Origin of the sequence: Brachybacterium sp. sponge (genome assembly GCF_001613775.1) — a bacterium.
Lineage (GTDB): Bacteria > Actinomycetota > Actinomycetes > Actinomycetales > Dermabacteraceae > Brachybacterium > Brachybacterium conglomeratum.
The window spans coordinates 113,613-224,141 of record NZ_LRMP01000004.1 but is presented as its reverse complement, the minus strand read 5'-3'; the positions used below and the strand labels follow the sequence as shown (position 1 = coordinate 224,141).

Here is a 110,529-nt window from a genome sequence, read left to right as displayed (position 1 = left end):
CGGGGTGTGCGGGGCGAGCAGGCGCACCGGCCGGGCGAGCGCGGCGGCGTCGAGCGCCCCCACCCGCTCCTGGACGCGCGCCTCCTCCAGGGCGCGGCTCGCCCCCTGCCAGAGCAGGCCCGCGATGAGCAGCGCCCAGAGGAGGGTGAGCAGGGAGAAGCCGCCCGCTCCGCCCAGGCGCACGATCCGCGACAGCGGCAGCAGCACCACGCCGACGGCGATGGCCCGTCCGATCCAGGCGGTGATCCGGGTGCCGAGGACAGGACGGCGCAGGACCGCGCCGAGCAGGGACTCCAGCGCTCGCCCGCCGTCCATCGGCAGGCCGGGGAGCAGGTTGAACAGGGCGAGGACCACGTTCAGCCAGGTCGCGAAGGAGGCGACGACCGAGAGCACCGTGCCCTGTGCCGCGATCGCGCCGAGGGCGCCGGTCGCCGCGGCGAGCAGTCCGTTGCTCGCGGGGCCGGCGAGGGAGACCAGCACGGACCCGATCGCGGGCATCCGCTCGGCCCGGTACTGCGTGTGCCCGCCCCACAGGGTCAGCGCGATGTGGTCGACCCTCGCCCCGAGGGCGCGGGCGACGAGCGCATGGGCGAGCTCGTGGACCAGCACGGAGAGGATGAGGAACAGGCCCAGGCCGAGGGCGACGAGCGCGCTCTGCCCGGCGTTCAGGCCCGGCCCCTGCAGCGAGGGGAACATCAGCACGGCCACCAGCAGCACCGTGACGAGGGTGGCCGGGCTGACCTGGAGCGGCGGCAGCGCGCCGATCCTCAGCATCGTCCGTGGCATGGGGACTCCTCGATCGCGGGGCGGCTCCCCGGGGCAGGGCGAGGATAGTCCCTGCTCCTGCGTCCCGGCTCATGACGGTCCGGCCCCGGCACGAGGGGCCGACGAGCCTATGATGGAGTGATGAGTCGAATCGCCATCACGGCCTTCAGCGGGTGGAACGACGCCGGCGAGGCGGCCACCGGGGTGATCGAGCATCTCCTCGAGGTGTGGCCCTCGCGGCCCGTCGGCGCGGTCGACGCCGAGGAGTTCATCGACTTCCAGGTCAACCGGCCCGAGATCCGCACCACCGAGGAGGGGCTGCGGGTCGTGGACTGGCCCGACACCCGCCTGCACCTGATCACCCCGCCGCGCGGTCCGGAGATCGTCGCGGTGCTCGGACCGGAGCCGTCGCTGCGCTGGAAGAGGTTCTGCGACGAGGTGCTCGAGCAGCTGCAGGCGCTCGACGTCTCCTCGGTGGTCTCCCTCGGCGCGCTGCTCGCCGACTCCCCGCACAGCCGCCCCCTGCCGGTCTCCTCGCAGGTCGAGCCGGTGCCCGCGCAGCGGGTCGAGGACTCCGAGCTGTACTCGGGACCCATCGGGGTGCCGACGATCCTCGCCCGCCGCACCGCGAGCGCAGGGCTGAGGACGACGAGCATCTGGGTGCAGGTCCCCCACTACGTCTCCCAGAACTCCTCGCCGAAGGCGGTGCTGGGCCTCGTGCGCGAGGTGCAGGAGCTGATCAGCGCGCCGATCCCGGTCGGCGAGCTGGTGGAGGACGCCGAGGCGTGGGAGCGCGGGGTGGACGAGCTGGCCCGCACCGACGAGGACGTCGCCGAGTACGTGCGGCGCCTCGAGCAGGCGCAGGACGCGGCCGAGCTGCCCGAGGCGAGCGGCGACGCGATCGCCAAGGAGTTCGAGCAGTTCCTGCGGCGCCGCCGAGAGACGGACTGAGCCTCCGGCCCGCGGGCTCAGTCGGCCAGCGTGATCCCGAACAGGGCGTCGACCGCGGCGGCCACATCGCCCGGGGCGTCCGCGGCCGGCTCGCGGCCCGCGGTCCCCGGGAGCTCGTCGCCCGCGGCCCAGGCGTCGAGCGCCGCGAGCGCGGTCGGGGTGTCGAGGTCGTCGCGCAGCGCGGCGCGGAGCGACTCGACGACGTCGGGGCGCAGGTCGCGGCGGCGGGCGGCGGCGCGATAGGCCTCCAGGCGCTGCTGGGCGCCCTCGAGCTCCGTGTCCGACCACTCCCATTCGCTGCGGTAGTGGTGCGCCATCAGCACCAGTCGGATCGCCATCGGGTCGACGCCGTCGCGGACGAGGCGGTGGACGAAGACGAGGTTCCCGAGCGACTTGCTCATCTTCTCGCCCTCGTAGGCGACCATCCCGGCATGCGCGTAGGAGGTCGCGAAGGGACGGCCGAGGCCGACCGCATGGGCGGCGCTGAGGTCGTGGTGGGGGAAGACGAGGTCGCTGCCGCCGGCCTGGATGTCGAAGGGCAGGTCCAGGCCCTCCTCGGCGATGGAGACGCACTCCACGTGCCAGCCGGGGCGTCCGCGGCCGAGGGCGCCGCCGTCCCAGGCCGGCTCCCCCTCCCGCTCGGCGCGCCACAGCAGCGGGTCGAAGCGGCCCCGCTTGCCCTCGCGGTCGGGATCCCCGCCCCGGTCGGCGAAGACCTCGAGCATCTGCTCCTCGGTCCAGCCGGAGACGTCGCCGAGGGCGCCGTCGAGGGAGAGGTCGTGGTACCAGTCGTCGCCCTCGGCATCGGGGGTCGGCACCTGGTAGGCGCGGCCCCGCTCCCGCAGGGTGTCGACGGTGGCGATGATCTCGTCCATCGCCTCGCTCACGGAGCGGTAGGTCTCCGGCGCGATGATGCGCAGCGCCGTCATGTCCTCGCTGAACAGTGCGACCTGGGACTCGGCCAGCTCGCGCCAGTCGATCCCGTCGCGGTCGGCGCGCTCCAGCAGCGGGTCGTCGACGTCGGTGATGTTCTGGGCGGTGGTGACCTGGAGTCCGGAGTCCACGAGCGCACGGCGCATGAGGTCGGCCGCGTGATAGGTGGCCGCATGGCCCAGGTGGGTCGAGTCGTACGGGGTGATCCCGCAGACGTAGAGGCGTGCGTGTCCCGGCACGAGAGGCGTCACGGGGGCGATGCGCCCGGTGCGGGTGTCGAAGAGCCGCAGCGGCGTCGTGGAGGCGGGCAGCGGGGTCAGCTCAGGGGTGGTCCAGGATTGCACCACTCGATCATACGGTCGACGCCCTCGGCGTGGGATCAGGCGCCGCCCAGCGGGTCGATCACGCCGAACCAGAGCAGGCCCAGCAGGGCCACGCCCGCGGCGATGCGGTAGATCACGAAGATCAGGTAGGAGCGGTTCTCGATCAGCCGCATGAACCAGACGATCACCGCGTAGCCGACGCCGAAGGCGACGAGGGTGGCGATCACGATCGCGGCCAGCGAGGGCTCCCCTGCGGCGGCCGCGGCGGCGCGCCCGTCGGCCGTGAAGAGCACCGGGACCTCCTTGGCGGCCTTGTAGAGGCCGGAGGCGAACACGGCGGGCACCGCGAGCAGGAAGGCGTAGCGGGCGGCGGCCTTGCGGGAGTAGCCCATGAGCAGCCCTGCGGTGATCGTGCCGCCGGAGCGGGAGACGCCGGGGATCAGCGCGAGGGCCTGGGCGAGGCCGAAGAGGATGCCGTCGCGCACCGTGAGCTGGTCGAGCTCCTTGCGGTGCGGGGCGATCTTGTCGGCCAGTCCCAGCAGCAGGCCGAAGAGGATCAGCATCGAGGCGGTGATGTACAGGTTCCGCAGGCTGTGGTCGATCTGGTCCTCGAGGAGGAGCCCGAGCACGCCGATCGGGATGGAGCCGAGGATCACCAGCCAGCCCATCCGCACGTCGGGATCCGAGTGCGGGACCTTGCCGGCCAGGGCCTTGAACCACTTGCCGATGATCCGGGTGATGTCGTTCCAGAAGTAGATCAGCACTGCGGTCTCGGTGCCGAGCTGGATGATCGCGGTGAACGCGGCGCCCGGGTCCTCCCCCGGGTTCATGAGCTCCCCGACCACGCGCACGTGCGCGCTGGAGGAGATCGGGAGGAACTCGGTCAGACCCTGGACCAGGCCCAGGATCACCGCCTCGATGAAGGACATGGACTCTCCTCGATGGACTCGCGCTCGGGGGTCGCCGCGGACGGCGTCGCGGTCGCGGCTGTGCCGCGATCGACCCCGCACAGCGTACGCGGCGCCGGGCGGGTGCCCGGCGCCGCGCGGCGCTGATGAGGTGAAGACTGCATGGAGGTCCAGCGGACGAGGTGGGACCGCCCGCCGGACGGGGCGCCCGGACCGGCCGGAGCCTCAGTCGAGCGCGACCTCAGCGGTCCTCGTCGTCGTCCTCGTAGTCCTCGTCGTCCTCATCGTCGTAGTCGTCGTCGTCCTCGAAGTCGTCGAGATCGTCGAAGTCGTCGTCCTCATCGTCCTCGTCGTCATCGTCCCCGTCGAAGACGATCAGCGGGGTGGCGATGTCGTACGCGTCGAAGAGGGCGTCGTCGTAGGTGTCGAAGGCCGTGGAGAGCTGCTCGGTGGCGGCGTCCAGGGCCGGGTCGTCGTCACCGCGGGAGGCGGCGGCCGCCTCGTAGTGACGCTCGAGGGCGGCGATCAGCGCAGCGAGAGCGGAGCGAGGATCCGTGTTCATGGTTGGACCGTACATCGTCCGAGGGCACAATGGACAGGGGAGAACGGCGGGCCGTCCCCGTGATCCCGCGCCGGGATGCGCAGGCGGTCCCCCGTACCGCAGCGACCGTGCCGCATCTCACGCCGCGACGGCCCCGTCGCAGGTCATCGCGCTCAGGAGGAACTGTTGATCCGACCCCGCACCCCGCTCACCGCCGAGGTCCAGCACGTGAGCGATCCCCGTGGCCGTCGCGACCTGCCCGTGGAGCGCGGACGCCGTCTCGAGGACTACGAGTACCAGATCATCACGGTCCCCCGCGGCAGCTCGATCGGCCAGGTCCGCGCCGAGCTCGCCGAGCAGGCGGAGTACGGGCGCTGGGAGCACGCGCGCACCCGCCTGTACATGGGCGGCGGGAAGAAGGTCTGGATGCGGCGGCGGATCATCCGGGTGCAGTCCACGCTGTAGATCGGGCACCGCAGCAGGACTGGCTCCGATCGGCGGCCGCCCGTCGTCCACATCCCTCGCGCCGGCCGGGCGCGGACCGCGGGGATCTGGTGGGATGGGCCCGTGCCCGTCTCCTCCCCGCTCCTGCTCGCCGTGCTGCTGGTGGTCTACCTGCCGCCGGCGGCGGTGCTCGCCTGGCACGACGGCATCTCGCACCGGCTCCCGAACCGCTGGGTCGCCGGGCTCACCGGCGGGGTCGGCCTCGCCCTCGCCGTTCTCGCGCTGCTGGTCCCCTCTCTGCGTCCGGCCCTGTCCGCGGCGTCGGTCCTCGCCCTGGTGCTCGGGGCCGGGGCGATCCTCCTGGGGCTCCTCGCCCCGTCGCTGATGGGTATGGGGGATGCGAAGACGGTGCCGGTGGTGGTGCTGATGGCGGCGGCGCTCGGCGGGGAGGTGCTCCTGGCGGGGCTGCTGGCCGGGATGCTCCTGGCGGGGGTGCTGGGCGGCGTGGTGCTGCTCGCGACCCGACGTGCGGGGGCGCGCTTCGCCGTCGGACCGGTGCTGCTGGCCGTCCCGTTCCTGGGGCTGCTGGGCGCTCCCCTGGTCGCCGTGGCGCTCGGCACCACCTGAGCGGCAGCGCGTGGACGGCACCGCCTGGACGGCAACGCTCAGACGGCGACCCCTGGGCGGTCGCGGGTGGGCCCCGGATCAGCGGCCGCGCCGGCGCTGCCGGGCGACCTCGTAGAGGGCGAGGGACCCGGCCACGGAGGCGTTGAGCGACGAGGCGCTGCCGCTCATCGGGATCTCCGCGATCGTGTCGCAGGCCTCCCTCCACCCGGCGCTCATCCCCACGGTCTCGTTGCCGACGACCAGCAGCGTCGGCCCGGTCAGGTCGACGTCCGCGACCTCGTGGCCGCCTGCCTCGTCCAGCCCCAGCACCGTCCACGGCTCCCCCGCGGCCCGACGACCCTCGACCCACTCGAGCACCTCGCGGTGCGAGGGGGCGCGCAGGACGGGCACGGCGAAGACCGAGCCGGTGCTCGCCCGGATCGCGGCGGGATCCCAGGGATCAGCGGCGTGGCCGGTGACCACGAGCCCCGCGCCGCCGAGCGCGTCGACGGAGCGGGCGAGGGAGCCGATGTTCCCCGGCCCCATCGGCCGGTCGAAGACGACCACGGTCGCGCGCGGTCCGGCCTCGAGGCGGGAGAGGTCGTCGGCGGGGAGCGCGGCGACGGCCAGCAGCTCGGGGACCCCGTCCTCCTTCTCCCCCAGCTCGGTCATCAGCTCGGGGGCGAGGTGGACGACGGGCGCCGGCGAGGACTCGAGCAGCTCGCGCGCCCAGCGGGAGGGGTTCTCCCTCGAGTCGGTCAGTAGCGCGCGGATCTCGTGGCCGTGGGCGATCGCCTGGGTGATCGGGCGGACGCCCTGGATGAGCATCTCCCCGGCGCGGCCGCGCTTGGTGCGGTTGGTCAGCAGCGCCTGCCACTGCTGGAACTGCGCGTTGCGGCGCTCGATGCGGCGCGCGGTGCGCTGCGGGGCGCGGCGGGGGCCGCGAGCGCTCATGCCCCGGCCCCGTCGTAGCCGAGCTGGCGCCAGGCCTCGTAGACCGCGATCGAGACGGAGTTCGCGAGGTTCAGGGAGCGGCGTGCCGGGAGCATCGGGATCCGCACCCGGGAGGTGATGCGCGGATGGGCCATCACCTCCTCGGGCAACCCGGTCGGCTCGGTGCCGAAGAGCAGCACGTCCTCCCGCCGGTACTCGACCTGTCCGAAGGTGGTCTCGGTGTGCGCGGTGAAGGCGAAGACCCGCGCGTCGGGCACCGCGGCGAGAGCGGTCTCGAGGTCGGGGTGGATGCTCACCTCGGCGAGGTCGTGGTAGTCCAGTCCTGCTCGGCGCAGCTTCGCGTCCTCGAGGTCGAAGCCGAGCGGCTCGATGAGGTGGAGGCGGGCGCCGGTGACGGCGGCGAGACGGATCGCGTTGCCGGTGTTCCCGGCGATCGCGGGCTCGTGGAGGAAGACGTGGACCATGGGAAGGATTCTCCCACGCACCGTCCGCGTCCCCCTCACCAGTGCGGGACCTGCCGGAACCCGGCGCCGCGCAGCGCCTCCCGCCACTGCTCATCGCGCAGCAGCCGCGCCTCCAGCTCCCGCACCGCAGGGACCCCGGCGCCACGCGCCGAGGGATGCATCACGAGCTCGGAGGTCCCGGGCGGGAGCCGCGCGAGACCGTCCGTCAGCTCTGCGCGCAGCGCGTCGAGGGAGGGCGCGGTGCCGTGATGGGAGAGCAGCGCGGCGGGCAGGGGCACGCCGAGGGCGTCGGCGAGGTGCACGGCGGCGGCGTGAAGCCCGCGTGCCGCGACGGGGAGGGCGTCCGTGCCCGGGAAGGGATCCGTCCTCCGCGGCAGCCGGAAGCCGAGTCCGTGCCGGGCGCACCAGCGCAGCGTCGCCTCCAGCAGCGCGCCCGACCGCAGGCCGTACAGCGCCGTGGTGTGGAAGTCCGCGGCACCTGGCTCCAGGCCCCGATCGCGCATCCAGGCGAGCTGGGCGTCGAACTCCTCGACCGCCTCGTCGAGGTCGAGCTCCCGGGCGAGGCGTCGCGGGTCCGTGGTCATCGCGCCGCCCCGCTCCCGCAGGCTCGCTCCGTCGGACAGCGGCCGCCACGGGGGCAGGTCCGCCTCGCCCATGAGGGCCAGGTGCAGACGGGGCGTGAGGCCCGCTTCGCGCAGCCGTGCCGCGGCGTGCGGCGACTCCTCGCTCACGGTGAGCAGCGTCGCGGCGCTGATCAGCCCCTCCTGTCCGAGGGCGATGATCACCGCGGTGCCGGCGGGGTCGCGTCCCAGGTCGTCGGCGGTGAGGACCAGGAGCCTCTCCTGCTCCTCGTCCCTCATGCCCGCCGTCCCGTCCGCTCGGCGACGTCCGCGGGCGTCTCGGCGGCGCTCTGCTCCGGCGAGGGGACGCTGACGAGGTGCGCCGAGAGGGCGCCGAGAGCGCAGAGCAGGAAGGGGTAGACGCAGAGGTAGACGCGGAAGGCCTGGCCCGGGTCGGCGCCGGGGCTGTCCCCGGAGTGGTATCCGAAGAAGGTGCCCAGGGAGGCGAGGGCGAGGCCGCTCACCGCGCCGCTGAGGCGTCCGAAGGCGCCGGTCACCGAGAGGAACAGGCCCTCGCGGTGCAGGCCGTGCACCGCCGCGTCCCGGTCCACGACGCGGGCGACGACGAGGTCGTTGGTGGCGAGCAGCCCGGCCCAGCCGATCCCCAGCACCGCTCCGGCCAGCAGCGCGGTGGTGAGATCGCGGGCGAGGTACAGCAGGGCGAAGGAGCCGGTCAGCGACCAGAAGGCGAGGCGCCAGGTGCGCAGCGCACCGAGCCTGCGCACCGCCGCCAGCCAGACGAACAGCGCTACCGCGCAGGTCAGCAGCACCACTCCCTGGACGAGGAAGGCGGTCGCGACGGGCAGGGCGAGGGTGTGGCGCACGTACAGCTGCACCCCGGAGAGCACGATCGCGACGGCGCTGCCGTAGCAGAGGCTGGGCAGCGCCACCTTCCACAGCAGCGGGGTGCGGAGGATCTGGGCGAGGGAGGGCAGCAGGCGCGGTCGCTCCTCCTGCCGGCGGGCGGGCACCTCGTGCGCGCCGAGCGCCATCACCACGATCGCGGCCACGGCGATCACGGCGTACAGCGCCGCGGTGCGGGAGAAGCCGACCGCCTCCTCCTCGGAGCCGAGCAGCGAGGTGGTCAGCACCGGGGTGAGGGCGAGCGAGATGACCATCGCCACCAGCTGGAACCCCTGGCGCAGCACGTTCGCCAGCGCGCGTCGCCGCTCCTCGGTGAACAGCTCCGGCAGCAGGGCGCCGTAGTTGGCGTTCAGCATCGAGTCGAAGAGCTCCGACAGGATCGCGAAGAGCGCGAACCAGGCCACCAGCCCCGTCCCTCCCAGGGAGCCCGGCGGGCTGAACAGGGCGATCATCGAGGCGGCGAGCAGGGGCGCGCCGAGCAGGAGCCAGGGCCGGCGCCTGCCGCATCGGGTGCGGGTGCGGTCCGAGAGGTGGCCGAGAACCGGGTTGTCGATCGCGTCGATCACGGCGTAGACCGCCATCACGGCCGCGTAGGCGCGCACGTCCATGCCGAGGATGTCGACGTAGAGCAGCACGATCGAGCCGCGGATCAGGTTGATCGGGATCGAGGTGCCGAACATCCCCAGCGCATAGCGCCAGGCGGGGGTGCGCACCGGGGCGGGCGCGGGGAGCGGGACGTCCGACGACGCTGCGGCCACGGCGGTCTCCTCGGCTTCGGGGCGATGCGTCCCCACTCTAGACCGGCGCCCGCTCCCCCGCGCCCCAGCCCGCCTCCTGCTCAGAGGATCAGGAACAGAGCACCGGCCAGGACGAACCCGATCACGGACTCGAGGGTCTGCTGCACGGTCCAGGTGCGCAGCGTCGTGGCCACGTCCATGTTCAGCAGCCGGCCGACGAGCCAGAAGCCGGAGTCGTTCACGTGCGAGGCGAAGACGGAGCCCGCGGCGGTCGCGACGGTGATCGCGGCGATCTCTCCGGCCGAGAAGCCGGCCGCCTCCACCGCCGGCGCCATCAGGCCGGCGGCGGTGACCAGGGCGACGGTCGCCGAGCCCTGCGCGACGCGCATCACCACGGCGATCACATAGGCCGCGAGGATCAGCGGAAGGCCCAGGTCGCTGAGCACACCGGAGAGCGCGTCGCCGATGCCCGAGGAGCGCAGCACGCCGCCGAACATGCCGCCCGCGCCGGTGATCAGCACGACGGAGCAGATCGGGCCCAGCGAGGAGTCGACGATCTTCTCGAGCGCGGAGCCGTTCTCGCCGCGGCGGGAGCCGAGCACGAGGAGCGCGACGAGCACGGAGATCAGCAGTGCGACGGCGGAGGAGCCGAGGGTGGTGAGCACGCCGTACCAGACGGCGTCCTCGTCCACCGCGCCGGCGGCGCGCAGGAAGTCGAGGCCGGTGTTGAGGAAGATCAGCGCCATCGGCAGCAGCAGCACCGCGACGACGGTGCCGACCTTCGGCGGGTTCGCGACCGGCTCGCCGTCACCGCCGCCGAAGATCCCGCCCATGGTCTCGAGGGTGAAGGGGAACTTCCTGGCGGTCACGCGGCCCCACAGCACACCGGTGAGGTAGAAGGTGGGGATCACGCAGACCAGGCCGATCAGCAGCACGATGCCGAGGTTCGCGCCGTACAGCTCCGTCGCGGTGACGGGTCCGGGGTGGGGCGGGACGAAGACGTGCATGGCGGAGAAGGCGACGGCCGAGGGCATCGCGTAGAGCAGCACTGGGCCGTTGAGCCGTGCGGCGACCGCGAAGACGATCGGCAGCATGACCACGAGACCTGCGTCGAAGAACATGGGGAAGCCCATGAGCAGGGAGGCGACGCCGAGGGCGAGCGGCGCCCGCTTCTCGCCGAAGAGGCGGATCATCGTCTCGGCCAGCACCGTCGCGCCGCCGGAGTGCTCGATGAGCTTGCCGAGCATCGCGCCGAGGCCCACGAGCAGGGCGACGCTGGCGAGGGTGCCGCCGAAGCCGTCGAGCAGCACGTCCACGATCGAGCCGGAGGGGATGCCGGTCGCGAACGCCGTCAGCAGGCTGACCAGGACCAGCGTGAGGAAGGCGTGGAGCTTGAACCGGATGACGAGGACGAGGATGAGCGCGATGGCGCCGGCCGCGATCGCGAGCAGCGGCGCGGCCCCGAGCGTCTGGGACCAGCCTTCGATTTCCATGGGGGTTCTCCTTGGGGAAGGGACGGAGGGACACCGCACGGCGCGGGGTCCTGGGGGAGACGGTCGGGCCGTGGGCCGGCGCCGACGCCGGGCGGGGCGACCGTCGACAGCTCATCCTGTCAGACAGGTCCCCCATCGCCCGGGGACCGTCGTCCCCCGGGACGCAGGGAGGCAGGGACACAGGGACCCGGGCATGCGGAAGGCCCCGGCTCGTCGAGTGAGCCGGGGCCTTCCCTGCGGTGTCCGAGGGGGGACTTGAACCCCCACGCCCTAAAGCGGGCACTAGCACCTCAAGCTAGCGCGTCTACCAATTCCGCCACCCGGACAGGTGATCGTCGTGCTGACTTGAGAACAGTAGCACGGTCCGGGCTCCGTTCAGCACCAGAAAGCGTCTCTGCCAGGGTGAACGTGAAGACAATCACGCCGGGGCGGCCACCCGGCCCCGATCCATCACGGCGTGGAGGAGGGCGAGGGCGAGCTCGATCCGCGCGTCGAGGCCGGCCGGCGCCGGGACCGGCAGGCGGTCGGCGAGGTCCTGGAGCGCGGCGGCGGCGAGCACGACCATGGTCGGATCGGGGTCCACGAGGTGCGACGCCTCCCAGTGCCCCATCTCCTCGAGGAGCGCGGCGAGCTGAGCGGCGGCATCCTGCCGGCCGCGCGTGAGCAGATCGGCGCGGGCGCGGGTGGCCAGGGCGGTGCAGCGGCGCAGCGCGGCCGTCGAGAGGTCGGCGGGGATCGGTGTCGCGGTCACGGCATCCGGGGAGGGGATCACCTGCCGTACGGCCTCCGCCCCCTCGGCGCCCATCGCCGTCGTGCCGCCGTTCAGGCCGTCCTTCTCCAGCTCCATGCCGCCCGTCCCCTCGTGCTCGCCCCGGGGCCCGGACGGGTCCCTGCGACGCACATCACTTTACCCCGTCTTTACCTGGGTGGACAAGGGCGGTGCGGAGGGTGCTCAGCTCCCGGCGCTCCCCCGGCGCCGTGCGAGCTCGGCCCGGGCGGCGTCGAGCATCGTCGCGACCGGGGCGGCGGGGACGTGCAGCATCGAGCGCACCTGCATGTCCGCCTGGTGGGCGAGCATCTCGAGGCCGTCGGCGATCTCTCCCCCGGCCTTCTGCACGACGGCGGCGACGGGCGCGGGCCACGGGTCGTAGAGCACGTCGAGCAGCACCCGCGGCGGCACGATACCGGCCGCGCCGCGGACCTCCCAGGCGGCGGCGACGGCGCGGGCGCCCTCGACCGCGAGGGCGCTGACGACCGCGTCGGCCCGGAGCACCTCGTGGTGCGAGGACCAGGGGACCTCGACCGCCTCGGCGCCGGCCTCCTCGGCGAAGCGGTGCAGCGGCGCGAGCTTCTCGGCGCTGCGGGCGGTGAGCAGCACGGTGGTGGCGCCGAGGTCGAGCAGCGCCGCGAGCGCGCTGAGCGCGGTCGCCCCGGAGCCCAGCACTCCGCCCGTGGCCACGGACTGCGCGCCGTGGTCGCGCAGGGTCGCGGCGATCCCGTGCACGTCGTGGTTCTCGGCCCGCCAGGTGCCGCCGGGGCGGCGCAGCAGGGTGTTGGCCACGCCGAGCCGTCGGGAGACCTCGTCGTGCTCGGCCGCGAGGGCGAAGGCCTCGGGCTTGCCAGGCATGGTGACCGAGAGGCCCTCGAGCCCGCGCCCGGGGCCGTCGGCGAGGAAGGCGGGCAGCTCGCCCTCTCCGACCTCGAAGCGCTCGTAGCGGGCGTCGTCCACGCCGAGCGCCCGGTAGGCGGCGGCGTGCAGCACCGGGGAGAGCGAGTGGCCGACGGGCGAGCCGATCACCGCGAAGCGGCGCACCGGTGACGCGGGGGTCATCCCTTCGAGGCCGCCCATGCCTGCCACTCCTTGACGTTCTCCTCGTGCTCGGCCCAGGTGGCCGCGAACTTGGTCTCGCCGGTGTCGGTGTTGACGGCGACGAAGTAGAGCCAGTCCCCCTCGGGCGGGTCCGCTGCCGCGTCGAGCGCCTCGGCGCCGGGTGCGGCGATCGGTCCGGGCGGCAGGCCGTCCTTGAGGTAGGTGTTGTAGGGGCTGTCGGTGGCGCGCTCCGCATCGGTGGTGCCGACGCTCGCGGACTTCCCCGTCACGTAGTGCACGGTCGAGTCGAACTGGAGCTTCATCGGCGAGCCCTTCGCCTCGCCGGTGCCCTCGAGGCGGTTGTGGATCGTGCGCACGACCTTCCCGTAGTCCTCCGGGTTGCGCACCTCCATCTCCGCGAGGGAGGCGTAGGTCAGGGTGGTGTGCCACTGGTCCTTCGGGATCTCGCGCTCGGTGAGCTGCTCCTCCATCCGGCCCCACATCATCTCGATGACGTCCTCGGCGGTGTGCTCCTCGAGGATGTCGTAGCGTCCGGGCCAGAGGTAGCCCTCGAGGGTGCCGGCCTTGTTCTTCGGTATGCCGTAGGAGGTGTAGTCCTTCGCGGCGGCCTCGAACTCCTCCACCGGGATGCCGGTCTCCTCGGAGAGCAGGGCCCAGATCTGGGTGAGGCGCAGCCCCTCGGGGACGATCACGCGGTGCCCGGCGAGGTTCTCCGGGTCCATCAGCATGGTCAGCGCGTCGGCGGAGGTCATCTCCTGCTTCAGCCGGTACACGCCCGGCTCGATCTTCGAGGCGTCCTGGGTGGAGGAGAACAGCGTGACGAACGGCGCGGAGGTCTTGATGACGCCCTCCTCGACGAGGGTCGCGGCGATGTCCGTGCCGGTGTCGCCCTCGCCGACCTCGACGAGCGCCTCCCCGCTGCCGGGCCCCTCGAACTCCGGGGCCTCGTCCTCGACGCTGACGTTCGCGGTGACCCACCGGTAGCCCTGGAATCCGCCGACGGCGAGGGCGCCGACCACGGCGAGCACGAGCAGCACGGGCAGCAGCGAGCGGAAGATCCCGCCCCGTCGACGGCGCGGCTCGCCGCGGTGCCCGCCGCGGCGGGGACGAGGACCGCCCGACCCGCCGTCCTCGGAGTGCTGCGCCTCGGCGAGCTCGTCGAAGGAGTGGTGCTCGTCCTTCATCAGCTGTCCTCCTCGGTCGGGTCATGCGAGGTCGCGTCCTGCGGCTCCTCGACGAGCTCGCCGCCGCGCCGCCCGGTGGACCTCTCGAGGTCCAGGGCCTGCTGGAGGATCATCACGGCGGCGACCTGGTCCACGACCTGGCGATGGCGACGCCCCTTGCGGCCGGAGCTGTGCAGCGCCCTGTGCGCGGACACGGTGGTCAGTCGCTCGTCGATCAGCCGGACCTCGATCTGCCGTGAGGCCGCGACCAGCAGCGTCACGAGCTCCGCGGCGAACACGCGCGCCTTCGTCGCGGCTGCGCCCTCGGTCCCGTCCAGGGACCGCGGGAGCCCGACCATGATGACATGCGCGTCGAGCTCGAGAGCCTCCTGGACGACCCGGCGCGCCGCCGTGTCGCGCTCGAGGGTCTCGACCGGTGTGGCGATGAGCCCGTCGAGATCGCTGCGGGCGAGCCCGACGCGGACGTCTCCGACGTCCACGCCGAGCCTCACCCCGCGCGGGAGGCCCGTCGGCGCTTCGGCGTCGACCGGGCCGCTCATGCGGTCCGCGTCTCCTCGATCGCGCCGCGCACCGCGCCGAGCGCCTCGGCGATGCGGGCCGGCTCGCCTCCGCCGCCCTGGGCGAGGTCGGGCTTGCCGCCGCCGCGGCCGCCCATGGCCTCCGCACCGGTGCGCAGCAGGGTCCCGGCTGCGAGGCCCAGGTCGCGGGCACCGGCGCTGGTGGCGACCACGAGGGCGGCGCGACCGCCCTCGTGCCCGGCCACTGCGACGACGACGGGCGCGTCCTCGCCGAGGCGGGCGCGCAGGTCGGTGGCGAGGGTGCGCAGGTCGCCGGCGGCGACCCCCTCCCCCGCGTCGTGCAGCAGCACGCGCACGCCGGAGACGTCCTGGGCGCTGTCGGCCAGGCGGCCCGCCTCGGCCTGCAGCTGCTGGCCGCGGAGGGTGGCGAGCTGCTTCTCCATGTCCCTCATCCGCTGGGTGAGGGAGCGGACGCGCTCGGGCAGCTCCTCGGCGGAGCCGACCTTCAGCATCTCGGAGAGCTGGGAGACCAGGGCGTGGGACTTGGCCTGGTGACGGTAGGCGGACAAGCCGACGAGCGCGTCGACGCGGCGCACTCCCGAGCCGATCGAGGCCTCGCCCATCAGCTGGACGGTGCCGATCGCGCCGGTGCTCGGGACGTGGGTGCCGCCGCAGAGCTCGCGGGACCAGTCCCCGCCGATGGAGACGACGCGCACGATGTCGCCGTACTTCTCGCCGAACAGCGCCTGGGCGCCCAGCGCCTTCGCCTCGTCGATCGGCATCTGCTGATCGGTGACGGTGAGCTCCTCCTGCAGGAGGGTGTTGACGCGTCCCTCGATCTGCTCGAGCACGGACTTCGGCACGGCCTGTCCGTAGCGGAAGTCGAAGCGCATGCGGCCGGGCGAGTTCTCGGAGCCGGCCTGGGTCGCGCCGTGGCCGAGCTCCTCGCGCAGGGACTCGTGGACCATGTGGGTGGCGGTGTGGGCGCGGGCGATCGCCCCGCGTCGGTCGCGATCGATCGAGGCGATGGCGGAGACGCCGGGGGCGAGCTCGCCCTCGACGAGGCGGCCGCGGTGGACGATCAGGCCCTTCACCGGCTTCTGCACGTCGTCGACCTCGACCAGCCCGCCGCCGGTCAGGGCGATGCTGCCCTGGTCGGCGAGCTGGCCGCCGGACTCGGCGTAGAACGGGGTCGAGGCGAGCACGACCTCGACCTGCGCGGGCGCCTGGACGGAGTCCACGAGCGCGCCGTCGACGAGCACGGACTCGACGGTGGTGGCGACGGTGTCCTCGGTGTAGCCGAGGAACGGGACCTCGCCGCCGCGCTCGGAGAGCAGGCGGTTGTAGAGCCCGGTGTCGGTGTGGCCGGTCTTCTTCGCGGCCGCATCGGCGCGGGCGCGCTCGCGCTGCTCCTGCATCGCCGAGCGGAAGGCGTCCTCGTCGACCTGGAGCCCGACCTCGGCGGCCATCTCCATGGTCAGGTCGATCGGGAAGCCGTAGGTGTCGTGGAGCTTGAACGCCTCGTCGCCGGGCAGCACGCGCCCGCCGTCGGCCGCGGCGCTCTTCGCGACCTGGTCGAAGATCGCGGTGCCGGTCTCGAGGGTGCGGCGGAAGGTCTCCTCCTCCGCGTAGACGATCTCGGCGATCCGCGCGAAGTCCGCCTCGAGCTCCGGGTAGGACTCGGCCATGAGGTCCTTGGAGATCGGCAGCAGGTGCGGCATCGACGGCTCGGCGTAGCCCAGCAGGCGCAGGGAGCGCACGGCGCGACGGATGAGGCGGCGCAGCACGTAGCCGCGGCCCTCGTTGCCGGGACGCACGCCGTCGCCGACCAGCATCAGCGCGCTGCGCACGTGGTCGCCGATGATGCGCAGGTGGACGTCGTCCTCCGCGTCCGCGCCGTAGCGGCGGCCGGAGAGCTCCTGCGCCTTCTCGATGACCGGGAAGATCTGGTCGATCTCGTACATGTTCTGCTTGCCCTGCAGCAGGTAGGCGAGACGCTCGACCCCGAGGCCGGTGTCGATCGCCTTCTGGTCCAGCTCGCCGAGCAGCTCGTAGTCCTTGCCCTTGCCGGGACCGCGCAGGAACTGGTCGAAGACGAGGTTCCAGATCTCGAGATAGCGGTCCTCGGCGCGCTCGTCGCCGGGCCACTGGGGCAGGCGGCCGGTGGGGGCGTCGGGGCCGTACTCCGGGCCGCGGTCGTAGTACCACTCGCCGGTGGAGCCGGCGGGGCCGGGCTGGCCGGTGTCCCAGCAGCTCTCCTCCCAGGGCAGCTGCACGATCCGCGCGGGGTCCAGGCCGATGACCTGCACGAGGTGGTCGTAGGACTCCTGGTCCTGCTCCCACAGGGTGATCCAGAGCCGCTCGGGCTCGAGGCCGAAGCCGCCGTCGTCGACGGAGGAGGTCAGCAGCTCCCAGGAGAAGTCGATCGCGCCGGTCTTGAAGTAGTCGCCGAAGGAGAAGTTCCCGGCCATCTGGAAGAACGTGCCGTGGCGGGTGGTGCGCCCGACGTTCTCGATGTCGTTGGTGCGAATGCACTTCTGCACGCTCACCGCACGGTCGTAGGGCGCCTTCTCGGTGCCGACGATGTACGGGATAAACGGGACCATGCCGGCGATCGTGAAGAGGATCGAGGGGTCGTTCGAGACCAGCGAGGTGCTGGGCACGACCTCGTGCGCCTTCTTCTCGAAGTGGGCGAGGAACCGCCGGTGGATCTCGGAGGTGCGCATGGGTGCGGGATGTCCTTCCTGGAGCCGCGTCGGCGGCGCGGCGGGGTGCTGTGGGGCGGACGGCCGTGGGGCGGCCGGCACTGCGGACACGAAGGCCCCGGTCAGGGTACCGGAGTACACCCGCCGGGGCCTGTCGCGCCGCGGAGAGGAGAGGTCAGCGCGCGTAGTACTCGACGACCATCTGGACGTCGACCGTGACGGGGACCTCGGCGCGCTTGGGGCGCGAGACGAGCTGGGCCTTCAGCTCGGGCAGCTCGACGGAGAGGTAGGAGGGGACCGACGCGAGCACGTCGGAGTTCCCGCCCTCGGCGGCGATCTGGAAGGGCTCCATGGCCTGCGACTTCGGCTTGACCTGGATGGTCTGGCCGGGCGCGACGCGGAAGGAGGGGCGGTCCACCAGCTGGCCGTCGACCAGGATGTGGCGGTGCACGACGGCCTGGCGGGCCTGGAGGATGGTGCGGGCGAAGCCGGCGCGCAGGACGAGCGCGTCCAGGCGCATCTCCAGCAGCTCGACCATCGACTCGCCGGTCAGGCCCGGCTGCTTCTTGGCGTCCAGGTAGGCGCGGTGCATCTGCTTCTCGCGGAGGGCGTACTGCGCGCGCAGACGCTGCTTCTCCTTGAGGCGGACCGCGTAGTCGGACTCGGTGCGGCGACGGGCGCGGCCGTGCTCGCCCGGGGGGTACGGGCGCTTCTCGAAGTACTTGACCGACTTCGGGGTGAGCGGGAGCCCGAGGGCTCGGGACAGACGCGCCTGGCGGCGCGCACGGGTGACGTTGGTCACGAGGTATACCTCTTGTTCGCGTGTGGTGAATCCAGTCTTGCAGCCGCGGATTCAGCGACCGACTCTACCGCACACCCTCGCCCGGGTCCATGTCCGACGGGGCTGGTCACACCGGGCTTACTGTGGAGTGCCTCACGCGTCCGCGCCGGGCGGGGGCGGAGCCTGGTCCAGGATGCGGCGCAGCGCCTCGACCCGACGGCTCGTGACCTCCTCGTGCCCGTGGCCCTTGGGGTGGTAGTAGCGGGTGCCGACGAGGTCGTCGGGCGCGTACTGCTGGGCGACCACGGCGTGCGGGGCGTCGTGGGCGTACTGGTACTCGACCCCGTGGCCGAGCTTCTTCGCTCCCGAGTAGTGGGCGTCGCGCAGATGGGCGGGGACGCCCTGGCCCTTCCCGGCGCGGACGTCCGCGATCGCTGCGTCCAGCGCCTTGTAGGAGGCGTTGGACTTCGGGGCGGTGGCGATGTGGACGACGGCCTGGGCGAGCGGGATGCGCCCCTCGGGCATGCCGAGCATCTGCACGGCCTGCATCGCCGAGACCGCGACCTGCAGCGCGGAGGGGTCGGCCATGCCCACCTCCTCGCTCGCGGCGATCACGACGCGTCGGGCGATGAAGCGGGGGTCCTCGCCCGCCTCGATCATACGGGCCAGGTAGTGGAGGGAGGCGTCGACGTCGCTGCCGCGCATGGACTTGATGAAGGCGCTGGTGACGTCGTAGTGCTGGTCGCCGCCCCGGTCGTAGCGCAGCGCGGCCCGGTTCACGGCCTGGGAGAGGGTGGCCGCGTCGATCTCCTTGGACTCCTTCATCAGGGCCGCGGCGGCGGCCGCCTCGAGGGAGGTGAGGATCTTGCGGGCGTCCCCGCCGCCGAGCCGCAGCAGCGCCTCGCGGGCGTCGCTCGTGAGGGTGACGGCGCCTCCGAGCCCCCGCTCGTCGGTGAGCGCGCGGTCCACGAGGGTGTCGAGGTCCTCCCGCGCCAGCGGCTCGAGGGTGAGCACGATCGAGCGCGACAGCAGCGGCGAGATCACCGAGAAGTAGGGGTTCTCGGTGGTCGCGGCGACGAGGGTGACCCAGCGGTTCTCGACGCTCGGCAGCAGCGCGTCCTGCTGCGACTTCGAGAAGCGGTGGACCTCGTCCACGAAGAGCACGGTCTCGCGGCCGACGGTGCGCAGCCGGGAGCGGGCCTGGTCCACCACGTCGCGGATGTCCTTGACCCCGGCGAGCACGGCGGAGACCTCGACGAACTCGCGGTCGCCGGACTGCGCGACGACATAGGCGAGGGTGGTCTTGCCGGTGCCGGGCGGCCCCCACAGGATCACGGAGCTCGGAGCGGTGCGGGAGTCGTCGGTGGAGACCAGGCGGCGCAGCGGGCTGCCGGGCTCCAGCGCCGCGTGCTGGCCGACGATCTCCTCGAGGGTGCGGGGGCGCATCCGCACCGCGAGCGGGGCGCGGTGGTCGACGTTGCGGTCCGACAGGGTGCGCGGCGCGGGCGCATCACCGCCCAGCGAGAAGAGGTCCTCGTCCATCCCTCCAGGGTAGGCCCGGCATCCGAGCGGGGAGTGCCCCGCCCGCGGTGACTCCCGTGACGGCAGGGCTCAGCGGCGCAGGGCGCGCGCGATCCGGCCGGGCCAGCCCGGGCCCTCGTAGATGAAGGCGGTGTAGCCCTGGACGAGGTCGGCGCCGGCGGCGAGGCGCTCGCGGACGTCCTCGGCGGTGGTCACGCCGCCGCAGCTGATGACCACGGCCTCCTCCCCCAGCTCGGCGCGGAGCAGTCGGAGGACCTCGAGGGAGCGGCGGGCGAGCAGCGGGCCGGAGAGCCCGCCGGCCCCGATCCGCTCGATCTCGGCGCGGTCCGCGCGCAGCTCCTCGGGTCGGGAGATGGTGGTGTTGGTCGCGATGACCCCGGCGAGCCCCACCTCCGCGGCGAGGCGGGCCACCGCCGTGACGTCGGCGTCGTGGAGGTCGGGGGCGATCTTCACGAGCACCGGCACCTCGCGGCGCAGGCGACGGGCGGCCTTCCGGCTCTCGTCGACGACGGCCTCGAGGATCGGGCGGAGCATCTCGACGCTCTGCAGGTCGCGCAGCCCCGGGGTGTTGGGGCTGGAGACGTTGATGGCGAGATAGGAGGCGTAGGGCGCGAGCAGACCGGCGGAGAAGCGGTAGTCCTCGGCCGCGTCCTCGAGCGCCGTGATCTTCGACTTGCCGATGTTCACGCCGATCACCGCGCGCTGGCCGCGCTCGGTGCGTCGGGCCGCGGCGAGGCGGTGGGCGAGAGCCTGGGCGCCGTGGTTGTTGAAGCCCATGCGGTTGATCAGCGAGCGGTCCCCCACCAGGCGGAACGACCGCGGACGCGGATTGCCGGGCTGCGCCTTCGCGGTGACGGTGCCGACCTCGACATGGCCGAAGCCGAGGTCGAGGAACGCGAGCGGGAGCTCCCCGTCCTTGTCGAGACCCGCCGCGAGGCCGAGCGGGGAGGAGTGCTCCGCGCCGAGCACGCGGCGACCGGTGCCCACGGGTCGCATCGGCTCCGGCGTGCCCGTCGCCCGGCGCAGGAGCCGCGGCGCGCCGGGGACCGCGTGCGCGAGCGACAGCGCCCGCAGGGTCAGCAGGTGGGCCTGCTCGGGATCGAGACGGGCGAGCACGTGACGGAACAGGACGTCGTAGGGTCCGCGACGGGCGGCGGTGTCGGTGGTCACGGGCATACGGTACGCGGTCCGGGCCCTGCTCCCCGGGCCCTTGGGCTCTTCCGGCCGCGCCGCGGGGATCCTCCGGGCGCGCCGCAGCGGCTCGACGGTCAGGCCGCGGGACGCTTCCGGGCCCCGAGGAGCATGTAGGCCAGTGCGAGCACGGGCAGCGCGAGCGGCACGTAGCCGTAGCCCTGGCCGTACACGCTCCACACCGTCGCCTCGGGGAACAGCGCGGGGTCGAGCACGGTGAGGGTGCCGACGGCGAGCACGCCGATCAGCTCGATCACGACGAGCACCCGGGCGACCCTCGAGCGCCGTCCGCCGCGCACGAGGGCGACGGTCACGGCGATGTAGGTCACCGCCGCGAACAGCGAGAGGGAGTAGGCCACCGGTGCGCGGTCGAAGTCCCGCAGCACCTGCACCAGGCTGCGCGCGGTCGCCGAGAGGGCGAAGATGCCGTAGACGGCGACGAGGACGATCTCGAAGCCGCGGCCGCCGCGGCTCCTGCCCGCAGTGGGACCGCGTCGGTCGCGGTCCGCAGGGCGGTCGTCGGTGCGCGGTGCGGTCATGCGAAGCCTCCCGGCCAGATCTGGTGGATGCGCATCAGGAGCACGAGGGTCACCGCGCAGGTCACGGCGATCACCACGCTCCCCCAGCGCGTGCGCTCGAAGGTGCCGAGCCAGCCCCCGCCGACGACGAGCATCAGCCCGGTCAGCACGTACCCGTAGAGCGTCACCCGCTCGGGCGGCGGGCCTGCGGAGGTCGCATCGCGCACGCCGAGGGCGATGCCGAGCACGATCCAGCCGATCGCGGTCAGCGCCGCGGCGCCCAGCAGCACGAGGTCGGCGCTGAGATCCTTCGCGGCGTAGTAGATCGCGAGCGCGGCGGTCAGCCCGCCCAGCACGGCGACCACGATGCTCAGCAGGCTCATCGGTGCGGCTCCCTCATCGTGCGGTCGGTCCTCCTCCACGGCCGCGGACGGTCGGTCGGGGCCGAGACCTACGATAGGCCCATGCCGATTCTGGAACTGACCGCTGATCCCTTCGACGACGTCGCCGCCGACGTCCTGGTCCTCCCCCTGGTCGCCGGCGCGGGCGATGCCCCCGCCTCCGTCCCGGGTTCCCCCGAGATCTCCGAGGCCATCGCGGGCCTCGCCCCCTCCGCCGCGCGAGGCGACCTGCACCGCCTGCCCTCCGCCGGCCTCGCCGCCGCGACCACCCTGCTCCTCGTCGGCGTGGGCGAGGAGGATCTCGCGGACGTCTCCGCCGAGGACCTCCGCCTCGCCATCGGCGCCGCGACCCGCTCGCTGACCGGCGTCGGCCGCGCCGCGCTCGCCCTGCCCACCGCGTCCGACGCGCAGCGCGCCGCCGCCCTCGAGGGCGCCGCGCTCGGCGCCTACGCCTTCACCGCCCACAAGACCGGCACCGGCGAGAAGGCCCCCAAGGGCGCCCTGGCCGAGATCGTCCTGCTCGTCGGCGAGTCCGGGACCGACGCCCTCGAGCCGGCGCTCGAGCGGGCCCGCGTGCTCTCCGACTCCGTCGACCTCGTGCGCGACCTCGTGAACACCCCGCCGAACCTGCTGCCCCCGGCGGAGTTCGCCCGCCGCGCCGAGGAGCTCGTCGCCGACCTCCCGATCACGGTGGCCGTGCTGGACGAGGCCGCCCTCGCCGAGGGCGGCTACGGCGGCATCGTCGGCGTCGGCCAGGGCTCGACGCGCCCGCCGCGCCTGGTCCGCCTCGAGTACGCACCCGCCGGGGCGAGCCGCTCCGTCTCGCTGGTGGGCAAGGGCATCACCTTCGACACCGGCGGCATCTCCCTGAAGCCGGCGCCCGGCATGGACGACATGACCTCGGACATGGCCGGTGCGGCGACCGTGCTCGGCGCGACCGTCGCCGCGGCCCGCCTCGGGCTGGACGTGAAGGTCACCACCTTCCTCGCCCTCGCAGAGAACATGCCCGGCGGCGGCGCCCAGCGCCCCGGCGACGTGGTCACCATGCGCGACGGCACCACCGTCGAGGTGCTGAACACCGACGCCGAGGGCCGCATGGTCATGGCCGACGCGCTCGTCGACGCTGTCGCCGCGGAGCCGGACCTGGTGATGGACATCGCGACCCTCACCGGCGCGGCCGTGGTCGCGCTCGGCAAGCGCACCGGCGGCGTGATGGGCACGGAGACCGGCCGGTCGGCCGTCGTCGCGGCCGCCGAGCGCTCCGGCGAGCCCTTCTGGCCGCTGCCCTTCCCGCAGGAGCTGCGCGCGGACCTCACCGGCCGCGTCGCGGACCTGCGCAACATCGGCGAGCGTCCCGGCGGGGCGCTCTCGGCCGGCATCTTCCTCAAGGAGTTCGTGGGCTCGACCGAATGGGCGCACCTGGACATCGCCGGCCCCGCCTTCGCGAGCGCACCGCTGGGCTACATGGGCAAGGGAGCCACCGGAATGAGCGTCCGCACCGTCCTGCAGGTCCTCGAGGACCAGGCCGGGGCCGCGGGGGCGTGATGCTCGCCGCATCGACACCCTGACCGTTGCGCGCAACAGGTCCGCCCGGCGCCGCCCGGTGCCCTAGCATGGGGCACGCAGGCGGCGCCGTCGGCCATCCGGGTCCGAATGCGCCGCGGAACATCCAAGACACCGAGGAGCACACAGGTGGCGGACACAACCACTGACCAGTTCGACGTCGTGATCCTGGGCGGTGGCAGCGGCGGCTATGCGGCCGCGCTGCGCGGAGCCCAGCTCGGCCAGAAGATCGCCCTCGTGGAGAAGGACAAGCTCGGCGGCACCTGCCTGCACCGCGGCTGCGTCCCGACGAAGGCCATGCTCCACGTCGGGGAGCTCGCCGACGCACCGTCCGAGGCCGCCGCGGCCGGCGTGGACCTCACCCTCAACGGCGTCGACGCCGGGAAGGTGCTCGGGTTCAAGGACAAGATCATCGGCCGCCTGTACAAGGGCCTCCAGGGCCTGGTGAAGTCCCGCAAGATCGACTACGTCGAGGGCTTCGGCAAGCTCACCGGGCCGAACACCGTCACGGTCGAGACCGAGTCCGGCACCCGCACCCTGACCGGCAAGAACGTCATCCTCGCCTCCGGCTCCTACTCGAAGACCCTCCCGGGCATCGACCTCGGCGGCCGCTTCCTCGACTCCGAGACGGCGCTGCAGCTGCCCGAGCTGCCGAAGAACCCCATCATCCTCGGCGGCGGCGTGATCGGCGTCGAGTTCGCCTCGATCTGGAAGTCGCTCGGCGCGGAGTCCGTGACGATCGTGGAGGGTCTGCCCCACCTGGTCGCCAACGAGGACGAGGCGATCTCCAAGGCCCTCGAGCGGGCCTACAAGAAGCGCGGCATCGCCTTCTCCCTCGGCGTCTTCACCGAGAAGGCCGAGCAGACCGAGACCGGCGTCAAGGTCACCCTCGCCGACGGCAAGGTCTTCGAGGGCGACTACCTCCTGGTCGCCGTGGGCCGCGGCCCGAACACCTCCGGCCTCGGCTACGAGGAGCAGGGCATCGAGATGGATCGCGGCTTCGTGCTCGCGAACAAGGAGACCCTCGAGACCAACGTCCCCGGCGTCTACGCCGTCGGCGACATCGTCCCCGGCCTGCAGCTCGCCCACCGCGGCTTCGCCCAGGGCATCTTCGTCGCCGAGCGGATCGCGGGCCTGAACCCCGCCCCGATCGTCGAGTCCGGCATCGAGCGCATCACCTACTGCGAGCCCGAGGTCGGCTCCGTCGGCGTCACCGAGAAGCAGGCCAAGGAGCAGCTGGGCGAGGACAAGGTCGAGGCCTACGAGTACAACCTCGGCGGCAACGGCAAGTCCCAGATCCTCGGCACCACCGGCTTCATCAAGCTGGTCCGCGAGAAGGACGGCCCGATCATCGGCGTCCACATGATCGGCTCGCGCACCTCGGAGCTGATGGGCGAGGCGCTGCTCATCGTCAACTGGGAGGCCTACCCCGAGGACGTCGCCTCCCTCATCCACGGCCACCCCTCGCAGCACGAGGCCATGGGCGAGGCGGCCCTCGCCCTCGCCGGCAAGCCGCTGCACGCCCACGCCTGAGTCTTCCCAGAGGAGAGAACCCCATGTCTGAAACCGTGAAGATGCCGGCACTCGGCGAGTCCGTCACCGAGGGCACCGTCACCCGCTGGCTCAAGGCCGTCGGCGACACCGTCGAGGTCGACGAGCCGCTGCTCGAGGTCTCGACCGACAAGGTCGACACCGAGATCCCCTCCCCCGTCGCGGGGACCATCGAGAAGATCCTGGTCGAGGAGGACGAGGACGCCGAGGTCGGCGCCGATCTCGTCGTCATCGGCGACGGCTCGGGCTCCGCGGACGCCGGCTCCGGCGACTCCGGCGCCGAGGCCGAGGAGGCTTCCGCCGAGGAGCAGGGCGAGGACCTCGCCTCCGACGAGACCGTCGCCCCGTCCACCGAGGAGGAGGCCCCCGCCGGGGAGTCCGAGAAGCCCGCGGACGCCTCCGGCGATGCCGGCTCCGGCGCCTCCGGCGGCGCGGCCGAGGGCGAGGAGGTGACGATGCCGGCGCTCGGCGAGTCCGTCACCGAGGGCACCGTCACCCGCTGGCTCAAGGCAGTCGGCGACACCGTCGAGGTCGACGAGCCGCTGCTCGAGGTCTCGACCGACAAGGTCGACACAGAGATCCCCTCCCCCGTCGCGGGCACGGTGCTCGAGATCCGCGTCCAGGAGGACGAGGACGCCGAGGTCGGCTCCGTGCTGGCGATCGTCGGCTCCGGCGCTGCCGCGGCCCCGAAGGCGGAGGAGCCCGCCGCTCCCGCACCCGAGGAGAAGAAGGCCGAGGAGAAGCCCGCAGAGGCCCCGAAGGAGGAGGCTCCGAAGCAGGAGGCGCCGAAGGCCGAGGCCCCGAAGCAGGAGGCTCCGAAGCAGGAGGCTACGAAGACCGAGGCGCCCGCGCCCGCGGCGGCTGCGGCCCCGCAGGCGGCGGACTCCGTCTCCGGCGCGGAGTCCTCCGGCTACGTCACCCCGCTGGTGCGGAAGATGGCGGCCGAGGCCGGCGTGGACCTCTCGAGCGTCAAGGGCTCCGGCCTCGGCGGTCGGATCCGCAAGCAGGACGTACAGCAGGCGATCGATGCGCAGAAGGCCCAGGCGGCACCCGCCGCCGCGGCCGCTCCTGCCGCCGCAGCCGCCGCTCCCGCGGCGCCGAAGGTCGAGGTCTCCTCGAAGCGCGGCACCGAGGAGAAGATGCCCCGCATCCGCAAGGTCATCGGCCAGCGGATGATGGAGTCCCTGCACGGCATGGCGCAGCTGACCACCGCGATCGAGGTCGACGTGACCCGCATCGCGAAGCTGCGCGCGAAGGCGAAGGACGAGTTCGCCGCCCGCGAGGGCGCCAAGCTCACCTTCCTGCCCTTCCTCATGATGGCGGCGATCGAGGGTCTGAAGACCTACCCGCAGCTGAACTCCACCATCGACGACGACAGGGTCGTCTACCACGGCTCGGAGAACATCGGCATGGCGGCGGACACCGAGCGCGGTCTCGTGGTCCCGGTCATCAAGAACGCGGGCGACCTGAACCTCGCCGGCCTCGCTCGCCAGATCGGCGACCTCGGCGGCCGGGCGAAGAGCAACAAGCTCGTCCCCGACGACCTCTCCGGCGCGACGTTCACGATCACGAACACCGGTTCGGGCGGTGCCCTCTGGGACACCCCGATCGTGCCCGCCCCGCAGGTCGGCATCCTCGGCACCGGCACCATCACGAAGCGTCCCGCCGTGGTGCAGAACGCCGAGGGCGACGACACCATCGCGATCCGCTCGATGATGTACCTGTTCCTCTCCTACGACCACCGCATGGTCGACGGCGGCGACGCCGCCCGCTTCCTCACCTACATGAAGAAGCGGCTCGAGGAGGGCGCGTTCGAGGGCGAGCTCGGCCTCTGAGCCCGTCCCCGCGCGCAGCCATCGGCTGAGCATCGGCAGGGCCCCGACACCGTCACGGTGTCGGGGCCCTTCCCTGTCTCCGGTCCCTCCCTTTCTCCGGCCCTTCCTGGGCCTCCTCGGGCGTCTCACGCGGTGCGCGTCTCGAGGATCCTCCAGCGGGCCCCGTCCCAGACGAGGTGCAGATCGACCTGCGTCGCACCGCTGATCGGGGTCTCCTGCACGATGCCGGCGCCCTCCCGCACCAGGCCGTCCTCGGTCGAGACGAGCACGCGCAGCACGGCCCTGCCGTCCTCGTCGGGCCCCTCGAGCAGCTCGGCCTCGTGCACGACGGGCCCGCTGCCCTGCACCTCGTAGCCCTCGTAGGCCGCGCGGATGCGCTCGTCCTCCTCCTGCGCGGCACCGCCTTCGGCGGCGACGGGCACGTCGGAGGCGCCGGTGAGATATGAGTGGCGGGAGCCGGCGAGCTCCGCCGCCAGCGCCCACGGGTCCTCGATCGCGGGCGCCTGCCCCTCCTGCACGGTGCCGGCTCCCGCAGGATCTTCCCCGGCGGCGACGGCGGGGGCGTGCGGCGCCTGCTCCGGGCGGTCCGCGGTCAGCGTGATCGCCGCCGCCGCGCCGAGACCGAGGGTGAGCACCACGGCACCGCTGAGCAGGGCGGTGCGCCGGTGTCTGCGTTCCCCCAGCACGGCGGAGAGCGCGCCGGCCGCCCCTTGCCGACGCGATGCCCCGGTGCCCTCTCCGCCGGCGGCCCGCGCCTCCGTCCGCGCTCTGCGCAGCCGGGGCGCAGGCAGCGGCGCCACTGGTCCTGCGTCGGTCGCGTCGACCTCGTCCTCCACCTCCTCCTGCGCCACCTCCCCCTGTGCCGCGTCCGGCTGCTCCGGCTCTCCCGGCTCTCCCGGCAGCTGCGGCAGATCCGTCGGCCCCGTCCCCGCGGGGGCGTCGAAGAGCCCGGGCAGCTCGAGCGAGGGCGCACCCCCGCCGGGCAGGGCGTGGACCCGTCGGCGCAGAGTCCGCTCCTCGTCCTCGAGCACGGAGTCGATCCAGTGCAGATCCGCGCTGCGCACGGCGAGCGACGGCTCCTGTCGCAGGCCGCTGAGGTCCAGCACCAGCACGCTTCCGTCGGCCCGGACCCCGAGCCCGCGGCCCCGCGGTGCCCCGAGCACCCAGCCGCGCTCGTGGAGCGTCGCGACGAGGGCCTCGAGGTCCTCCCGTGCCCGGGCCTGCGCCACCCGCTCCCCCGTCGCGGGCGCGCCGCCGTCGGCGGCGCGACGCCCGCGGCGTCGCGCGAGCGGCGGGGCGGTCTCGCGGATGTACCCGTCCTCTTCCATCCCGATCACATCCGGCGCGGCGCTGATCCCGGCCACCTCGAGCGCGGCCAGCAGCTGCATCTCCGCGGTGACGGACTCCCTCCCTTCCGGACCCCGCCACCGCACCCGCAGCGCGTCCTCCCGCCCCGGCGCACCGAGGCTCTCCTCCTCGCGACCGGTCCGGTCCTCGTCGGCACCGTCCAGACCGGTGCCGGCGGGTCCCGGGCCGTCGCGGCCCGGACCTTTCCGGCCCGGACCGTCGACCGTCGGCCCCAGGACGAACCTGTGGCGCCCTCCGCTCCGTGCGTGCTCCCCCTCGTCCATGGCCTTAGTGAACCCCACCGCGCCGCACACCCTTGCTGGTCATCCACAACGCGCAGGTCGCGGCAGGAGTAGCCTGGAGCGATGCTCGACGTGATCCGTCTCGGCCTCAGCGAGCCGCTCCCCCACGAGGACCGGCACGCGCAGTTCGACCTGCCCCCGGGGCCGGTGGACTACCGCGCCGCCTGGGACCTGCAGCGCCGGATCCACGCCGAGGTCGTCGCGGGCGAGCGGCCGGACACGCTGCTCCTGCTGGAGCACCAGCCGGTCTACACCGCGGGCAAGCTCACCCAGGACCACGAGCGCCCCCGCGACGGCGCCGAGGTGGTGGACATCGACCGCGGCGGGAAGATCACCTGGCACGGGCCGCAGCAGCTCGTCGGCTACCCGATCGTGAAGCTCCCGATCCCGATCGACGTGGTCGGGTTCGTGCGAGCCCTCGAGCAGGCGATCATCGGCGTCTGCGCCGGGCTCGGCCTCGAGACCGTCCCGATCGAGGGGCGCAGCGGGGTGTGGGTGGCTCCCGAGGGCGAGGAGGAGCGCAAGGTGTGCGCGATCGGGATGCGCGTCTCGAAGCGCGCCACGATGCACGGCTTCGCCCTGAACTGCGCCAACGACCTCTCCTGGGCCCAGAACGTGATCCCGTGCGGGATCGACGACGCCGGGGTGACCAGTCTCAGCCGGGAGCTGGGCCGCAGGATGCCGGTCGCCGAGCTGCTCGACCCGGTCGCCGAGGCGATGATCGACCTCGTGGCGCACCGCACCTCCGCACGGGCGCTGTGAGCGCCGCGCGCGCAGGCGGGATCGATAGACTTCAGGGACGTCGAGACGAGGAGGCATCACGGTGACGATCGCTGCCGAGGGCCGTCGCATGCTGCGCATCGAGGCGCGCAACGCCGAGGTCCCCATCGAGCGCAAGCCCGAGTGGATCAAGACCAGGGCCGTCATGGGCCCCGAGTACACGGCCATGAAGCAGCGCGTGCACGGCCAGGGCCTGCACACGGTCTGCGAGGAGGCCGGCTGCCCGAACATCTTCGAGTGCTGGGAGGATCGGGAGGCGACCTTCCTGATCGGCGGGGACACCTGCACCCGGCGCTGCGACTTCTGCAACATCGCCACCGGCAAGCCGATGGCGGTGGACCCGATGGAGCCGTTCAAGGTCGCGCAGTCGGTCAAGGAGATGGGCCTGCGCTACTCGACGGTCACGGGCGTGGCCCGCGACGATCTCGAGGACGGCGCGGCGGGGCTGTTCGCCCGCACCTGCCAGCAGATCCACGCGATGAACCCGGGCACGGGCGTGGAGCTGCTGATCGACGACATCAAGGGCCGCGGCGAGCACCTCCAGCAGGTGTTCGAGGCGAAGCCGGAGGTGTTCGCGCACAACCTGGAGACGGTGCCGCGGATCTTCAAGCAGATCCGTCCCGCCTTCCGCTACGACCGGTCGCTGGACGTCATCTCGATGGGCAAGGACGCCGGGATGATCACCAAGTCCAACCTCATCCTCGGGATGGGCGAGACGGACGAGGAGATCCTGGAGTCGATGCAGGCCCTGGTCGACGCCGGCTGCGACATCCTCACCATCACCCAGTACATGCGGCCCTCGAAGCTGCACCACCCGATCGACCGCTGGGTGAAGCCCCAGCAGTTCGTCGAGCTGTCCGAGGCCGCGAAGGAGATGGGCTTCCTCGCGGTGATGGCCGGTCCGATGGTCCGCTCCTCGTACCGCGCCGGGAAGCTCTGGGCGCAGGCGATGCGCGAGCTCGGCCGCGAGATCCCGGAGAATCTCCGCCACCTCGACTCCGATCAGCCCGCCCGTCAGGAAGCTGCGAGCGTCGTCGCCCGCACCCAGCAGGCCGCCGCGAGCTGACGCTCCCCCGGCCCGAGAGGACACATTCCCCATGGCTCGCACGTCCGAGACCACGTCCGCCAAGGACGACACGAAGAAGCGCGGCAAGCGCAACGCCGACGGCACGAAGAAGCCCGGTCGTCTCAAGCAGATGATCGAGGTCTTCAAGTACACGCAGGAGGTCGACCGGTCGACCCTGCCGCTGATGATCCTCGCGGTCGTCGGCGCGATCGCCGTCGGCGTGCTGCTGACCGTGCTGATCTTCGACAGCCCCTGGTACGGCATCTTCATGGGCCTCGCCGTCGGCGTGCTGATCGCGATGATCATCCTGGCGCGCAAGGCGGAGCGTGCGGCCTTCGACCGCATCAAGGGCCAGACCGGCGCGGCGCTCGCCGCCATGCAGTCGATCCGCCGCGGCTGGAACGTCGAGGACGAGCCGGTGCAGATCGATCCCCGCAGCCAGAAGATGCTCTTCCGCGCCTCGGGGCGGGCGGGCATCGCGGTCGTGGCCGAGGACTCCTCGGGCATCTCGATGAAGCTGCTGGAGAAGGAGCGACGCAGCATCCGGCGCGTGCTCCAGCACGACAACGTGCCGGTCCACCAGATCGTCGTCGGCGACGGCGAGGGCGAGGTGCCGCTGCACAAGCTCCCCACCTACATGCAGCGCATGAAGAAGCAGCTGACCAAGCAGGAGTCCGCGCAGGTGACCAAGCGCCTGAACGCGCTGCACCGCTCGCTGCGCCAGCAGGTGCCCAAGGGCGTGGACCCGATGCGCGCCCGTCCGAACCGCAAGGCGATGCGCGGCCGCTGACCCGGCTCCCGTCCTCTCGGCGACGCCCCCTCCCGCTCCGGCGGGAGGGGGCGTCGTGCTGTGCGTGGAAGGGCTGCCCGTGGGGCCGGGAGGCGCCCGTGACCTTCTCGTTATCTGCGTGACCTTTTCGTGACATTTGGCGTCGCTGCAGGTCAGCGAAAGAAGTGGGGCGGTCGTCCTGCGGTGCGGCAGGGCGCGTCCAGGGGCGTCGGAGCGCTCTCTCCCGCCGCGTCGGCGAGGCGACAACCTCCGTCAGAAGGTGACGACCGCGGTGCCCGCGACGACGTCGTGCAGGGGCTGGGTGTCGCGGTTCCAGACCACCGCCGGGAGCACCAGCAGCATCAGCGCGGTGCGCACCACCGCCCGCAGCAGCATCGGGCTGCGGCCGCTGACGGGGACGACCCGCACCCGCAGCAGGAACTGCCCCGGGGTCGCCCCGAAAAGCGTCAGGAACAGCACGTTCACCGCCGCGAAGAGGATCAGGTTCGCCAGCGGGTCGCCGCCGAGCAGCAGGGCCGAGATGCCCACGCTCAGCGCCCAGTCGACGATCAGCGAGAGGGGTCGGCGCCAGAACGGCGCGACGGCACCGGGGCCCACGGCCGGCAGTCCGAGAGCGGAGCCCTTGACGTAGCCGGCCTCCCCGGGCGGGCCGTCCATCCAGGAGCCGAGGTCCTTGCGATCGATCACGGGCGGAGCCTACGCGGCCGTGCTGGGAATCGCCGGGCCCCCCGGGCGCGGGGCACCACTGCCCCTAAGCTTGGTCTCACCCGAGTCCGGGCCCGACGCGGTCCCTCGGCACTCGAGCGGTTCGGCCCCTCGGGGTGAGACAGCACTTAACGCGCCGTACGGCGCGGATGGAGGAGATGTGTTCAACAATCCCAGCGAGGTCGCGAAGTACATCGAGGAGGAGGGCGTCGAGTTCATCGACATCCGCTTCTGCGACCTTCCCGGCGTCATGCAGCACTTCAACATTCCGGCGAGCACCTTCGACGAGGAGGCCATCGCGACGGGGCAGCTCTTCGACGGCTCCTCGATCCGCGGTTTCCAGGCCATCCACGAGTCGGACATGAAGCTCGTCCCGGACCTGGAGACGGCGTACCTGGATCCGTTCCGGGAGCGGAAGACCCTGATCGTCAACTTCTCGATCGTGGATCCGTTCACGGACGAGCCCTACTCCCGCGATCCCCGCACCGTCGCGGCCCGCGCCGAGGAGTACCTGAAGTCCACCGGCATCGCCGACACCGCGTTCTTCGCGGCCGAGGCCGAGTTCTACATCTTCGACGACGTCCGCTTCAAGACGTCGGTCAACTCCGGCTTCTACTCGATCGACTCCGACGAGGCGGTGTGGAACACCGACCGCGACGAGTCCGAGCTCGGCGGCAACCAAGGCTACAAGACCCGCCTGAAGGGCGGCTACTTCCCCGTCCCGCCGAACGACCAGATGGCCGATCTGCGCGATAAGATCTGCGCCGTGCTCGAGGAGACCGGGCTGTCGGTCGAGCGTGCCCACCACGAGGTCGGCACCGCGGGCCAGCAGGAGATCAACTACCGCTTCAACACGCTGCTGCAGGCGGCCGACGACGTCATGAAGTTCAAGTACGTCGTGAAGAACACCGTGTGGGACGCGGGCAAGACCGCGACCTTCATGCCCAAGCCCCTGTTCGGCGACAACGGCTCGGGCATGCACACCCACCAGTCGCTGTGGAAGGACGGCGAGCCGCTGTTCTTCGACGAGCGCGGCTACGGCGGCCTCTCTGACATCGCCCGTTGGTACATCGGCGGCATCATCGAGCACTCCCCCTCGCTGACCGCGTTCACCAACCCCACGGTGAACTCCTTCAAGCGCCTGGTGCCCGGCTTCGAGGCACCGGTGAACATGGTCTACTCGGCCCGCAACCGCTCGGCCGCGATCCGCATCCCGGTCACGGGCTCCTCCCCGAAGGCCAAGCGCGTCGAGTTCCGTGCGCCGGACCCCTCGGCGAACCCGTACCTCGCCTTCGCCGCGCAGCTCATGGCGGGCATCGACGGCATCCGCAACCGGATCGAGCCGCCGGAGCCGATCGACAAGGACCTCTACGAGCTCCCGCCGGAGGAGCACGCCCAGATCCAGCAGCTGCCCGAGTCCCTCGGCGCGGCCCTGGACGCGCTCGAGGCCGATCACGACTACCTCACCGAGGGCGGCGTGTTCCCCGAGGACCTCATCTCGACCTGGATCGAGCTCAAGCGCACCACGGAGATCGATCCGTTCCGCTTCCGCCCGCACCCCCACGAGTTCGAGCTGTACTACGACATCTGAGCCGACAGCGCTCGCGCAGCAGAGACCCCCGTCCCGCCATCCGGCGAGGCGGGGGTCTCCGCATCGGCTCCTGGCGCGCCCCGTCGTCCGCATCCCGACACGCGCTCGCCGCCGACCCCGACATGGTGTACCTGTATGCACATGTCCATACCGGTTGCCCGCGGCAAGCGCCGCATGATCGTCGAGACGCTCTCCCGTCGCATCCACGACGGCGAGTACGAGCTCGGCGACCGCCTCGAGGGCGAGCTGCGGCTGGCCGAGGAGTTCGGCGTCTCCCGCACCACGGTCCGCCAGGCGCTCGCGGATCTCCAGCATCGACGGCTCATCGCGACCGAGTCCGGACGGGGCTCCTTCGTGATCTTCGACGGCCACCGCCTCGATCAGCAGCAGGGCTGGGCGCAGGCGCTCGCCGAGACCGGGAGCGACATCAGCGCCCGGATCCTCTCGATCGACCGCGTCGGCCGCGAGGAGGTCCCCCTCCTGCCCGAGGAGGTCGACCTCGAGAGCGCCGTCGCGATCCGCCGCCTCCGCACCCTCGTCACGGACGACGGGTCCTCGCAGCGGATCTCCTTCGAGTGCGCGACGGTCCCCGCCGTCGATCTGCTCGCCGAGCTGCCGACCACCGGACTCGTCGACGACTCCCTCTCCGCCACGCTCGCCCGCGCGGGCCTCGCCCCCGCGCGCGGCACACAGCGCGCCGATGTCCACGCGCTGGACGCGCGGGAGGCGGCGATTCTCGGCCGCACCGTCGGCACCCCGTTCCTGCGCACGTCCCGCACGTCCTGGACGGCCGACGGTCGCTTCGTCGAGCACGTCGTCTCGCTGCTGGATCCCTCCCACTTCACCCTCGCCCTCACCTTCGGAGACGATGCATGACCAGCTCCCCCGCCCCCACCGCGCAGGATCGGGCGCACGGCGCCCTGCTCGGCCTCGCCCTCGGCGATGCGCTCGGGATGCCCACCCAGTCCCTCCCTCACGCGCGGATCGCCGCCCTGCACGGACGGGTCGACCGGCTCCTGGACGCCGCCGACGACCAGCCGATCGCACCGGGCATGCCGGCCGGCTCCATCACGGACGACACCGAGCAGGCGCTGCTGCTCGCCCGACTCCTGCTGGACGGCGACGGGCATGTGGACCCCCACGCCCTCGCCGCCGCCCTCATCTCCTGGGAGCAGGACATGATCGCGCGCGGCTCGCGCGACCTGCTCGGCCCCTCGACCAAGGCGGCGCTGGAGAAGCTCCAGTCCGGCGTCCCGGTCGAGGAGACCGGCCGCTACGGCACCACCAACGGCGCGGCGATGCGGATCGCCCCCGTCGGCATCGCCGTCGCCCCGGGCGACGCACTCCTGGACGCGGTGGTGGAGGCCAGCCAGGTGACCCACCTGACCGGGCTCGGGATCTCCGGAGCCGGCGCGATCGCCGGAGCCGTCTCCGCGGCGCTCGAGGGCGCGGACACGGACGAGGCGCTCGAGACGTCGCTCGACCTGTCGGAGCAGGGCGCATCGCGCGGCAGCTGGATCGCCGGCGCCTCGATCCCCGCTCGCGTCCGCGCCTTCCGAGCACCGCTGCGCGGCCTGGACCCCGCTGCCCGCGACGAATTCCTCCGCGACGTCGTCGGCACCTCGGTCCAGTCCCAGGAGTCCGTGGTCGCGGCGCTCCTCCTGGTCGATCTCGGCCGGGACGATCCCTTCGAGGCCCTGTGCACCGCCGCCTCGCTCGGCGGCGACACCGACACCGTCGCGGCGATGGCCGGGGCCGTGCTCGGCGCCCTGCACGGCACGGCTGCCTTCCCGACCGCCATGACCGCGCAGGTGCGCGAGGTGAACGGGCTCGACCTCGCGCCGCTGGCCGAGGAGCTCCTCGCACTGCGCCGCCGCACCGCCGCCTGACCACACCCCTATCGCACCACCGCAGACCCCGAGGAGACATCGATGTCGACCACCGCCCAGGGCGGCGATCCCGCCGCAGCACTCCCGAGCGAGCAGGGGGCGCTCGGCGCCCTCGAGCAGCGAGGGATCGAACCCGTCCCCGAGCACGAGCGCACGGGGAATCCCCTGGAGCTCTTCTGGGTCTGGTTCGCCGCCAACATCTCCGTGCTCGGCCTGCCCCTCGGGGTCAGCCTCATCGCGCTCGGACTGTCGGTCGGCCAGTCGATCCTGGTCGCCGTGCTCGGCGCGTTCGGCTCCTTCGCGATCGTCGGCCTGATCTCCATCGCTGGGCGCCGCGGCGGCGCACCGAGCCTCACCCTCTCCCGCGCGATCTTCGGCACCCGCGGCAACGCCGGCCCCACCCTCGTCGCGCTGCTCTCGCGCCTGGGCTGGGAGACCGTCAACACCTCGACCGCGGCGCTCGCCCTGGTCACGATCGTCTCCCTGCTCGCCGGGACCGGCGGCGACGCGAAGTCCGCGCCGCTGATCGCGATGCTCGGCGTCGCGGTGTTCGTCGCGTTCACCGTCGCCGTCTCGGGCATGGGGCACGCCGCGATCCTCGTCGTCCAGAAATGGTCGACCTGGATCTTCGGCGCGGCGAACCTCGTCATCCTCGCCTTCCTCGTCGTCAACGTGGACTGGGCCGCCGTGATGGCGCTGCCCCACGGCACCACCGCCGCGGTGCTGACCGGCATCGGCACCATGGCGGCCGGCACCGGAATCGGCTGGGCGAACTCCGGCGCGGACATGGCCCGCTACCAGTCCCCGCGCGTCTCGGCCGCGTCCCTGGTCGCCTCCGCCTCTGCGGGCGCCGGCATCCCACTGGTCGTGATGATCTCCATGGGCGCGATGCTCGGCGCCTCGGACTCCGGGGTCGCCGCCTCCGCGAACCCGCTGGATTCGATCCGCGACATGCTCCCGCTCCCCGTCGCCGTCGCCTATCTGGTCGTCTCCTTCGTGGGCCTGCTGCTGTCCAACCATCTCTCCGTGTACTCCGCCGGCCTCACCACCCTCACCCTCGGGCTGCGCGTGAAGCGCGTGCACGCCGTGCTGGTCGACGTCGTGGTCACCACCACCGCGTCGCTGCTGTTCCTCCTGGTGGCCGACGGCTTCTACGGACCGTTCATCACCTTCATCTCGCTGCTGGCCGTGCCGATCTCCGCCTGGGTCGGGATCTTCCTGGTGGACATGCTGCGTCGGCGGGCGTACGACCCGGACGCGCTGCTGGACCTCTCCCCGGGCAGCGGCTACTTCTACACAGGCGGCGTGCGCTGGGCGGCCGTGGCGCCCTGGCTGGTCGCGATCGTCGTCGCGGCGCTGTTCATGCGGATCGCCCCGGGGCAGACGCCCTGGTACACGGGACCGCTGTTCGACACCTGGGTCGGGCGCAACGGCATGGCCTGGCTGCTCTCCCTCGCCCTCGCCGCCGTGCTCTACGCCGTGATCGGCCTGCGGTCGATCGGCTCCACGCGATGACCGCGCCGGTCGGGTCCGGGCGGGTGCTGCATGCCGGGCAGGCCGTCGTGGACGTCGTGCTGCGCATTCCGGGGATGCCCGAGCCCGGCGGAGACGTCTTCGCCGCCGCGCACCGGCTGGTCGCAGGCGGCGGAGTGAACACGATGGCCGCCGCCGCACGGGACGGCGCCGAGGTGGTCTACCTCGGCAGCCACGGCACCGGACCCTTCGGGAACATGGTGCGGGCGGCGCTGGCCGAGGAGGGCGTGCGCGTCCTCGCCGCCCCGGATCCGCAGCAGGACACGGGCTTCAGCGTCGCCCTCGTCGACGACTCCGCCGAGCGGACCTTCGTCTCCACCCGCGGCGCGGAGGCCGAGACCCCGCTCGCGCAGCTCCTCGCGGGCGCGCCCGTTCCCGGCGACGTCGTGTGCGTCTCCGGCTACTCGCTCGTCCATCCCGTGAACCGCGAGTCCCTCATTCGTTGGCTGCCGGGTCTGGAGGACGGCGTGCAGGTGGTCGTGGATCCCTCGCCGGTGATCGGCGAGGTAGACCTGGAGTCCGTGCACGCCCTGCTCGCCCGGGCGGACGTCTGGACGACGAACGAGCGCGAGGCCCGACTGCTCGTGGACCGCCTGGACGCGCACACCGAGGCCCCGGCGAGGACGGAGGCGGCACCGGCCGGCGCCAACGGCATCGACCCCTCCCCCGACGGCGACCTCCTCACCCTCGCCTCCCGGCTGTGCGCCCTCGCCGGAGCGGTGGTCCTCCTGCGCGCCGGTGCACGCGGCGCCGTGCTCGCCCACCCCGACCGGGAGCCGCTCGTGCTCCCGCCCCTCCCTGTGACCGCGGTGGACACCAACGGCGCAGGGGATGCGCACACCGGGGTGCTCTGCGCCCGGCTCGCCGCCGGGGAACCGCTCGAGGACGCAGCACGGCGGGCGGGGGTGGCCGCGGCGATCGCCGTGACCCGTCACGGGCCGGCGACCTCGCCGACGGCCGCGGAGATCGACCACGCGTTGACATCGCTGTAGACCGAGATACAGACGTTCCCGTCTGTCCCCTGGTGATCGGGCCGCCGCTCCGTCGCCGCTCCTGCGCAGCACGAGACCCCCGTCCCGCCGATCGGCGCGGCGGGGGTCTCCGCATCGATGCTCCGCGCGACCTCAGCGGCCGGAGCGGTACCGGTACGAGACGACGGCGCCGTTTCCGGGGGCTCCGCCCTCGCCGAACACGCCGGTGGTGGCGTAGACGGTGCCACGCTCGAGCTCCACGTCGGCCGGCGAGGCGGCCTCGAAGAGGGTGCGGGCCCTCGTGCGGCCGGGCGAGATCGTGGAGATCTCGTCGCCGAACATCTCGGCGACGAGGATGTCCCCGTTCGGGGCGACGGCGAGGCCCGTCGTCCCCTGCATGCCGCGGTCGGCGACCGCCCGGGTGTGTCCGGAGCGAGGGCTGACCCGATAGACCGTGCTGAGCGGGAACGCCTCGCCGAGAGCGCCCTGCAACGTGGAGACGTAGAGCATTCCGTCCTTCCCGATCTCGACATCGGTCGGGACGGGCTCGGGCGTGTACGACGCGCCGACCACACAGTCCGGCAGCATCGCGCCGCCGAGCATGCCGTCGACGTACGCCTTGTGGTCCTCGGTGAAGGTCACGGCGCTGCCGGGGATGACGGCGACGGTGGAGATCTCGCCGCTGCGCAGGTCGACGGCGAGGATCGCGTTGGCCGCCGCATCGGCGACATAGGCGGTGCCGCGGTCGACGGTGAGCTGATAGGCGTTGGACTCGATGATGCCGGCGTACTCGTTCAGCAGCAGGGGGCCGCCCTCGGGTCCCGGCGGGATCGACTGCTCGAGAGCGGTGACCTCGGCGGCGCACTGGTCGTCCAGACCCGTGAAGCCGTACGTCCGTCCGCCGTCGGGGTTGTCCTCCTTCTCGTGAGCCCAGAGGTCGTCGCTGACGACGGTGCGGGTGCCGTCGCGGTCCACGCGGATCACGTGGCTCTCGGGGCCGTTCACACCGACTTCGGTCTCGAGGTGGTACGTGGCGCCGTGACGGCCCTCGGCGGCGCCGGAGATCCCTCCGCCGGCAGGATCGGGGACCTGGTAGCGGAGGGTCTGCTCGCCCCGTCGGTCGACCTGGGTCACGGCCCCGGCGAAGGCCTGGGTGACGGTGATCGTGCCGCCGTGGCCGACGGCGAGGGAGAGCGGGCCGACGAATCCGTCGGCGACGACGTCGGGGCCCCGAGGGTGATGACGGTGGGGGCCGCCGGCGGAGGCGGGTGCTGCGGTGAAGGCGACGGCGAGAGCCAGACAGCAGGCTCCGGCGGCCGCAGAGGACAGGCGCATGACTTCCTCCGGGTGGGACGGCATCGTCCGGGCCGCCTCGGTCGGGGCGGCCCGTGCCGGGCATGCGGAGCCGCGAATGGCAGGGCGTGCGGGCGACGGCAGAGTATGACCTGCGTCACATATGCGTCAAAGTCCGGACGGTCACTTGTCGTCTGCCTGCGCTCCTGCTCATGGCGTGTTTCGGCGCGGCGCGCACGCTCGCCGTCGAGGCGGTGCCCCTCAACTCTCCGGGTCGTCCCCGAACACCCGCACCTCCTGGGCGCAGCGGCACGCGACGGCGATCCGGCGCGCCCACTCCAGGGCCTCCTCGCGGGTGTCGACGTCGAGGACGGAGTACCCGCCGTCGATGCGACGGGTCTGCTCGTAGGTCGTCTCCAGCACGCTGCCGCTGCCCGTGACCATCACCGGGGGCACGGACTCGTCGATCCCGCCGCCGAACACCCACACCCCGGCGGCCTTCGCCTCACGGACCACGGCGTGGGAGTCCTCGGACGCGGCGGCGAGCTCGTCGTCGGACAGGTTCATCGCGCTGCTGGGGAAGGAGATCAGGTACTTGGCCATGGTCGGCTCCTCTCGTCGGCCTCCGCGCCGTCGCGGGGCTCGCCCCCGAGTCTCCCCGCCCGGGACCGGCGCCGCCACCCTGACGGAGGCCGCTCCTCAGCCGGCAGCGAGGTCCCGGCGGCGCAGCAGAGCCAGCCCGAGCAGGGCCAGCACCACGGCGGCGACGCCCATCACCACGAGCGGCATCGCCTCGAGGTCCTCGGAGGGCACGAGGGCGATGTGCTGCAGGGGCGAGAGGTCCATGGCCCAGTCCGGCAGGCCCAGCATCTGGCCGAGGAAGGTGACCAGCGCGGTGTACACCACGAGCAGCCAGGCAAGGGAGGCGAGGCGAGGCCCGAGACCGTAGAGGGCGAGCGCGATCGCCGCATACAGCGCGACGGCGGGGAGGTAGGTGAGCGCGGCGAGGGTCATGTCGCCGATCCAGGCGGTGTCCTCGGTCGCGCTCCACACGCCGATCCCGACGCCGAGGCCGAGCAGCACCTGCATCGCGGCGGTGCCCAGCAGCACGACCAGGAACCACTGCCCGGCCAGGCGCGTCCGGGAGGTGCCGGCGACGAGCACGCCGGCGAGCCGTCCCGCGGTCTCCTCGGTGCGCATCCGGAGCATCCCGGAGACGGCGAGGGCGACCGGGCCGATCGCGAGCATCATCAGCACGAACGCGGAGAACGAGCCGGTGAGGTCGTCCAGCCGGATCGGTGCCATGCCGGCCAGGTCAGGGAGGTTCTCCGCGAAGTCCGTGAGCGAGCTGGCGAGCGATCCGAATGCCAGCGCGAACAGGAACAGGCCGAGGCCCCAGGCCAGCTGCGTCCCGCCGACGAGCCGGCGGGTGAGGCCTCCGGGGGCGAGCAGCGCGGCCGACGCGGCGGCGCGGCCGGCCGCCGCGGGGCGGAGCCCGGCCCCGAGGTCGCGGCGGTGCGAGAGCCGACCCGCGATCACCAGCAGCACGACCACGGCGGCGACGGAGACGAGCAGCGGCCACCAGCGCAGGTCCACGAAGGCGCGCGTCTGCTGCGCCCAGGCCAGCGGCGAGAACCAGGACAGCCACGAGCCGTCCCGCTCGATCACGTCGCCGATGCCGCGCACCATAAAGGCGAGCGCCAGGGTCCCTAGAGCCGTGCCGGAGGCGGTGCCGGCGTGCTCGGTGAGCTGGGCGGTGACGGCGGTGACCGCGCCGAAGACCAGTCCTGTGAGGGCGGTCGCGAGCCCGAGCGCCAGCGAGTCCGACGTCCCGCCCCCGCCGATCAGCATCCCTGCGGCGACGGCGGCGCCGAGGGCGAGGTTCGCCAGCGCCACCACCAGCAGGGCGGAGACCGACGGGGCGAGGCGCCCGGTGGGAAGGGAGCGCAGCAGCTCGAGCCGCCCGGACTCCTCCTCGCCGCGGGTGAGGCGGGCGGTGAGCAGGATCGACATGATCGCGGCCGGGACCAGCAGGTAGAGCAGCAGCTCGTTGGCGACCATCGCCCAGAAGGTGTAGTGGTCGGCGGCGAAGAACGGTCCGGTCATCATCACGGCCGAGGGGTTGTCCAGCAGCATCGCGCGGGCGTCGAGCGCGGCCTGGTCGGGGTAGACGTCCTCCATCGCGTAGATCGAGGCGGGCACGAGCACGAGCACGGCCAGGGTCCAGATCAGGATGCCGCGCCGGGCGAGGCGGAGGTGGAGGCGGAGCAGGGAGCGCAGCCCGGTGAGCGGGCCGGCCGCGCGGCGCTGCCCGCGGTGGGTGGGGGCGGCGGTCGCGGCGGTCATGACGCGTCCTCGGTCGCGTGCTCGAGCTCGTCCCCGTAGTGGCGCAGGAAGAGGTCCTCGAGGGAGGGCGGGGTGATCGTGAGCCCGGTGACGCCGAGGGCGGTGAGCACGGGGAGCACGTCGTGCAGCGCCCGGTCGTCCACGTCGAAGCGGAGCCGCCCGTTCTCGGCGACGAGGTCGTGGACCCCGTCGAGCCGGGTGAGCGGCGCAGGATCGGCGTCGGTCGTCGCGGCGACGGTGGAGCGGGTGAGGTGGCGCAGCTCGGCGAGGGTGCCGGACTCCACGGCCTTCCCGGCGCGGATGATGGTGACGGTGTCGCAGAGCTTCTCGACCTCGGCGAGGATGTGGCTGGAGAGCAGCACCGTGCGGCCGTCGGCGCGCAGGCGGGCGACCTCGTCGGTGAAGATCGCCTCCATCAGCGGATCGAGGCCGGAGGTCGGCTCGTCCATGATGTAGAGGTCCACGTCGCGGGAGAGCGCGGCGACGAGCGCGACCTTCTGGCGGTTGCCCTTGGAGTAGGTGCGGGCGCGCTTGGTGGGGTCGAGCTCGAAGCGCTCGATCAGCTCCTCGCGTCGGCGGCGGTGCCGCTCCCCGCTCTCGCCGCGGGTGAGCACGTCGATCGCCTCGCCGCCGGTCAGGCCCGGCCAGAGGTTCGTGTCGCCGGGGACGTACGCGAGGCGGTGGTGGATCGCGACCGCGTCGCGCCACGGGTCCCTGCCCAGGACGCGGGCCGTCCCGGAGCTCGCCCGCAGCAGGCCCAGCAGCACGCGGATGGTGGTGGACTTGCCCGCGCCGTTGGGGCCGAGGAAGCCGGTCACCTCGCCGTGGGGCACGGTGAGGTCGAAGCCGTCCAGCGCCCTCGTGGCGCCGAAGGTCTTGGTGAGCTCGCGGACGTGGACTGCAGGTTCTGGGCTGGTCATGTCGGGCTCCCGTCGGTCGGTGAGGTGGAGTCGGTCGTGTGCGCGCCCTCGTCGGCCGCGGTGTCCGCGTCGCCCTGTGCGGCGAGATAGGCGTCCAGCAGGCTCGCGTCGGTGAGCAGCGGGGTGGTGTAGAGCTCGAGCAGGGGTAGGGTCAGCGAGTCGGTGTACTCGCGCATCCACCGCGGGAGGTCCTCCAGGTCCATCGGCGCCCCCTGGCCCGGCATCTGCAGCACGAGGGAGCCGAGCGCCATGTGCGCGAGCACCCGCACGCGCGCCTCGGGGTCGCGGCTGGGGCTGAGCACCCCTGCCCGCTCCCCCTCCTCGTAGTAGTCCCTCGCATTGGCAATGAAGTCCTCGATCAGCCGTTGGGCGAGCGGGCCGCCGGCCTGGAGGCGGCGCAGCACGTAGCCCATCTCGGGCGCGTACTGCTCCACGGCGGCGAGCTGGGCGAGCATCGTGCCCACGCCGCCGGTCACCGCCGCCCTCTTCTGCTGCCGGGTGACCTCGAGGGCGCGTTGGTCGCAGGCCTCGAGGAGATTCTCGCGCGAGCCGAAGTGGTGGATGATCAGGCCCGCGCTGACCCCGGCGTCCTGTGCGACGGCGCGCAGCGGGGCGCCCAGGCCGTCGACGGCGAAGCGTCGCATCGCGGCCTGGAGGATTCGCTCGTCGGCGCGGGCGGACTCTGCCATGCGGCTCTCCTCGGGCATCAGGCCCGCTCCGCGGGAGCGCGCAGGCCCTGCATTGAACTGACGTTCAACACGTTATACGTGTGTTCAATCCGGGGCAAGGGGCTCTTCGCCCCGGAGATGCGAGCGCGCCGGCCCCGAAGGGACCGGCGCGCGGAGTCGGAGGGCGCGAAGTGCTCAGCCCAGGGCGTCGAGCCCGCCCTTGGTGCGCAGCAGCGATAGCACGAGGCCCTTGGGGTCGGCGGCGGGCTCGAGCGCGCACTCGTCGGGCTCGAAGGACCATGCCGCGCGCAGCGCCCGGAACACCTCGAACTCCTCCTCCCCCGTCCTCAGCGGCACGGCCTGGTAGCCGCCCGCCTCGGGGAGATGGATGATGAACGCTCCGGTCAGCTCCGGCATCTCGCGGGTGGAGCCGTCGTCGTCGAGCAGCAGCTCGGCACGGCACACGGCCACCCCCTGCAGCGCGTAGTCGCCGCGCACCTTCTTCGAGGTCTTGATGTCGGCGCTGAGCAGCGTGTTCCCGATCCTCACGATCGCATCGGTGGTGCCGGCGTAGCCGACGCTGTGGTTCACGACCGTCTGCTCGACCTCCACGAACTCGGGCTGGAAGTCGTCCAGGAAGCGGCCGTAGCCGTCCAGGCGCACCTCGGCACGGGCGACGAGGCCGCGGAGGTCCTTCTCCGTGGCGAAGGCGCCGGAGCCGGTGCGCATCCGCTCGATGATCCCGCCGATGTGGTCGGCGTCGGGCCGTGTGCCGCTGGTGCCCCAGTCCTCGCAGGCGGAGTGGACCAGGGTGCCGAAGTCCGAGGCGGCGGCGGTGTACTCGGGCGCGGCCGCGGCGATCTTCTTCTGGGTGCCCCAGCGGTCGCGTGTGACGCGGGAGATCTCCGACGCGGCGCGGTCGGGGTTCCGCTCGAGCCAGGCGTACATGTCCAGCGCCCGCTTCGAGGCCATGGTCGCGTACCAACCCTGCAGGAAGTCCTTGGCGCGCATCCCCGCCACGGTGGTGATCGAGGGGTACATCAGCGGGCCCTCGGGCTCGAGGCGGTACATGCGGCCGCGCGGGGTGTCTGCGCTCAGGGAGGGGGTGGTCATCGGTCCTCGGAGGGGTGCGGGGGTCGCGCGGGGCGACGCGGGCGGACAGCCTCCCACGGTACGCGCTCGGCCGGCCCGGGCCTGTCCGGGGCGGGGCCGACGCGCCGGGGGCGGGCGCGTCTCACGTCGGCGGGTCGGCTCAGCCGTCCTCGCCGAAGATGATCTGCTCGGCGAGGGTGCGGGAGCGGCGGGTGACCTTGAGATAGCGGTCCTCGAGCTCCGCCGCGGTCGCGTCCTCGCCGTCGATGAGCAGGGCCAGGGCCCGCAGGTCGTTCCGGTCGCTGGGGAGCACCTCCCCTTCGCGCCCCTTCCACAGGAACAGCCCGCGCCGCAGCTGCCAGGCGAGCGTCCAGGCGGCCCGCAGCTCCTCGGCCTCGCGCCCCTCGAGCAGCTCGGCGGCGACCGCGGCCTCGAGCTGGGCGAGTGTCGAGGTTGTGCGCAGGCCCTCGACCGCGTGGCCGTGCTCGAGGGCGAGAAGCTGCGTGCACCATTCGACGTCGGTCATCCCGCCGCGTCCGAGCTTGAGATGCCGGGCGGGGTCGGCGTTGCGGGGAAGGCGCTCGGACTCCACCCGCGCCTTCATGCGCGTGATCGCCCGACGGTCCTGCTCCTCCAGACCGCCGTCCGGAAAGCGGTGGCGGTCCATCTCCCCGGTCAGCCGCTCGCCGAGCGCCTCGGAGGAGACGACTACGCGGGCCCGCAGCAGCGCCTGCTTCTCCCAGGTCTCGGCGTCCCGGCGGAGGTAGTCGATCCAGGACTCGGCGGTGCGGGTGAGCGGGCCGACCTTGCCCTCGGGGCGCAGGTCGGCGCTGACCTTCATGTCGGAGCGGGCGACGGGGGCGTTGAGGATCTTCTGGATCTGGGTCGCGACGGCGTTCGTGATCTCGACGGTGTCGTCGCCGGCGCCGCGGTCCACGGCGATGAACTGCACGTCCGCGTCGGAGGAGTAGCCCATCTCCCGGGCGCCGAAGCTGCCCTGGGCGATGATCGCCAGCTCCACGCCGAGTGCCCGCGCGGGATCCGAGCGTCGCTCGCGCAGCTCCTGCGCGGTGGTCTCGTCGACCTCGTCGACGCCGTCCAGCGGCTCGGCCTCCTCGCCGACCACCTTCCGCTCGCGGGCCACGACGTGATAGGCGACCAGCAGCCCGGCCTCGAGCACCGCCTCGGCGAGGTCGGTGAGGGCATGGGCGACCTCCGCGGCGGAGGCGACGTCCGTGAGATGGGCGAGCGCGATCCGCAGCAGCTCACGGCTGCGGGTTCGACGCAGCACGTCCCGCGCCTCCTCGACGGTGTCCACGCGGGTGATCACGGCGAGGAACTCCCGGCCCAGCACATCGCGGGACAGGGGGCGCAGCTGCTCGTCGCGGGCGAGCCAGCGCACCGCCTCCGGGATCCGCTCGAGCTCCTCGCCGACGTACCTGCTCGCGGCCAGCACCTTCGTCAGCCGCTTGGCGGCGAGACCGGAGTCGCGCAGCAGCCCCATGTACCAGTGGGCGGAGCCGATCTCGTCGGAGAGGCGGCGGAAGGCGAGCAGTCCCAGGTCCGGGTCGATACCGTCGGCGAACCATTCGAGCATCGCCGGGAGCAGCTGGCGCTGGATCCTGGCGCGGCGGGAGATCCCCTCGGTGAGGGAGGAGATGTGCGCGAGCGCCCGGCCGGGGTCGCGATAGCCGATCGCGGCCAGGCGCGCCTGGGCGTCCTCGGCGCTCAGCGCGATCTCCCCGTCGGACAGCTGCGAGGCGGTCAGCAGCAGCGGTCGGTAGAAGATCTCCTCGTGCAGCTGGCGGACGCGTCGCCGGGTGCGCTGGTAGCGCTTCGCGAACTCGTCGGGGCCGAGGCCCAGACTGCGGGAGAGGCGGCGCAGGTCCGAGGCGGCGGTGGGCAGCACCTGGGTGCGGCGCAGGCGGTGCAGCTGGAGGCGGTGCTCGACGCAGCGCAGGAAGCGGTAGGCCTCGTCCATCTCGGCGACGTGGGTGCGGGAGATGTAGCCGCCCTCGCCGAGCCGGGCGAGGGAGTCGAGGGTGGAGCGGCCCTGGAGCCGCTCGTCGGCGCGGCCGTGCACCAGCTGCAGCAGCTGGACGGTGAACTCGACGTCTCGCAGTCCGCCGGGACCGAGCTTGATGTTGCGGTCCACCTCGGCTCGCGGGATGTGGGCGACGACGCGGCGGCGCATCGCCCGGGTGTCCTCGACGAAGCCCTCGCGGGTGGAGGCCTGCCACACCCACGGCTCGACCATCTCCTCGTAGGCGGCGCCGAGCTCGCGGTCGCCGGCGGCGGCGCGGGCCTTCAGCAGCGCCTGGAACTCCCAGGACTTCGCCCATTCGGTGTAGTAGCGGCGGTAGGAGTCCAGGGTGCGCACCAGTGGCCCGTCCTTGCCCTCGGGGCGCAGGTTCGCGTCCACCTGCCACAGCGAGCCCTCGGCGGTGCGCTCGGAGCAGGCGCGGGCGAGTTCCCTCGCCAGCGCGGCCCCGATCGTGATCACGTCCTCCTCGTCGCAGTCCTCGTGCGCGGGGGCGACGACGTGCATGACGTCGACGTCGGAGATGTAGTTGAGCTCCCGCGCGCCGGTCTTGCCCATCGCGATGACGGACCAGCGCACCTGTTCGTGCCCCTCGACGGTGGCGCGGGCGATCGCGGAGGCCGCCTCGAGGGCGGCGTCGGCGAGGTCGCTGATCGCGACGGAAACGCGGGGCTGGAGGGCGGCGGGGTCGGCGGCGACGGCGTCGGCCGCGGCGATCTGGGCCAGGCGCAGGTGGTAGGCGGCGCGCAGCGCGTCGCGCTCCTCGCGGCCGCCGGAGCCCGCCACGGGGACCTCGGCCGCCGGATCGGCGCCGACGGCCTCGAGCAGCGCCTCGCGCACGGCGGCGGCGGGGACCGCGAGCTCGTCGTCCCCCTCGCGCAGGAGCTCGAGCCGCTCGGGGTGGCGGGCGAGCACGTCGCCGAGCGCGACCGAGACGCCGAGCAGGCGGATCAGCCGGTGCCCCGGGGTGCCGGCGGTGCCCACCCCGGCGAGGAACTCCTCGAGCAGGGCGTCCTGTCCGGCCTCCCGGGCGGACTCCGCCAGGCGCAGCAGGCCGAGGACTGCGTCGTCCCCGTCGGCCGTCGCGCCGAGGGCCTCCGCGGCCCCGTCGCCGAGACCTCGCAGCGCCGGTTCGGAGAGGAAGCGGCTGACGCGGTCGGTGCGGCTGAAGCCGAGGCGGGCGAGGGCGCCGGTGGTGGTCGCCGGCTCCTCGCTGGCACCGGGCTGCTGGGGCGGTGCGGACTTCGACGACGGCACGGTCTGTGGCGTCGGTGCGTTCTCCGCCTGGGAGCCGTGCTTCTCGGGCGGTGGCGCGGCGTTCACGGGGTCCCCGTCAGACACGGCTGAAGGTCGAGCGGAGCTCGTGGTCGGTCACCTGTTCGCGATAGCGGTGCCACTCCTCGCGCTTGTCGCGGAGGAAGTACTCGAAGACCTGCTCGCCGAGCGTGTCCGCCATCAGCTCGGACCCCTCGAAGACCTCCAGGGCGCGGAACAGGTCGGTGGGCAGCGGCTCGATGCCCATCGCGCGGCGCTCCCGCTCGGTGAGCTCCCATACTGCGTCCTCAGCGCCCTCGGGCAGCTCGTAGCCGCCCTCGACCCCGGCCATCCCGGCGGCGAGCAGCACGGCGAAGGCGAGATAGGGATTCGCCGAGGAGTCCAGTCCCCGGAACTCGACCCGGGAGGAGGTGGTCTTGGTGGGCTTGTGGAAGGGGACGCGCACCAGCGCGGAGCGATTGTTGTGGCCCCAGCAGATGTAGCTCGGCGCCTCCTGCGCGCCCCAGAGACGCTTGAAGGAGTTCACCCACTGGTTCGTCACCGCCACGTACTCGGGGGCGTGGCGCAGCAGTCCGGCGATGAACTGGCGACCGATGCGGGAGAGGCCGTACTCGGCGCCCGGCTCGTGGAAGGCGTTCTTCCCGCCCTGGAAGAGGGAGAGGTGGGTGTGCATGCCGGAGCCGGGCTGGTCGATCATCGGCTTGGGCATGAAGGAGGCGACCTGCCCCAGCGACAGGGCGACCTCCTTGACCACGGTGCGGAGGGTGACGATGTTGTCGGCCGTGGTGAGCGCGTCGGCGTAGCGCAGGTCGATCTCGTTCTGGCCCGGACCGTTCTCGTGATGGGAGAACTCGACCTGGATGTTCATCGCCTCCAGGTGCTGGATGGCGGCGCGACGGAAGTCCTGGCCCTGGCCGCGGTGGACGTGGTCGAAGTATCCGGCGTGGTCCACCGGCCGCAGCGGGGAGCCCTCCTCGTAGGGCTGCTCGAAGAGGTAGAACTCGATCTCGGGGTGGGTGTAGAACTCCAGCCCCTTCTCCTCCGCGCGGGCGAGGGCGTCCTTCAGCACGCGGCGCGGATCGGAGGCCGCGGGCTCGCCGTCGGGGGTGAGGACGTCGCACATCATGCGGCCGGTCGCGTTGGTCTCGCCGCGCCAGGCCAGCAGCTCGAAGGTCGCGGGGTCCGGGCGCAGGATCATGTCGGACTCGTAGCTGCGGGTGAGGCCCTCGATCGTGGAGCCGTCGATGCCGATGCCCTCGGTGAACGCGATCTCGAGGTCAGCCGGCGAAATCGCGATGGACTTCAGCGTCCCCACGATGTCGCTGAACCACAGCCGGATGAACCGCACATCCTTGTCGGAGACGGTGCGGATGACGTCGTCATGGAGATGTCCCATGGGGTAAGTCTGCCTCAGGTCCGCGGCACGGTGCGGGCTCTGCGCGCCCCCGGACGGCATGCGCCCCGGTCTCCTTCGGAGGCCGGGGCGCATGGCGGGCGCGTCGCTCAGCGCGGATCCGATCGGCTCAGATCAGCTCGGCGGAGTTGACGTACCACTTGCCGTCATCGCCCTGCACCATCGAGATCCCCGCATCCTCGCCCATGAAGCTGACGGCCACCGTGCCGTCGCCGTTGTCGCTGGTCTCCACCATCGAGCGGTCGAGGGCATCGGCGATCGAGGGATCGAGTGCCGTGCCCTCCTCCTCGGCGCTCTCCTCGTACCCGGCGACGCACGACTCGGCGGACGAGCCGCTCATGCCGCTGCCGGTGGTGGGGTCCAGGGCCAGCGCGCAGGCGCCCTCGGCGTCCCCGGAGGCGGCGGCCTTGACGAACTCGAAGGCCCGGTCCCCCGCGGTGGTGAGGTCCTCCTCGGCGACGGGCTCGCCCTCGGAGCCGCCGGCGGCGTCGTCGCCCTCGGACCCCTCGCTCTCGGTGTCTCCGCCCTCGGCGCCCTCGCTCTCGGAGCCCTCGGCGCCCTCGTCCTCCGAGCCTTCGCTCTCGGTGTCCGACCCCTCGGACTCCCCGCCCTCGGACGCCTCGCCCTCCGGGGCGGGCTGCTCGGCCGAGGGGTCGTCGCCTCCTTCGCCTCCGCCGGTGAGATCACCGATCGCGCCGCAGGCCGACGCCCCTGCGATGAGCGCGAGGGCGCCCAGCCCGGTGGCCGTTCCCCTGACGGTCTTGCGCATGATCGAGTTCATGGTCCTGTCCTCCCTCAATGCCGGGGCCGTTCCCCTGACCGGAGAAGAGTGACACGGGAAGGGCGCCGCTGTCGCTGGGGAGAACTCCCCATCGCCGTGACCGTGCCCGGCGGGGCGAGGATCAGAACGGGATCGAGAGGTACCACTGCCCGTCGTCGCCGCGGGTCATCGGGACCTCCACGGGCTGCTCGAGCAGGCTCAGCGAGATGGTGCCGTCGTCGGCGGGCTCGGCCTGGACCATCGAGGCGTCCAGCTGGTCGAACACGCCCGGCTCCAGCATCTCCTCGTAGTCCGCCATGGCGCCCCGCGCCCCGTCGGCGCACTGCTGAAGGCGCTCGCCCTCGGGGGCGGTGCCGGTGCCCGGGTCGAGCACGTAGCCGCAGGCGGCCTCCCAGTCCTGGTCGTCGATCACGCCGAGGAAGCCGAGGAAGCGGTCGGTCGCCGCGGCGAGGTCCGTCTCGGTGACCTCGCCGCCGTCGCTCGCCTCCGGGGCGGCGTCGGCCGAGGCGCTCGGCGTCGCGCTGGGAGTCTCCGGGGCGGGCTGCTCGTCGTCCCCGCCGGTGCAGGCGGCGGCGCCGAGCGCGAGAGCGAGGGCGGAGGCGCAGGCGGCGATCCGACGGACCGGGCCGCGCAGGGGATGCGGTTCCATGGTGACCTCTTCTCGGCGACGTCTGCGCACGACGCTCCAAGGGTGGCACATGCCGGGCCCGCACAGCACCTGACCGGCGAGAACCGGGTGCCCCGGGGCGACGCGGACGGCGATAGGCTGGAGCGCCGGATCCCCGTCCCCGTCCAGGAGCCCGCTGTGAGCACTGAGTCCCCCGCCGCCGTCCCTGCCGCACCGGCGAAGATCCGGCTGCGCCACCTCCAGCAGGCCAAGGAGCAGGGCCGCCCCTTCGCGATGCTGACCGCCTACGACCAGTTCTCCGCCCGCGTCTTCGAGGAGGCCGGGATCGAGACCCTGCTGATCGGCGACTCCGTGGGCACCACCGTGCTCGGCCACTCCTCGACCACCGCGACCACGCATGCCGACATGCTCGTGTTCACCGCGGCCGTCGCCCGCAGCGTCACCCGCCCGCTGATCGTCGCCGACCTCGCCTTCGGCACCTACGAGACGGGGCCGCGGGATGCGGTGCTGCACGGCATCGAGCTGGTGCGCGCGGGCGCCGAGGCGGTCAAGCTCGAGGGCGGCGCCGAGGTCGTCCCCCAGATCGAGGCGCTCGTCGCCGCGGGCATCCCCGTGATCGGGCACCTCGGCTTCACGCCCCAGTCCGTCAACGCCCACTCCGGGCACCGGGTCCAGGGCCGTGACGAGCAGGCGGCGAAGAAGATGCTCGCCGACGCGCTCGCGATCCAGGAGGCCGGGGTCAGCGCGATGGTGCTCGAGCTCGTGCCGGCCCGCGTCGCCGCCGAGGTCACCGCCGCGCTGCGGGTGCCCACGATCGGGATCGGCGCCGGGGCCGGCTGCGACGGCCAGGTGCTCGTGTGGCAGGACATGGCGGGTCTGTCCGGCTTCCGGGGGAAGTTCGTCAAGGCCTTCGCGGACCTGCGCGGCGAGCTGCTCGGCGCCGCGACCGCCTACCGAGAAGAGGTCGAAGAGCGCAGCTACCCGGGTGCCGAGCACTCCTTCGACTGACGGGGCCGACGGGTCGGCCGCCCGCGCGGGAGCGGCCGGCCCTCACGCGGGAGCGGCGGGCCCTCGTGCAGGAAGGCTCAGCCCTCGTGCGGGAAGGCTCAGCCCTCCTCCCACTGCTTGTCGTCCTGCTCCCACTCCTGGTTGCGCTTCGCGGCGGTGCTCAGCGCGCGCTCGGCCTCCTCGCGCGTGGCGTAGGGGCCCATCCGCTCGGTGGCCGGGGACTGCGCCCCCTCCTCGACCGCGCCGGTGCTCAGGTTGTAGTAGTACTGCGTGCCCTCGGTCACGTCGGTCTCCTTCGCTGTCGGTGAGAGACTGGTGGACATGACTGTAGAGCAGGATTGGATCCGTCCCGAGGGGCGCGCGCTGCTGGTGCCCGGAACCCTCAGCCCCCGTCGGCCCGTGCCCGCGAGCATCGAGCGCCCCGAGTACGTGGGCAAGGACGAGGCGGTCTCGGACACGGGTCCGTTCGTGCAGAGCGCCGACGTGATCGCCCGCGTGCGCGAGGCGTCCCGCGTCGCGGCGCTCGCCCTCCAGGCCGCCGGCGAGGCCGCGCAGCCCGGCGTCACCACCGACCACATCGACGCGGTGGTCCACGACGTGCTGCTCGAGAACGGCGCCTACCCCTCCACGCTCGGCTATCTCGGCTTCGAGAAGTCCTGCTGCACGAGCCTGAACGAGGTCATCTGCCACGGCATCCCCGACTCGACCGTGATGCAGTCCGGGGACATCCTCAACGTCGACGTCACCGCCTTCCTGCACGGCGTCCACGGCGACTGCAACGCGACCTTCCTCGTCGGCGACGTCGCCCCGCGCGCCCAGGAGCTGGTCGAGGTCGCCCACGACGCGATGCTGCGGGGGATCAAGGCGGCCCGTCCCGGCCGCGAGGTCAACGTGATCGGCCGTGTCATCGAGAAGTTCGTCTCCCGCCACGGCATGGAGTCGGTGCGCGACTACACCGGCCACGGCGTCGCCGAGGGCTTCCACAACGGTCTGGTGATCCCCCATTACGACTCCGCGCCGATGTTCGACGACGTCATCGAGGAGAACATGACCTTCACCATCGAGCCGATGGTGACGCTCGGCTCGCAGGCCTGGGACCAGTGGGACGACGGCTGGACGGTCGTCACCCGCGACGGCTCCTACTCGGCCCAGTTCGAGCACACCATGCTCATCACCGACGCGGGCCCCGAGCTCCTCACCGTCGTCTGAGACCGGTCCGTTCCCGGACCCCGCGGACCGTTCACCGCGACCGCCGCAGGGGTCCGGCGGCCGTGCGGGGCCGTCCTCGGACGTCCCCGTCGCGTGCCTGCGCAGCCCGGGTATCGTGGGCGCCCGAGAGAGGGCGCCGAGGGCGGCGCCCCGGCACCGGGCGGGGCTTTCCCGCACCGCACGACCAGGGAGAGACGATGAGCAAGAAGGCCTTCGGGATCGACATCGGCGGCAGCGGCATCAAGGGAGCCCCCGTCCACCTCGGCAAGGGCGAGCTCGCCGCCGACCGGGTGCGGATCCCGACCCCGCAGCCCTCGACCCCCGAGGCCGTGGCGGACACCGTCGCCGAGCTCCTCGGCTCCTTCGACATCCCTGAGGACATGCCCGTCGGCGTCACCTTCCCGGCCGTGATCCAGGAGGGCGTGGCGAAGACCGCCGCGAACGTGGACAAGTCCTGGATCGGCACCGACGTGGACGCCCTGTTCACCGAGCGGACCGGCCACGACGTGTTCGTGGTCAACGACGCCGACGCCGCCGGCATCGCCGAGATGGAGTTCGGCGCAGGCCGGAAGAGCTCCGGCGTGGTGCAGGTGTTCACCCTCGGCACCGGTGTGGGCAGCGCGACCTTCGTCGACGGCCGCCTGGTGCCCAACACCGAGCTCGGCCACGTGCTCCTGCACGGCGACAGTGCGGAGAAGTACATGGCCTCCTCCGCCAAGGAGCGCGAGGACCTGGACTGGGAGACCTGGGCCGGCCGGCTCCAGGAGTACTTCGCCCACATCGAGTTCCTCTTCAGCCCCACCCGCATCATCGTCGGCGGCGGCGTCTCGAAGAAGCACCAGAAGTTCCTGCCGCTGCTGGACCTCGAGGCCGAGATCCTCCCCGCGGAGCTGCGCAACGAGGCCGGGATCATCGGGGCGGCGGTGCTCGCCCACCGCGAGGTGAAAGCGCTGAAGAAGGGTAAGAAGAAGGACGACAGGCACTTCGCCGGCAGCTGATCCCGTCGGCCGGGGCCGCCCCGCGACCGGCGTGCCTCGTCGACCGGAGTGCACCGTCGGCCGGGGGATCCCGGCGCGGGCGCTCCCCTCGGGCACTCGTCCCGTCGGGCGCGGCCCTCGCGGGGCTGCCCCGCGGGGCGGACCAGCCGGCCTGTAAGCCGGGTTCTGTGATCGGCAGCCATCCCTCTCGGGTCGCCGTTGCCGACGACCTCCAGCGGTCTACCCGGGAACTCGGGCCGGCGCCCTCGGACGTTCCCTGTCTGACCTTGCTCCCGGTGGGGTTTACCGTGCCGGTCTCGTCACCGAGACCGCGGTGGTCTCTTACACCACCCTTTCACCCTTACCGCCCCGCCCGAGGGCGCGGCGGCGGTCTGCTCTCTGTGGCACTGTCCCGCGGATCACTCCGGGTGGGCGTTACCCACCACCGTGCCGGATGGAGCCCGGACTTTCCTCGGCCCCGCGGCGTACGCCGCGGGGACGCGGCTGCCCGGCCGACTGGTCCGCCCGGCAGTCTACGCTCCCACCTGCACGTCCCCGTCCCCCGTGGACAGGCGCCCGCTCCGACGTGCCGAAGCTCTCGCGGCGTCCTCCCTCGCCCCTGCTCTGCCACCTCGGAGAATGGTCTGATGCTGATCCTGCTGCCGCCCTCGGAGACGAAGACCCGGCCCGCCGAGGTGGGGCATCGTCCGTTCGACCTCGACGAGCTCGCGCTGCCGGCGCTGCGCGAGGCGCGCGAGACGATGCTGCGGGCCGCGCACCGCACCGCCGCCGGGGCCGACGCCGCCTCCCGGCTCGGGGTCCCAACCTCCTCCCCCGAGCTCGTCGGGCGCATGCTGCATCTCGAGCAGGAGCCCGCCGCCGCGCCGCTCGGCGTCTACTCGGGGGTGCTCTACGACCAGCTCGAGCCGGGCACGGAGATCCGCGGCGACCGTCGCGTGCTGGTCCAGAGCGCGCTGCTGGGTCTGGTCGACGCCGGGTGGGACCGGATCCCCGCCTACCGTCTCTCCGCCTCCTCGCAGCTCTCGCGGCTGGGGAAGGCGGGTTCCTGGTGGGCGTCGCGGCTGAAGCCGGTCGCCGCACAGCTGCGCGAGGAGGAGGCAGCGGGGTCCTCGCCGCTGGTGGTCGACTGCCGCTCCGGCTCCTACCGCTCGATGATGGCGATGCGCAGCGGGGACGGGGTGCGGGTGCTGGAGGTCGCGCCTGTGCAGGAGAGCGGCGGGGTCCGCAAGGTCATCTCCCATGACGCGAAGCGCTACCGGGGCCTGGTGACCCGTGTCCTGCTGGCGGCTGAGGCCGCGCCCGCCACGGCGGAGGAGCTGGTCGACGTCGTCGGCGAGGGCCTCGCCGGGATCTCGGGGCGCGGCAGCTCCCGGCTCGGCGTCGAGCTGGACGGGGACAGGCTCGTCGTGGTCGACCGGGTCGACTGACGCCGCCTCGACGGGTGTGGGCCGCCTGGCCGCGTCCCGCGGGTCCGGCCGAGCGCCGCGGCCCGGGCTCTCGGGCGGCCCCGTCGCGTTCGGCCGTCCCGACCGGGTTCAGCCGGCCCGGCCGGGTTCGGCCTGCCCGGCCGGGTTCAGCCGGCGCGGCCGCCCCACGGGTCGGTGACCTGCGCGGTGATCTGCACGTCGAGGCCCGGCAGCGCCTCCGTGAGCAGCTCGCGGGCGAGCGGGAGCCACAGCGCCTCGCTCGCGGCATGCGGCACGTCGATCAGCGCCGGCACGGCGGCGGGGTCCGCCGCGGACTCGAGGTGCTCAAGCGCCGGGTGGTGGCGCAGGTCGGAGGTGATGTACACATCGGCGCCGCTGCGCGTGGCGGCTTCCAGGAAGGAGTCGCCCGCCCCGGGGCAGACGGCGACGGTGCGCACGGGACGCTCCGCCTCGCCCGTGTGCAGGATCCCGCGCGCGGTCGCGGGGACCAGGGCCGCGATCTGCTCGGCGAGGCCGCCGACGGTGGTGGGCGTCGCCGGCTCGCCGACGGCGCCGAGACCGAAGCGGGTGGAGCCGTGACCGGCCTCCTCCCCCTCGTCACCGGGCAGCAGAGGGCGGGGGTCCTGCAGGTCGAGCGACCGCAGCCAGGCGCCGACGGTGCCGCGCGTGGAGCGGTCCACGTTCGTGTGCCCGCACCACAGCGCCGTCCCTGCGCGCAGCAGGTCGGTGACCACCGCGCCCTTCCCGTCCTCGGCCGGCAGGAAGCTCGCCCCGCGCAGCAGCAGCGGATGGTGGGTGATCAGCAGCTCGGCGCCGGAGGCGACCGCCTCGCGGGCGACCGCGAGGGTCGGGTCCACGGCCAGCAGCACACGGGAGACCGGCGCCTCCCGCTCCCCGAGGACGAGGCCCGCGCGGTCCCAGTCCTCCGCCCAGGCGAGCGGATAGGCGGCCTCGAGCACGCCGACGACGTCGCCGACGGTCACTGTGGTTTCGGAGGTCGCCGGGGTCCGGGCGCTCATGTCGCTCATCCGCGCAGCGCCCGCGTCTCGAGGAGCGCCGCCTGGTAGGCCTTCCACGGCATGAGCACGCACTTGACCCGCGCGGGGAACTTCGCCGCGCCCATCAGCGCGACGCCGTCGCCGATCAGCTCCTCGTCGCCCTCGATCCGTCCGCGGGAGCCGATCGCCTGCTCGAAGTGGGTGCGCACCGGCTCCACCTCCTCGACGCCGTGGCCGATCAGGAGATCGGCCATGATCGAGGCGGAGGCGCGGCTCATCGCACAGCCGACCGCGTCGTAGGAGACGTCCTCGATCCGCTCGGCGCCGTCCTCGGACAGATGCAGGCGCAGCGTGATCTCGTCGCCGCAGGTGGGGTTCACGTGGTGGACCTCGGCCTCGAACGGCTCGCGCAGCCCGGCGTGGAGGGGCCGCTTGTCGTGCTCGATCACGAGCTCGGTGTAGAGCGCGGAGAGATGGGTGCTCATGAGAGGACTCCGAAGAACTCGAGGGTGCGGGCGACGCCGTCGACGAGCGCGTCGACCTCGGCGTCGGTGGTGTGGACGGAGAAGGACGCGCGGGTGGTGCCGTGGAGCCCGAAGCGGCGGTGCAGGGGCCAGGCGCAGTGGTGGCCCACCCGCACCTCGATGCCGTAGGAGTCCAGCACCTGGCCGACGTCGTGCGGGTGGCGGCCGGCGACGTCGAAGGCGACTGCTCCGGTGCGCTGCGGGGAGGCGGCCGGGCCGATGATCCGCACCCCGTCGATCCCGGAGAGCCCGTCGATCGCGCGCAGGGTGAGAGCCTGCTCGTGCGCGGCGATCTGCTCCATGCCGAGCGCATCGAGATAGTCGCAGGCGGCGGCGAGGCCGACGGCCTGGGAGATCGGCGGGGTGCCGGCCTCGAAGCGGGCGGGCGGCTCGGCGAAGGTGCTGGCCTCCATCGTCACCGTCTCTATCATCGATCCGCCGGTGAGGAAGGGCGGCATCGCCTCGAGCAGCTCGTAGCGGCCCCAGAGCGCGCCGATGCCGGTGGGGCCGAGCATCTTGTGCCCGGACAGGGCCGCGAAGTCGACACCCAGCGCGGCGAGGTCGAAGGGCATGTGCGGCGCGGACTGGGCGGCATCGAGCACGGTCAGCGCACCGACGGCGCGCGCCGCCTCGACGAGCCGGCCGACGGGGTTGACCGTGCCGAGCACGTTGGACTGGTGCGTGAACGCGAGGACCTTCGTGCGCTCGGTGAGCAGCGAGCCGAGGTGCGTGAGGTCGAGGGTGAAGTCCTCGGCCATGGGGATCCAGCGCAGGACGGCGCCGGTGCGGCGGGCCAGCTCCTGCCACGGGACGAGGTTCGCGTGGTGCTCCATCTCGGTCACGAGGATCTCGTCGCCCTCGCGCACGCGCAGGTGCTCGGGGGTGGGAACGTCGCCGTCGCCGAGGGAGCGGGCGACGAGGTTCAGCGCCTCGGTCGCGTTCTTCGTGAAGACGATCTCCTGCGCGGAGGGGGCGCCGAGGAAGGCGGCGAGCCGCTCGCGGGAGTCCTCGTAGGCGTCGGTCGCGGCCCCGGCCATGCGATGCGCGCCCCGCTTGACCGCGGCGTGGTCATGGGTGAGATAGGCGACCTCCGCGTCGATGACCTGCTGGGGGCGCTGTGAGGTGGCGCCGCCGTCGAGGTAGATCATCGGGGTCTCGGGGTCGAGCATCCGCTGCAGGATCGGGAAGTCGGCCCTGATCGCGTCCACGTCGAAGGGTCTGGTCGCTGCGCTCACCTGCGGGGGCCTCCTGTGGTCGATGGCGGTCCGGCCAGTATAGGAACGCCCAGGATCCAGGGGCGGGGCCGTGAGACCCTGTGCACAGTCCGCTCGAACCGCGACCCCGGAGGTGCCCGTGGAGACCCTGATCCTCGCCGCGATCGCTGTGTCCATCGCGGTCTCGCTCATCGTCATCATCGGCCGCATGCTGGTGCGCCGGCACGAGGAGCGCGAGCAGTGGGAGCGGGACGGCCGTCCCGAGCCGCGCGAACGCACCCCTGAGGAGAAGGAGCGCGACCGCCGCAGCGCCATCACCTGGGGTTGCCTCGTCGTGGCCGTGCCCGTGGTGCTGGTGCTGGCCTACTGGGTCAGCCGCTGAGGCTGCGGCCCTTCGCGCGCCGGCCGCCCGCGTCGGCCCCGCGATGGAGGCGGACGCAGACCGAGTGGCGTGTTTCGACCGGTATTGCTGAGGAATACCGGTCGGAATACGCCACTCGGTGCAGGGATGGCCGGACGGCGACGACGGGGCGTGTGCGGCGGGGCTCAGCACGGCCACAAGGGTCGCAGGAGTCGTGCTGAGACTGTGCTCCACTCCGTGAGAAAGCCCCCGACCCAGCACTGTCAGTGCAGGTCAGGGGCCTCTCTTTGGGTGGGTCGTGAGGGGCTCGAACCCCCGACCTTCTGGGTGTAAACCAGACGCTCTGACCAGCTGAGCTAACGACCCGGAACGGGGTCTCCCCCGTCGAAGCGGAGCGACCCCGCCGGAACGGGGACTGCCCCTTCAGCGCGGGTTGTCCCCGCCGTGACGGGGTGCCCCGTCGGTGGTGGCGGTCAGTTGGTGCGGCTGGCCAGGCGGGTGCCGGTCCAGTCGGCGGCCAGCGACAGCGAGCTCATCACGCGCAGGCCCGCGATCTCGGCGCTCTCCTGCACCTCGCCCGGGGCGACATGCCCGGGCCGGCCGGCCTTCGGCGTGAGGAGCCACACAGGGGCGCCCGCCTCAATGTTGCGCAGGGAGTCCACGAGGGCGTCGGTGAGGTCGCCGTCGTCGTCGCGCCACCACAGCACCACGGCGTCGACGATCTCCTGGGTGTCCTCGTCCTCCATCTCCTCACCGATCAGGTCCTCGATCGCGTCGCGGAGGTCGTGGTCCACGTCGTCGTCGTAGCCGATCTCCTGCACGATCTGACCCGTGGTGAGGTTCAGCGCCTCGGCGATGGCGCTGGGCGTGGGGGCGTCGGCCGACGGTGACAAGAAAGAACTCCTCAGGACGTGGTGTCAGTGCGAGCGCAGCATTCCGGTCGGCCCGCACGGGCCCACCGCAGGTACTGCGCGCGCCGATTCTATGCCACGGCGCACTCTCCTGCATTCCCGGCGCAGGACGTCGGTCCCGGCGCAGGCGGCAATGTCCCGAGCGTCACAGATGAGGAGGGTCTGTGAAGGTCCTCGGCGCGTCGCACGACGGTAGTCTGGGCGGAACCGAGGCCGACAGGAGCCGGGCCCACCGGCGTTCTTCAGCTCCCGCGGCCGGTCCATCGACTCCGGTAGAGAGAAGGACAGTGTGACTTCGCACGAGACCCCTCGTCCCATCGGCATCAACCTGCCGAGCCACGCGCAGGATCCGGACCCGGAGGAGACCCGGGAGTGGCTCGACTCGTTCGACGGACTCGTCGAGCACCGCGGCGTCGACCGCGCCTCCGAGGTGATGCAGAGCCTGATCCAGCATGCGCGCGACGAGGACCTGCACCTCCCGGACTCGCTCACCACGGACTACGTGAACACGATCCCCGCGGATCAGCAGCCCGAGTACCCCGGTGACGTCGAGCTCGAGAAGGAGCTGCGCAACATCAACCGCTGGAACGCGGCGATGGTCGTCCATCGCGCCCAGCGCCCCGGCGTCTCCGTCGGCGGGCACCTCTCCTCCTACGCCTCCATCGCCACGATGTACGAGGTGGGCTTCAACCACTTCTTCCGCGGGCGCAGCCACCCCGGCGGCGGCGACCACGTCTTCTTCCAGGGACATGCCTCCCCCGGCATCTACGCCCGCGCCTTCGCGATGGGCCGCCTCGGCCAGGAGGACCTCGACGGCTTCCGCCAGGAGGTCTCCTCCGAGCACGGCATGCCCTCCTATCCGCACCCGCGGGCGATGCAGGATTTCTGGGAGTTCCCGACGGTCTCCATGGGCATCGGCCCGGTCAACGCGATCGAGCAGGCTTCCTTCGACCGCTACCTGCACAACCGCGGACTCAAGGACACCTCCGAGCAGCACACCTGGGCATTCCTCGGCGACGGCGAGATGGACGAGGTCGAGTCCCGCGGCGCGCTCCACATCGCCGCGAAGGAGCACCTGGACAACCTCACCTTCGTCATCAACTGCAACCTGCAGCGCCTGGACGGCCCGGTCCGCGGCAACGGCAAGATCATCCAGGAGCTCGAGAGCCAGTTCCGCGGTGCGGGCTGGAACGTCGTCAAGGTGATCTGGGGCTCGGGCTGGGACCCGCTGCTCCAGGAGTCCACCGACGGCGCGCTCATCGACCTGATGAACGCGACCCCGGACGGCGACTACCAGACCTACCGCGCGGAGAACGGCGCGTTCATCCGCGACAACTTCTTCGGCCGCGACCCGCGCACGAAGGCGCTCGTCGAGGACCTCTCCGACGACGACATCTGGTGGAAGCTCAACCGCGGCGGCCACGACGCCAAGAAGATCTACGCCGCCTTCCAGCAGGCGATGACGCTGAAGAACGGCAAGCCGACCGTCATCCTCGCCCACACCATCAAGGGCTACCGCCTGGGCTCGAACTTCGCCGGACGCAACGCGACCCACCAGATGAAGAAGTTCACGCTCGAGGACCTCAAGGCCCTGCGCGACACCCTGCGCATCCCGATCTCCGACGAGCAGCTCGAGTCCGGCAGCGTCTACGACGCGCCGTTCTACCTGCCGGGCGACGACTCCCCGGTCATGCAGTACCTCAAGCAGCACCGCGAGGCGCTCGGCGGCCCGGTCCCCTCCCGCAGCACCGAGCACAAGGCGCTCGAGCTGCCGGGCGACAAGGCCTACGAGGTCGTCCGGCGCGGCTCCGGCAAGCAGGAGATCGCCTCGACGATGGCGCTCGTGCGCCTGCTGAAGGACCTCATGCGCGACAAGGAGACCGGCAAGCGCTGGGTCCCGATCGTGCCCGACGAGGCCCGCACCTTCGGCATGGACTCGCTGTTCCCGACGGCGAAGATCTACAACCCGGACGGGCAGAACTACCTCTCGGTGGACCGTGACCTGCTGCTGGCCTACAAGGAGTCGACCTCCGGCCAGATCAAGCACATGGGCATCAACGAGATCTCCTCGACCGCGGCCTTCACCGCGGCGGGCACCTCGTACGCCACGCACGACTACCCGATGATCCCGTTCTACATCTTCTACTCGATGTTCGGGTTCCAGCGCACCGGCGACTTCTTCTGGGCCGCCGGCGACCAGATGGCCAAGGGCTTCGTGATCGGCGCGACCGCCGGCAAGACGACGCTCGCGGGCGAGGGCCTCCAGCACATGGACGGGCACTCCCCTGTCCTCGCCTCGACCAACCCCGGCGCGGTGATCTACGACCCGACCTACGGCTACGAGCTCGGGCACATCATCCGCGACGGTCTGAAGCGCATGTACGGCGAGGACGACCGCCTGCAGGAGGTCTTCTACTACATCACCGTCTACAACGAGCCGATGGTGCAGCCGGCCGAGCCCGAGGACCTGGACGTGGAGGGCCTGCTCAAGGGCATGTACCTCCTCGACCAGGCGCCCGAGGGCGACGGCCCGGTCGCGCAGCTGCTCGCCTCCGGCGTGGGCGTCCCGTGGGCCAAGCACGCCCGCGAGCTGCTCGAGCAGGACTGGGGCGTGCGCGCGGGCGTGTGGTCGGTGACCTCGTGGACGGAGCTGCGCAAGGAGGCGCAGGAGGCCGAGAAGCACAATCTCCTGAACCCCGAGGACCAGCGCACCCCGTGGCTGGAGCAGCGCCTCGAGGGCGTCGAGGGCCCGTTCGTGGCCACCTCGGACTACGACTTCATGGTCCCGGACATGATCCGCGAGTGGATCCCGGGCCGCTACGGCGTGCTCGGCGCCGACGGCTGGGGCTTCTCCGACACCCGCCCGGCCGCCCGACGCCATCTGAAGATCGACGCGCACTCGATGGTCGTCAAGACCCTCCAGCTGCTCGCCAAGGACGCCAAGGTCGACCCCTCGGTCGTCCGCCAGGCCATCGACAAGTACGACCTGACGAACGTGAACGCCGGCGAGTCCGGCTCGTTCGGCGGCGAGTCCTGATCACCCCGTCGGGCCGCTCCTCCGTGCGAGGGGCGGCCCGACGGCCGCTCTCCCCCGTCGGCCCGCTCCGCCTCGCGAGCGGGCCTTCCCCTTCTCTCCCCTGGAGGTTTCCCGTGCTCGCGATCGTCTGCCCCGGCCAGGGGGCCCAGAAGCCCGGCTTCCTGAGCCCCTGGCGTGAGCTGCCCGGCGTGGAGGAGTCCCTCGCGGGGCTCTCGGAGGCTGCAGGCATCGACCTGCTGCGCCACGGCACCGAGTCCGACGCCGACACGATCCGCGACACCGCGGTCGCCCAGCCGCTGCTGGTCGCCGCGGGCATCGTCGCCGCGTCCCAGCTGCGCGCCGAGGAGGACCTCCCGGCGGCCGACGTGCTCGCCGGCCACAGCGTCGGCGAGCTGACCGCCGCGGCGCTCGGCGGGGTGCTCTCCGACGAGGACGCGATGCGCCTGGTCGCGGTGCGCTCGCGCGCCATGGCCACCGCCGCCGCGGCCGAGCCCACCTCGATGGCCGCCGTCGTCGGCGGCACCCGCGAGGACGTGCTCGCCGCGATCGAGCGCCACGGCCTGCACCCCGCGAACATCAACTCCGCCGCCCAGGTCGTCGCCGCCGGCAGCGCCGAGAGGATCGCCGCGCTCGGCGAGGACGGCCCGGCGAAGGCGCGTGTCATCCCGCTGCAGGTCGCCGGGGCCTTCCACACCCCGTACATGGCCGCCGCCCGCGAGGAGCTCGCCGCCTTCGCGCCGACGCTCTCCCCCGTCGACCCGACCCTCCCGCTGGTCTCCAACGCCGGCGGCGAGGTCGTCACCTCGGGCGCGCGGTACCTCGACGCGATCGTCACCCAGGTCGCCTCGCCCGTGGACTGGGAGGCCTGCATGGCGACCTTCCGCGATCGCGGCGTGACCGCGATGATCGAGGTCGCCCCCGCGGGCACCCTCACCGGGCTCGCGAAGCGGGAGCTGAAGGGGATCGCGCTGGCGAACCTCAACACGCCCGACGACCTCGAGGCCGCCCGCGCCCTGGTGCGCGAGCACGCCGGTCGCGCCCCGTCGGACCAGGAGGCCTGACATGGCGATCACCCTCACCGCCCCGCGGACGGTCCCCGGCTCGCAGGTCCTCGCCTACGGCGCCGCCCGCGGGGACCTGGTCGTCCCCAACGACGACCTCGTCGGCCCGATCGACTCCTCCGACGAGTGGATCCGCCAGCGCACCGGCATCGTCACCCGCACCCGTGCTAGCGCCGAGGTCGGCGTCAAGGACCTCTCCCTCACCGCGGCGAAGGAGGCGATCGAGCGCTCCGGCATCGCGCTGGAGACCCTCGACGCGATCATCGTCTCGACGATCTCCTTCCCCTATCCGACCCCGTCGCTCGCGACGCTGCTGGCGGGCGAGCTGGGCCGGCCCGACGTCATCGCCTACGACGTCTCCGCGGCCTGCGCCGGCTTCGCCTACGGCATCGGGCAGGCCGACTCCCTGATCCGCTCGGGCGCCGCCCGGAACGTTCTGGTGATCGGTGCGGAGAAGCTCTCGGACTTCGTCTCCCCCGCCGACCGCTCGATCTCGTTCCTGCTCGGGGACGGGGCCGGCGCCGCGGTCGTCGGCCCGTCCGACACCCCGCGCATCGGACCGACAGTCTGGGGCAGCGACGGCGACCACTGGGACACGATCCGGATGACCGGCTCGTCGATCGACTTCCGCGACGGGAAGGCCGAATGGCCCACCCTCGAGCAGGACGGCCGCACGGTGTTCCGCTGGGCCGTCTGGCACACCGCGAAGAAGATCCGCGAGATGCTCGAGCTCTCCGGCATCGGCATCGAGGACGTGGACGTGTTCGTCCCCCACCAGGCGAACATGCGCATCATCGACGAGCTCGCCAAGCAGCTGAACCTGCCGGAGGACGTGGTGATCGGCCGCGACATCGCCGAGACGGGCAACACCTCCGCCGCGTCGATCCCGCTGGCCACCCACCGCCTGCTCGAGGAGGGCGCTGCGAAGAGCGGCGACGTGCTGGTGCAGTTCGGCTTCGGCGCCGGGCTCGCCTACGCCGGCCAGGTGCTGGTCCTCCCCTGACCCCCGCCCGGGCCGCCGGGCACCGCCCGGACGACTGTCACCCGCATCACGACCGGGAAGTAACATCGTTCGGCCTGACCGGAACAGCACAGCGTCCCGGGTAGTCTGTCCCCGCCACACAATCCGAACATCCTAAGGAGCACCCATGGCACACACCGAGAACGAGATCCTCGAGGGCCTCGCCGAGATCGTCAACGAGGAGACCGGTGTCGCCACCGAGGACGTGAAGCTCGAGAAGTCCTTCACCGACGACCTCGACATCGACTCCATCTCGATGATGACCATCGTCGTGAACGCGGAGGAGAAGTTCGACGTGCGCATCCCCGACGAAGAGGTCAAGAACCTCGCCACCGTCGGCGACGCCGTCAAGTACATCGCGGGCGCCCAGAACTGAGCCCCGCCTGACGCCCGGGACGGGTTCGTCCCGGGCGTCGCCGTTCCCCGTCTGCCCCGACCCGGAGGTCCGCATGTCCGCTTCCCGTTCCCGAGTCGCCGTCACCGGCCTCGGCACCGTCAACCCGCTGGGCGCGGATGTCGCCTCGACGTGGGAGGCGGCCCTGGCCGGGACCTCCGCGGCCCGCACCCTCGAGAACGACTGGAAGGTGTCCTACGGGCTCTCCGTCGACTTCGCCTGCCGTCTGGTGCCCGGGGCGCTGGATTCCCTGAGCCGTCCCGAGTCGAAGAAGCTCGACCCCTCCGGCCAGTACGCGATGGTCGCGGCCCGCGAGGCATGGGCCGATGCGGGCGCCCCCGACGTCGACCCGACCCGCCTCGGTGTGGTCGTCGGCACGGGCATCGGCGGCATCTGGACGACGCTGGACCAGTGGGACGTCGTGCGCGAGCGCGGCGCCCGACGCGTCAACCCCTTCACCGTGCCGATGCTCATGGCGAACTCCTCCGCCGCGAACATCTCGATGGAGCTCGGCGCCCGCGCCGGCGCCCACACCCCCGTCTCCGCATGCGCCTCCGGCTCGGAGGCCGTGGCGCTGGGCATGGGCATGATCCGCGACGGCCGGGCCGACGTGGTCGTCGTCGGCGGCACCGAGGCGTCCATCCACCCGATGACCATCGCGGCCTTCGCGAACATCCGGGCCCTTTCCACGCGGGTCGACGATCCCGAGCACGCCTCGCGTCCCTACGACGTGGACCGCGACGGCTTCGTGCTCGGCGAGGGCGCGGCGATCCTGGTGCTGGAGAGCGAGGAGCACGCGAAGGCCCGCGGCGCCCGCGTCTACGGCTACGCCGCCGGCCGCGGCATGGCCTCCGACGCCCACCACATCTCGGCCCCGAACCCCGAGGGGCAGGCCGCCGCGGTGCGCGAGGCGGTCGAGGACGCCGATCTCGCCCCCGCGGACATCAAGCACCTCAACGCCCACGGCACCTCGACGCCGCTGGGGGACATCGGCGAGCTGAAGGCCGTCTCGGACGCGCTGGGCGGCGAGACCGATCAGATCGTCGTCACCTCGACGAAGTCGATGACCGGCCACCTGCTCGGCGGCGCCGGCGCGCTCGAGACCGTGTTCTCGGTCCTCGCCGCGCACCATCGCACCGTCCCGCCGACGATCAACATCGAGAACCTCGACCCCGAGACCCCGATGGCGATCGCGAACGGCGCCCCGGCGCAGCTCCCCGAGGGGGATCTCGCCGTGCTCAACAACGCCTTCGGCTTCGGCGGCCACGACATCGCGCTGGTGGTCACCACGGCCTGACCGGCACCGCCGTCTGACCGGTACCGCTGCCGCAGCGCTCGCGAAGGGCGCCCGCTCCCCTCGGGGAACGGGCGCCCTTCGCGCATCGGAGCATCGTGCGGCCGCGGCCGACGCGCGCTCAGCTGACGCGGTGCAGCCAGCGCATCGGCACGCCCTCGCCGGCGTGGCGGTAGATCTCCAGCTCCTCGTCCCACGGCTCGCCGAGCGCGATGCCGAGCTCGCGCGGGAGGGCGCGCGGGTCGGAGCCGGCGCGCTCCATGCAGCCGCGCACGTGGTCCTCGGTGAGGACGATGTTGCCGGCGTGGTCGGTCGCGGCGTGGTGGATGCCGAGCTCGGGGGTGCAGCTCCAGCGGGCGCCGTCGACGGCGGCGGTCGCCTCCTGGGTGACCTCGAAGCGCACCTCGTGCATGCCGCGCAGCGCGCTGACCAGGCGTGCGCCGGTGTCCTCACGGCCGCGCCAGGTCATCTCGGCCCGCTGCAGGCCGCGGCCGACGGGCTGGTCCTCCCAGCGGATGCGTGCGGGCATGCCGAGGACCCCGCTGGCCGCCCATTCGATGTGGGGCGTGAGGGCGCGCGGGGCCGAGTGGATGTACAGAACGCCCTGGGTCATCTCGTTCCTTCCGGTGTCCGATGCGTCTTCCCCAACGAATCGGAACCGTGGACGGAGCTGATGGCAGCGCGTGCTGGTCCGTGACGAGCTTAGAGGGTCTCCCTGATCTGGCGCAACGCGCGCTTCTTCACGGAGCGCTCGAGGCCGTCGATGTAGAGCTCCCCGTCGAGGTGGCCGACCTCGTGCTGGATGAGGCGGGCGATGATCCCCTCGCCGGCCAGCTCGATCTCCTCGCCCTCGAGGTCCGTGCCCACGCAGCGGGCGTAGGCGGAGCGGGTGCGCGGGAAGAAGAGGCCCGGCACGGAGAGGCAGCCCTCGTCGTCGTGCTGCAGCTCCTCGGAGAGCTCGACGATGACGGGGTTGAGGATGTAGCCGAGCTCGCCGGTCTCCACGAGGTGCCAGGAGAAGGCGCGCTGGCCGATGCCGATCTGGTTCGCGGCAACGCCCGCGCGGGCGGGATCGTCCACGGTGTCGAGCAGGTCCCGCACGAGGGTGCGGGTGCCGTCGGTGACCGTTCGGATCGGGTCGCAGGGGGTGCGCAGGACGGGGTCGCCGACGACCCGGATGGGACGGACGGTCACGCCTGCTCCTCCCCCGGCTCCGCGCCGAGCACCCGGTGGGTGACCTCGACGCCGGGGACGACGCTGCGCTCGACGGTGCAGCCCGCCGCGACCGCCCGGCCGAAGACCTTCACGACCGTGGCGATCTCCTGCGCGGTGAGCCCCTCGAGGGGGAGCTGCACCTCCTCGGCGATCGACAGGTAGCGGTTCTCGGCCTCGTCGGAGGTGCCGTGGGCCCACAGCCGCGCCTCGAAGTCCTCGCCGAGGCGGCGGGCGAGGTTCACGTCGCTGCTCATCCCGGCGCAGCCGATCAGGGCGAGCTTGAGCAGCTCGCCGGGGCTCACCTCGCCCTCGCCGTGGCCGATCGGGATCTCGACGCCGCGCTGGGTGCGGCCGACGAGGGTGCGGTGGCCGGTGCGGTCCGCCCACACGCTGCCGGGGCCGAAGTCCTCCGGGAGCGGGAAGCGGTCATCGGGCAGGGAGGGCATCGGCGTGCTCCTTCAGGGGACCGGAGGAAGAAATGACTCAGCCCCGGACGAGGCCGGGGCTGAGTCGCAGGGGCTCCCGCAGTTGGATTCGAACCAACAACCCTTCGATTAACAGTCGAATGCTCTGCCGTTGAGCTATGCGGGATCGACCTGGACGACTGTAGCAGGATCGGGGCGGGGCTCGCATCCCGGAACCCCCTCACGACCGGCCACTATGACGAAGGTTACGCGCCCGCGTCGGGTCCCGTCGTGGATGCTGACGCGTCATCGCCCGGACCGCCGCTCCCGGAACGAGGAGGTCGTCATTCCTCCGGAGCACCTCGAGGAGGCGGGTGGCGCCGCGGCGACCGGACAGCCCGTCCGAGGCGGAGTGCCCGCGGGGCCCGCGGCGCGGCGTCTCACCAGGTCATGCGGCCGTGCGTGGTAGATTCGTCCGGGCCCTCTCGCGGGGCCACGGCCCAGTAGCTCAGCCGGTCAGAGCAGCGGACTCATAATCCGTCGGTCGCGGGTTCAAGCCCCGCCTGGGCTACTCCTCCCCCTCGGCTGGCATCCGGCGCAGCAGGTGCCGCAGCGCGTGCTCGAGCTCGGAATGGGCGTGCTCGAAGCCGCTCCTGCGCAGCCGGTCGCCCGAGACGTCCTGGTCGGTGCGGATCAGCTCGTCGGCCCCGGCGCGGCCGAGCACGAGCGCCGGTCCGGCGGCGGGGACGGGCAGCAGGGCGGGGCGGTGCAGCACCCGCCCGAGGGTGCTCGCGAACTCCCCGGCGGTGACCGTCCCCGGCGCGACCGCGTTCAGCGGCCCGTCCGCCGTGCTCGAGAGGATCACGTGGGCGTAGGCGCGGACCATGTCGTCCAGCGAGATCCAGGAGACGGCCGCGTCCCGCGCGGTGAGCCGCCCGCCCACGCCCGCGAGGAACAGCGGCAGCTGCGGCAGCAGCGATCCGCCGCCGTCGCTGAGCACCAGGCCCGTGCGGAGCATCGCCACCCGCAGTCCTGCCTCGCGCGCCGGGGTCGTCGCGGCCTCCCAGTCGCGCACCACCTCCGCGAGGAAGCCCTCCCCCGGGCCGGAGCCCTCGACCAGCTCCTCCCCCGGCCGGCGCGGCCCGTAGTACCCGATGGCGGAGGCCTGCACGAGGGCCGTCGGACCGTCGCCCATGCCGGCGAGGGTGCGGGCGAGGAGCGCGGTCCCCGCGAGGCGGGAGGCGCGGATCTCCGACCGTGCCGAGGCGGTCCACCGCGTCGCGATCGAGCGGCCGCCGAGGTTGACCACGACGTCCACGCCCTCGAGGTCCGCGGGGTCGAGCCGCCCTCTCTGCGGGTCCCAGGAGATCTCACCCGGCGCCGTCGCGGCGCGCCGCACCAGCGGCCTGACCGTGTGCCCGCCGGTGCGGAGCAGCGCCGTCAGCTGGCTGCCGATCAGCCCCGAGGACCCGGCGATCGCGACGGTGAGCGGGCGCCGCTCGGTTCGCGCCGCGTGGAAGGCGAGGTCCTCGCGCAGCTGGCGGGCGCGGAAGTCCAGCACCCCGCGCACCAGCTGCCGGACACGGGGCTCCCATCGCTCCAGGCGCCGCGGCAGCTCGACCTCGAGGCGGTCGTGCACCGCGGCGCCGGAGCGGCTCTCCTCGACGGCGTGCTCGTGCCGCCAGGTGCGCCAGGGGCCGCGCACCTGCTGGTCGGCGAAGTCGAAGGGCGGCTCCGCACCGGCGTGGCGCAGCAGCCAGCGGGGGCGCAGCGGCTGCGGGAGCAGCGCCGGGCCGAGGCGCACGCCGACGAGGCGGCCCTGCCCGGTGCCGCCTTCGGCGGGGTCCTCGGCACTGGCCAGGCCCGGCGGGGTGAGCCGGGTGAGCGCTCCGGGCCGCTCCAGCCAGGCGCTCACCTCCTCCCGGGGGTTCTCGAGGTGGTGGCGGGTCTCGATCCTCACGGCGACTCCTCGGTTCCGGAGCGGGCGGTGGGCCACCCGATCACATCGGCTCCCCTCACGCTACATCGCCGAGCTATGGACGCGTGGAGCAATGCCGCGGCACGGTGCACGCTCGGCGGCACGCCATGCCGGGCAGCGCCCAGCGCCCCCTTTGACGCCGCGGCCGCACCGAGTCCCGGGTGCAGGAGGAGGCGCTGCGACACGGCACGCCCGACAGGGTTGTCCGAGGCCTCGCCGTCACCGGCGGGGTCATCGTCTGCGCGGGGCTGAGGCCGGAGATGACCGCTCGACCGATGAGAGCGGCGCGTCGGAGGTGCTCTCCGCGTCGAGCACCCCCGCGATGCGGCGGAGGAAGGCGGCGACCTCGCCGCGGGCCTCCTCGGGCACCTGCTCCGCCGCCTCCTGCATCCGCGCGTGCAGGCCGTCCAGGCGCTCCCGGACCTCCGTGTGGCCGTGCTCGCTCGCGACGACGACGCTCGAGCGGCGATCGTGCGGGTTCGGGACCCGCTGCAGATGCCCCGAGGCGGTCAGACGGTCCAGCAGCTTCGAGCTGGAGGCGCCGGAGATCCTGAGCAGCCGCGCCAGGCCCAGCGGGGTCAGCGGCTCCCCGTGCCGCTCGTGCGCGATGACATGGCGCAGCGCGGCCAGGTCGGTCGTGTTCATGTCCATCCCGGCGCTCATCCGTCGACGCATGTCGCCGTGTGCGGCCTGGTAGGTGCGCAGCGCCGTGAGCACGTCGATCGCGGAGTCGTTCTCGGGGTACCAGTAGCCGTCGGGGTGCTCTGCCCTCGACTCCTGCGCGTCGCCCGCTTGGTCCATCCCAGGATCGTAGCGTCCCGTCGGCGGGGGGCGTCCCCGCGCTCATCGCGGCCGACCGACCGGATGCAGGGCATGACCTTCCGCCCTTCGTGGACGATACTGGCAGGACGGATCCGTCAACGAGGAGGAGGCCGTCATGGTCGCTCTCACACCCGTCATCACCCGATCCATCGATCTGGCGCGGAGCAGCGGCGCAGGATTCCATGCCGAGCCGGTGGTCCGCCGGGGCGCGCTCCAGCAGACGATCCTCGCGCTGACCGAGGGCACCCGGCTCACCGAGCACGAGGACGAGGTGCCCGCCTCCCTCTACCTGATGCACGGCGCGATCCGGGTCGAGGCGCCCGAGCCCTTCGTCATCCAGCAGGGCGAGCTGCACGAGCTGCCCGACCGCCGCCGTGCCGTCGTCGCCGTCGAGGACACGGTGATGCTGCTGACCGCCGCGGCCGAGGGCGGGACCGCGCTGCACGAGTACGTGCTCGCCCCGGGATGAGCGACGGGGACGGGGCGCTCGCCGTCTACGTCGGCGAGCACTCCTGTCGGGCGCTGGACGGGATCTCCCGGGTCGGCGCCGAGCTGCCCGTGGAGATCGTGCACGGCACGCGCACCTCCCTGCGACGGCTGCGCGCCGCCGTGCGCACCGTCCCCGGCGCAGTGCCGGACGCCGCCGCGGCCGATGCGGCGCTGCAGGCTCTCGCCCTTCCTCTCGGCGTGGTGCGGGACGCGGACGTCCTGGCGGCGCTCCTCGCCTCCGAGGCGGAGGATCTCGAGCCCGGTCCCGCGCGGTCGGCGGCGCAGGCTCTGCTCGAGGACGAGCTGCGCTCCCGGCGGCGCGACGCGCTGGCCGCGCTGGAGGCGGCCGCGGGGACGGAGGCGTGGTGCGAGGGGGCGACGCTGCTGGAGGCCTGGTGCCGCACCCCGCCCTCGCTGCCGCTCCCTGCGGCCGGGGAGGTCCTGGACCGGGCGGAGCGGAAGGTGGTGCGACGGCTGCGGATCTCGGGCGGGGAGCCCTCCCGTCTCCATGCGGCGCGCAAGGCCGCGAAGCGCTGGCGCTACGCCGCCGAGCTGCTGGCCGCCGGACCCGACGACGCGCCGAGCCACGAGCACATCGAGGCGGCGCGCGGGCGGGCGGAGGCGATGCAGGAGCTGCTCGGCGAGGTGCAGGACCTCGAGGTCGCCCGCTCCCTGCTCACGGAGCTCGTCACCGCGGCCGCCGACGGATCGCCGTCGAGGACCGGCCTCGAGCAGCTGCGCGCGCGCCTGTCGGCCCGCCAGCGGGAGCTCATCGCCCGCGCCGTCGCCGCGCGCTGAGCACCGCGGGGACCTGAGCGGGTCTCGCCGCGTCGCGCGGCACGGAGCGCTAGGACTCCAGGTAGCGCAGGACCGCGAGCACCCTGCGGCTGCTCTGCTCCTCCCCGGCGAGGTCGAGCTTGTCGAAGATCGCGCTGCCGGCCTTCTCCACCGTGCTGCCGGAGAGGAAGAGACGCTCGGCGATGCCCCGATTCGACAGACCCTCGGCCATCGCCTCGAGCACCTCCAGTTCCCGGGGGCTCAGCCTCCCCACGGCGCGACGCTGGTCGGGCGCGCGCAGCAGCGCCCGCACCACCGCGGGGTCGATGACCGTGCCGCCGTCTGAGACCCGGCGCACCACGTCCAGGAAGCCGTCGATCTCGGTGATGCGGCCCTTGAGCAGGTATCCGATCCCCGTCGTCTCGGCGCCCAGCAGCTCGGTCGCGTACTCGCGGGCGACGTGCTGGGAGAGCATCAGCACCCCCACCTCGGGCATCTCGCGCTTGATGGCGTGGTCGGTGCGGCGGAGACGGCGCTGCGCTCCCGCGGTGGGGTGATCATCCTCGGGGCCCGGTTCGTGCCCGGCGCGCGCACGGCCGTGAACATCACCTCGGGAGCGATCCGCTTCCCGCGCCCGGCCTTCGTGCTCTACTCCTCGCTCGCGGCGCTGATCTGGGCCCTGTACTACGTCGGCATCGGGATGCTCGGCGGTCTCGCCTTAGGCCGCGACCCGCTGCTGGGCGTCGCCGTCGGGATCGCGCTCGCGCTGCTGCTCGGCGGCGGGATCGAGCTGGTGCGCAGGCTCCGGGCCGGACGCACCGCCTCGACCGGCACCGTCAGTCGGAGGGTGCCCGCAGCGACCGACGCTTGATCTGCACCTCGGTCAGACGCGCCATGATCTGCTGGTAGCGCTCCGCGTCGGAGGGATCGGTGCGCTGGAGACGCTGCTTGAGCACGGAGTACTCGCGCGTGATCGACAGCTCGCTGAGACGGTCCAGGAGCGAGACGCCGAGCCGTCCCAGCGCCTCCTCGCTGCGGGCCGGCAGGTCGAGGTTCGCGATCTCCACGATGAGCGGCCGCACCGTCTCGCCGGCGATCTCGAGGACCTGCTCCAGATAGCGCGCGGCGGGCAGCTGCCCACCCACGGCGTCCAGGAGGGTGCCCGCGGCGAGCATCACGTCCCACACCCCCTGCAGGGCAGGGACGTGGAAGGAGTCGTCCGGCAGGGCGGCCACCCGCTCCGTGTCCAGCAGGTGCGGGGCCTGCAGCATCACGGCCAGCGACTGGGTCTCGACCTGGCCCACCGGGTCGCGGGGGCTGACCACGTCGGCCAGGCGCGGGATCGGCAGGGCGCCGCCGTCGTCCTCGATCGCCGGGGCGCCGGGCCGCTCCCCCGCCCGCTCGGGCGGCGCCTCGTGGGCGCGGTGCCCGCCGCCGCCCTCGGTGCGGGCGGCGTCGTGCACGGCGCGCAGTACGGTCCGCTCCTCCATGCCGAGCCAGCCGGCGAGCCGGCGCGCGTACTCGGGCCGCATCGCACGGTCCCGGATCCTCGCCACGACCGGCGCGGCCATCCGCAGCGCGGTGACCTGGCCCTCGACGGTGTCGAGGTCGACCTGGGAGATGGCGGTGCGGATCGCGAACTCGAACAGCGGCCGACGGGTCTCGATCAGCTCCCGCACCGCCTCGTCGCCGCGCTGGATCCTGAGATCGCAGGGGTCCAGGCCGTTCGGCTCGACCGCGACGTAGGTCTGGGCGACGAAGCGCTGGTCCTCCTCGAAGGCGCGCAGCGCGGCCTTCTGGCCGGCGGCGTCGCCGTCGAAGGTGAAGACGACCTCTCCGGCCAGGCCCTTCCCGTCGGTGTTCAGCCGCAGGCCGGCCGACGGGTTCGAGTCGCCCATCACGCGGCGGACGATCTTCACGTGCTCGGCGCCGAAGGCCGTGCCGCAGGAGGCGACGGCGGTGGTGACCCCGGCCAGGTGCGCGGCCATCACGTCGGTGTATCCCTCGACGACCACCACGCGGTGCTGGGAGGCGATCTCCTTCCGGGCGAGGTCGAGGCCGTAGAGCACGGAGGACTTGTGGTAGATCGCGGTCTCGGGGGTGTTGAGGTACTTGGGGCCCTGGTCGGACTCGAGCAGGCGCCGCGCCCCGAAGCCGATGGTCTTGCCGGTGATGTCGCGGATCGGCCACACGAGGCGCCCGCGGAAGCGGTCGTAGACGCCGCGCTGGCCCTGGGAGACGAGCCCGCTGGCGGTGAGCTCCCCCTCGGTGAAGCCCCGTCCGCGCAGCACCGAGGTCAGCGAGTCCCAGCCCTCGGGCGCGAAGCCGACGCCGAAGTGCTCGGCGGCGGCCTGGTCGAAGCCGCGCTCGGTAAGGAAGCGCCGCCCGATCTCGCCGATCGGGGCGGAGAGCTGCTCGCGGTAGAACTCCTCCGCGATCGAGTGGGCGTCCAGGAGGCGGCGCCGGGTCCCGAAGTCGGGCCGGTCACCGCCCTTGCCGTCGCCCTCCTCGTAGTGCAGCTGGACGCCGTAGCGGCCTGCGAGCATCTCGACCGCCTCGACGAAGCTGAGGTGGTTGATCTTCTGGACGAAGGAGATCACGTCCCCGCCCTCGCCGCAGCCGAAGCAGTGCCAGTGGCCGAGCTGGGGGCGGATGTTGAACGAGGGCGTCTTCTCGTCGTGGAAGGGGCACAGCCCCTTCATCGAGCCGATCCCGGCGGTGCGCAGCGTGACGTGCTCGGAGACGACCTCGTCCAGGCGGGAGCGCTCGCGCACGAGGTCCACGTCGGCGCGGCGGATCAGTCCCTGTGCCACCCGCTCAGAGCTCCGATCCGAGGCCGGGCAGGGGCATGTCCGCGGCTGTGACGTGCGTGAGGGTGCGGTCGTAGAGCACCTCGTGCAGACGCCGTGCGGTGACGTCGGTGTAGGAGGCGATCTGGTCGACGATCACGCGTCGCCGGGCGTCGTCGTCCTCGGCCTGCTGCCACAGCTCCGCGAACAGGGGGCTGAGGTGCTGGGTGCCGGTGTGCCACAGGCGGGAGTAGAGGTCGCGGATGATCTCCTCCTGCGCCTCGTAGACCGGCTGCTGGGAGGCGGAGGACATCACGTACGCGGCGGCCAGGCCCTTCAGCACCGCGATCTCGACGTGGGTCCCCTCCGGCACGATCACGTCGCCGCCGTAGCGGGACAGGGGCGCGGGCCCGTGCTCGGCGCGGGTGGCGGTGATCGCGGAGCGGGTGAAACGGCCGATCAGCTGGCTGGCCATGTCCTTCAGCGCTGCGGCCGAGCGCATCGACCCGTCGAAGGCTGACATCCAGGAGGGCTCGGCCTCGAGGCGGGTCAGCGCCGCGTCCAGCGCGTCGAGGCTCTCGTGGGGCATGTACCAGTCCTGGACGACGTACAGCGCGGCGGAGCGCTCCATCGGGTCGCGCAGGCGGCCGAGGTCGAGGGTGCGTCCGGTGATCGCGTCCTCGATGTCGTGGACCGAATAGGCGATGTCGTCGGCGAGGTCCATGACCTGCGCCTCGAAGCACTTCCTGCCCTCCACTGCGCCCTCGCGGGCCCAGGAGTAGACGTCGTGGTCGTCGGCGTAGGTGCCGAACTTCGGCGAGTCCGGGTCCGGACCCTCGCCGCGCGACCAGGGGTACTTGATCGCGGCGTCGACGCAGGCGCGGGTGAGGTTCAGCCCGTGGGGGCGCTCAGGTCCGATCACCTTGGGCTCGAGGCGGGTGAGCAGGCGCAGGGTCTGGGCGTTGCCCTCGAAGCCGCCGAAGTCCTTCGCGAGGTCGTCCAGGACCTTCTCGCCGTTGTGGCCGAAGGGCGGGTGGCCGAGGTCGTGGGAGAGGCAGGCGGCGTCTACCACGTCGGGGTCGCAGCCGAGCTCGGCGCCGATGTCGCGTCCCACCTGCGCGACCTCGAGGGAGTGGGTGAGGCGGGTGCGGACGAAGTCGTTCGCGCCCGCGCCGAGCACCTGGGTCTTGGCACCGAGACGGCGCAGCGCGGAGGAGTGCAGCACGCGGGCCCGGTCCCGCTGGAAGGGCGTGCGGGCCTGGGACTTCGGCGGCTCGGGCACCCAGCGCTCGAGGTCGTGGGCGGAGTAGCCGACGGGAGGGACGGCCGCGGCGGGGCCGGGAGGGGCGGTGGTCGTCATGGCTCAGCCGCCCGAGATGTCGAGCTCGGCCTCGTGGAGGCGGGCCCGGTGCTCGTCGGACAGCTCGCGGGTGTCCATCCAGCCGGCGGGGACGGTGGCGTTGCGGGGGTGGCCGGTGCGGCCGCGCGGCCCCTCGACGTCGGCGCCCGGGTACGGGGCGGTGAGGTCGAGCTCGGAGAGCTTCTCGTCGAGGTCCGCGAGGGACTCCATGGTCGCGAGCTGGCGCCGCATGTCACCGCCGACGGGATAACCCTTGAAGTACCAGGCCACGTGCTTGCGCAGGTCCTTCACGCCGCGGTCCTCGCTCTCGTAGAACTCGGTGAGCAGCTCGGCGTGGCGGCGCAGGATCCGGGCGACGTCGCCGAGGCCGGGGCGGACCCGCTCGGCGCTGCCGGAGAACCCGGCGGCGAGGTCGGCGAACAGCCAGGGCCGTCCCTGGCAGCCGCGGCCGACGACGACGCCGTCGGCGCCCGTCTCGTCCATCATCCGCAGCGCGTCCTCCGCGGACCACACGTCGCCGTTGCCGAGCACCGGGATGTCGGTGACGGTCTGCTTGAGGTCCGCGATGGAGGTCCAGTCCGCGGTGCCGGAGTACTGCTCCTTCACGGTGCGGCCGTGGAGGGTGATCGCTGCGGCCCCGACCTCCTGGGCGATCAGGCCCGCGTCGCGGTAGGTCAGGTGGTCGTCGTCCACGCCCTTGCGGGTCTTCAGCGTCACCGGCACGTCGCCGGCGGCCTCGACCGCGGCGCGCAGGATGCGGGTGAACAGCTCGTCCTTCCAGGGCAGCACGCCGCCGCCGCCGCGACGGGTCACCTTGGGGACGGGGCAGCCGAAGTTCAGGTCGATGTGGTCGGCGCCGTCGCGCTCGAGGATCATCTCCACCGAGCGGGCGACGACCGCGGGGTCCACGCCGTACAGCTGGACGGAGCGGGGCCGCTCCCGATCGGCCATGCGCAGCAGGCGCCAGGACTCGTGGTGGTCCTCGATCAGCGCGCGCGTGGTGACCATCTCGGTGGGGAACAGACCGCCGTCGTCCTCGCTGTGCAGGGCGCCGAACTCGCGGCACAGCACGCGGAAGGCCATGTTGGTGACCCCGGCCATGGGCGCGAGCATCACCGGGGTGTCCACGGTGAGCCTCCCGATCGTGAGGGGTCGCCGAATGCGCTCCCGTCCTGAGGCCGACGGGGCGTCGGCAGGGGCGGGAGCGGCGGTCACGGTGTCGGTCAGAAGGGTCATCGTCCCTGGATTGTCCCATCCTGGGCGGACGTTCGGGAGGATCCGTGAGGTGATGTGCATCGGGTCCGCCCGGGGAGGAACCGTCGGAGGCAGGGGCACGGAGGGCCCTCGGTCCCCCGCCGGGCCCTCCCCCGCGGGGGAGAATCAGGTGACGGCACCACTCCCCGGCGCCGGGCGACCGTGCCGCCGAGGACCCCGCTCGAAGGAGGCGTGCGATGAGCACATCCGCAGCAGACCGATCCCCGGCCGGCACCGCATCGACGACCGGCACCGCACCCGCGCACGACGGCGCACCCGCGACCGGCGCCGCGACGGACCGCCCCGCGCCCCGCATCGGCTTCGTCGCCCAGGTGGACCACTCCGCCCTGGACGAGGGCCGCGCGCTGTTCCGCAGCGCGGAGGAGCTCGGCTACGACGCGGGCTATGTGCGGGTGCGGCACCTGCAGGACGCGCTGCCCTCGCCGCTGCTGTTCCTCTCCGCCCTCGCCCAGCACACCGAGCGCATCGAGCTGGGCACCGCGGTGATCCCGCTGCGCTTCGAGAACGCGGGCCGGCTCGCGGAGGACCTCGCCACCGCTCACCTGCTCACCGGCGGCAGGCTCCGCGCCGGCCTCGCACCGGGCTACTCCGCGCACGATGCGATCTACGCCCGCGCCTTCGGGGCCCTGCACGGCGACCATCGCGACCACGTGGACCGGATCCTGCACGACCTGCTCTCCTTCCTCGACGGGGAGATCGTCGCGGGGGCGGACGCGCACATCGAGGAGGTCGAGCCCGGCACGCCGCTGCGCCTGCAGCCCCGCGCGCCCGGGCTGCGGGAGCGCCTGGCCTACGGGGCGGCGAGCCCGGAGCGGGCGGCGATGGCGGGCCGGCTCGGCCTCGGCCTGCAGCTGGCGACCATGGCCCCGGACGACGGCTCGGGCCGCTCCTTCGCGCAGCTCCAGCTGGAGGCGCTGCGCGCCTATCGCGAGGCGTCGCTCGAGGCCGGGCACGGGGAGGGCCGGGTCATGGTCAGCCGGCAGATGCTCCCGGTGCTCGACGAGGCGGAGCTCGAGCGCTACACCACGCTGATCCCGCGCGAGCGGTCCGCGGAGGCGGGGGTGCTCGCCGAGCACCGCCGCACCGAGCTCGGCGGACACGAGGCGGTCTACGGTCCGGTCGTGCTCGACGAGCCGGTCGCCGTCGCGCAGGCTCTGCTGGCGGACCCCGTGGTACTGGAGGCCGACGAGATCGCGCTCGTGCTGCCCTCCGGCGCTCCCCTCGAGGACGCCACGCGGACCCTGGACGCCTTCGCCCGCCACGTGCTGCCGCACCTGCTCCTCGCCCTGCCCTGAGGTCGGACCCTGCTCCGACAGGGTCCTTCCGCCCACAGCAGAGCGACTCCCGCCCGGGTCGGCACGGTCGTAGTCTCGGCCCATGGAGACGCATCTCGAGCCGCTGTGGCGGGAGCTGATGGGCGCGGAGCTGCGCGCCGAGCGGCACCGTCAGCGCCGCACCCTCGCCGAAGTCGCGAGCACGGCCGGCGTGTCGATGCAGCATCTGTCCGATGTGGAGCGGGGACGCAAGGATCCCTCCTCGGAGCTGCTGGCCGCGATCCTCGGCGCGCTCGGCCTCGATCTCCCGCTGCTCCTGCTGCGCATCGCGGACGGCGCGCTCGCCGCCGCCCCGTCGGACCGCCCTGGCGCGCCGGTCCTCACGCTGCGCTCCTCCCCCGCCGGGCCGGTCGCACCGCCCTGGGGCGGCTCGGGCGTCACGCTGCTCGCGGCCGCCTGAGCAGCACCTCGTCGGCGAGACCGTAGGCGACGGTCGCCTCCGCATCCAGCACCTGCTCCCGTTCGAGGTCCCGCCGCACCCGCTGCAGGTCCTGTCCGGAGTGCTCGGCGAGCAGGGCCTCGAGGCTTCCGCGCAGTCGCTGGACCTCCTCGGTCGCGAGGATCAGGTCCGGCACCGCGCCGCGTCCCTGCGCCTCGAGCGGGTGGAGGACGACGCGGGTGTGGGGCAGCACCCAGCGCAGCCCGGGCGTGCCCGCCGCGAGCAGCACCACCGGCGCCGCGACCACCTGGCCGATGCAGGTGACCGCCACCCGGCTGCGCACGAAGGCGAGCGTGTCGTAGATGGCGAGCACCGCCTGCACGTCCCCGCCGGAGGAGTTGAGGTAGAGGTGGATCGGTGCGTCGGCCGACTCGTTCTCCAGGTGCAGGATCTGGGCGATGACGGTATTCGCGACGCCGTCGTCGATCGGGGTGCCGACGTAGACGATCCGATCGCTGAGCAGGCGGGAGAACACGTCGGCGCTGCGCTCGGCGCCGGTGTGGGTGCGCTCGATGACGGAGGGGATGGTGTAGCTGCTCATCGTGCGCCCCCGATCCCTGCGGCCCGGCCGCGGGTGCCGGCCTGCCCGAGCGGGAGGATCTCGGCGAGGTCCGCGGCGACGTGGTCGGCGAAGCCGTAGTCCACGGCGCCCTCGGCGTCCCAGATGCGGTCGCGCTCGGAGTCGCGGGCGATCCGCTCCTCGCTCTGCCCGGTCCGCTGCGCGGTGAGGCGGATCAGCAGGTCCCGGTTGCGGCGCAGGTCCTCGGCCTGCAGCTCGATGTCGGCGGCGCTGCCCCCGAACCCGGCCGAGCCCTGGTGCATGAGCACCTGGCCGTGCGGGAGCACGTACCTCTTGCCGGGGGTGCCCTGGGTGAGGAGGTACTGCCCGGCGCTGTAGGCCATGCCGAGCGCGACGGTGCGCACGTCGCAGGGGACCAGGTCCATCAGGTCGCCGATCGCGAGCATCGCCGGGACCAGCCCGCCGGGCGAGTTGATCAGCAGGGTGATGTCGGCGGCGGGATCCTCGGCGGCGAGCAGGAGCAGCTGGGCGGCCAGCGCCGCGCCGCCCACCTGCTCGAGCTCGCGGTCCAGCAGCAGCACGCGCTGGTGCAGGAGCCGGGCGGCGGTGAGGGAGGCGAGGGGCTGCGGGGCGGTGGGGTCGGAGGTGTCGAGACGGGGCGGTGGGGCGGTGTGCGTGCTCATGGCCCCACACTGCGCCGCCGCCGTGCCGCCCGGTGCGTTCTCCGCCGCGTGCTGATCAGCCCGCGACTGATCAGCGCAGGGCGGAGTAGCCGGGGCGCCCCGCGGAGGAGGGGGCGGGCGGAGCGGGGCAGCCGGTGCTCACCCGCCCACGAGCCGCCTGCGGAGCACGGGGTCGACGAGCACGCTCACGTGGTCGCTGATCTGCTCGGCGGTGCCGATGCCGGGCCGCAGCGCGCGCACCGCGGGGTCGGTGATCTCCTCGGCCAGCAGCTCCGGAAGCCCGCGAAGGCCCACATGCGGACGGTCGAAGAAGGGCTCGGTCGCGGGGTCCAGGGTGGGCAGGCCGACGTGTCCCTGCAGCGCGGCGACCTGTTCGACCAGCGCGGCGAGGGCGCCCTGCCGGGTGCGCCAGTCCTGTGCCCGCAGCACCGCGAGCACGGAGCGGCGCAGGGCATCGCCGTCCGGCAGCGCCGCCGCGGAGCGGGCGAGCCACTTCCCGTAGGGCGACCAGCGCCGGTGCAGCAGGTGGGCGAGATGGAGCAGGGTGCGCACGTGACGCGCGGCGATCACGGCGGAGCCGTCCTCGTCGCCGCGCAGCCCGGCCCGGCCCACGTCGGCGAGCTCCTGGCCGATGCGGGTCCAGTCCGCGCCGATCGCGTACCTGCGCACGTCCTCCGGGTACGTGCGCAGCCGCTCGCGGATCGCGGTGATCGCCCCGGTGCCGTCGTCGAACACGGGACCGGCGGTCACCTCGAGCGCCGCCTGCCCCGTGAGCTGCAGCCAGTCCACCAGGTCGAGCGGCGCGGCGCCGTCGAGGCGCTGCGGGGCGATCCCCACCCGCGAGGCGGCGAAGTCCGCGGCCGAGGCGACCTCGGCGCGCTGGCGGACCACCGGCTCCCAGGTCGTCGCGAAGCGGACCGGGTGGCCGCGCCACTGCGCCGGCAGCTCGCGTTCCAGGAGTGCGTCGACCTCCTCGGCGGCGCCGTCCTCGACGAGCAGCGTGAGCCGCAGCCCCCAGTCGTGGTCCCTCGACTGCGCGTCGTCGAACCCGAGCACGTCGGAGCCGGAGCCGAGCCGCGCCGCGGCGTACGGGAGACCGGGCAGCCGGCTCTCCAGCAGCGGCGCCACCACCTCCCGGTGGTAGGCGGCGGACAGCTCGAGGCCGGAGGTGCTGCTCATGCGGAGCACTCTGCCATCCCTGCGGCGCGGCGTGTCCCGGACGGGCGCGTGGCGGCACGACATGGCGATATAGCCATCTCATGTCGCCACGCGCCCGTCGGCGACGCTCGGCGGCCTCGGACCCGCGCGGTCCCGGACACCCCCGGTCCTGGACCCGCACGGTCCTGGACCCGCGCGGTCCTGGACCCGCGCGGTCCTGGACACCGCGGTCCCGGACACCCGTCAGCTCGCCGGGACGAGGACAGGGACGACGGGGAGATCCCCGTCGTCCCTGTCCTCCGTGCGGTGCGCCTCAGGCGCCGATCAGGCGCGCGGCGAGGTATGACTCGACCTGGTCCAGCGCCACGCGCTCCTGGGTCATGGTGTCGCGCTCGCGGATCGTGACGGCCTGGTCCTCGGCGGTCTCGAAGTCGACCGTGATGCAGAACGGGGTGCCGATCTCGTCCTGGCGGCGGTAGCGGCGGCCGATCGCCTGGGTCACGTCCATCTCGACGTTCCAGTTCCTGCGCAGCGTCTCGGCGAGCTTCTCGGCGCGCGGGACGAGGTCCTCGCTCTTGGACAGCGGCAGCACCGCGGCCTTCACCGGGGCGAGGCGCGGGTCCAGGCCCAGCACGGTGCGCTTGTCGACCCCGCCCTTGGCGTTGGGGGCCTCGTCCTCGCGATAGGCGTCGACGAGGAAGGCCATCATCGAGCGGGTCAGGCCGAAGCTCGGCTCGATGACGTAGGGGGTGTAGCGCTCGTTCGCGGCCTGGTCGAAGTACTGCATCTTCGTGCCGGAGGCATCGGTGTGGCTGCTGAGGTCGAAGTCGGTGCGGTTGGCGACGCCCATCAGCTCGCCCCACTCGCTGCCTTGGAAGCCGAAGCGGTACTCGAAGTCGATGGTGCCGGCCGAGTAGTGGGCGCGCTCGTCCTCGGGCACGTCGAAGCGGCGGAGGTTCTCCTCCTTGATGCCGAGGTCCACGAACCAGTTCCAGCACGCCTCCACCCAGGCCGTGAAGTGCTCGTCGGCCTCGGCGGGCGGGGTGAAGTACTCGATCTCCATCTGCTCGAACTCGCGGGTGCGGAAGATGAAGTTGCCGGGGGTGATCTCGTTGCGGAACGCCTTGCCGATCTGGCCGATGCCGAAGGGCGGCTTCTGGCGGGTGGCGGTGACGACGTTGAGGAAGTTGACGAAGATGCCCTGCGCGGTCTCGGGGCGCAGGAAGTGCAGGCCCGCCTCGGTGGAGACGGGGCCGAGGTAGGTCTTCACGAGGCCGGAGAACTGCTGCGGCTCGGTGAACTCGCCGCGCGTGCCGCAGTTGGGGCAGGCGATCTCCGCCGTGCCGCCCTCGGGGGCGCGGCCCTTCTTGGCCTCGAAGGCCTCGATCAGGTGGTCCTCGCGGAAGCGGTTGTGGCAGCTCTTGCACTCCACCAGCGGGTCGACGAAGGTCGCCACGTGGCCGGATGCCTCCCACACCCGCTTGGGGAGGATGATCGAGGAGTCCAGGCCCACCATGTCCCCGCGGGACTGGACGAAGGTCCGCCACCACTGGCGCTTGATGTTCTCCTTGAGCTCCACACCCAGGGGGCCGTAGTCCCAGGCGGAGCGGGAGCCTCCGTAGATCTCACCGGCCTGGAACACGAAGCCGCGCTTCTTGGCGAGAGCGATGACGTTGTCCAGCGTGCTGGCGGGGGCCTTGGCCACGGGGAGACTCCTGGTGACGGTGCGATCGGATCGCACCCAGCATAGTCGTCGGCCCAGGACGCCGCTCGCGTGTGAGCGTCCCCACGCGCACCGGCTCCGCACGGCCGCCCGACTTGCACCGCGACACCTCCATTGGTGAGAATGATTGTCATGTCGCATGCCTCTCCCCTTCGCCGCCGCACCCTCCTGTCCGCCCTCGGCCTCGGCGCCGGTGCGGCGCTCCTGGCCGCCTGCGGGGAGGGCACGGCCGCCGACGGGGACGGCCTGTCGGTCGTCACCTCCGCCTACGCGCTGAGCTTCCTGGTCACACGGATCGGCGGCGAGCACGTCGCCCTCACGGACCTCACCACGCCGGGGGCCGACGCCCACGGCCTCGAGCTGTCCGTGAAGCAGACCATGCTCGTCGAGGAGGCCGACCTGGTGCTGCAGATCCCCGGCTTCCAGACCGCGCTCGACGACGCCATCGCCTCCCAGGAGGGCGACAACGTGCTCGACGTCTCCTCCGTGATCACGCTCCTGCCCGCCGATGCCGGCAGCACGGAGGAGGGGCACGCCGGGGAGAGCGAGGAGGAGCACGCCGAGCACGCCGAGGAGGGGGACGACGCGCACGCCGACGAGGACTCCCACGAGGGCCACGACCACGGCCCGAACGACCCCCACTTCTGGCACGACCCGCTGCGGATGGCGGATCTGGGCGACGCGATCGCCGCGCGCCTGGGCGAGCTCTCCCCCGAGCACGCCGAGGAGTTCACCTCCGCCGCGGCCACGGTGCGCGAGGAGCTCGAGCAGCTCGACGCCGAGCTGACCTCGGCCTTCGAGGAGGTGGCCGACGAGCGACGCACCTTCATCACCAGCCACGCCGCCTACACCTATCTCGCCGACCGCTACGACCTGCACCAGGTGGGGATCTCCGGGATCGACCCGGAGACCGAGCCGTCCCCGCAGCGGCTGCTCGCCCTCGAGACCGTGGTCCGCGACGAGGAGGTCACCACGATCTTCTTCGAGGCGACCGCCTCGCCGAAGGTCGCCCAGACCCTCGCCGACAACCTCGGCATCGACAGCGCCGAGCTGGACAACCTCGAGACCCAGCAGTCCCCGGAGGCGGACTACCCTGCCGTCATGAGAAGCAACTGCACCGCCCTCGCGGAGAGCTGGGCGTGAGCGCCGGGGACGGACCGGTCGTCGAGATCGTCGGCGCGAGCGTCTCCCGCGCCGGCCAGCGGGTCCTGCACGACATCGACCTGAGCATCGAGCGCGGCGAGCTCGTCGCGCTGCTCGGTGCGAACGGCTCCGGCAAGTCGACCCTGCTGCGCGCCGCGGTCGGGGTGCTGCCGCTCGAGAGCGGCACGGCGCACCTGCTGGGCCGCCCGGTCTCCCAGGGCCGCGCCCACGACGGCCTCGGCTACGTCCCCCAGGAGTCGGCCGAGACCGGCTCGATCCCCGCGACCGCGCGGGAGACCGTCGCCAGCGGCCTGCTCACCGCCCGCCGCTGGTGGCCCAGCGCCCGCGATCCCCGGGTCGACGCCGCGCTCGAGGCGGTCGGGATGGCGGACCTCGCCGGCCGGCCGATCACCCGCATGTCCGGCGGGCAGCGCCGGCGCGTGATGATCGCCCGGGCCCTGGTGCGAGATCCTGAGCTGCTCGTGCTCGACGAGCCCTTCTCCGGGGTGGACGTCCCCACCCAGCAGCTGATCGCCGACCTCTTCCGCGAGCTCTCCGCCCGCGGCACCACCCTGCTCGTGGTCCTGCACGAGACCGGTCCGCTGACCGACGACATCAGCCGCGCCGTGGTCCTGGACCACGGCCGCATGGTCCACGACGGCCCCGTAAGCGAGCGTCCGCACCTGGACCCCGGGCACGGACACCCCGAGGACGCCGCCCCGCTCGACGAATGCCTGGGACAGGAGATCCACCCCGCATGATCTCGATGCTGGACATCCTCACCTCCGACCTGCTGCGCTACCCGCTGATCATCGCGGTGCTCATCGGGCTGACCGCGCCGGTGGTCGGCACCTATCTGGTGCAGAAGCGGCTCTCCCTGCTCGGCGACGGCCTCGGGCACGTCGCGCTGACGGGCGTGGCCGTCGGCTGGCTCGTCGGCGCCTGGCTCTCCGCCACCCCCGCGGACCTGCTCGCGATCCCGGGGGCGCTGGCCGCCTCCGTGATCGGCGCGGTGCTGATCGAGTACGTGCGCGAGATCAGCCACACCAGCCGCGACGTGGCGCTGGCGATCCTGTTCTACGGCGGCATCGCCGGCGGCGTGGTCATCATCCAGCTCGCCGGCGGCACCTCGCAGAACCTGATGGGCTATCTCTTCGGCTCCCTCTCGACCGTCACCCGGCTGGACACCGTGATCGCGCTCGTGCTCGCCGTGGTCGTGCTCGCGATCGGGGTGGGGCTCTCCGGCCTGCTCGCAGCCGTCACCGCCGACGACGAGTTCGCCCGCGCCGCGGGGCTGCCGGTGCGGACCGTCAACGTCCTCATCGCCGTGATGGCGGCGCTGACGGTGACGCTGTCGATGCGGATCGTCGGCGCACTGATGGTCTCGGCGCTGATGATCGTGCCGGTGGCCGCCGCGCAGCATCTGGTGGTCGGCTTCGCCCGCACGATGCGCACCGCCATGGTCATCGCGGTGCTGTGCGCCGTCGGCGGCCTGGTGATCACGGTCTACGTCGACCTCCCGCCGGGCGGCGTGATCGTGCTGCTGACGATCGCGGTGTACGTGGCCGCGCTCGTCGTCCGCTCGCTGCTCGCGGCGCGCCGCAGCCGGCCGGCGGGCGGCCCCGGGCCCACGGCCGCGGACGCCGCCCCGGTGGCGGCGCGTGCTCCCTCCCCGCAGTAATGGTGGTCCCTCCCACCAGAGATGGAGGTCCCGCACCAGGTGGGGGACAATGAGGGCATGCAGAGGAACACCCGCCAGCGCGCCGCGATCCTGGAGACGCTCTCCCGGCAGGTGGACTTCCGCAGCGCCCAGCAGATCCACGAGCAGATGCGCGCCGACGGCGAGACCGTCGGCCTCGCCACCGTGTACCGCAACCTGCAGGCGCTCTCCCGCGCCGGGCGGCTGGACGTGCTCGTGGCGGGGGACGGCGAGTCCCTCTACCGGCAGTGCGAGGACACCGGCCACCACCATCACCTGGTGTGCCGCGAGTGCGGCCGCACCGTCGAGTTCCTCGCCCCGAGGCTCGAGGCGTCCATGACGGCGATCGCCCGCGAGCACGGCTTCACCGAGGTGGACCACACCCTCGAGGTCTTCGGGCTGTGCGAGGAGCACTCGAGCACCGCCGAGCCCTCGGAGGACGTGGACGATCCCGAGGAGCCGGAGGACGAGGCGGCCACGCGATGATGGACTGGGTCCAGTCGCTGCCGCTGCTGCCGGCGATCGGGTTCCTGTACGTGGTGATCTGGGCGCGCGCCGGCGGCACCTATCTCGTCGGCCGCGGGGCGCGGAAGGCCGCGAACCGCGGCCGGGTGAAGAAGCTGCTGGAGTCGACGTCCGTACAGCGCGCGACCACGCTCGTCAACCGCTGGGGTGCCTGGGTCGTGGCGCTGAGCTTCCTGACCGTCGGCTTCCAGACCGCCGCGAACGCCGCCGCGGGCCTGACCGCCATGCCTGCCCGCCGTTATCTGCCCGCCCTCGCCGTCGGCGGCCTGGCCTGGGCGGTCATCTATGCGACCGTCGGCCTGGTGGCCGTGGCGGGCTGGTTCGAGCTGTTCCTCGTCTCCCCGGCCGGCGCCGTCGCCGTGCTCGCCCTGCTGGTGCTGCTGGTCGCTCTCGTGCTGCGCCACCGTCGCCGCACGGGAGCCCGGGCCGCCCTGGTCGCGACCCTCGCCGAGAGCGAGAGCGAGGGCGGGACCGAGGCCTCGCCCGAGGCCGACGGCGACCGGCCGACCGCGACGGGCCCGGCCCCTGCGGACCGGCCGGCAGGGTCCGCCGCGGCCGAGCGGGTCGCTCAGAGCCCTGCGGACTGAGCCTCCGGCGCATCGGGGGCGTCGATCGCTCCCCCGTAGCGCCGATCGCGCCGCGCGTACTCCGTGATCGCCCGCCACAGCACACGGCGGTCCACGTCGGGCCACAGCTCGGGCACGAACACGAGCTCGGCGTAGGCGGCCTGCCAGAGCAGGAAGTTGGAGGTGCGCTGCTCGCCGCTGGTGCGCAGGAACAGGTCCACGTCGGGCATGTCGGGGTCGACGAGATGGCGCTGGATCGTCTTCTCGCTGATCCCGGAGCCCTTGAGCCGGCCCGCCCGCGCCTCCTCGGCGATCTCGCGCACCGCGTCGACGATCTCGGCGCGGCCGCCGTAGTTCACGCACATGTACAGCGTCATGCGGGTGTTGTCGCGGGTACGCTCCTCGGCCTCCTTGAGCTCCCGGATCACCGAGCCCCAGAGGCGCTGCTCACGGCCGATCCACACGATCCGCACACCCCAGGAGTCCAGGGTGTCGCGCTGGCGGCGCAGCACGGAGCGGGAGAAGCCCATCAGGAAGCGCACCTCCTCCGGGGACCGCTTCCAGTTCTCGGTGGAGAAGGCGTAGGCGCTCAGGTGCGTCACGCCGATCTGGAGGGCGCCGGCGACGACGTCCAGCAGCGCCGCCTCGCCGGCCTCGTGCCCTGCCGTGCGGGGTAGGCCCTGGCGGTTCGCCCAGCGGCCGTTGCCGTCCATCACCACCGCGACGTGGCGAGGGATCGTGGGGGCCGGCAGCTGCGGGGGCAGGGCGCCGCTGGGATGGGCGAACGGCTCCTGGTACCCGTGACGGGATGCACCGGGCATGCGGGGTCCTCCTGGATCGTGCGGGATCGTGCGGGCCGTGGACCCGTCCGGGATGGGGATCAGCGTTCGACGTAGTGCAGGGAGCGGACGGAGCGCTCGAGGTGCCAGGTCACCGTGTCCTCGATGAGGCGACCCGCCTCCTGCTGCACGGTCTCCTCCGCATCGGTGACATTCTCCCAGTCCCCGGCGAGCAGGAAGATCATGTGCTCGATCGTGGACTGGCGCACCGCGATGGCGCCCGGCCGACGGCAGGACGTGCAGACCAGGCCGCCCGCACGCACGTCGAAGGCGTGGTGGGGGCCGTCGGCCCCGCAGGAGGCGCACACGCGCAGCTCGGGCGCCCAGCCGGAGACGGCGAGGGTGCGCAGCAGGAAGGAGTCGAGCACGAGCGGCGGGGCGATGCGGCCCTCGGCCATGGCGCGCAGCGCGCCGACGAGCATGAGGAAGCCGCGCTGGTTGGGATCGACCATCTCGTCGGTGAGCCGGTCGGTGGTCTCGAGCATGGCGCTGGCGGCGGCGAAGCGGGAGTAGTCCGCGGTGATGCCGACGGCGAAGGCCTCGATCGTGACGACCTGGGTGACGGTGTGGAGGTTCCGCCCGGCGTGCAGCTGCACGTCGATCAGCGTGAACGGCTCCAGCCGCGCGCCGAAGCGGCTGCCGGTGCGGCGCACACCCTTGGCGACGGCGCGGACCTTGCCGTGCCGCCGCGTGAGCAGGGTGATGATGCGGTCCGCCTCGCCCAGCGGGTGGGTGCGCAGGACGATCGCATCGTCACGGTAGAGCTTGCTGGCCATGGTGCTCCGAGACTACGCCGCGGGCACGACGCATCGGCGGAGGCGACGGCCGAGGCGAACGGGACCTCGCTCACGCCGAGCCGCTCTGCGCTCTCGACGGACGGCGCCTCCCCGGATCCGTCCCCGTCGGACTCCCCACCGCGTGGTCCGCCTGCACGCCCGGGCGGTCCCGGCACGGCATGATGGGCCTCGTGCCGCACCCGCCGCGAGGGCGCGGCACCGACCGCCGGACACCGACGACCAGGAGGACGCCCATGGGGATCTTCGGCATGCTGCGCCGTGACGACACCGCCAAGAGCACCGCCCGCGACGCGATGCGCGAGGCCCGCACCGAGAAGGCGGAGACGAGCCCGAACGGCGCCGTGCAGCGCATGATCGACACCGTCCGCGACATCGGCCTGGACGGGAAGCTCACCTACTCCTCCGCCGCCGACGTCGCCAGGAAGGCGCAGCGCGGCCGTGCCCGTAAGCGACCGGAGAAGGCAGTGCGCCGGATCGTCCGCAGGCACCGCCGGGGCGTCACCGCCGGAGGCTTCCTCACCGGGCTCGGGGGCGTGGTGACCCTGCCGATCCTGCTGCCCACCAACGTGATGGAGTTCTACGTCCAGGCCACCCGCATGGTCGGCGCGATCGCCGTCGTGCGCGGCTACGACCTGGACGACGAGGAGGTGCGCGTGCGCGTGCTCGCGACACTCCTCGGCGAGGAGTCCGGGGACGTGCTGAGGAACATCGGCCTGAGCCCTGTCGCCGGCGCGGCCGCCCGCGGCGTGGCGGGGAGGCTCCCCGTGTCCCCGCACTCGGCCGTGGTCTCCGCGGTCGGCGGTCGGCTCATCCGGCGCTTCGGCCTGCGCTCGGCGCGCCTGTTCGGCAAGGCGATCCCGGGCCTCGGCGGCGTGCTCGGCGCGCTCTCGGACCGCAAGCAGCTGAACCGGATCGCTGAGGCCGCGAGGAAGGGCTTCCCGCAGGTCGGCTGACGGGTCGTGGCCGCGCGCCGGCGGGACCGCGGGCGCGACGGCCGGCCACTCGGTGCGCCCGCCCGTCGACTGCCTCTCAGCCCCGGCGGCCGACGGCGAAGACGCGGCGGAAGGGCAGCACCACGCCATGCCCGTCGTCCGGATACGCGCGGCGCAGCCGGGCCTTGAACTCCTCCTCGAAGCGCGGCCGGAGGTCCTCGGGCAGGGCCTGCAGAGTGGGGCGCGCGCCGGTGCCGGCGACCCAGTCGAAGACCGGGTCCGGGCCGTGGAGGAGATGGAGGTAGGTGGTCTCCCAGGCGTCGACCTCGAGGCCCGCCTGCTGCAGCGCCCGCAGGTAGGTCGCGGCGTCGTGCGAGGCGGGTGAGGCGATGCCCTGCACGTGCGGGGCGTAGGGCTCCTCGGCGGCGAGCTCACGGCGGATCGTGTGACTGGGCTCCTCGAAGTTGCCCGGCACCTGCATCGCCAGCCGGCCGCCCGGCGCGAGCATCCCCGCCAGGCGCGACAGGAGCTCCAGGTGCCCGTCGACCCACTGCAGAGCCGCGTTGCTGACCAGCACGTCGACCTCGCCGGGCGGCTCCCAGGTGCGCAGGTCCGCGTGCACGGCGGTGAGGCCCGGGATCTCGGCGGCGCGGGCGATCATCTCGGGGCTCGAGTCGACGGCGAGCACCTCCGCCTCCGGCCAGCGCTCGGCGAGCAGTCGCGTCAGCGTGCCCGGTCCGGCACCGAGGTCGACCACGCGCCGCGGCGACCCGGCGCCGAGGCGGGCGATGAGGTCGAGGAAGGGCCGGGCGCGCTCGTCGCCGTAGCGGAGGTACCGCTCGGGGCTCCAGGTGTGGGCCATAGGGATCCTTCCCTCGACATATATCTTGACGTCAAGATATCAGCTCAGAGGGTGACGGCCCGCGAGATCTCCACTCTCGGCTGCACCAGGGAGACCCCGGGCCCCGGCGCGACCCAGCCATCGGCCAGTGCCGGCGAGTAGACGGTCTCGATCACCTCCATGCTCGCTCCGGCGGGCACCTCGGCCTCGATCACGACCTCGTGGCCGGCAGGGACCCCGACGATCCGGAGGGCACGCAGACCCTGCGACCCCGAGGAGTCGTCGTCGGCCAGTGGTTCCCCGTCGACCGTGACCGCGGAGAACTCCCCCTCTGCGAGCTCCAGGCGGTACTCGGCTCCGGGCCGCGCCGAGGTCAGACGGATCCGTGTGCTGGTCGACCCCTCCCCCGCGGGCTCCACCTCGACTTGCGGCCCCTCGACCACCGAGGTGCCCTCGGTGCCGTCGAGGGACCGCCCCCATTCGGTCACGCCGTCGCTCTCCCAGCGCGTCTGCCCGGTCTCCGCGTCGACGGCGGCGAGCACCCGCTCCTGCACGGGCTCGCCCGCGGCGCGGGTGAGCGCGGTGCCGCCGATCACGAGGCCGACGGCGAGGACCGCCGGCAGCACGGGGATCAGCAGCCGGTGCGGCCGCCGCGCGGTGCCCGAGGCCTCCCCCTGCGGCGCGATCAGCAGCGCCGCGGCGGCGGCGAGGGCCAGTGCGGTGGTCGCGGCGAGCGCTCCGGCCGAGGAGGCGATCCCGAACTCGCCGAGCGCATGGACCTGGGTGCCCACGAGCCATCCCGTCGGCAGCAGGGCGGCCGCCCTCACCACGAGCGACGGGACCGGGGGCAGCAGCGTGCCGAGCAGGATGCCGATGCCCGCCGCCGCGGCCGGGAGCACCATGGAGCTCGCGAAGGCCGGCGAGAGCACGGCGACCGCCGCGATCAGCAGCAGCGCGAGCATCCCCGTCCCGGCCAGCAGCGCGTCCCGGCCCACGAGGAGGCGGCCGAGCACCCACGCCCCGGCATCACCGCGGCCCCGGCGAGCAGCTCCGCGCCGAGGAAGGGCAGCGCCACCACCGGCTCCTTCATCGTCTGCGAGAGGATGTCGGGGCTCGCGGCCGCGGTGGCGCTCCACAGCCCGTATCCGGCGGCGCCCGCGAGGGCGATCGCGAGCAGGGCGAGGAGCGCACCGAAGGAGGTGCCGAGCAGGGTGAGCCGTCCGCGTCGGCGCAGCACGGCCGCCGTCGCCGCGAGGGCGAACGGAGCGGCGAGGCCGAGGCCCTGCACGAGCCAGGGCGGCATGACGAGGATCCCCCACGGCATGGTCGTCTGCACCGGACGGTCCTCGCCCGTGCCCTCGAGCGTGGCGAGGTCCTGCGCGCCGAGCTCCCTCGTGAGGGAGAGGGTCAGCTCGCCGAAGTGCTGGAGCGAGCCGGGATCGAGGTGCTCGGCGTCGTCCTGCGGGCTGTGATACGCCCACGCCTCGCCGATCAGGGCGACGTCCAGGCCCCACCATCCCGCCTCGTCGCGGTAGACCGTGAAGTCGGTGTCGTTGGGGATGACCCCGAACAGCGCATCGGTGAACGACTCGTACTCGGGACGCGGCATCGCCGGGAGCACCTCGTGCATGGGGCCGGCGGTGCGGGCCACGAGGGGCCTGCCGGAGATGCCGCGCGCCTCGTGGTTGAGCACCACGACCGGTGCGCGCAGCTCCGCGCCGGCGCCGTCGACGTACGCCTGCGCGCCGAGCAGGCCGGTCTCCTCCCCGTCGACCAGCAGGACCACCAGGTCGTTGCGCAGCGCCTCGGGGCCGAGCGCCCGCACCGTCTCCAGGATCACCGCGAGTCCCACCCCCGCGTCCGCGGCGCCGGGCGCGTGGGGGACGGAGTCGATGTGCGTGGCCAGCACGAGAGTGCCCGTCGGCTCGCTGCCGGGGCGGGTCGCGACGAGATTGCGCACGTACCCCGCCGAGCCGGTGCCCTCCGCCGCGCGTCGGCCTATCCCCTCCGTGGAGGTGACCTCGAATCCCGCCGCGGCGAGCTGCTCGGCGAGGTGGTCGTGGGCGGCGGTGTTGGCCTCCGTCCCCGCCGGGCGCGGCTCCTGCACCAGCGGAGCGGCGGCCGCGGCGGCGCGCTCGGCGCTGAACACCTCGTCCGGGGCGGTCGCCGGCTGCGGGGCGCTGGTGCCGCGGGAGAGGAGGCCGCCGACGACCGCCAGCAGCAGCACGAGCAGCAGGATCGGCCCCGCAGATCGGGGGCTGCTCCTGCGGCTGGGCAGGGTGGGATCGGGAGTGACGGCGTCGTGCACGGTGCTCGGCATGGGTCCTGTCTATGCGGTCAGGGGGCGGCAGCGGAAGGTTTTCGGGCGGTATCCACCGAAGGGAGGAGGGCCGGGTTCACCCCCGCGGACTGGCCCGACGATGCGGAGGAACCGTCGGCGACCGAGGCTCGTGCGCACTCGCGGCGGCCTTGCGAGCAGCACCCCGCCCGTCGGCCAGCATGCGCCGACCCGCCGTCAGGATTCGAGCCGGTCCGCTCCGGGGAGGTCGCCGAGCGCGTCGGCCGCCTCGAGCAGCGCGGCCCGGAAGGCGAGCAGCGAGGGATGCTCGCGCGCACCCGCACGCGCCGCGGTGTAGAGACCGCGGTGGGGGTCGCCGGGCAGGCGCAGCACCCGGGTGCCGCCGAGGTGCTCGGCCGCGATGAGTCCGGGCACGAAGGCCGCGGCATGGCCGGAGCGGACCAGGTGCACCTGCAGCAGCGGGTCGGGGGTGTCGAAGCGGACCCACGGCTCGATCCCCGCCGAGCGGAGGTAGGTGCGCTCCCACGCCCCGGTGCGGGTGTCCTCCGGGTCGAGCGCCCAGGGCATCTCGGCGAGGTCCTGCAGGCGTCGCGCCTCGGAGGCGGGCCCGTGGTCGGGCAGCACCAGCAGCAGCGGGTCCTGCAGGAGATCCTCCCGGTCGGTGCCGCGCCGGACGACCTGCTGGCCGCCGGGATAGTCCTCGCCGAGGATCACCTCGAAGCGGTGCGCGAGCAGCCCCTCGTAGGCCTCCTCGACCTCGCGCTGGGCGATCTCGATCCGCAGGTCGGGGTGACGCTGCTCCAGCACGCTCACGGTCGCGGGCGCGAGCGCGATCAGCGGGGTCTGGAAGGAGGCGACGCGGAGCACTCCCCCGGCTTCGCCCTGGGCGCTGACGAGCTCGGCCTCGGCCGTCTCCATCAGCCCCAGCATCTCCTCGGCCCGACGGGCCAGGCGCGCCCCGGCGTCGGTGAGGACGACGCGGCGTCCGGCCTGCTCGAACAGGGTGACCTTGGACTCCCTCTCCAGCTGGGACAGCTGCTGGGAGACGGCCGACGGCGACATCGAATGCTCCCGCGCGATCGCCGACATCGTCTCCAGCCTGCGCAGTTCCCGCAGGAGGAACAGCCGGTGCAGGTTCAGCATGCGCATCCTTCCCGATCGGCCATGTCTGCTTCACGGTACACGTCGAGAACATTCGCTGGACCCGGCTGGACCGCGGGGGCAGAGTGGGGTCGTGACCACCTCTCCCACCTCCTCGACCACGGCGACCGCAGGCGTCGGCGGCGGCGCCCACTCCGGCGGCGTGCCGATGACGCCGATCCTGTTCATCCTCGGCTCATGCATCTCGCTCCAGTTCGGGGCGGCGCTGGCCACGCAGCTCTTCCCGGCGATCGGCTCCTGGGGCACGACCGCGCTGCGCCTGGGCCTCGCCGCCGCCGTGCTGATCGTGATCGTGCGCCCGAGGGTGCACCGCCTCACGCGGCAGCAGTGGCTGGGGGTGGCCGCCTTCGGCGTGGCGGTCGGCGGGATGAACGGAGCCTTCTACGCCTCGATCGACAGGATCCCGCTGGGCACGGCGGTGGCGATCGAGTTCCTCGGACCCCTCGTGCTCTCCGCGCTGCTGTCCACGCGCCGCACCGATCTGCTGTGGGTGCTGCTCGCGCTGGGAGGCGTGAGCCTGTTCGGGTTCGAGTCCCTCACCGGTGCGGCCTCCCTGGACGTGCTCGGCGTGATCTTCGCGCTGGTCGCGGCGGTGTTCTGGGCGCTCTACGTGCTCGCCAGCGCACATGTGGGACGCATCGTGCCCGGGCAGGACGGTCTCGCCGTCGCCATGCTGATCGGTGCCCTGGCCGTGCTGCCGCTGGGCGCGCCCGGCGCCGTCGCCGGCATCGCCGAGCCGCGCCTGCTGCTGATCGCGCTGGGCACCGCGCTGCTCGCCTCCGTGCTGCCGTACACGCTCGAGCTCTCCGCGCTGCGCCGCCTGCCCCGTCACGTCTTCGGCATCATGCTGAGCCTCGAGCCGGTGGTCGCGCTGTTCGCGGGCGTCCTCCTGCTGAGCCAGGAGATCACTCCGCTCCGCGTCGCGGCGGCGGTGCTGGTGGTCGTCGCGAGCGCCGGCGTCACCCTCACCGCCCGCTCCCGTCCCGCCGGGGAGCCGCAGCCGATCGACGAGGCACCGGGCTGGGAGCTGCCCACGCCCACGCATGCGACGCTGACCGGCGAGATGCCGATCCTCACCGAGGACGACCTGCGCGAGGGCGGCGACGCATCGACGCGCTGAGCGGCAGCGCTTCTGACCTCACTGGTTGATCGACGATCCGTACCACTCCCCCGGAGTTGATCGACGACCCGTACCTCTCCATCGGAGTGGATCGACGATCCGTACCGCTCCCTCGGAGTTGATCGACCGGAGGTACCGCTCCCCCAGAGTTGATCGACGGGAGGTACCAGAAATCTGGTACCTCCCGTCGAACTCGTCCGTCGGAGCGAGGGGCCATCGCGCCCCGCAGCGCACCCCGACTCCGCCGCCACGGCGCAGGGCGCATCCGCACCCTGCACCGTCTCGCTCAGGCCCGGGAGCGGGCGTTGCGGTTCAGCGCGGAGGTGATCGCCTCGAGGGAGGCGCGGGTGATCGAGCCGTCGATGCCGACGCCCCAGAAGATCCGGTCGTCGATCTCGCACTCGATGTAGGAGGCGGCGAGGGAGTCGTCGCCCTCGGTCAGGGCGTGCTCGGCGTAGTCGAGGATGCGCACGTCGATCTTCCTCTCGGCCAGCGCCTTGACGAAGCCGTCCAGCGGGCCGTTGCCGATGCCGGTGATCTCGTGCTCCTCGCCGTCGACGACGAGGGTGACGGTGATGCGGTCGGCGCCGTCGCCGGCGGACTCCTGGCGCACGTCGCGGAAGCTGTAGCGGCCCCAGCGGCGCGAGTCGTCCTTCGCCGGCAGGTACTCGTCGGAGAACACGTCCCACAGCGTCTCGGGGCTGACCTCGCCGCCGTCAGAGTCGGTCCTCTGCTGGACGATGCCGGAGAACTCGATCTGCAGGCGGCGCGGGAGGTCCAGCCCGTGCTCGGTGCGCAGCAGGTAGGCCATGCCGCCCTTGCCGGACTGCGAGTTCACGCGGATCACAGCCTCGTAGGAGCGGCCGAGATCCTTGGGGTCCACGGGCAGGTAGGGCACGCGCCAGACCATGTCGTCGACGGCCTTGCCGGCCTTCTCCGCGTCGGCCTCCATGCGCTCGAGGCCCTTCTTGATGGCGTCCTGATGGGAGCCGGAGAAGGCGGTGAACACGAGGTCGCCGCCGTAAGGGCTGCGCTCGGGGACGGGCATCTGGTTGCAGTGCTCGACGGTGCGGCGCACCTCGTCGAGGTCGGAGAAGTCGATCTGCGGGTCGATGCCCTGGCTGAACAGGTTCAGCCCCAGCGTCACGAGGTCGACGTTGCCGGTGCGCTCGCCGTTGCCGAACAGGCAGCCCTCGATGCGGTCGGCGCCGGCCAGGTAGCCGAGCTCGGCGGCGGCCACGCCGGTGCCGCGGTCGTTGTGGGGGTGCAGGGACAGCACGATCGAGTCGCGGCAGTCCAGGTGGCGGTGCATCCACTCGATCGAGTCGGCGTAGACGTTCGGGGTCGCCATCTCGACGGTCGCCGGCAGGTTGATGATCATTCTGTCCTGCGGCGTGGGCTTGATGACGTCGATGACGGAGTTGCACACGCGCAGGGCGTACTCGAGCTCGGTGCCGGTGTAGGACTCCGGGGAGTACTGGTAGGTGACGGCCGTGTCCGGGATCGTCTCCTCGTACTTCTTGCACAGCAGCGCGCCCTGCACGGCGATGTCGAGCACGGCGTCCTCGTCGGCGCGGAAGACGACATCGCGCTGCACGACCGAGGTGGAGTTGTAGAGGTGGACGACCGCGCGCTTGGCGCCCGAGATCGCCTGGTAGGTGCGCTCGATGAGGTGCTCACGGGACTGGGTGAGGACCTGGATCGACACGTCCTCCGGGATGCGGTCCTCCTCGATGAGGGTGCGCACGAAGTCGTAGTCCGTCTTGGAGGCCGACGGGAAGCCGACCTCGATCTCCTTGTAGCCCATCTTCACCAGGAGCTCGAACATGCGCAGCTTGCGCTCGGAGTTCATGGGATCGATGAGGGCCTGGTTGCCGTCGCGCAGGTCGACCGCGCACCAGCGGGGGGCGCGGGTGATGCGGCGGGTGGGCCAGGTGCGGTCGGGGAGCTCGACCTGAATCTGCTCGTGGAAGGGCAGGTACTTGTGGGTCGGCATGCCCGAGGGCTGCTGGGGCGCGTCGCCCGTGGTGCCGACGACGGGGGTCGCGGGGTCGCCCTCGGCGGCGACGGTCGCGGTGTTTGCGGTGCTCGTGGAGTCAGTCATTTCAGGTCCTTCTCGCTGGGTTTGCCGGTCGCCGGACAGCACGTCAGCCGCGACAGGTTCCCGGCGGTTCAGGACCCGTCGCGGCGTCTAAGCAGGAGCAGCGATCCACGCACGATGGCCACGTTAGCACCGTCACCCCGGCCGCTCGGGGCGGCTCACGATGCGAACATGCGGGAGGTCGTTGCGTCTCCGCCGACGACCGTCCCGATCTCCAGCCCCACACACGCTGCGTTCAAGCCCGCGATTGCCATGCGGACCCTCACTTCAGATCTCGCGATGACGTGCGTCGGGATCCTGAGGACCTTCGGTCTCCGGAGAACGCTCGGGCACCCACGGATCCTCGTCCTCGTCCACCGGCACGTCGCCGTTCACCAGTCGGGACTCGAGGGACTTCGAGTAGAGCGCGATGGGTTCGGAGGCGACCTCGATCGTGCCGTCGATGTCCTGCCACTCACCGCCGTCCACGGAGAACTGGCCGGCGAAGGTCGTGGTCAGAGTGACGTCGTACCAGCCCTCCCCCGAGTACTTCGCCGACACCTCTTCCGACGGGTACGGCTTGCCCGGCTTGCTCGTGGTGATCGTGTTCCCGTCCCCGAGATCCCAGTGATACGAGGTGGGGATCGCCCGCACCGCCACCGGGGTGCCGAGCAGCTCCGTCTGCAGCGTCTGCGCCTCTGACTCTGCGTGGAGAACATTGACCATCCCGGCTGGCAGCCATCCGCGTTCCGGCCCTGCGCTGGCCACGGACGGCTTCACCGGCAGCTTCGCGAAGTCGCTCTGGGTCACGATGATCACCACTGGTTCGGGTGCCGACTCCCCAGCAGGTGCGGCGCCGGAGTTGCCACGGGGCGCCGAGTCCAGTGGCTGGCGGCACCTGAAACCATTGCTCGAATCAGTCCCGGTCTTCGTGTCTCGCGTGATTGATTCGTATGTGACGTCGCCCGGATTGCCTCGCGAGCCCGACCCCGGCACAGCAAGGATCTCTCCCGAGTTGATGCTGTAACTCGGCCCTGAATTGCATACTGTGCGATCAGCACGGCAAGCACCTTCTATAGGGCCCTTCCTTTCGTCAGACAAGGTGCAGTTCCACCGAGGCTCCTCCTCGACCCGGAGCAATAAGTCGTAGAATCGGGGTGGGGGTTTAGGAGGAGCGCCATCTTGAGCACCCTTCCCGCGTTTATTATCCAGCTGCACCGAACTGTCATCGGTCCCGTCACCATCTGCGGCCGCTGGAACCTCATGCATCTCTTCTAGACCCACACCAACACCCGAATCGTCAAGATTCCCCTTTGGCTCCTGGCCAGCATATGCAACATTCTCAAAGAGCATAGAAAAGATCAGAGCAAGAAGCGCGACGATCGCCGTGCGTTCCACTCGCTTACCCCACTGTGCGACTATGGACAGCAGGCCCCCACTCCCCCTTGAGACCCCCAACCTTCCACCCCTGCGGAGTCCAGTCCATTCCCCCGATCAAAGAATACTCCACCGGGTCGTACTCTTCCGGCTCACCAGTCTCCAAATTGGGTCGCTCGTGAGCGGGCACGGTGAACGAGTATCCAATTTCATACTTGAAATTCTCGGACTGATGAGGAGTCGTGGCTACATCTTCGACTTTGAACGCGCTCCAGTACCTTTCGAGCTCACGCAACTTCGGTACATCCTCTGTAAATCCGGGACACCCCTCACAAGACGCAACCTCCATCTCGCTACTCAGAGAGTCATCCCCAGTCTGATGGGCCCACATTGAGGCTGCGACGTAGTACCTGAATGCCTGGATCGCACCCTCTTCGGTGTTCTCATTCATCCCCGGATAGTCCGCAGGATCCGGCGCGGGTACGTCCGGTGCCGCGCTCGGCGAGGCGTCGTCGCCTCCCCCATCGCTCGCGGCGCCGTCATCGCCACCCCCATCGCTCGATCCGGAGATGTCGATGCTGGGCGGCGGCGTGGTCACGGGACCGTCTCCGCCCTCACCGCATGCGGCGAGTCCGAGGAGAAGAGTGCAGGCTGCGGCGGCGCTGAGGAGGCGTCGGGGCATGGGTGGTGCCTTCCGAGGAGTGGGACGGATCACCGTTACCGTACTCAGCAGTTACCCAGGTCCGCCATCGAACCCCGGAAATGTGGACAACCTGCCGTCAGAACCCCAGGCGACCCAGCTGCTTCGGATCCCGCTGCCATTCCTTCGCGACCTTGACCCGCAGGTCCAGGTGCACCTTCCGGCCCAGCAGCGCGTTGATCTCGCTGCGCGCCCGGGAGCCGACCTCCTTCAGGCGCGAGCCGCCGCGCCCGATGATGATGCCCTTCTGGCTGTCGCGCTCCACGAACAGCGTCGCCCGCACCACGAGCCGTCCGGTGCCGGGCTCGACCGGGGTGAACGCATCCCCGTCGGGGTCGACCTCGACGACCTCCTCGACGACCACGGCGATCGAGTGCGGCAGCTCGTCGCGCACGCCCTCCAGCGCCGCCTCGCGGATCAGCTCGGAGATGCGGTCATCCCGGGTCTCCTCGGTGAGCTGGTCGTCGGGATAGAGCTGCGGGCCCTCCGGCAGCTGCCGGGTGACGACGTCCATCAGCACGTCGATCTGCTCGCCCTTGACGGCGGAGATCGGCACGATCTCGTCGAAGTCCATGAGCTGGTCGACGTTCATCAGGTGCTCGGCCAGTACGTCGCGCCCCACCAGATCGATCTTGGTGACGATCGCGACCACACGGGGTCCCCGTCGGCCGGTGCGCATCTCGACCAGGTCCTCGGCGATGAACCGGTCGCCGGGGCCGATCTTCTGGTCGGCGGGCAGGCAGAATCCCACCACGTCGACCTCGCCGAGGGTCTCGCGCACGAGGTCGTTCAGCCGCTCCCCGAGGAGCGTGCGGGGACGGTGCACTCCCGGGGTGTCCACGAGGATGATCTGGGAGTCCTCGCGGGTGACGATGCCGCGGATCGCGCGCCGCGTGGTCTGCGGCTTGGTCGAGGTGATCGCGACCTTCTCCCCCACCAGCGCGTTGGTGAGGGTGGACTTGCCGACGTTGGGTCGGCCGACGAGGGCGACGAATCCCGCCCGGTGCACGCCGCCGCTCTCCACTCCGGTGCCGTCGGCGGTGCCGGGCACCTGCTGCTCATCGCTCATGGGAATCCTCCTGGTCTCGGTCCTCGTCCTCGTCGTCGGCCGCCCTGCTCACCAGCACCGTGGAGAGCCGTTTGCGTCGGCCGGCCGTGCGCTCCGCCTCGAGATCGAGGCCGAGGGCGGTGGCGGTGCTGCCGGGGATCGGCACCCGCCCGGTGGTCTTGGCGAGCAGCCCGCCGACGGAGTCGATGTCGTCGTCGTCGATGTCGAGGTCGAACAGCTCCCCCACCTCGGACAGGCTCGCGCGGGCGGGCACCCGGTAGCGGCCGCCGCCGAGGTCCTCGATCTCGGGCTCGCGCCGATCGTGCTCGTCGGCGATCTCGCCGACGATCTCCTCGAGGACGTCCTCGATGGTGACGATGCCGGCCACTCCCCCGTACTCGTCCACCAGCACGGTGATGTGCACATGGCTGGTCTGCATCTGGCGCAGCACCTCGTCGGCCGGGACGAACTCGGGCGCGAACCGGGCCGGGCGCATCACCTCGCTGACGGGCCGCTGCGGGCGCGGGTCCCAGGGCGAGTGGATCGCGCGCATCACGTCCTTGACGTAGAGCATGCCGCGCAGGTCGTCGACGTTCTCGCCGATCACGGGGATCCGGGAGAAGCCCGAGCGGACGAACAGCCGCATCGCCTTCTCGGCGCTGGAATCGGCGCTGATGGTGACCATGTCGGGGCGGGGCACCATCAGCTCTCGCACCATCGTGCCGCGCAGGTCGAAGACGCCCTGGATCATGTCGCGCTCTCCGTCGCGGACGTGCTCGTCCTCGAGGGCGCGGTCGACGTTGCGACGAGCCTTCTCGGCACGCTCCTCGGGATCCTCCTGGCTGCCGGCGCGGGCGGCGAGGGACGCGCCGAGGTTCGCGAGCGCGCTCGCGGGCACCCACAGCACCCACCGCATCACGGCGACGAGGCCGCGGGAGGAGATCAGCACCGATTCGGCGCGGCGCCGGCCGATGGTGCGCGGGGAGATCGCGAGCATCAGCAGCGCCATCAGCCCGGCGATGAGCAGCGTGGCCAGCAGCGGCAGCGCCCAGCCCTCGCCGGGTCGCAGCTCGGCATGGGCGGAGAAGCAGATCGCGGCGATCGCCGTGACCATGACGGTCTCGCCGAGCACGCGGCCCAGGGAGACGGAGGCGAGGGTGCGGCCGGAATCCGCGTGCTGGTGCAGGACCCGCTCACGGACGGCGGCGGGCTGGTCCGCGACCGCCTTCTCGAGCGTGCCGCGGCTGACGGCGAGCTGGGCGGCGTCGACCGCGGTGAGCACCGCCGAGACGATCCCTCCGACGAGCGCGAGCGGGACGAGGACGAGCAGGGCGAGGCTGAGCGCGCTCACGGGCGCCCTCCTCGGGTCGACGAACGCGGGGCGAGAGCCGCACCGCGCGGGTCCGACGGGGTGGGCGTCGGAGCGGCGCGGTGCCCGGGAGGTTGATCAGGCTGGGACATCGCGGCTCAGGCGCTCGGCCGCGAGGCGAGGAAGGTGAGCAGGAGCTTGCGCTGCAGATCGAACATCACCGTGCGCTCGTCCTCCTCCATGTGGTCGTAGCCCAGCAGGTGGAGGATCGAGTGGACGGTCAGCAGCAGCATCTCCTCGACGGCGCTGTGCCCTGACTCGGCGGCCTGCTTCGCGGCGACGCTCGGGCACAGCACCACGTCGCCCAGCAGTCCCTCCGGGGCGGGGTGCTCGGGGGTGCCGGGGGTGAGCTCGTCCATCGGGAAGCTCATCACGTCGGTGGGGCCGGGCAGGTCCAGCCACTGCACGTGCAGCTTCTCCATCGCCTCCTCGTCCACGAAGATGATCGACATCTCGGTGGCGGGGTGGAGGTGCATCGCCTCGAACACGAAGCGGCTCAGCTCCACGAACTCGCGCTCGTCGACGACGGCGGTGGTCTCGTTGCGGATCTCGATGGTCATGCTCAGTTCCCCTTGCTGCCGCGGTGGCGGGAGTCGCGGGTGCCGCCGGGTCGGATCTCCCAGCGCCCGTACGCCTCGACGATGTCGCTGACCAGCCGGTGGCGCACCACGTCCCGGGAGGACAAGCGGCAGAAGGAGATGTCGTCGATGCCGGAGAGGACGTTCTCGACCACGCGCAGGCCGCTCTGGTGCCCGCCGGGGAGGTCGACCTGGGTGACGTCGCCGGTGACGACCATGGTGGAGTTGAAGCCGAGGCGGGTGAGGAACATCTTCATCTGCTCGGGCGTCGTGTTCTGCGCCTCGTCGAGGATGATGAAGGCGTCGTTGAGAGTGCGACCGCGCATGTACGCCAGGGGCGCGACCTCGATGGTGCCCGCGCCCATCAGACGCGGGATCGACTCGGGGTCGAGCATGTCGTGCAGCGCGTCGTAGAGCGGGCGCAGGTAGGGGTCGATCTTCTCGTTCAGCGAGCCGGGAAGGAAGCCGAGCCGCTCGCCCGCCTCAACCGCGGGACGGGTGAGGATGATGCGGTTGATCTGCTTGGAGAGCAGCTTCTGCACCGCCATCGCGACGGCGAGATAGGTCTTGCCGGTGCCGGCCGGGCCGATCCCGAAGGTGATCGTGGAGCTCTCGATCGCCTCGATGTAGCTCTTCTGCCCCATGGTCTTGGGGCGGATGGTGCGGCCTCGCGACGAGAGGATCGTGCGGGAGAGCACCTCCTCGAGCTTGCGGCCGCTCGCCCGGTCGTCGCCGAAGAGGTTCGCGGCGCGCTGCACGGCCTCGGCGGTGACGGGCTGGCCGGTGCTGGCCAGCTCGATGAGGGAGCGCATGATGTGCTCGCCGCGGCGCAGCGCGTCGTCGGTGCCGCGCAGGGTCACCTGGTGTCCGCGCACGTGCACGTCGGTGTCGGGGACGGCGTCCTCGAGGGCGGCCAGCGCCTGGTCGTTCTCCCCGAGCACCTGGAAGGGGCTGAGATGGTCAGGGATCGCCAGCTTCCGCTCGCGCACCTCGGGGGCGCGTCCGGGAGCCGGGCTGAGGGGGTCTGTCACAGTTCTCCTTCTGCGAGCGTCCCGCCCGCGAGGACGTGCGCGTGCACGTGGAAGACGGTCTGTCCGGCGCTCGCGCCGGTGTTGAAGACGAGGCGGAAGTCGCCGTCGGCCTGCTCGGCGGCGACTTTCGCGGCGACGGTGGCGGTGTGGGCGAGGAGCGCGGGGTCCTCGGCGAGCTCGGTCACGTCGCGGCGGTGCTCGCGCGGGACCACCAGGACGTGGACGGGCGCCTGCGGATGGAGGTCCTTGAAGGCGATGACCTTCTCGTCCTCGTGGACCCGATCCGAGGGGATCTCCCCGGCGAGGATCCGGCAGAAGATGCAGTCGGGATCGTGACGCAGTGTGTCGTTCTGGTTGACGCTCGTACCCATGGTCGCGAGTCTACGGGAGCGACGAACACCACCCCTCCTTGGGGAAGCCCCCGGAAGTATGAGAAGTTTAAAGGACTATGACGAAGCTCGGAATCCTCCTCAGCAGTGCCCGCCCCAACCGCGTCGGCGAGAAGGTGGCCCAGTGGGTCAGCGCCTCGGCCGACGGCCGCTTCGAGATCGACCTCATCGACCTGCGCGAGGTCGCCCTGCCCTCTTTCGACGAGCCCTCCTCGCCGAAGTCCGGCGCCGAGAAGACCACCGACCACGGCCGTTCCTGGGCCGAGCGGATCGCCGCGCTCGACGCGATCGTGATCCTCACCCCGCAGTACAACGGCTCCTACCCGGGCGCCCTGAAGAATGCGATCGACTTCCTGTTCCACGAGTGGGAGAACCTGCCGACGATCCTGGTCGGCTACGGCTGGGGTGCGGCGAACGAGGTGCTGCCGCTGCTGGAGACCCTGATGGGCCGCGTGGGCGCCGACGTGCTCGGCTCCGTGGGCCTCGGCTTCCGCGAGGACCTCTCCGTCGAGGGCGAGCTGTTCGTCACCGAGGAGAAGGCCGCCGTGCTCGAGACCGCACTGGCCGCGCTCGAGGCGAAGGTGCTCTCCCCGGTCGGCTGACGACCGCTGCTTCACCTGGACCCCGTCGGCGCCTCGCGTCGGCGGGGTCCTCTGTCAGTGCCCGGGGCTCGAGTACCAGCGGGACATCCTGCGGAAGAGCGCGATGCCGACGGCCATCAGCAGCGGTCCGGCCAGCGGGGACAGCTGGGCCATCCACACCGGCACCACGAGCTCCCCGGTGCGCCCCAGGAGCACGGTCGTGGGCAGGTACGCCATGAACGCGAGCGGGACCAGGAAGGTCAGCAGCCAGGTGCCGGCGGTGCCGAAGATCGTCATGGGATAGGCGCCGAAGTCGGTCAGGACCCGGTCGACCATGTCCTTGATCCGCACCAGCGGTCCCCAGCGGAAGTCGAGGGCCGACAGTCCGATCTGCAGCCCGGCCTCCACCAGTCCGCCCCCGAGCGCGGCGAGCACGAGGTAGAGGATCATCCCTGCGCTCCACTCGGCCCCGATCAGGTTCGCGGCGGTGACCAGGATCGCGAGGCCCAGCACGAGGTCGCCTATCGTGCCGGGGTTGAAGTGGCGGGTGAGCAGCTGCATCAGCGGGCCGGCAGGGCGCAGCAGGAAGCGGTCCCAGTCGCCGTTGCGGATCGCCTGGGCGCTGCCGCGGTGCTGCCCGAAGTTGATGGTGCACACGCCGTGGGCGGTGAGCCGCAGCCCGTAGAGGAAGGCGACCTCGCCCACGCTCCATCCGGCGATCGCGCCGAACGCGCCGAGGAGCACGGAGATGAAGGCGAGCTGCGTGCCCTGGATCGCGGCGCTGCCCAGGAACATCATCACGAGATTCGCGCGGTGGACGCGCATGCTGCGCCAGGTGCCCTGCACGAGCACCAGATAGGTCCGCCATGCGGGGATCGGTCGCGCCGCCGTCGCGCGGCGCGGAGGAGACTCAGCCACCGAAGATCACCAGCCTCCGGATCGCTCGACGCCACAGGAGAGCGGCGAGGAGCACGAGGACGAGCACCCACAGCGCCTGCACCCCGATCGCCGTGAGGGTGTGCGGCCCGGGCGCGGGGTCGACGTAGATCGTCAGCGGCACGAACACCTGCGAGGAGAACGGCAGGAGGGAGAGTCCGCCGCTCAACCAGTCGGGCATGAACCACAGCGGGATCAGCGCCCCGGAGCTGAACTGCACGAACATCCGGTAGATGTGGAAGGCGCCGGAGACCTCGAGGGTCCAGAAGCCGACCAGCCCGATCATGAAGTTGAGGATCTGGGCGATCGTGAATCCGAGCAGGATCGAGAGCGCGAAGGCGAGCCCGGACAGGGGCGAGCCGGGCGCGTCGAGCGCTCCGAGGAGCAGGCCGACGCCGAGCGCGATCCCGGCGGCGGGCAGCTGCGCGGCGGCGGCGCCGGCCTGCTGCGCAAGCGTCATCGGCACCGCCGAGAGCGGCCGCATGACATCGAAGGCGATGGCGCCGGTGCGGAGGCGGCCGTACAGGGTGTCGTAGACGAAGGGCTGGAACACGGTGGCGATGACGGCGCCGAGCACCGCGTAGGTGATCGCGTCGTCCTGGCCGACGCCCGCGACCTCGGTGCGGGCGCCGTACACCGCGGTCCACACCAGCATCACGAGCACCACCTGGAGCGTCGCCCCGATGATTCCGCTCCAGGTCGCGGCGCGGAACACGAACTGCGCTCGCCAGGCCTGGCCGGCGCAGGCGAGCAGCGCGCGAGAGCCCGCAGCGGTCCCGAGACGCGCGGGCACGATGCGCTCGGGGGCGGCAGCGCTCATCGGCGCGCCTCCCCGTCGAGGTAGATCTGCCGGATGACGTCCTCGACGCCGGGCTCGCGGGAGGTGATGTCGGTGACCTCGAGGGCGGTGGTGATCCGGTGGATGGCGGCGGGCGCGGAGATGACCGCGGGGTCGAAGCGGAAGGTGGCCAGCAGGTCGTCTCCGTCGGGTCGGCTGCCCGTCAGCTCCGGCCCGTCCACTCGGAGGTCCTCCGGCACGTGCGGGGCGCGCACCACGATCTCGCGGTAGGGCGCGTAGCGGGAGCGCAGCGCGTCGAGGCCGCCGTCGTACAGGATCCGTCCCTCGTCGATGATCACGACCCGCTGTGCGAGGTGCTCGATGTCGGCGATGTCGTGGGTGGTCAGCAGCACGGTCGTGCCCTCGCTGCGATTCTGCTCCGCGATGAACTCGCGGATGCGCACCTTGGCGACGACGTCGAGGCCCACGGTCGGCTCGTCGAGGTAGAGCACCGGCGGGCGGTAGAGCATCGCGGCGACGAGGTCACCGCGCATCCGCTGACCGAGGGACAGGGAGCGCACGGCGGTGTCCATGAACGGTCCCATGTCCAGGAGGTCCACGAAGACGTCGAGCGAGCGGAGGTAGTCGGCGCGGTTCAGTCCGTACAGGCGCGAGATCAGCTCGAAGGACTCCCTCAGCGGCAGATCGGTCCACAGCTGGGTGCGCTGGCCGAACACCGCGCCGATGTTCAGGGCGTTCGCGCGCCGGTCCTGCCAGGGCACGATCCCCTCGACCTCGATGTGGCCGGAGGTGGGCACGAGGATCCCGGTGAGCATCTTGATGGTGGTGGACTTCCCGGCGCCGTTGGGGCCGAGATAGCCGACGATCTCGCCATCGTCGACCTGTAGAGAGACGTCGTCGACCGCCCGCGAGACGACCTTCCCGGTGCTGAGGAAGGAGCGGATCCCGGAGAACCTTCCGTCGACCCGGCGCGGCCTCGTGAACTCCTTGACGAGATGCTCGGCCCGGATCATCGGGGTGATCCGGCGAAGCGGTCGATCGCCGTGCGCAGCCCCTCGACGGTGGCCTCGGCGGTACGCTCCCAGCCGAAGCCCGCGGCCCGAGCCAGGCCCTGAGCACGCATCCACTCCCGCTTCGGCCCGTCGCCGAGGAGCGAGGCGATCCCCTCGCGCAGGCCGTCGACCCCGGGGCGGGCGTACTCCGCCGCCTCCCCGAGCACCTCGGCGAGGGCGGAGTTGCGGGAGGTGAGGACGGGCGCGCCGGAGCTCATCGCCTCGAGCGGACCGAGCCCGAAGCCCTCGTACTCGCTCGGGTAGACGAACAGCTCGCAGCGGCGGTACCAGGCCGGCAGCTCCGCGTCGGGGATCCGCCCGGTGAGCAGGATCCGCTCGCGGACCGGGCTGGCGGCCTGCAGCGACCGTGCGCGCTCGTCGTCCCGGACCCCGACGAGCACCAGGTGCATCTCCTGCGGTATCGCTTGCTCCAGGGCGAGGCTCGAGAACGCCTCGATCAGGTGGTCGAGCCGCTTGCGCCGATGGCTGCCGCCGACGTTGAGCAGGTAGGACGAGGGCGCCCCCGCCGGCGGCAGGGATCCGGGCTCACCCACGAGCCGCGGCGCGAGCGGGGTGACCGCGACCGGCGCCTCCGGGTTCCAGCGCTCGATCGCGTCGCGACGGGTCGACTCCGAGACCGCGAGGACGACGTCGGCGACCGAGAGCGCCCGCAGGGTCTGCTCGCGAAGGTAGTCACGGGTCTCCGCGCCGTAGAACTGCGGAAAGCGCTCGAACATGTCGTCGTGGACGGTGACGGCCTGGGGACGATCGTGCCCGGGTGGGAGCATGAACGCCGGCCCGAGGTGCACCTCGGACGCGATCTCGTCGAGGGCGGCCGGGAGCACACGGTCGGTCCAGGTGACGCCTGGGCGCTCCCCCGCCACGTCGAGGAGCTCGAGCCGGTGGATCCTCGCCGAGGCGGGGAGGTCGGCGAACTCCGGGAGCGGCTGCGCCTCGGGCAGGAGGATGTCCAGCTCCACGTCGTCCCGGGCGGCGAGAGCGGAGCAGAGACCGCCGATGTAGCTGATGAATCCCCCGAAACCGGGGCTGGCCACGAAGGCGTCGACGCTGACTCGCATGGGTCACGAGCCTTGCAGGGAGACACCGGGCGCACAAGCGGTTTCCCGGAATCCCCTCGGATCCGACGGCTCAGCCCCAGCGGCCCACCAGCGCGCTGAGCACCGCGAGGGCTGCGGGGCCGGCGGTGGAGGAGCGCAGCACCTCGGGGCCCAGCAGCACCGTCCGGGCACCGGCCTCGCGCAGCGCCTCCAGCTCGGACTCGTCGATCCCGCCCTCGGGGCCGACGACCACGACGATCTCCTCGATGCCGGCCTCGCTCGCACCGCGCAGCTCCTCGGCGAGGCTCATCACGCCGACGGACTCCTGCTCGTGCAGGACGAGCACGAGAGTCCCGTCGGCCGCGCGGGCGCGCAGGTCCTCGACCAGCGCGCTCGTGGTCATCGGGGCGTCGACGGCGGGGATGCCGGGCCGGCGGCACTGCTTGACGGCGGCGCGGGCGGTGCCCTCCCACTTCGCGCGGCCCTTGGCGAGCTTCTCCCCGCGCCACACGGAGACGGAGCGCTTCGCGATCCACGGGACGATGCGGTCGACGCCGAGCTCGGTCGCGGATTCCACGGCCTGCTCGTCGCGGCCGCCGGTGGCGAGGGCCTGCACCAGCGCGAGGCGGGGCAGGCGCTGCACGGCCGGGGACGGATCCGCGAGCAGGCGCAGGTCGAGCGCCTCCTTGCGGGCGGCGGTGACCTCGGCGAGGACCTGTCGGCCGGGGGCGTCGGTGAGGAGCAGCTGCTCCCCCACCCCGATCCGGGCGACCTTGGCCGCGTGGCGGCCTTCGTCGCCGGCGAGCTCGAGCTGGTCTCCCTCACGGGCGGCGGCGAGGGCCTCGTCGAGGATCAGGAAGCCGGGCGGGGTGGTGGGCACTGGCTCTCCCGTCTCAGAGGTTCAGGCGCTCGCGGAGCTTCGCGAACGGGCCGCCGTGGTTCTTGGGGCGGGTGGCCTCGTCGCCGCGGAGGGCGGCGAAGCGCTCGAGCAGCTCGCGCTCCTCGTCGGTGAGCGCGGTGGGCACGTCCACGTCGAGGACCACGCGGATGTCGCCGCGGCGCTCGCGGCGCAGCGGGGTCACGCCGAGGCCCTTGAGGAGGATCTCCTCGCCGGGCTGGGCGCCGGGGCGGATGGCGAGCTCCTGCTCCCCGTCGAAGGTCTCCAGCGGGATCGTCGCGCCGAGCGCGGCGGTGGTCATCGGCACCGCGACCGTGGTGACGAGGTCGTCGCCGGAGCGGTCGAACATCTCGTGGTCCTTGACGGACAGCTCCACGAAGAGGTCGCCGGAGGGGCCGCCGGCCTCGCCGGTCTCCCCCTCGCCGCGCAGCTGGATGCGGGTGCCGTTCTCGACGCCGGAGGGGATGCGCACGGTGACGGTGCGCTCGGTGGCGGTGCGGCCGTGGCCGGAGCAGCCGGTGCAGGGGCTCTCGATCACGTCGCCGTGGCCCTCGCAGGTGGGGCAGGGCGCCATGGTGACCATCTGGCCCAGCAGCGACTGCTGGACGCGCTGGACGTGGCCCGAGCCGTTGCAGGCGGTGCAACGGGTGGGGCTGGTGCCCGGCTCGGCGCAGGAGCCGGAGCAGCGCTCGCACAGCACGGCGGTGCGGAAGGTGACCTCCTGCTCGGTGCCGAAGACGACGTCGCGCAGCTCGATCTTCACTCGGCGCAGCACGTCGCCGCCGCGGCGCTGGCGCGGGACGGGGCCCTGGTTGCGCCCGCGCATCCCGGAGGCTCCGGCGAACATGTCGAAGATGTCGTTGAAATCGAAGCCGGCGCCGCCGCCGGGGAAGCCGCCCATGCCCGGGCCGCCTCCCATGTCGTACTGGCGACGCTTGTCCGCATGGGAGAGGGTCTCGTACGCCTGGGAGACCTTCTTGAACTTCTCCGCCGCCTCCGGGTCCGGGTTGACGTCCGGGTGGAGGGTGCGGGCGAGCTTGCGGTACGCCTTCTTGATCTCCTCGGTCGAGGCGTCGCGGGAGACGCCGAGCAGCTCGTAGTAGTCGTCGTTCACAGGCGTGGGTCCTTCACAGGGGGTCGGAGTTCGGTGACGGCCGGCGACGGGCGCGGAGGCCCGCCGGCGCGGTCATTCGAGGAATCGGGAGACGTAGCGGGCGATCGCCTGGACGGTCGAGATCCCGGCCGCGTAGTCCATGCGGCTGGGGCCGAGGATCGCGAGGTGGGAGCCCGCGCCGTAGCCCGCGCCGACGAGCGCGGCCTGGTGGAGCGCCCGGTCGTGGAGCTCGGTGCCGATCCGCACCTGCACATCCCCCGGGGAGACGTGCATCTCGGTGAACAGGCGCAGCAGCACCAGCTGCTCCTCGAGGACGTCCAGCAGCGGCTCGACGTCGCGGGCGAAGTCCTCGGCGGAGCGGGCGATGTTCGCGGTGCCCGCCATCATGATGCGGTCCTCGGCGCGGGTCGCGGCCAGCGCGGTGAGCGCCTCGGCCACCTCCGCGGCGGCGGGCCGCTCAGGGACGGGCAGGGACTCGAGGTAGTCCGTCAGCGGCACGGCGAGGTCGGTGACCTCCCGGCCGGCGACGGCGCGGTTGAGCTGGTCGCGCAGCGCCGCGTAGTACTCGGCGGGGCGACCGGCGACGACGGGGACGGTGCGCTGGTCCACCCGCCCCGACTCGGTGATCAGCACGACCAGCAGCAGCGAGTCCGCGACCTTCACGAGCTCGACGTGGCGGATGCGGGCCTGGCGCCGGGCCGGGTACTGCACCATCGCGACCTGCTGGGTGAGCTGGGCGAGGAGGCGCACGGTGCGGGCCAGGAGCTCCTCGACGTCCCCCGCGTCCTCGAGCAGGGTGCGGATCGCTCGCTTCTCGGCGACGGAGAGGGGCTTGACCATCGCGACGTGGTCGACGAAGGCGCGATATCCCTTGTCGGTGGGGACGCGGCCGGCGGAGGTGTGGGGCTGGTGGATCAGCCCCTCCTCCTCGAGGACGGACATGTCGTTGCGGACGGTCGCCGCGGAGACGCCGAGCTCGTGCCGCTCCAGCAGCGACTTCGAGCCGACGGGCTCGCGCGTGGAGACGTAGTCCTCGACGATGGCGCCGAGGATCTGGAGCTTGCGGTCGTCCATGTCGTGCACCTCCTGCCGCGCGGTCCGGCACCGGGGCGTCCCGGCGCCCGGGTCTCCCTGGACATTGGCACTCTCCCATGCCAAGTGCCAATCGTACGCGTACGCGGCGTGCTTCGCAGGGAGGCGTTCGCCACGGGACTACAGTGTCCGCCGTGTCCACCCCGCCTGCTCGCTTCCCCGACCGGTACGGCGCCGATGTGCTCTCCTCCGGTCCGCCCGCCCATCACCGCCGCCGCCCCGTCGGCCGCGAGGTCCCCGCGCAGCGCGACCTCGTCGTCGAGGAGGCCTCGACCGGCTTCACCGGCGCGATCACGCGCGTGGAGAAGACGGCCGGGGAGCTGATCGTCGAGCTGGAGGACGGCCGCGGCCGACGCCGCACCTTCCCGCTCGGGCCGGGCTTCATGATCGACGGGCAGCCCGTCGTTCTCACCCGCCCGCAGGCGGC

The 110,529-nt window shown here is 72.5% G+C and carries 108 protein-coding genes, 4 tRNA genes and 1 other RNA gene (2 of these 113 running past the window's edge); 39 read left to right on the top strand and 74 right to left on the bottom strand.

Annotation, left to right across the window (positions count from 1 at the left end; genetic code table 11):
* Window positions 1-786 carry the 5' portion of a site-2 protease family protein gene (locus A4A78_RS15570; protein WP_062950828.1) on the bottom strand. It extends 330 nt beyond the left edge of the window, so the window shows 786 of its 1,116 coding nt (coding positions 1-786); it begins with the start codon at window positions 784-786; the stop codon falls past the left edge of the window.
* A gap of 120 nt (window positions 787-906) precedes the next feature.
* Here A4A78_RS15570 and A4A78_RS15565 point away from each other — a divergent pair, with 120 nt between their 5' ends.
* Window positions 907-1,716, top strand: coding sequence for a PAC2 family protein (locus A4A78_RS15565; protein ID WP_062950826.1), 810 nt, complete (start codon window positions 907-909; stop codon window positions 1,714-1,716).
* Between the two features lie 17 nt (window positions 1,717-1,733).
* Here A4A78_RS15565 and mshC read toward each other — a convergent pair whose 3' ends face one another.
* From mshC to A4A78_RS18010, 3 genes are all read right to left on the bottom strand, one after another.
* Window positions 1,734-2,993 (bottom strand): cysteine--1-D-myo-inosityl 2-amino-2-deoxy-alpha-D-glucopyranoside ligase, encoded by a 1,260-nt coding sequence (gene mshC, locus A4A78_RS15560; protein WP_062951281.1) that lies wholly within the window; start codon window positions 2,991-2,993, stop codon window positions 1,734-1,736.
* Between the two features lie 35 nt (window positions 2,994-3,028).
* Window positions 3,029-3,901 carry an undecaprenyl-diphosphate phosphatase gene (locus A4A78_RS15555; RefSeq protein WP_062950821.1) on the bottom strand — a complete coding sequence of 291 codons (873 nt, stop codon included), beginning with the start codon at window positions 3,899-3,901 and terminating at the stop codon, window positions 3,029-3,031.
* 220 nt (window positions 3,902-4,121) lie between these two features.
* Window positions 4,122-4,442: a hypothetical protein gene (locus tag A4A78_RS18010; RefSeq protein ID WP_062950820.1), complete on the bottom strand. Its 321-nt coding sequence runs from the start codon at window positions 4,440-4,442 to the stop codon at window positions 4,122-4,124.
* 165 nt (window positions 4,443-4,607) lie between these two features.
* Between A4A78_RS18010 and A4A78_RS15545 the strand changes: the two genes are divergently transcribed.
* Window positions 4,608-4,886, top strand: a complete 279-nt coding sequence (locus tag A4A78_RS15545; RefSeq protein WP_010551602.1) for a DUF5703 family protein — start codon at window positions 4,608-4,610, stop codon at window positions 4,884-4,886.
* 102 nt (window positions 4,887-4,988) lie between these two features.
* Window positions 4,989-5,492 (top strand): hypothetical protein, encoded by a 504-nt coding sequence (locus A4A78_RS15540; protein ID WP_062950818.1) that lies wholly within the window; start codon window positions 4,989-4,991, stop codon window positions 5,490-5,492.
* Window positions 5,493-5,570: 78 nt separating this feature from the next.
* Here A4A78_RS15540 and A4A78_RS15535 read toward each other — a convergent pair whose 3' ends face one another.
* The 16 genes from A4A78_RS15535 to A4A78_RS15460 form a co-directional block, all read right to left on the bottom strand.
* Window positions 5,571-6,425 carry an RNA methyltransferase gene (locus A4A78_RS15535; RefSeq protein WP_062950817.1) on the bottom strand — a complete coding sequence of 285 codons (855 nt, stop codon included), beginning with the start codon at window positions 6,423-6,425 and terminating at the stop codon, window positions 5,571-5,573.
* Window positions 6,422-6,889 carry a tRNA (cytidine(34)-2'-O)-methyltransferase gene (locus A4A78_RS15530; protein ID WP_062950816.1) on the bottom strand — a complete coding sequence of 156 codons (468 nt, stop codon included), beginning with the start codon at window positions 6,887-6,889 and terminating at the stop codon, window positions 6,422-6,424. Before A4A78_RS15530 ends, A4A78_RS15535 begins: the two co-directional genes overlap by 4 nt.
* A 35-nt stretch (window positions 6,890-6,924) precedes the next feature.
* Window positions 6,925-7,749: a ChbG/HpnK family deacetylase gene (locus tag A4A78_RS15525; RefSeq protein ID WP_062950814.1), complete on the bottom strand. Its 825-nt coding sequence runs from the start codon at window positions 7,747-7,749 to the stop codon at window positions 6,925-6,927.
* On the bottom strand, window positions 7,746-9,131 hold the full coding sequence (locus A4A78_RS15520; RefSeq protein ID WP_231881072.1) for an MFS transporter: 1,386 nt from the start codon (window positions 9,129-9,131) through the stop codon (window positions 7,746-7,748). Before A4A78_RS15520 ends, A4A78_RS15525 begins: the two co-directional genes overlap by 4 nt.
* Before the next feature lie 80 nt (window positions 9,132-9,211).
* Window positions 9,212-10,597, bottom strand: coding sequence for a GntP family permease (locus A4A78_RS15515; RefSeq protein ID WP_062951280.1), 1,386 nt, complete (start codon window positions 10,595-10,597; stop codon window positions 9,212-9,214).
* 246 nt (window positions 10,598-10,843) lie between these two features.
* Window positions 10,844-10,929: transfer RNA gene (locus A4A78_RS15510), tRNA-Leu, on the bottom strand.
* Window positions 10,930-11,021: 92 nt separating this feature from the next.
* Window positions 11,022-11,450, bottom strand: coding sequence for a hypothetical protein (locus tag A4A78_RS15505; RefSeq protein WP_062950807.1), 429 nt, complete (start codon window positions 11,448-11,450; stop codon window positions 11,022-11,024).
* A 105-nt stretch (window positions 11,451-11,555) separates the two neighbouring features.
* A complete protein-coding gene (locus A4A78_RS15500; RefSeq protein ID WP_062950805.1) occupies window positions 11,556-12,452 on the bottom strand; it encodes a shikimate dehydrogenase in 897 nt (298 codons plus the stop codon).
* The gene (gene mltG, locus A4A78_RS15495) at window positions 12,431-13,618 is read right to left on the bottom strand and encodes an endolytic transglycosylase MltG (RefSeq protein WP_062950802.1); all 1,188 of its coding nucleotides are present in this window, start codon (window positions 13,616-13,618) and stop codon (window positions 12,431-12,433) included. The genes A4A78_RS15500 and mltG overlap by 22 nt, the downstream gene beginning before the upstream one ends.
* A complete protein-coding gene (gene ruvX / locus A4A78_RS15490; protein ID WP_062950800.1) occupies window positions 13,618-14,157 on the bottom strand; it encodes a Holliday junction resolvase RuvX in 540 nt (179 codons plus the stop codon). Before ruvX ends, mltG begins: the two co-directional genes overlap by 1 nt.
* Window positions 14,154-16,862: an alanine--tRNA ligase gene (gene alaS, locus A4A78_RS15485; RefSeq protein ID WP_062950798.1), complete on the bottom strand. Its 2,709-nt coding sequence runs from the start codon at window positions 16,860-16,862 to the stop codon at window positions 14,154-14,156. Before alaS ends, ruvX begins: the two co-directional genes overlap by 4 nt.
* 154 nt (window positions 16,863-17,016) lie before the next feature.
* Window positions 17,017-17,643, bottom strand: a complete 627-nt coding sequence (gene rpsD / locus A4A78_RS15480; RefSeq protein WP_010551614.1) for a 30S ribosomal protein S4 — start codon at window positions 17,641-17,643, stop codon at window positions 17,017-17,019.
* A 132-nt stretch (window positions 17,644-17,775) separates the two neighbouring features.
* Window positions 17,776-19,164, bottom strand: coding sequence for a replication-associated recombination protein A (locus A4A78_RS15475; RefSeq protein WP_062950796.1), 1,389 nt, complete (start codon window positions 19,162-19,164; stop codon window positions 17,776-17,778).
* Between the two features lie 69 nt (window positions 19,165-19,233).
* Window positions 19,234-20,340, bottom strand: coding sequence for a quinone-dependent dihydroorotate dehydrogenase (locus A4A78_RS15470; RefSeq protein ID WP_062950794.1), 1,107 nt, complete (start codon window positions 20,338-20,340; stop codon window positions 19,234-19,236).
* Window positions 20,341-20,432: 92 nt separating this feature from the next.
* Complete coding sequence (locus A4A78_RS15465) at window positions 20,433-20,894, bottom strand: hypothetical protein (protein ID WP_062950792.1); 462 nt, start codon at window positions 20,892-20,894, stop codon at window positions 20,433-20,435.
* Window positions 20,891-21,256 (bottom strand): hypothetical protein, encoded by a 366-nt coding sequence (locus tag A4A78_RS15460; RefSeq protein WP_062950791.1) that lies wholly within the window; start codon window positions 21,254-21,256, stop codon window positions 20,891-20,893. Before A4A78_RS15460 ends, A4A78_RS15465 begins: the two co-directional genes overlap by 4 nt.
* 81 nt (window positions 21,257-21,337) lie before the next feature.
* Here A4A78_RS15460 and A4A78_RS15455 point away from each other — a divergent pair, with 81 nt between their 5' ends.
* The 3 genes from A4A78_RS15455 to sucB all read left to right on the top strand — a co-directional run bounded on the left by A4A78_RS15455 (window position 21,338) and on the right by sucB (window position 26,223).
* On the top strand, window positions 21,338-22,819 hold the full coding sequence (locus A4A78_RS15455; protein ID WP_062950790.1) for a leucyl aminopeptidase: 1,482 nt from the start codon (window positions 21,338-21,340) through the stop codon (window positions 22,817-22,819).
* 147 nt (window positions 22,820-22,966) lie between these two features.
* The gene (lpdA, locus tag A4A78_RS15450; protein ID WP_062950789.1) at window positions 22,967-24,370 is read left to right on the top strand and encodes a dihydrolipoyl dehydrogenase; all 1,404 of its coding nucleotides are present in this window, start codon (window positions 22,967-22,969) and stop codon (window positions 24,368-24,370) included.
* Between the two features lie 23 nt (window positions 24,371-24,393).
* On the top strand, window positions 24,394-26,223 hold the full coding sequence (sucB, locus tag A4A78_RS15445; protein WP_062950787.1) for a 2-oxoglutarate dehydrogenase, E2 component, dihydrolipoamide succinyltransferase: 1,830 nt from the start codon (window positions 24,394-24,396) through the stop codon (window positions 26,221-26,223).
* 125 nt (window positions 26,224-26,348) lie between these two features.
* Here the strand turns inward: sucB and A4A78_RS15440 are convergent, their stop codons facing one another.
* Window positions 26,349-27,854, bottom strand: a complete 1,506-nt coding sequence (locus A4A78_RS15440; protein WP_062950785.1) for a hypothetical protein — start codon at window positions 27,852-27,854, stop codon at window positions 26,349-26,351.
* Window positions 27,855-27,935: 81 nt separating this feature from the next.
* Here A4A78_RS15440 and lipB point away from each other — a divergent pair, with 81 nt between their 5' ends.
* The 3 genes from lipB to A4A78_RS15425 all read left to right on the top strand — a co-directional run bounded on the left by lipB (window position 27,936) and on the right by A4A78_RS15425 (window position 30,508).
* Window positions 27,936-28,634 (top strand): lipoyl(octanoyl) transferase LipB, encoded by a 699-nt coding sequence (lipB, locus tag A4A78_RS15435; RefSeq protein ID WP_062950783.1) that lies wholly within the window; start codon window positions 27,936-27,938, stop codon window positions 28,632-28,634.
* Between the two features lie 61 nt (window positions 28,635-28,695).
* Window positions 28,696-29,718, top strand: coding sequence for a lipoyl synthase (gene lipA / locus A4A78_RS15430; protein WP_062950782.1), 1,023 nt, complete (start codon window positions 28,696-28,698; stop codon window positions 29,716-29,718).
* Between the two features lie 31 nt (window positions 29,719-29,749).
* Window positions 29,750-30,508, top strand: a complete 759-nt coding sequence (locus A4A78_RS15425) for a DUF4191 domain-containing protein (RefSeq protein ID WP_062950780.1) — start codon at window positions 29,750-29,752, stop codon at window positions 30,506-30,508.
* Window positions 30,509-30,760: 252 nt separating this feature from the next.
* Here A4A78_RS15425 and A4A78_RS15420 read toward each other — a convergent pair whose 3' ends face one another.
* Entirely contained in the window at window positions 30,761-31,195 is a 435-nt protein-coding gene (locus A4A78_RS15420) for an RDD family protein (protein ID WP_062950779.1), read from the bottom strand.
* 178 nt (window positions 31,196-31,373) lie between these two features.
* Between A4A78_RS15420 and glnA the strand changes: the two genes are divergently transcribed.
* From glnA to A4A78_RS15395, 5 genes are all read left to right on the top strand, one after another.
* Window positions 31,374-32,804, top strand: a complete 1,431-nt coding sequence (gene glnA, locus A4A78_RS15415) for a type I glutamate--ammonia ligase (RefSeq protein WP_062950777.1) — start codon at window positions 31,374-31,376, stop codon at window positions 32,802-32,804.
* Window positions 32,805-32,945: 141 nt separating this feature from the next.
* Window positions 32,946-33,680 carry a GntR family transcriptional regulator gene (locus A4A78_RS15410; RefSeq protein ID WP_062951279.1) on the top strand — a complete coding sequence of 245 codons (735 nt, stop codon included), beginning with the start codon at window positions 32,946-32,948 and terminating at the stop codon, window positions 33,678-33,680.
* Window positions 33,677-34,693, top strand: a complete 1,017-nt coding sequence (locus A4A78_RS15405; RefSeq protein ID WP_062950775.1) for an ADP-ribosylglycohydrolase family protein — start codon at window positions 33,677-33,679, stop codon at window positions 34,691-34,693. Before A4A78_RS15410 ends, A4A78_RS15405 begins: the two co-directional genes overlap by 4 nt.
* 42 nt (window positions 34,694-34,735) lie before the next feature.
* The gene (locus A4A78_RS15400; RefSeq protein WP_062950773.1) at window positions 34,736-36,208 is read left to right on the top strand and encodes a cytosine permease; all 1,473 of its coding nucleotides are present in this window, start codon (window positions 34,736-34,738) and stop codon (window positions 36,206-36,208) included.
* On the top strand, window positions 36,205-37,218 hold the full coding sequence (locus tag A4A78_RS15395) for a PfkB family carbohydrate kinase (RefSeq protein ID WP_062950772.1): 1,014 nt from the start codon (window positions 36,205-36,207) through the stop codon (window positions 37,216-37,218). The genes A4A78_RS15400 and A4A78_RS15395 overlap by 4 nt, the downstream gene beginning before the upstream one ends.
* 132 nt (window positions 37,219-37,350) lie before the next feature.
* On the opposite strand, the gene A4A78_RS15390 is transcribed toward A4A78_RS15395, so the two are convergent.
* From A4A78_RS15390 to A4A78_RS15345, 10 genes are all read right to left on the bottom strand, one after another.
* Window positions 37,351-38,532: a ScyD/ScyE family protein gene (locus A4A78_RS15390; RefSeq protein ID WP_062950771.1), complete on the bottom strand. Its 1,182-nt coding sequence runs from the start codon at window positions 38,530-38,532 to the stop codon at window positions 37,351-37,353.
* A 219-nt stretch (window positions 38,533-38,751) separates the two neighbouring features.
* Complete coding sequence (locus A4A78_RS15385) at window positions 38,752-39,093, bottom strand: YciI family protein (RefSeq protein ID WP_062950770.1); 342 nt, start codon at window positions 39,091-39,093, stop codon at window positions 38,752-38,754.
* Between the two features lie 96 nt (window positions 39,094-39,189).
* Window positions 39,190-40,836: an ABC transporter permease gene (locus A4A78_RS15380; RefSeq protein WP_062950767.1), complete on the bottom strand. Its 1,647-nt coding sequence runs from the start codon at window positions 40,834-40,836 to the stop codon at window positions 39,190-39,192.
* On the bottom strand, window positions 40,833-41,756 hold the full coding sequence (locus A4A78_RS15375; protein ID WP_062950766.1) for an ABC transporter ATP-binding protein: 924 nt from the start codon (window positions 41,754-41,756) through the stop codon (window positions 40,833-40,835). Before A4A78_RS15375 ends, A4A78_RS15380 begins: the two co-directional genes overlap by 4 nt.
* Window positions 41,753-42,445, bottom strand: a complete 693-nt coding sequence (locus tag A4A78_RS15370) for a TetR/AcrR family transcriptional regulator (protein WP_231881071.1) — start codon at window positions 42,443-42,445, stop codon at window positions 41,753-41,755. The genes A4A78_RS15375 and A4A78_RS15370 overlap by 4 nt, the downstream gene beginning before the upstream one ends.
* Window positions 42,446-42,619: 174 nt before the next feature.
* Entirely contained in the window at window positions 42,620-43,537 is a 918-nt protein-coding gene (locus tag A4A78_RS15365) for a PD-(D/E)XK nuclease family protein (protein WP_062950761.1), read from the bottom strand.
* A 139-nt stretch (window positions 43,538-43,676) separates the two neighbouring features.
* On the bottom strand, window positions 43,677-46,898 hold the full coding sequence (locus A4A78_RS15360) for a bifunctional [glutamine synthetase] adenylyltransferase/[glutamine synthetase]-adenylyl-L-tyrosine phosphorylase (RefSeq protein WP_231881070.1): 3,222 nt from the start codon (window positions 46,896-46,898) through the stop codon (window positions 43,677-43,679).
* Window positions 46,891-48,228: a glutamine synthetase family protein gene (locus tag A4A78_RS15355; protein WP_062951276.1), complete on the bottom strand. Its 1,338-nt coding sequence runs from the start codon at window positions 48,226-48,228 to the stop codon at window positions 46,891-46,893. Before A4A78_RS15355 ends, A4A78_RS15360 begins: the two co-directional genes overlap by 8 nt.
* A 127-nt stretch (window positions 48,229-48,355) precedes the next feature.
* Entirely contained in the window at window positions 48,356-49,027 is a 672-nt protein-coding gene (locus A4A78_RS15350) for a hypothetical protein (protein ID WP_062950759.1), read from the bottom strand.
* A gap of 121 nt (window positions 49,028-49,148) precedes the next feature.
* Window positions 49,149-49,676, bottom strand: coding sequence for a hypothetical protein (locus A4A78_RS15345; protein ID WP_062950758.1), 528 nt, complete (start codon window positions 49,674-49,676; stop codon window positions 49,149-49,151).
* A gap of 156 nt (window positions 49,677-49,832) precedes the next feature.
* Between A4A78_RS15345 and panB the strand changes: the two genes are divergently transcribed.
* A complete protein-coding gene (gene panB / locus A4A78_RS15340) occupies window positions 49,833-50,663 on the top strand; it encodes a 3-methyl-2-oxobutanoate hydroxymethyltransferase (protein ID WP_062950757.1) in 831 nt (276 codons plus the stop codon).
* Between the two features lie 98 nt (window positions 50,664-50,761).
* On the opposite strand, the gene A4A78_RS15335 is transcribed toward panB, so the two are convergent.
* The gene (locus A4A78_RS15335; RefSeq protein ID WP_062950755.1) at window positions 50,762-50,947 is read right to left on the bottom strand and encodes a hypothetical protein; all 186 of its coding nucleotides are present in this window, start codon (window positions 50,945-50,947) and stop codon (window positions 50,762-50,764) included.
* Between the two features lie 37 nt (window positions 50,948-50,984).
* On the opposite strand from A4A78_RS15335, the gene map reads away from it, so the two are divergent.
* Entirely contained in the window at window positions 50,985-51,872 is an 888-nt protein-coding gene (map, locus tag A4A78_RS15330; protein ID WP_053915705.1) for a type I methionyl aminopeptidase, read from the top strand.
* Window positions 51,873-52,069: 197 nt separating this feature from the next.
* Window positions 52,070-52,870, top strand: a complete 801-nt coding sequence (ppgK, locus tag A4A78_RS15325) for a polyphosphate--glucose phosphotransferase (RefSeq protein ID WP_062950753.1) — start codon at window positions 52,070-52,072, stop codon at window positions 52,868-52,870.
* Between the two features lie 138 nt (window positions 52,871-53,008).
* On the opposite strand, the gene rnpB is transcribed toward ppgK, so the two are convergent.
* An RNA gene (gene rnpB, locus A4A78_RS15320) (RNase P RNA component class A) lies at window positions 53,009-53,369 on the bottom strand.
* A 127-nt stretch (window positions 53,370-53,496) separates the two neighbouring features.
* On the opposite strand from rnpB, the gene yaaA reads away from it, so the two are divergent.
* On the top strand, window positions 53,497-54,297 hold the full coding sequence (gene yaaA / locus A4A78_RS15315) for a peroxide stress protein YaaA (RefSeq protein WP_062950751.1): 801 nt from the start codon (window positions 53,497-53,499) through the stop codon (window positions 54,295-54,297).
* 146 nt (window positions 54,298-54,443) lie between these two features.
* Here yaaA and A4A78_RS15310 read toward each other — a convergent pair whose 3' ends face one another.
* From A4A78_RS15310 to A4A78_RS15300, 3 genes are read right to left on the bottom strand one after another with little or no spacing between them, the layout of a single operon-like run.
* On the bottom strand, window positions 54,444-55,316 hold the full coding sequence (locus A4A78_RS15310) for a Nif3-like dinuclear metal center hexameric protein (RefSeq protein WP_231881069.1): 873 nt from the start codon (window positions 55,314-55,316) through the stop codon (window positions 54,444-54,446).
* 5 nt (window positions 55,317-55,321) lie between these two features.
* Window positions 55,322-55,780, bottom strand: coding sequence for a Fe-S cluster assembly sulfur transfer protein SufU (sufU, locus tag A4A78_RS15305; RefSeq protein ID WP_062950747.1), 459 nt, complete (start codon window positions 55,778-55,780; stop codon window positions 55,322-55,324).
* A complete protein-coding gene (locus A4A78_RS15300; protein WP_082835374.1) occupies window positions 55,777-57,054 on the bottom strand; it encodes an aminotransferase class V-fold PLP-dependent enzyme in 1,278 nt (425 codons plus the stop codon). The genes sufU and A4A78_RS15300 overlap by 4 nt, the downstream gene beginning before the upstream one ends.
* A 118-nt stretch (window positions 57,055-57,172) precedes the next feature.
* On the opposite strand from A4A78_RS15300, the gene A4A78_RS15295 reads away from it, so the two are divergent.
* Entirely contained in the window at window positions 57,173-57,415 is a 243-nt protein-coding gene (locus tag A4A78_RS15295) for a hypothetical protein (protein ID WP_062950746.1), read from the top strand.
* A 271-nt stretch (window positions 57,416-57,686) separates the two neighbouring features.
* Here A4A78_RS15295 and A4A78_RS15290 read toward each other — a convergent pair.
* Window positions 57,687-57,760, bottom strand: a tRNA-Val gene (locus A4A78_RS15290).
* Window positions 57,761-57,867: 107 nt separating this feature from the next.
* Entirely contained in the window at window positions 57,868-58,287 is a 420-nt protein-coding gene (locus tag A4A78_RS15285) for a DUF3052 domain-containing protein (protein WP_053915699.1), read from the bottom strand.
* Between the two features lie 307 nt (window positions 58,288-58,594).
* Between A4A78_RS15285 and aceE the strand changes: the two genes are divergently transcribed.
* From aceE to A4A78_RS15260, 5 genes are all read left to right on the top strand, one after another.
* Complete coding sequence (aceE, locus tag A4A78_RS15280; protein ID WP_062950743.1) at window positions 58,595-61,342, top strand: pyruvate dehydrogenase (acetyl-transferring), homodimeric type; 2,748 nt, start codon at window positions 58,595-58,597, stop codon at window positions 61,340-61,342.
* A gap of 113 nt (window positions 61,343-61,455) precedes the next feature.
* Window positions 61,456-62,403, top strand: coding sequence for an ACP S-malonyltransferase (locus tag A4A78_RS15275; RefSeq protein WP_062950741.1), 948 nt, complete (start codon window positions 61,456-61,458; stop codon window positions 62,401-62,403).
* Between the two features lies 1 nt (window position 62,404).
* Window positions 62,405-63,406, top strand: coding sequence for a beta-ketoacyl-ACP synthase III (locus A4A78_RS15270; protein ID WP_062950739.1), 1,002 nt, complete (start codon window positions 62,405-62,407; stop codon window positions 63,404-63,406).
* 145 nt (window positions 63,407-63,551) lie between these two features.
* Window positions 63,552-63,800: an acyl carrier protein gene (locus A4A78_RS15265; protein WP_010551652.1), complete on the top strand. Its 249-nt coding sequence runs from the start codon at window positions 63,552-63,554 to the stop codon at window positions 63,798-63,800.
* A 73-nt stretch (window positions 63,801-63,873) separates the two neighbouring features.
* A complete protein-coding gene (locus tag A4A78_RS15260; protein WP_062950738.1) occupies window positions 63,874-65,115 on the top strand; it encodes a beta-ketoacyl synthase in 1,242 nt (413 codons plus the stop codon).
* A gap of 118 nt (window positions 65,116-65,233) precedes the next feature.
* On the opposite strand, the gene A4A78_RS15255 is transcribed toward A4A78_RS15260, so the two are convergent.
* The 4 genes from A4A78_RS15255 to A4A78_RS15240 all read right to left on the bottom strand — a co-directional run bounded on the left by A4A78_RS15255 (window position 65,234) and on the right by A4A78_RS15240 (window position 66,918).
* The gene (locus A4A78_RS15255; protein WP_010551654.1) at window positions 65,234-65,725 is read right to left on the bottom strand and encodes a DUF3145 domain-containing protein; all 492 of its coding nucleotides are present in this window, start codon (window positions 65,723-65,725) and stop codon (window positions 65,234-65,236) included.
* 89 nt (window positions 65,726-65,814) lie between these two features.
* On the bottom strand, window positions 65,815-66,306 hold the full coding sequence (locus tag A4A78_RS15250; RefSeq protein ID WP_062950737.1) for a peptide deformylase: 492 nt from the start codon (window positions 66,304-66,306) through the stop codon (window positions 65,815-65,817).
* Window positions 66,303-66,773 carry an OsmC family protein gene (locus tag A4A78_RS15245; protein WP_062950736.1) on the bottom strand — a complete coding sequence of 157 codons (471 nt, stop codon included), beginning with the start codon at window positions 66,771-66,773 and terminating at the stop codon, window positions 66,303-66,305. The genes A4A78_RS15250 and A4A78_RS15245 overlap by 4 nt, the downstream gene beginning before the upstream one ends.
* Window positions 66,774-66,846: 73 nt before the next feature.
* Window positions 66,847-66,918, bottom strand: a tRNA-Asn gene (locus A4A78_RS15240).
* Between the two features lie 310 nt (window positions 66,919-67,228).
* Between A4A78_RS15240 and A4A78_RS15235 the strand changes: the two genes are divergently transcribed.
* Window positions 67,229-67,302 (top strand) — tRNA-Ile (locus A4A78_RS15235).
* Here the strand turns inward: A4A78_RS15235 and A4A78_RS15230 are convergent.
* Both A4A78_RS15230 and A4A78_RS15225 read right to left on the bottom strand, forming a co-directional pair.
* Window positions 67,300-68,691 (bottom strand): TIGR01777 family oxidoreductase, encoded by a 1,392-nt coding sequence (locus A4A78_RS15230; protein ID WP_062950735.1) that lies wholly within the window; start codon window positions 68,689-68,691, stop codon window positions 67,300-67,302. The genes A4A78_RS15235 and A4A78_RS15230 overlap by 3 nt on opposite strands.
* Window positions 68,692-68,940: 249 nt before the next feature.
* Complete coding sequence (locus tag A4A78_RS15225) at window positions 68,941-69,510, bottom strand: MarR family winged helix-turn-helix transcriptional regulator (protein ID WP_082835373.1); 570 nt, start codon at window positions 69,508-69,510, stop codon at window positions 68,941-68,943.
* Window positions 69,511-69,646: 136 nt separating this feature from the next.
* Here A4A78_RS15225 and A4A78_RS15220 point away from each other — a divergent pair, with 136 nt between their 5' ends.
* Window positions 69,647-70,000 carry a hypothetical protein gene (locus A4A78_RS15220; protein ID WP_062950728.1) on the top strand — a complete coding sequence of 118 codons (354 nt, stop codon included), beginning with the start codon at window positions 69,647-69,649 and terminating at the stop codon, window positions 69,998-70,000.
* Complete coding sequence (locus tag A4A78_RS15215) at window positions 69,997-70,818, top strand: CHAD domain-containing protein (protein WP_062950726.1); 822 nt, start codon at window positions 69,997-69,999, stop codon at window positions 70,816-70,818. The genes A4A78_RS15220 and A4A78_RS15215 overlap by 4 nt, the downstream gene beginning before the upstream one ends.
* Before the next feature lie 49 nt (window positions 70,819-70,867).
* Here the strand turns inward: A4A78_RS15215 and A4A78_RS15210 are convergent, their stop codons facing one another.
* Entirely contained in the window at window positions 70,868-71,272 is a 405-nt protein-coding gene (locus A4A78_RS15210) for a response regulator transcription factor (protein WP_231881068.1), read from the bottom strand.
* Here A4A78_RS15210 and A4A78_RS15205 point away from each other — a divergent pair.
* Window positions 71,258-71,668 (top strand): DedA family protein, encoded by a 411-nt coding sequence (locus A4A78_RS15205; protein WP_231881067.1) that lies wholly within the window; start codon window positions 71,258-71,260, stop codon window positions 71,666-71,668. The two genes, A4A78_RS15210 and A4A78_RS15205, sit on opposite strands and share 15 nt — an antisense overlap.
* On the opposite strand, the gene dnaG is transcribed toward A4A78_RS15205, so the two are convergent.
* The 3 genes from dnaG to dusB are packed head-to-tail and all read right to left on the bottom strand — an operon-like array spanning window position 71,634 to window position 76,182.
* On the bottom strand, window positions 71,634-73,610 hold the full coding sequence (gene dnaG / locus A4A78_RS15200) for a DNA primase (protein WP_062950722.1): 1,977 nt from the start codon (window positions 73,608-73,610) through the stop codon (window positions 71,634-71,636). The genes A4A78_RS15205 and dnaG overlap by 35 nt on opposite strands.
* 4 nt (window positions 73,611-73,614) lie before the next feature.
* Window positions 73,615-74,946: a deoxyguanosinetriphosphate triphosphohydrolase gene (locus A4A78_RS15195; protein ID WP_010551666.1), complete on the bottom strand. Its 1,332-nt coding sequence runs from the start codon at window positions 74,944-74,946 to the stop codon at window positions 73,615-73,617.
* Window positions 74,947-74,949: 3 nt separating this feature from the next.
* A complete protein-coding gene (dusB, locus tag A4A78_RS15190; RefSeq protein ID WP_062950721.1) occupies window positions 74,950-76,182 on the bottom strand; it encodes a tRNA dihydrouridine synthase DusB in 1,233 nt (410 codons plus the stop codon).
* 215 nt (window positions 76,183-76,397) lie between these two features.
* Here dusB and A4A78_RS15185 point away from each other — a divergent pair, with 215 nt between their 5' ends.
* Window positions 76,398-77,516, top strand: coding sequence for an LLM class flavin-dependent oxidoreductase (locus A4A78_RS15185; protein WP_062950720.1), 1,119 nt, complete (start codon window positions 76,398-76,400; stop codon window positions 77,514-77,516).
* Window positions 77,517-77,598: 82 nt separating this feature from the next.
* Window positions 77,599-77,955, top strand: a complete 357-nt coding sequence (locus A4A78_RS15180) for a helix-turn-helix domain-containing protein (protein WP_062950719.1) — start codon at window positions 77,599-77,601, stop codon at window positions 77,953-77,955.
* On the opposite strand, the gene A4A78_RS15175 is transcribed toward A4A78_RS15180, so the two are convergent.
* The 4 genes from A4A78_RS15175 to A4A78_RS15160 form a co-directional block, all read right to left on the bottom strand.
* Window positions 77,933-78,535 carry a ClpP family protease gene (locus tag A4A78_RS15175; protein WP_062950718.1) on the bottom strand — a complete coding sequence of 201 codons (603 nt, stop codon included), beginning with the start codon at window positions 78,533-78,535 and terminating at the stop codon, window positions 77,933-77,935. The two genes, A4A78_RS15180 and A4A78_RS15175, sit on opposite strands and share 23 nt — an antisense overlap.
* On the bottom strand, window positions 78,532-79,197 hold the full coding sequence (locus A4A78_RS15170) for a ClpP family protease (protein ID WP_062950717.1): 666 nt from the start codon (window positions 79,195-79,197) through the stop codon (window positions 78,532-78,534). Before A4A78_RS15170 ends, A4A78_RS15175 begins: the two co-directional genes overlap by 4 nt.
* A 138-nt stretch (window positions 79,198-79,335) precedes the next feature.
* Window positions 79,336-80,376 carry a DUF4037 domain-containing protein gene (locus A4A78_RS15165; protein WP_062951271.1) on the bottom strand — a complete coding sequence of 347 codons (1,041 nt, stop codon included), beginning with the start codon at window positions 80,374-80,376 and terminating at the stop codon, window positions 79,336-79,338.
* 292 nt (window positions 80,377-80,668) lie between these two features.
* Window positions 80,669-82,060: a glycine--tRNA ligase gene (locus tag A4A78_RS15160; protein ID WP_062950716.1), complete on the bottom strand. Its 1,392-nt coding sequence runs from the start codon at window positions 82,058-82,060 to the stop codon at window positions 80,669-80,671.
* Window positions 82,061-82,210: 150 nt separating this feature from the next.
* Between A4A78_RS15160 and A4A78_RS15155 the strand changes: the two genes are divergently transcribed.
* From A4A78_RS15155 to A4A78_RS15135, 5 genes are read left to right on the top strand one after another with little or no spacing between them, the layout of a single operon-like run.
* Window positions 82,211-83,221, top strand: coding sequence for a metal ABC transporter substrate-binding protein (locus A4A78_RS15155; protein WP_062950714.1), 1,011 nt, complete (start codon window positions 82,211-82,213; stop codon window positions 83,219-83,221).
* Window positions 83,218-83,982 (top strand): metal ABC transporter ATP-binding protein, encoded by a 765-nt coding sequence (locus A4A78_RS15150; protein WP_062950712.1) that lies wholly within the window; start codon window positions 83,218-83,220, stop codon window positions 83,980-83,982. The genes A4A78_RS15155 and A4A78_RS15150 overlap by 4 nt, the downstream gene beginning before the upstream one ends.
* Window positions 83,979-84,902: a metal ABC transporter permease gene (locus A4A78_RS15145; RefSeq protein ID WP_062950711.1), complete on the top strand. Its 924-nt coding sequence runs from the start codon at window positions 83,979-83,981 to the stop codon at window positions 84,900-84,902. The genes A4A78_RS15150 and A4A78_RS15145 overlap by 4 nt, the downstream gene beginning before the upstream one ends.
* A gap of 57 nt (window positions 84,903-84,959) precedes the next feature.
* A complete protein-coding gene (locus A4A78_RS15140; protein WP_082835390.1) occupies window positions 84,960-85,406 on the top strand; it encodes a Fur family transcriptional regulator in 447 nt (148 codons plus the stop codon).
* A complete protein-coding gene (locus A4A78_RS15135) occupies window positions 85,403-86,032 on the top strand; it encodes a DedA family protein (RefSeq protein ID WP_062950707.1) in 630 nt (209 codons plus the stop codon). The genes A4A78_RS15140 and A4A78_RS15135 overlap by 4 nt, the downstream gene beginning before the upstream one ends.
* Here the strand turns inward: A4A78_RS15135 and A4A78_RS15130 are convergent.
* Both A4A78_RS15130 and recO read right to left on the bottom strand, forming a co-directional pair.
* Window positions 86,014-86,832: an isoprenyl transferase gene (locus tag A4A78_RS15130; RefSeq protein ID WP_062950705.1), complete on the bottom strand. Its 819-nt coding sequence runs from the start codon at window positions 86,830-86,832 to the stop codon at window positions 86,014-86,016. The genes A4A78_RS15135 and A4A78_RS15130 overlap by 19 nt on opposite strands.
* A gap of 59 nt (window positions 86,833-86,891) precedes the next feature.
* The gene (gene recO, locus A4A78_RS15125; protein WP_062950703.1) at window positions 86,892-87,626 is read right to left on the bottom strand and encodes a DNA repair protein RecO; all 735 of its coding nucleotides are present in this window, start codon (window positions 87,624-87,626) and stop codon (window positions 86,892-86,894) included.
* A 254-nt stretch (window positions 87,627-87,880) separates the two neighbouring features.
* On the opposite strand from recO, the gene A4A78_RS15120 reads away from it, so the two are divergent.
* Entirely contained in the window at window positions 87,881-88,600 is a 720-nt protein-coding gene (locus A4A78_RS15120) for an EcsC family protein (RefSeq protein WP_062950701.1), read from the top strand.
* 76 nt (window positions 88,601-88,676) lie between these two features.
* Here A4A78_RS15120 and A4A78_RS15115 read toward each other — a convergent pair whose 3' ends face one another.
* From A4A78_RS15115 to A4A78_RS15100, 4 genes are all read right to left on the bottom strand, one after another.
* The gene (locus A4A78_RS15115; protein WP_062950699.1) at window positions 88,677-89,441 is read right to left on the bottom strand and encodes a methyltransferase domain-containing protein; all 765 of its coding nucleotides are present in this window, start codon (window positions 89,439-89,441) and stop codon (window positions 88,677-88,679) included.
* Window positions 89,442-89,485: 44 nt separating this feature from the next.
* A complete protein-coding gene (locus A4A78_RS15110) occupies window positions 89,486-90,433 on the bottom strand; it encodes a hypothetical protein (protein WP_062950697.1) in 948 nt (315 codons plus the stop codon).
* A complete protein-coding gene (locus tag A4A78_RS15105; RefSeq protein ID WP_062950695.1) occupies window positions 90,364-91,740 on the bottom strand; it encodes a M20/M25/M40 family metallo-hydrolase in 1,377 nt (458 codons plus the stop codon). The genes A4A78_RS15110 and A4A78_RS15105 overlap by 70 nt, the downstream gene beginning before the upstream one ends.
* 195 nt (window positions 91,741-91,935) lie before the next feature.
* Window positions 91,936-92,862 (bottom strand): LysR family transcriptional regulator, encoded by a 927-nt coding sequence (locus A4A78_RS15100; protein ID WP_062950693.1) that lies wholly within the window; start codon window positions 92,860-92,862, stop codon window positions 91,936-91,938.
* A gap of 91 nt (window positions 92,863-92,953) precedes the next feature.
* On the opposite strand from A4A78_RS15100, the gene A4A78_RS15095 reads away from it, so the two are divergent.
* Window positions 92,954-94,000, top strand: a complete 1,047-nt coding sequence (locus tag A4A78_RS15095) for a DMT family transporter (RefSeq protein ID WP_062950691.1) — start codon at window positions 92,954-92,956, stop codon at window positions 93,998-94,000.
* Between the two features lie 286 nt (window positions 94,001-94,286).
* Here the strand turns inward: A4A78_RS15095 and leuA are convergent, their stop codons facing one another.
* From leuA to A4A78_RS15060, 8 genes are all read right to left on the bottom strand, one after another.
* Window positions 94,287-95,996: a 2-isopropylmalate synthase gene (gene leuA, locus A4A78_RS15090; RefSeq protein ID WP_197466701.1), complete on the bottom strand. Its 1,710-nt coding sequence runs from the start codon at window positions 95,994-95,996 to the stop codon at window positions 94,287-94,289.
* Between the two features lie 372 nt (window positions 95,997-96,368).
* Entirely contained in the window at window positions 96,369-96,890 is a 522-nt protein-coding gene (locus tag A4A78_RS15085) for a PKD domain-containing protein (RefSeq protein WP_231881066.1), read from the bottom strand.
* A 592-nt stretch (window positions 96,891-97,482) separates the two neighbouring features.
* Window positions 97,483-98,139 carry a DUF6318 family protein gene (locus tag A4A78_RS18280; protein ID WP_082835371.1) on the bottom strand — a complete coding sequence of 219 codons (657 nt, stop codon included), beginning with the start codon at window positions 98,137-98,139 and terminating at the stop codon, window positions 97,483-97,485.
* Window positions 98,140-98,236: 97 nt separating this feature from the next.
* Window positions 98,237-99,226 (bottom strand): GTPase Era, encoded by a 990-nt coding sequence (gene era / locus A4A78_RS15080; RefSeq protein WP_062950687.1) that lies wholly within the window; start codon window positions 99,224-99,226, stop codon window positions 98,237-98,239.
* The gene (locus A4A78_RS15075; RefSeq protein WP_062950685.1) at window positions 99,216-100,556 is read right to left on the bottom strand and encodes a hemolysin family protein; all 1,341 of its coding nucleotides are present in this window, start codon (window positions 100,554-100,556) and stop codon (window positions 99,216-99,218) included. Before A4A78_RS15075 ends, era begins: the two co-directional genes overlap by 11 nt.
* A gap of 116 nt (window positions 100,557-100,672) precedes the next feature.
* Window positions 100,673-101,134 (bottom strand): rRNA maturation RNase YbeY, encoded by a 462-nt coding sequence (ybeY, locus tag A4A78_RS15070; RefSeq protein WP_010551690.1) that lies wholly within the window; start codon window positions 101,132-101,134, stop codon window positions 100,673-100,675.
* Window positions 101,135-101,136: 2 nt separating this feature from the next.
* Window positions 101,137-102,183 carry a PhoH family protein gene (locus A4A78_RS15065; RefSeq protein ID WP_062950682.1) on the bottom strand — a complete coding sequence of 349 codons (1,047 nt, stop codon included), beginning with the start codon at window positions 102,181-102,183 and terminating at the stop codon, window positions 101,137-101,139.
* Window positions 102,180-102,554, bottom strand: coding sequence for a histidine triad nucleotide-binding protein (locus tag A4A78_RS15060; RefSeq protein WP_062950680.1), 375 nt, complete (start codon window positions 102,552-102,554; stop codon window positions 102,180-102,182). The genes A4A78_RS15065 and A4A78_RS15060 overlap by 4 nt, the downstream gene beginning before the upstream one ends.
* Window positions 102,555-102,631: 77 nt before the next feature.
* Between A4A78_RS15060 and A4A78_RS15055 the strand changes: the two genes are divergently transcribed.
* On the top strand, window positions 102,632-103,174 hold the full coding sequence (locus tag A4A78_RS15055) for an NADPH-dependent FMN reductase (protein WP_062950671.1): 543 nt from the start codon (window positions 102,632-102,634) through the stop codon (window positions 103,172-103,174).
* Window positions 103,175-103,228: 54 nt separating this feature from the next.
* Here A4A78_RS15055 and A4A78_RS15050 read toward each other — a convergent pair whose 3' ends face one another.
* The 7 genes from A4A78_RS15050 to hrcA form a co-directional block, all read right to left on the bottom strand.
* Entirely contained in the window at window positions 103,229-104,071 is an 843-nt protein-coding gene (locus A4A78_RS15050; protein WP_156488642.1) for an ABC transporter permease, read from the bottom strand.
* Entirely contained in the window at window positions 104,064-104,909 is an 846-nt protein-coding gene (locus tag A4A78_RS15045) for an ABC-2 family transporter protein (RefSeq protein WP_062950668.1), read from the bottom strand. The genes A4A78_RS15050 and A4A78_RS15045 overlap by 8 nt, the downstream gene beginning before the upstream one ends.
* Window positions 104,906-105,901, bottom strand: a complete 996-nt coding sequence (locus A4A78_RS15040) for an ATP-binding cassette domain-containing protein (protein ID WP_062950666.1) — start codon at window positions 105,899-105,901, stop codon at window positions 104,906-104,908. The genes A4A78_RS15045 and A4A78_RS15040 overlap by 4 nt, the downstream gene beginning before the upstream one ends.
* Entirely contained in the window at window positions 105,898-107,019 is a 1,122-nt protein-coding gene (locus A4A78_RS15035; protein WP_062950665.1) for a glycosyltransferase family 1 protein, read from the bottom strand. Before A4A78_RS15035 ends, A4A78_RS15040 begins: the two co-directional genes overlap by 4 nt.
* Window positions 107,020-107,089: 70 nt before the next feature.
* Window positions 107,090-107,878, bottom strand: a complete 789-nt coding sequence (locus tag A4A78_RS15030; RefSeq protein ID WP_062950664.1) for a 16S rRNA (uracil(1498)-N(3))-methyltransferase — start codon at window positions 107,876-107,878, stop codon at window positions 107,090-107,092.
* 13 nt (window positions 107,879-107,891) lie between these two features.
* A complete protein-coding gene (dnaJ, locus tag A4A78_RS15025) occupies window positions 107,892-109,010 on the bottom strand; it encodes a molecular chaperone DnaJ (RefSeq protein ID WP_062950663.1) in 1,119 nt (372 codons plus the stop codon).
* Window positions 109,011-109,082: 72 nt separating this feature from the next.
* On the bottom strand, window positions 109,083-110,084 hold the full coding sequence (gene hrcA, locus A4A78_RS15020) for a heat-inducible transcriptional repressor HrcA (RefSeq protein WP_062950662.1): 1,002 nt from the start codon (window positions 110,082-110,084) through the stop codon (window positions 109,083-109,085).
* A gap of 143 nt (window positions 110,085-110,227) precedes the next feature.
* Here hrcA and A4A78_RS15015 point away from each other — a divergent pair, with 143 nt between their 5' ends.
* Window positions 110,228-110,529, top strand: the start of a protein-coding gene (locus A4A78_RS15015) for a DUF3097 domain-containing protein (RefSeq protein WP_062950660.1). Its footprint extends 595 nt past the window's final position; only the first 302 of its 897 coding nucleotides appear in the window; it begins with the start codon at window positions 110,228-110,230; its stop codon lies beyond the right edge, outside the window.

What these genes read in the sequence shown, in the direction of transcription:
- A4A78_RS15265 (WP_010551652.1), top strand. Translation starts at nt 63,552, where the DNA reads ATGGCACACACCGAGAACGAGATCCTCGAGGGCCTCGCCGAGATCGTC.
- mltG (WP_062950802.1), bottom strand. Translation starts at nt 13,618, where the DNA reads ATGAAGGACGAGCACCACTCCTTCGACGAGCTCGCCGAGGCGCAGCAC.
- A4A78_RS15135 (WP_062950707.1), top strand. Translation starts at nt 85,403, where the DNA reads ATGATGGACTGGGTCCAGTCGCTGCCGCTGCTGCCGGCGATCGGGTTC.
- A4A78_RS15425 (WP_062950780.1), top strand. Translation starts at nt 29,750, where the DNA reads ATGGCTCGCACGTCCGAGACCACGTCCGCCAAGGACGACACGAAGAAG.
- A4A78_RS15400 (WP_062950773.1), top strand. Translation starts at nt 34,736, where the DNA reads ATGTCGACCACCGCCCAGGGCGGCGATCCCGCCGCAGCACTCCCGAGC.
- sufU (WP_062950747.1), bottom strand. Translation starts at nt 55,780, where the DNA reads ATGAGCACCCATCTCTCCGCGCTCTACACCGAGCTCGTGATCGAGCAC.
- A4A78_RS18010 (WP_062950820.1), bottom strand. Translation starts at nt 4,442, where the DNA reads ATGAACACGGATCCTCGCTCCGCTCTCGCTGCGCTGATCGCCGCCCTC.
- A4A78_RS15055 (WP_062950671.1), top strand. Translation starts at nt 102,632, where the DNA reads ATGACGAAGCTCGGAATCCTCCTCAGCAGTGCCCGCCCCAACCGCGTC.
- A4A78_RS15390 (WP_062950771.1), bottom strand. Translation starts at nt 38,532, where the DNA reads ATGCGCCTGTCCTCTGCGGCCGCCGGAGCCTGCTGTCTGGCTCTCGCC.
- A4A78_RS15260 (WP_062950738.1), top strand. Translation starts at nt 63,874, where the DNA reads ATGTCCGCTTCCCGTTCCCGAGTCGCCGTCACCGGCCTCGGCACCGTC.
- A4A78_RS15535 (WP_062950817.1), bottom strand. Translation starts at nt 6,425, where the DNA reads ATGAGCGCTCGCGGCCCCCGCCGCGCCCCGCAGCGCACCGCGCGCCGC.
- A4A78_RS15215 (WP_062950726.1), top strand. Translation starts at nt 69,997, where the DNA reads ATGAGCGACGGGGACGGGGCGCTCGCCGTCTACGTCGGCGAGCACTCC.
- A4A78_RS15375 (WP_062950766.1), bottom strand. Translation starts at nt 41,756, where the DNA reads ATGACCAGCCCAGAACCTGCAGTCCACGTCCGCGAGCTCACCAAGACC.
- A4A78_RS15350 (WP_062950759.1), bottom strand. Translation starts at nt 49,027, where the DNA reads ATGAACTCGATCATGCGCAAGACCGTCAGGGGAACGGCCACCGGGCTG.
- A4A78_RS15210 (WP_231881068.1), bottom strand. Translation starts at nt 71,272, where the DNA reads ATGCTCTCCCAGCACGTCGCCCGCGAGTACGCGACCGAGCTGCTGGGC.
- map (WP_053915705.1), top strand. Translation starts at nt 50,985, where the DNA reads ATGACTGTAGAGCAGGATTGGATCCGTCCCGAGGGGCGCGCGCTGCTG.
- A4A78_RS15045 (WP_062950668.1), bottom strand. Translation starts at nt 104,909, where the DNA reads ATGAGCGCTGCCGCCCCCGAGCGCATCGTGCCCGCGCGTCTCGGGACC.
- A4A78_RS15060 (WP_062950680.1), bottom strand. Translation starts at nt 102,554, where the DNA reads ATGGGTACGAGCGTCAACCAGAACGACACACTGCGTCACGATCCCGAC.
- recO (WP_062950703.1), bottom strand. Translation starts at nt 87,626, where the DNA reads ATGGCCAGCAAGCTCTACCGTGACGATGCGATCGTCCTGCGCACCCAC.
- A4A78_RS15395 (WP_062950772.1), top strand. Translation starts at nt 36,205, where the DNA reads ATGACCGCGCCGGTCGGGTCCGGGCGGGTGCTGCATGCCGGGCAGGCC.
- A4A78_RS15355 (WP_062951276.1), bottom strand. Translation starts at nt 48,228, where the DNA reads ATGGGACATCTCCATGACGACGTCATCCGCACCGTCTCCGACAAGGAT.
- A4A78_RS15405 (WP_062950775.1), top strand. Translation starts at nt 33,677, where the DNA reads ATGACCAGCTCCCCCGCCCCCACCGCGCAGGATCGGGCGCACGGCGCC.
- A4A78_RS15565 (WP_062950826.1), top strand. Translation starts at nt 907, where the DNA reads ATGAGTCGAATCGCCATCACGGCCTTCAGCGGGTGGAACGACGCCGGC.
- A4A78_RS15455 (WP_062950790.1), top strand. Translation starts at nt 21,338, where the DNA reads ATGCCGATTCTGGAACTGACCGCTGATCCCTTCGACGACGTCGCCGCC.
- A4A78_RS15440 (WP_062950785.1), bottom strand. Translation starts at nt 27,854, where the DNA reads ATGGACGAGGGGGAGCACGCACGGAGCGGAGGGCGCCACAGGTTCGTC.
- A4A78_RS15155 (WP_062950714.1), top strand. Translation starts at nt 82,211, where the DNA reads ATGTCGCATGCCTCTCCCCTTCGCCGCCGCACCCTCCTGTCCGCCCTC.
- yaaA (WP_062950751.1), top strand. Translation starts at nt 53,497, where the DNA reads ATGCTGATCCTGCTGCCGCCCTCGGAGACGAAGACCCGGCCCGCCGAG.
- A4A78_RS15105 (WP_062950695.1), bottom strand. Translation starts at nt 91,740, where the DNA reads ATGCCGAGCACCGTGCACGACGCCGTCACTCCCGATCCCACCCTGCCC.
- ppgK (WP_062950753.1), top strand. Translation starts at nt 52,070, where the DNA reads ATGAGCAAGAAGGCCTTCGGGATCGACATCGGCGGCAGCGGCATCAAG.
- A4A78_RS15255 (WP_010551654.1), bottom strand. Translation starts at nt 65,725, where the DNA reads ATGACCCAGGGCGTTCTGTACATCCACTCGGCCCCGCGCGCCCTCACG.
- leuA (WP_197466701.1), bottom strand. Translation starts at nt 95,996, where the DNA reads ATGCCGACCCACAAGTACCTGCCCTTCCACGAGCAGATTCAGGTCGAG.
- A4A78_RS15175 (WP_062950718.1), bottom strand. Translation starts at nt 78,535, where the DNA reads ATGAGCAGCTACACCATCCCCTCCGTCATCGAGCGCACCCACACCGGC.
- A4A78_RS15555 (WP_062950821.1), bottom strand. Translation starts at nt 3,901, where the DNA reads ATGTCCTTCATCGAGGCGGTGATCCTGGGCCTGGTCCAGGGTCTGACC.
- A4A78_RS15500 (WP_062950805.1), bottom strand. Translation starts at nt 12,452, where the DNA reads ATGGGCGGCCTCGAAGGGATGACCCCCGCGTCACCGGTGCGCCGCTTC.
- ruvX (WP_062950800.1), bottom strand. Translation starts at nt 14,157, where the DNA reads ATGAGCGGCCCGGTCGACGCCGAAGCGCCGACGGGCCTCCCGCGCGGG.
- A4A78_RS15180 (WP_062950719.1), top strand. Translation starts at nt 77,599, where the DNA reads ATGGAGACGCATCTCGAGCCGCTGTGGCGGGAGCTGATGGGCGCGGAG.
- hrcA (WP_062950662.1), bottom strand. Translation starts at nt 110,084, where the DNA reads ATGGACGACCGCAAGCTCCAGATCCTCGGCGCCATCGTCGAGGACTAC.
- alaS (WP_062950798.1), bottom strand. Translation starts at nt 16,862, where the DNA reads ATGCGCACCTCCGAGATCCACCGGCGGTTCCTCGCCCACTTCGAGAAG.
- A4A78_RS15380 (WP_062950767.1), bottom strand. Translation starts at nt 40,836, where the DNA reads ATGACCGCCGCGACCGCCGCCCCCACCCACCGCGGGCAGCGCCGCGCG.
- A4A78_RS15100 (WP_062950693.1), bottom strand. Translation starts at nt 92,862, where the DNA reads ATGCTGAACCTGCACCGGCTGTTCCTCCTGCGGGAACTGCGCAGGCTG.
- A4A78_RS15245 (WP_062950736.1), bottom strand. Translation starts at nt 66,773, where the DNA reads ATGCCCTCCCTGCCCGATGACCGCTTCCCGCTCCCGGAGGACTTCGGC.
- A4A78_RS15145 (WP_062950711.1), top strand. Translation starts at nt 83,979, where the DNA reads ATGATCTCGATGCTGGACATCCTCACCTCCGACCTGCTGCGCTACCCG.
- dusB (WP_062950721.1), bottom strand. Translation starts at nt 76,182, where the DNA reads ATGACCCTTCTGACCGACACCGTGACCGCCGCTCCCGCCCCTGCCGAC.
- A4A78_RS15345 (WP_062950758.1), bottom strand. Translation starts at nt 49,676, where the DNA reads ATGGAACCGCATCCCCTGCGCGGCCCGGTCCGTCGGATCGCCGCCTGC.
- A4A78_RS15505 (WP_062950807.1), bottom strand. Translation starts at nt 11,450, where the DNA reads ATGGAGCTGGAGAAGGACGGCCTGAACGGCGGCACGACGGCGATGGGC.
- era (WP_062950687.1), bottom strand. Translation starts at nt 99,226, where the DNA reads ATGAGCGATGAGCAGCAGGTGCCCGGCACCGCCGACGGCACCGGAGTG.
- A4A78_RS15165 (WP_062951271.1), bottom strand. Translation starts at nt 80,376, where the DNA reads ATGAGCAGCACCTCCGGCCTCGAGCTGTCCGCCGCCTACCACCGGGAG.
- A4A78_RS15525 (WP_062950814.1), bottom strand. Translation starts at nt 7,749, where the DNA reads ATGAGGGACGAGGAGCAGGAGAGGCTCCTGGTCCTCACCGCCGACGAC.
- A4A78_RS15460 (WP_062950791.1), bottom strand. Translation starts at nt 21,256, where the DNA reads ATGAGCCTGCTGAGCATCGTGGTCGCCGTGCTGGGCGGGCTGACCGCC.
- lipB (WP_062950783.1), top strand. Translation starts at nt 27,936, where the DNA reads ATGCTCGACGTGATCCGTCTCGGCCTCAGCGAGCCGCTCCCCCACGAG.
- A4A78_RS15130 (WP_062950705.1), bottom strand. Translation starts at nt 86,832, where the DNA reads ATGCCCGGTGCATCCCGTCACGGGTACCAGGAGCCGTTCGCCCATCCC.
- A4A78_RS15410 (WP_062951279.1), top strand. Translation starts at nt 32,946, where the DNA reads ATGTCCATACCGGTTGCCCGCGGCAAGCGCCGCATGATCGTCGAGACG.
- A4A78_RS15040 (WP_062950666.1), bottom strand. Translation starts at nt 105,901, where the DNA reads ATGATCCGGGCCGAGCATCTCGTCAAGGAGTTCACGAGGCCGCGCCGG.
- A4A78_RS15310 (WP_231881069.1), bottom strand. Translation starts at nt 55,316, where the DNA reads ATGAGCGCCCGGACCCCGGCGACCTCCGAAACCACAGTGACCGTCGGC.
- A4A78_RS15220 (WP_062950728.1), top strand. Translation starts at nt 69,647, where the DNA reads ATGGTCGCTCTCACACCCGTCATCACCCGATCCATCGATCTGGCGCGG.
- A4A78_RS15185 (WP_062950720.1), top strand. Translation starts at nt 76,398, where the DNA reads ATGAGCACATCCGCAGCAGACCGATCCCCGGCCGGCACCGCATCGACG.
- A4A78_RS15470 (WP_062950794.1), bottom strand. Translation starts at nt 20,340, where the DNA reads ATGCCCGTGACCACCGACACCGCCGCCCGTCGCGGACCCTACGACGTC.
- A4A78_RS15475 (WP_062950796.1), bottom strand. Translation starts at nt 19,164, where the DNA reads ATGGACGAGGACCTCTTCTCGCTGGGCGGTGATGCGCCCGCGCCGCGC.
- sucB (WP_062950787.1), top strand. Translation starts at nt 24,394, where the DNA reads ATGTCTGAAACCGTGAAGATGCCGGCACTCGGCGAGTCCGTCACCGAG.
- A4A78_RS15195 (WP_010551666.1), bottom strand. Translation starts at nt 74,946, where the DNA reads ATGACGACCACCGCCCCTCCCGGCCCCGCCGCGGCCGTCCCTCCCGTC.
- A4A78_RS18280 (WP_082835371.1), bottom strand. Translation starts at nt 98,139, where the DNA reads ATGCCCCGACGCCTCCTCAGCGCCGCCGCAGCCTGCACTCTTCTCCTC.
- ybeY (WP_010551690.1), bottom strand. Translation starts at nt 101,134, where the DNA reads ATGACCATCGAGATCCGCAACGAGACCACCGCCGTCGTCGACGAGCGC.
- A4A78_RS15120 (WP_062950701.1), top strand. Translation starts at nt 87,881, where the DNA reads ATGGGGATCTTCGGCATGCTGCGCCGTGACGACACCGCCAAGAGCACC.
- A4A78_RS15170 (WP_062950717.1), bottom strand. Translation starts at nt 79,197, where the DNA reads ATGAGCACGCACACCGCCCCACCGCCCCGTCTCGACACCTCCGACCCC.
- A4A78_RS15385 (WP_062950770.1), bottom strand. Translation starts at nt 39,093, where the DNA reads ATGGCCAAGTACCTGATCTCCTTCCCCAGCAGCGCGATGAACCTGTCC.
- A4A78_RS15035 (WP_062950665.1), bottom strand. Translation starts at nt 107,019, where the DNA reads ATGCGAGTCAGCGTCGACGCCTTCGTGGCCAGCCCCGGTTTCGGGGGA.
- A4A78_RS15270 (WP_062950739.1), top strand. Translation starts at nt 62,405, where the DNA reads ATGGCGATCACCCTCACCGCCCCGCGGACGGTCCCCGGCTCGCAGGTC.
- A4A78_RS15225 (WP_082835373.1), bottom strand. Translation starts at nt 69,510, where the DNA reads ATGGACCAAGCGGGCGACGCGCAGGAGTCGAGGGCAGAGCACCCCGAC.
- A4A78_RS15365 (WP_062950761.1), bottom strand. Translation starts at nt 43,537, where the DNA reads ATGACCACCCCCTCCCTGAGCGCAGACACCCCGCGCGGCCGCATGTAC.
- A4A78_RS15115 (WP_062950699.1), bottom strand. Translation starts at nt 89,441, where the DNA reads ATGGCCCACACCTGGAGCCCCGAGCGGTACCTCCGCTACGGCGACGAG.
- A4A78_RS15140 (WP_082835390.1), top strand. Translation starts at nt 84,960, where the DNA reads ATGCAGAGGAACACCCGCCAGCGCGCCGCGATCCTGGAGACGCTCTCC.
- A4A78_RS15465 (WP_062950792.1), bottom strand. Translation starts at nt 20,894, where the DNA reads ATGACCGCACCGCGCACCGACGACCGCCCTGCGGACCGCGACCGACGC.
- A4A78_RS15370 (WP_231881071.1), bottom strand. Translation starts at nt 42,445, where the DNA reads ATGGCAGAGTCCGCCCGCGCCGACGAGCGAATCCTCCAGGCCGCGATG.
- A4A78_RS15530 (WP_062950816.1), bottom strand. Translation starts at nt 6,889, where the DNA reads ATGGTCCACGTCTTCCTCCACGAGCCCGCGATCGCCGGGAACACCGGC.